Raw genomic sequence first — 110660 nt, forward strand, 5'->3', positions numbered from 1 at the left:
ACCCGTGCAGCAGCACGACGAGGGGTCCCTCGCCCTGTTCGGCCACATGCAGCCGGACCCCGTTGACCTCGACGTAACGGTGCTCGATGGCGGTCACACGCCCTCCCACTCCACCCGACGGGCACATTCGGCCCGCCAGCGTACGGCCGGGGAGGCCGCCGGGGCAGCGGGAGGGACGGAATCCGGAATCCGTCCGCGGCGTGCAGGTTTGTCCCGTGTGCCGCGGGTGACCCGCAGCACACGGCGAGTGGACCAGCAGGTCCGCGCCGGCCCCGTCGGAAGGAGACGGTCGTGCCCCTCCTCGCCCTGCTGCTGCCGCTCGCCATGTTCGGGCTGATCTTCGCCCTCGGCTATTACGAGGATCTGATGCTGCACCATCCGTACCAGCGCGAGGCGGACCGGCGGAGCGGCGCGGATACCGGCGAGGACCCCGGGGGCGGCCACGGCGCGGAGGACCCCGGGATGCTCCCGCTCCACGGGCTCCAGGACCTCAGGGAGTTCCGCGAGCTCCAGGGCATGCACGGCGCGCACGAGTTCCACGACGTGCTGCCCGACCTGCGCGAGGAGCGGGCGAACCGCTGAGCGGCCCCGCTTCACTGCGGATGCGTGCGCCTCACCGCAGGCGCGTGGCCGTGACCAGGCAGCAGCGGGGGCTGCCGTCCGGCAGTCCGCCGAGCTCGGGCAGCCCGGCGAGCTCCACCCCGAACCCGGCGCGGGTCAGCTCGTCGCGCACCTCGGTGAGCCGGAAGCTGCGGTAGTACATGACGAAGGGCGGGCGCCACACGGCGTTGCGCACCCGCATCGCGGCGTCGAAGGCCAGCAGCGACCAGGCGAGCGGCGAGCCCGCGCGGGGCGGCGCGAGCACCGGGAAGGCGAACCGGCCGCCGGGCCGCAGCACCCTCCGCACCTGCTCGAAGAGCCCGGGACGCTCGCGGGGCAGGAAGTGCCCGAACGCGCCGAAGCTCACCACCAGGTCGAAGCTCCCCGCGGCGAAGGGCAGGGCCCGCGCGTCGCCCCGTACCCACTCCTCGCGCGGGCCGCCGGCCTCCGCCTGCTCCTCAGCGGCCGCGCGGGCGACCTCCAGCATGCCCGCGCTGAAGTCGACGCCGACCGCGCGGTCCGTGCACACCCGGCGCAGCACTCCCGCCCCCGCACCGGTGCCGCAGCACAGGTCGAGGCCGCTGCCCGCGGGGCCCGAGCGCAGGAGGGCGCGGGCCACCGGATCCAGCAGGGCGCGCGGGGTGCGGAAGGGAGTGCGGTCGAACTTGGGGGCCAGCAGGTCGTAGCCGTGCTCGACGGAGGACAGCGCCTGCACGGCGAGCTCACGGAGGCTGGGGCCCTGGGGTGCGAACATCGCGGTCAGCATACGGCCGCGGCGCACCGCCGGGGCCCGAACTCGACTCCGCACGCGGAGCTCAGGGCTCAGGGCTCAGGGCTCAGGGCTCATCAGGGCAGGATCGAGTCCACGTAGCCGCCGTCGACGCGGACCGCCGCTCCCGTGGTGGCCGAGGCGAGCGGGGAGCTGAGGTAGACGACCAGGTTGGCGATCTCCTCCGGCTCGATCAGCCGTTCCAGCAGCGACTGCGGCCTGTGCTCGCGCATGAAGCGGCGCTGCGCCTCGTCCCAGGGCAGCTCGGGGTCGACCAGCTCGTACACGAACTTCTCCACGCCGCCGGTGTGCGTGGGGCCTGCGATCACCGAGTTCACGGTGACGCCGCTGCCGGACGCCTCCTTGGCGAAGCCGCGGGAGACCGAGAGCAGCGCGGTCTTGGACATGCCGTAGTGGATCATCTCGGCGGGGATGACGACGGCGGAGTCGCTGGCGATGTTCTGGATGCGGCCCCAGCCGCGCTCCTTCATGCCGGGCAGGTAGTGGCGGATGAGCCGCACGGCGGAGAGCACGTTGGTCTCGAAGTAGCGGCGCCACTCCGCGTCGGTGATCTCCAACGCGGGCTCGGCGCCGAAGATGCCGAGGTTGTTGATCAGGATGTCGGTGCGCGGCAGCCGCGAGGTGACCTGCTCCAGCCCCTCGTCCGAGGTGATGTCGCCCGGCGCGCCGATCAGCTCGGCGCCCGGCACCTGCTCCGCGATCTTCTCGATCGCGGCGTCCACCGACTTCTGGCTGCGCCCGTTCACGGCGACCCGCGCGCCCGCGGCGGCCAGGCCGGTCGCGATGGCCGCGCCGATGCCCTGCGTGGAGCCGGTGACCAGGGCCGTCTTCCCTGTGAGGTCGATGTGCATGACTGCTCGCTCTCTCGCTGTGCGGCGGCGCGCGGATGCTCCCCGGCCGCTTCGGTACGGGGCCGGACCCGGGTTCCCCCGAGCGCTCGGGCACCAAACACAATAGAAAGCGTGCGCAACTAATGCAAGTGCAACTACTTGGGGTCTACTCCGCGTCGCGCGGCTCCCCGTACCACCGCCAGCTCGTCAGCCGCGGGCGTCCCGGCAGCGAGGCGCGGCCCGTGCACCACAGCAGCGCGGGCCAAGGGGCGGCCCCCTCCGGGGCGTCGGGGAAGAGGCGGGAGAGCACCCGCGCGCACAGCTCCGCCGGAGGCTCCCAGCGCGGGAGTCCCAGGCCCTGGGCCACATCGTGCGTGTGCACCAGGGTCTCGACGACTCCCATCGCGGCGAAGCCCTCGGGCCCCGCGTTGCCGTAGACGTGGTGCGCGCGCACCTCGGGCGGGGTGGTGCGCACCATGGCCGAGAGCAGCGCGCCGCAGGTCTCCAGCACTTCCAGGAGCCCGGCCGTTCCCTGCGCGCGGTCGGTGTGCACCGCGTTCCACGGGCCCTCCGGCCTGCGCGGTTCCCACACGAAGGGCACGGTGCGGTCCAACGGGGGTTTGCGCGGGCCCAGTTGGGCGGCATACGCGAACAGGTCGTCGCTCAGGTGCTCCACCGTCTCCCAGCACGTCCACGTCAGGGAACCGGCCGGCGTCTCCCAGTCGGCGTCAGGGCCCGCGGCCCCCAGAGCGGCGACGGCGAGCCGTACAGAGCGGTCGAGGTCGTCCGCGGGGTGGGGCCTGTGGTCATCCATGCGCGGGAACGTACCGGCGGCCCGCGCACAACCGCCTCCCGTTTTCGGCCCCGTACGCGCGAGGCCCCACGCGAAGGGGCCGTACACGCAAGGCCCCGTACGCGCGAAGGCCCCGCACACGCGAAGGGGCCTGCACGCGAAGGCGCCGTGGCTCACCTGCCGTCGGCGAGCAGCGCCTCGACCTCCTCGCGGCGTGCCAGCGAGGGCTGAGCGCCGGCCCGCGTCGTGCTGATCGCCGCCGCGGCACAGGCCCAGCGCGCGGCCTCCTCCAGACCGCGGTCCTCGGCGAGGGCCACGGCGAGCGCCCCGCAGAAGGAGTCGCCGGCGGCCGTGGTGTCGACGGGGCTCACCGGGAAGGCCGGGATGTGCACGCTCGCCGCGCCCTCCAGGAGCAGCACCCCGTCGCCGCCGAGGGTGACCGCCACCGCTCCGGCGCCGGTGAGCTTGCGCGCGGCGGCGGCGACCTCGTCCAGGTCGCCGGGCACGGAAGTGCCGGCGAGCGCGGCCAGTTCGGTGCGGTTGGGCGTCAACAGGTCCACGTGCGGGGGCGGCTGCGCACCCTCGACGGCGGGCGCCGGGTTGTAGAGCACCATGCCGGTGGAGCGGCGGGCCGCCTCCTGGTTGGCCTCGTCCGGCACCTCCTGCTGGAGCACCGTCACCTTCGCGCTGCCCAGCAGGTCGGCGGCGCCCGCGCAGTCGGCGGCCGAGAGGCGGGAGTTGGCGCCCGGGCTGAACACGATGGTGTTCTCGCCCGCCGGGGACACCGCGATCAGCGCGCGGCCCGTGGGGATGCCCGGGGTGCGCAGGATGTGGGTGGCGTCCACGCCCTCCTCGCGTGCCGCCGCCAGCATCGCGTCCGCCGCGTCGTCGTCGCCGACCCGCCCGACGAACGCGACCTCGCCGCCGAGCCTGGCCGCCGCGACGGCCTGGTTGGCGCCCTTGCCGCCGGGGTGCTGGGCGATGTCGCCGCCGCGCACGGTCTCGCCGGGCACGGGGTGGTGCGGGACCGGGGCCACGAGGTCCAGGTTGAGGCTTCCGACTACTGCGATCACTGTTCCGCCTCTGCGAGTCTCTCCGGGTGGGGCTGGTGGGGCTGCTGGGGTACGGAGGCGGCGCCGTCGTCCGCGACGGCGCACTCCGGTGAGCCGTGCACGCCGCCGGCCCGGGCATCACGCACGGCATCGCCCTCCGAGGACACGGCGCCGCTCTCCGACGACTCCCGCACGATGAGGCGCGGCGCGAGCCGCACCGTCCGCTGCGGGGTGTGCCCGTGTTCCCCCGTGTCGGGGCGGCGGGCCAGCAACCTGGCGGCCTCGGCGGCGAGTTCGGCGACCGGCTGGCGCACGGTGGTCAGCGCGGGCTCCACGATCCCGGCCACGGCGACGTCGTCGAAGCCGGTCACCGCGACCTCCTCGGGCACCCGCACGCCGAGCTGCCGCAGCCGCTGGACGACACCGACCGCGATCAGGTCGTTGGCGCACACGACGGCGTCGGGCCGCCGCGGCCACAGCCGCTCGGCCGCCGTACGCCCCCACTCCACGGAGAAGTCGCCCAGCTCGGTCCTGCCGGGGCCCTCGGGGTCGAGCCTGGCGGCGCCCGCGACGTACGCGGCGTGCCGCTCCGCCGCCGCCGAGCCCGAGTCCGCGCCGGCGAAGCACACCCGGCTGCGCCCCGCGCGCCGCAGGTGCTCCAGCACGAGCGCCATCCCCGCGGCGTTGTCCACCGCGACCGAGTCGGCGACGCCGGGGCCGCAGCCGCGGTCCAGCAGCACGAGCGGTACGGCGTCCGCGGCCTCGGTCACCGCGGCGCGGCTGCGCTCCTCGTCGACCGGGATCACCACGAGGCCGTCCACCTGGCGCTCCAGCAGCGCGTCGAGCCGGGACGCCTCGACGCCCGTGTCCTCGTCGCAGTCGGCGAGCAGCACCGCGCGGCCCTCGGCGTGCAGGGCCCGCTCGACCGCGCGCATCAGGAAGGGGAAGAAGGGGTTGGTGATCTGCGGCACCACGAGCCCGACGGTGCCGGTGGCGCGGCTGCGCAGGGCGCGGGCGACGCGGTTGGGCCGGTAGCCCAGGCGCTCGGCCGCCTCCCGCACGGCGCGCGCGGTCTCCTCGCCCACCGGCCGCGACCCGGCCAGCACCCGCGAGACCGTGGACACGGAACATCCCGAGACCTGCGCCACATCGCGCAGGGTCACTTCCGTCATCGTCTCCCGCCTCGTCTCCACACCGTCCCGCGTACGAGCTCCGCGCGCGCAAGCACCGTGGCCTGATCCGGCCGCCCCGCGGCAACCCGGCGGGGGCCGCGCGCAGTTGAACCGTACGCCGTCTCCGCGCGCGGTCCGGCGCACGGCCCGGGCGCGACGGCGGCAAACGTTATCACCGACCTTTGCCGCAGAGGAGCCCCCGCGCCGGGGCGCCGGAAACCCCTTCCTCACCCCTCCCCGCTCCGCACAGCGTGATTTCGGCCATTGACATGCCGTGCCCCACTGAGCAGTCTCGTCGGCGAACGTTTTCCCACGGCGCGGCCGAGCGCGGGCGCGCAGCGGGGCGGCGGCAACACAGCACCATCGGCACCACCGTTCAGAGCAAAGGGGCTCCCCCGTTGTCCAGAAAGATCATCCTCGACTGTGACCCCGGCCACGACGACGCGATAGCCATGCTCCTCGCGCACGGCTCTCCGGACGTCGAACTCGTCGGCGTCACCACCGTGGTGGGGAACCAGACGCTGGAGAAGGTGACGCGGAACGCCCTGTCCGTGGCCCGCATCGCCGGGATCACCGGGGTGCCGTTCGCCGCAGGCTGCCCGCGCCCGCTGGTCCGCACGGTGGAGACCGCCCCCGACATCCACGGCGAAACCGGCCTGGACGGCCCCGAGTTGCCCGACCCCGGCATCGAGCTGGACGAGCGGCACGCGGTGGACCTGATCATCGACACCGTGATGGCGCACGAGCCGGGCGAGATAACCATCGTGCCGACCGCGGGCCTCACCAACATCGCGCTCGCGGTGCGCAAGGAGCCCAGGATCGCGGAGCGGGTGCGCGAGGTCGTGCTGATGGGCGGCGGCTACCACCAGGGCAACTGGAGCCCGGTGGCCGAGTTCAACATCGTCATCGACCCCGAGGCCGCGCACATCGTCTTCAACGCGGGCTGGCAGGTGACCATGGTGGGCCTCGACCTGACCCACCAGGCGCTGGCCACCCCCGAGGTCACCGAGCAGATCGCGGCGCTGGGCACCGGGCCCGCGCAGTTCGTGAACGAGCTGCTGGAGTTCTTCGGCGAGACCTACCGCAAGGAGCAGGGCTTCCCGCACCCGCCGGTGCACGACCCGTGCGCGGTGGCCTACGTCATCGACCCCTCGGTCATGACCGTGCGCAAGGCGCCCGTGGACATCGAGCTGTCCGGCGGCCTGACCCTGGGCATGACCGTCACCGACTTCCGCTCCCCCGCGCCGGAGAACTGCCGCACCCGGGTCGCCGTCGACCTCGACCACGGCCGCTTCTGGAACCTGGTGCTGGACGCGCTCAAGCGGATCGGAGACGTCAAGCCATGAACGTCTCCGTCTCCGCCCCGGCCGGGGCGCCGGGGACCGGCCCCGCTGGCCGTCCCGTACGGGTCGGCGTCCTGGTCACGGCGCTGCTCGCGGCCTGTTTCGCCTTCCAGCTCAACGCGAGCATGCTCAGCCCGGCGCTCAAGAGCATCCAGGACACGCTGGGCGCGACCTCGGCCGAAGTGGGCATGACGCAGACCGCGTTCTTCACCTCGGCTGCGCTGTTCTCGCTGTTCCTGCCGCGGCTCGGCGACGTGATCGGCCGCCGCAGGGTGCTCACCGGGATGCTGGTGCTGATGGTGGTGGGCTGCGCGGTGGCGGCCCTCGCGCAGAACGTGCCGATGCTCTTCGTGGGCCGCGTCATCCAGGGCGTCTCGGGGCCGACCGTCCCGCTCTGCCTGATCATGCTGCGGATGGAGGTCACCGAGCCGAAGAAGTACGGGACCCTGCTCGGCGTGATCACCGCCGTGAACGGCGGCATCGCGGGCGTGGACTCGCTCGCCGGCGGCTACCTCGCCGACCACTACGGCTTCGGCGCGGTGTTCTGGGCGATGGCCGTGGTGGGCGCCGTCGCCGCTGTGCTGGTGGGCGCGCTCACCCCGGAGTCCCGCGCGGAGGACTCGACCCGGATGGACTGGCCGGGCGTCCTGCTGCTGGTGATCTCGGTCGGCACCCTGCTGACCGCGCTCAACGAGGCGGGAAAGCTGGCGGCCGCCAACTGGCCGATGATCGCCGGGCTCACGGTGATCGCGGTGATCGCCTTCGCGCTCTTCTGGCGCACCGAGGACCGCAGCGGGCACCCGCTGGTGGCCACCCGGCACCTGCGCCAGCGCCGCACCTGGGCCACCCTGCTGACCACCGTGCTCACCATGACCGGCGTCTTCGCCGTCATGAACGGGCTGCTCCCCGCCTTCGCGCAGGACGCGCACGCCGGACTCGGCATGTCGGCGCAGGAGTCGGCGTGGTGGACCCTGACCCCGTACGCGCTCGCCGGACTGGCGATGGGCCCGATCGCGGGGCGGCTCGCCGCCACCCACGGCTACGGGCGCATCCTGCGCCTGGGCCTCACCGGCGCGGCGGCCACCGTGCTGCTGATGCTCCTCACCCTGGGCACCCAGTCGCGCGCACTGCTGCTCGCCGCCTCGATCCTGGTCGGGATCACCTACGCGGGAGTGGGCAACATCGTGCTGAACGGCCTCGGCATCGTGCTCTCGCCGCGCGAGAACCCGGGCTTCCTGCCGGGGCTCAACGCGGGGGCCTTCAACCTCGGTTCGGGGCTGAGCTTCGCCGTGCTGTACGCGGTGCAGACGGCGGCCCAGCCGGCCGACAAGAGCTCGCCGGGCGGCTACACCGCCAGCATGGTCGCGGGCGTGATCATCATGGCCGTCGCCATCGCGGCGTCCTTCCTGATCCCCAAGCCCGTGCAGGCGGAGGCCCGCGCGGACTGAGACCGCGCGAGGCCGTCGAGTCCCCAACACGCCCGCGCGTCCCGGCAGTCGGCCGGGGCGCGCGGGTACGTTTTTTCAGGGGCCGGTCACCGGGTCTTCCGCTCAGGGCGCGTATTCGAGCCAGCCGATGTCGTGCACCTCGATGGCGTCGTCGCGCACGCCGTACAGCAGCCAGCAGCCGTCGCCGAAGGCCTGTCTGCGCTCGCGGGCTCCCGGGCCCGGCACGCGCGGATAGTGCTCGGGGCGCTCGCGCACCCGCTCCAGCACCTCCAGCACCTCGTCGCGGGCGGTGTCGTGCGGCAGCCCGTCCAGGACGCCGATCGCCCGCCCCTCCATCATCACGCTGTGCATCCCCGCACCCCCAAGTTGTGGTCGTACGGCGACGATACGTTCGTCACCGGGCGCGCCGTCACCGCCCAGTCGGGTGAACTGCCGGGTGTGCGGCGGGGGGTTGACAGCCCGGCATTCCTCACCATGTGCATCCGTACGAGTGCGCTCCGTGTCAACCTGCCGGGCAACTCCCGCGCGGCACCGCCCCGTACGATCCCGTAAGACTCCCTCCGCCGTGTACAGGGAAGCGGGCGCGGACCGCGTTCGACGTGCGGGATCACGGTATGAAACGGTGGAAACCTAGAAATATCCATCGCTGAGGGAGGAGACGCCATGTCCTCGAAGCGCCGCCGCAAGAAGATGGCCCGCCGCAAGAACGCGGCCAACCACGGTAGGCGACCCCAGTCCTGAAAAGGGCAGTCGCCCCTGCGGACCCCTTCCGCAGCATCACGGCCCCCGGGAGCTGCTCCCGGGGGCCGTCGTGCGTCTGCGGTGGGTGGCTCAGACTGAGGCGTGCGCCGCGTGCCGCGCCCTTCCCCGCTGCCCGCCGCCCCGTACGGGCCCGGCGAGCTCCTCCCCGAGGCGCTCGGTCACCGTCACGGTGCGCAGCCCCGCGGTCAGTGCGCGGGCCCGTACGCCGGAGACCTCGCCGGAGCCGGGGTCGCTGACCCAGGCCAGCCCGGTGCGCGCGGCGAGGGCGTCGAACTCCGCGCGCAGCGCCCCCGGCCGCACCGGCGCCCCGCCCTCGGCTGCCTGCGCCAGCGCCTCCAGGTGGCGGTCCAGCAGCCCGGCGAACTCGGCCATCTCCGGCAGCACTTCGGCGCCGTCCCGCGGCAGCCGGTCCACGAGCTGGGTGGCGCACCGGGTGAGCTCGAAGACGGAGGTCTGGATGCGGGCGAGTTCGGCGTGGCTCCAGCGTGCGCGGTGGCCGCGCGGTTCGTGCGGGAGCTTGGCGACGGCCTCCTCCAGTTCCTCGCGGGCGTGCCGCGCGGCGCCGCGCAGGGCCTCCAGTTGGGCGCCGTCCAGCGCGCCGACCTCGGTGTAGCCGGTCAGCACGGCGGGCAGCAGCCGCCGTTGGGCGCGCAGCCAGCGGCCGAGCAGCGCGGGCACGCGGTGGTGGTGCCAGGTGGGCAGCAGCAGGAAGATCACCAGGGCGATGAGCGCACCGAGCAGCGTGTCGGCCGGACGCCCCCAGGCCACCAGGCCCTGTTCGGTGCCCATCCGGTGCAGCAGGAAGACCAGCCAGGTGGTGAGGAAGAGGTTCAGGGTGTGCTGGCCGGTGCGCAGCGTGGCGAAGACCAGCGCGGCCAGTGCCACGGCGGCGATCGCCGAGGCGCCGTCGCCCCAGTGCAGTTGGAAGAGCCCCCAGGCGACGAGCCCGCCCGCGATGGAGCCGACCGGACGGGCCCAGCCGCGCGCGAAGGTGTGCTCGTAGTCGGGGAAGAGCACCAGCATGGTGGTCAGCGCCGCCCAGAACCCGTGCGCGGGGAGCCCGTGCCCCCAGAAGTCGCCGATCGCGCGGCCCGCGGCCTCGCCCACGGTGGTGCCGATGCCGACCCGCAGCGCGTGCCGCAACAGCGGGGCGCCGGGGCGCAGTTGCTCGCCCAGCCGCCGCAGCCAGTCGGTGACCGCTCCCTTGGACGCGTACAGCGCGGCCGTCTCCTGGTGCGGCCCGGCCTCCTCCGGGGCGCGGCGGTCGGCGGCGAGCGCGGCGAGGCGGCCGGCCTCGGTCAGCCGGGGCAGCAGGTCCCCGGCCAGTGAGCCCTGCCAGGCGTTGAGCTTCTCCCACGCCTCCTGCGGCGCGGGGTGTTCACGGCCGCGCGCGACCGTCTCGGCCACCGCGTCCAGCACCTCGGCGAGCGCGCCGCGCGGAACGCCGGCCGCGCCCGCGCTCGCGTACAGCCCGCGTCGGATGCGTTCCGCCTCGCCCAGCAGCCCGTACAGCGGGGCGGCCGCCGGGCGCGCGAAGCGCGGGAGCAGGGCGAGGGCGCGGCGGGCGAGGGTGAAGGGCGCCGAGGAGACCGGCTCGGCCTGGCCGGAGCCCTGCGCCGCGCGGGCGTGTGCGGCCAGGGCGCGGTAGAGCGCGGCGAGGGTGCGGCGCTGGGCGGCGTGCCGGCGCCCGTACGGCGGGAGGAGCTGGGCCAGCACCACCAGTCCTGCGCCCGCGGCGATCCACCCGGCCATGTCCAGGCCGGCGGTGACGCCGGGCGAGACGTCGGCGGTGATCAGCATGCCGATGACGACCAGGCACGCGCGGATGCCGGGCGCGGCGCCGAGGGCGCGGGCGAGCCCGGCGAGGAAGGCGGCGACGGCGAGGACGATCAGGAAGTACCAGCCGACGCGCTGCATGTAGACGCCGACGGCGGCGGCCGCGCTGAAGCCCACGGCCATGACCAGGGCGTTCACCACCCGGTGCCGCATGGGCGCGAGCAGGGTGCCGATGCCGCAGATGAAGGCGCCGACGCTCATCATCGTGGCGGCCAGCACGTCGCCGCTCGCCCAGCCGATCGCGGTGGCCGCGGCGACCGCGAGCACGGCGCGGGCGATCGCCCAGGGGTCCGCGAGTGTCCGTTCCGTACGGAATGCCTTGCGTACGGTGTGTCCGAGCGATACCGCCCAGGCCATCTCCGAAGCGCCTCCTCGACTGCTCGTCCGGCCTCCCCCTTCTTTATTAGTTGTAACATACATCGGTATTGCGCGACAGCCCCCTCCCCGGCCCCACCGGTACGTCGCACCCCGCAACGCCCCGTCCGTATCCCGCCAGCGCCCGTGTCCCGCGCGGCGGAGGCTGGACCGCATGCGATCAACAGCCCACGCCCACGCACCCGTCGAGCCCGGCATCCTCTACTGGGGCACCCCCGTGGTGCTGATCTCCTCGCTGAACGAGGACGGCGGCGCCAACCTCGCGCCCATGTCCTCCGCCTTCTGGCTCGGCTGGCGCGGCGTGCTCGGCCTCGGCGCCTCCTCGCAGACCGCGCGGAACCTGCGCCGCACCCGCGAGTGCGTGCTCAACCTGCCCTCCGACGCCCTCGCCCCCGCCGTCGACCGGCTCGCGCTGACCACGGGCTCGGACCCCGTACCGCCGCGGAAGGAGCAGCGCGGCTACCGGTACGAGGGGGACAAGTTCGGCCGCGCGGGGCTGACGCCCGAGCCCTCGGAGACGGTCGGGCCGCCGCGGGTGCGCGAGTGCCCCGTCGCGATGGAGGCCGTGGTGGAGGCGGAGCACCCGGTGGCCGAGGACGACGCGCGGCAGCGCGGTTCGGTGATCGCCTTCGAGGTGCGGGTGCAGCGCGTGTACGCGCACGGGGACATCCGCGTACCGGGGGACCCCGACCGCATCGACCCGGACGCCTGGCGCCCGCTGATCATGAGCTTCCAGAGGCTGTACGGTCTCGGCCCCCAGGTGCACCCCTCCACGCTGGCGCGCATCCCGGAGTGCCTCTACCGGGGGCCCGACATCGAGCGGGCGCGGCAGGCGCGGCAGGCGACGGCGAGTACGCGGTGACGGCTGCTGACCGGTGACCCAGCCGTCGGCCGGTGGACTAGGCGCGGGCCGCGTGGCGTTCGACCGCGCGGAGCACCGGGGCCGGGCCGTCCTCCGCCGCCAGGCGGGCCGCGAGTGCGGTGGCCCGCTTCTGGTAGCCGGGGTCGGCCGTGACCTCGGTCAGGGCCGCGGCCAGCGCGTCGGCGGTGAGGCGGCGCAGCGGGAGTGCGCGCGGCGCGACGCCGAGCCCCGTGAGGCGGCAGGCCCAGAAGCCCTCGTCGAACTGCACCGGCACGGGCACCGCCGGCACCCCCGCGCGCAGCCCGGCGGCCGTGGTGCCCGCGCCGCAGTGGTGGACCACGGCGGCCATGTGCGGGAAGAGCAGCGTGTGCGGGAGTTCGCCGACGGTGAGCAGGCCCTCGCCCTCGCCGCGCAGCCCGCTCCAGCCGCCCTGGATCACGCCGCGCAGCCCCGCGCGGCGCAGCGCGGCGACCATCAGCGCGCTGATCCACTCCGGGTCGGGAACGGTGGCGCTGCCGAGGCCCACGAACACCGGGGGCGGCCCGGCCGCCAGGAACTCCCGTACGCGCACCGGGAGTTGACCCTCGGGCTCGTCGTACGGCCACCAGTAGCCGGTCACCGTCAGCCCGCTGCGCCAGTCGCGCGGGCGGGGCACCACGAGCGGGCTGAAGCCGTGCAGCACCGGCCAGTTGCGGCGCTCGCGGTCGCGCCGCGCGCGGTACGGGCCGCTGCGCGGCAGCCCGAGGCGGCTTCGTACGGTGCGTCCCGCGTCCGCGAAGATGCTCTCCACCACGGCGTTCAGCGCGCTCCCCGAGAGCCGGTTGCCCGCGGCGCCCCAGGAGCGGGTGCCGAGGACGGGCGCGGCGAAGTCGCGGGTGGGCGCGAGGGGTTGGAGGTAGACGCCCATGCTGGGCAGCCGCAGGCCCTCGGCGATCGCGTGGCCGACCGGCGCCAGGGACCCGGACAGCAGCAGGACGTCGCTCCCCCGCGCCGCCTCCAGCATCCCGTCGGTCATGCTGCCGGTCAGCTCCCTGGCCATCGACGCGAGCCTGAGCAGCTTGGCCGCGCCGGTGGAGCTGCGCTCCAGTGCCCTGCCGCGCTCGCCGGCGAGTTCGGCGCGCGGGTCGACGGGCAGGGGGTGGAAGTCCACGCCGGGGACCCGCGCGGTCTCGGCGAAGGATCCGTGGGTGGCCAGCGTGACCCCGTACCCGGCCTGGGCGAGGCGGTGCGCGAGCCCGGTATAGGGCGCGACGTCTCCGCGCGAACCCGCTGTCATCAGTGCGACACGCATGGTGACCAGTATGGACCGGCGCCCCCTTCCGACGGCCATCCCCGCGGCCTCCCCGGCTGCGAGGGCGGTTGCGCCGCCCGGTTGGCCCGCCCGTTACGCCACCCGGACGCCGCCCGTGCCCCGCGCCGGGGCCCTCCCGCCCCCGCGTACAACGGGGCTCACGCGCATGCCAGTTCAGGAGCAGCGGGCGCGCCCCGGCGCCCGGCGGTGCCCTGCGCCACGGCTCACCCGGCGTGACCGGCACAGCGCAAATATCATGAGCGGGCGGCGTGCCGGGCTCTCCGGCGCGCCGGACGGCGGCGAGTGGGGAGTGGACATGGCGCGGCGGCGACCCTCCCGTTCGGTGAGCGCCGATGACCTGCTCACCCGTCTGGGGCGGCTCACCGCACAGGCGCGGGAGGGGATAGAACTCCAGCAGGCGCGGGTCGAGCTCGCCGAGGCGCTGCAGCGCGAGATGCTGCCGGGCACGCTGCCCTCGCTTCCGGGCGTACGGGTCGCCGCGCGGTACACCCCGGCCAAGGACGGCCTGGACATCGGCGGCGACTGGTACGACAGCTTCCACCTGCCCGACGGCTCGCTCGGCTTCTCCATCGGGGACGTGCAGGGGCACGACGTGGAGGCGGCCGCGTTCATGGGCCAGGTGCGCATAGGGCTGCGCGCGGTGGCGGCCACCGCGCCGGAGGCCGACCCCGGCGAGGTCCTGAGCAGGGCGAACGAGCTGATCCTCGGCACCGGCTACGAGCTCTTCGCCACCTGCAGCTTCTACCGCTTCCGCCCCGAGACGCAGGAGCTCGAGGGCGCCCGCGCGGGCCACGTCGCCGCGGTGTGGGCCACCGAGGACGGCCGCTCCGGCATAGCGGAGGACGAGGGCGGACTGCCCCTGGGCGTGCAGTCCGGCGAGGAGTATCCGGTCACCCGCCGCCGCCTCAGCACCCCCGGCGCGATGGTGCTGCTCACCGACGGCGTGGTGGAGGGCCCCTCCTTCACGATCGAGGAGGGCCTGGCGCAGGTGGCCAGGGTGGCCGGCGCCGACCCCGTCGCCGATCCGGGCGACCTGGCGGCCGCGGTCATGCGGGTCGCCGAGCAGACGGGCCACGAGGACGACGCGGCGGTCCTGGTGATGCAGTACGACGGGAAGCCGCACGGGGATTCGGGCGGGGCGCCGGGCGAGGTACGGGGCGGGGCGCCGGGCGGTCCGGCGGACGGGCCGGCGGATGGGCCCACGTACGAGGATCGCGGCGGCCCGGCGTACGGGACCCCGGGCGGCCCGGGCGATGTGCCCGGCCGTACTCGGGGCGGGCCCCGGGTGCCTGGCGGCGGCGGGTGACCGGAGCGGAGCGGGGGCGCAGCGCGTGTCACGGCGCTGCCGGGCGCCCGGCGAGGTGAGATGGCTGCTGTGCTGCGCTCCGATGACTCCCGACGCGATGACGCCCGCCGCCTGCCCGTGTACGCCCTGCACCTGGCCGTGACCGCCCTCGGCTACTGCGTGGCCGCACGGATCGGCCTGCTCAAGCAGATCGCCGTGGAGAGCGCGGTGGTCACCCCGCTGTGGCCGGCCACCGGCGTCGCGCTGAGCTGCGTGGTCCTGCTGGGCCTGCGGGTGTGGCCCGGCATCGTGCTCGGCGACCTGCTGCTGCTCGCCACGATGGGACCGCTCAAGCCGGTGAGCGCGGTCCTGCTCGCCGGCAACACCCTGGCGCCGGTCTGCGCCTATCTGATGCTGCGCCGGGTGGGCTTCCGCCGGGAGCTGGACCGTCTGCGGGACGGGCTGGCGCTGGTGTTCCTCGGCGCGCTCGGCGGCATGCTGATCAGCTCGACGGTGGGGGTGCTGGTGCTGCTCACGACCGGGCAGCTCCCCTCGGAGGAGTTCTGGCCGGTGTGGACGGCGTGGTGGACGGGCGACGCCATGGGGGTACTGGTGTTCGCGCCGCTGCTGCTCGCGCTGAGCCGGTTCCGCATGCCGCAGTGGGACGGCTTCCGTACGGCGGAGGCGGCTGCCCTGACGGTGGCCGCCGTCGCGGTCACCCTCTTCGCCACCCGCACCTCGCTCGGCATGCTCTTCCTGGTCTTCCCGCTGCTGATCTGGGCGGCGCTGCGCTTCCAGCTCGCCGGGGGCGCGCCGGTCGCCGCGCTCATTTCGGTGTCGGCCGTGATCTCCGCGACCGACCGGGTGGGCCCCTTCTCCGAGCACTCGCTGATGGAGGGCATGGTCGTGCTCCAGGCGCTGAACGGTTCGGCCGCGCTCACCGGCCTGCTGCTCTCCGCGATGGTCACCGAGCAGCGGCACGTACGCGAGGGCATCGAGGACGTCTGCGTGGAACTGGCCGAGATCGTCGACCAGTTGGCCCCCGGCACGGCGCCGCGCAGATGGCCGCTGACGGGGAAGGGGCGCCAGCAGGAGGAGCACTGACGCCGGCCCCGTGAAGTGGGCCGGCGCCTCTCTGATCGGCCCGGCCCTCGCTCGTCCCCCAGCTTCCGGTCAGCCCGGCTCCCGCCCCTCCCCCGGCCTCCGCTCCCGATCCCGCCGCCCGTCCCGCGGCTGCGCCCTGCGCCAGATCAGCACCATCCCCACGGCCAGCACGACCAGGGCCACCAGCACGATCGCGCCCTTGACCAGGAGGTCGAGCAGGAGGTGGTGCAGCAGCTCTTCGCCCTCGCCTGCCACGTACGGGGTCATGGCGTACGAAGTCATGCCGTACGAGGTCATCGCGAGCCGTCACGGCGCGACCCGCTCCCCGAGGCGCGGCGGTCGGTGTCCTCCAGCCAGCCGGCGAGGAGGCGGGCCGCACCCGCCGAGGCGCGGGACCTGCCGCCCCTGGCGCCGCCGGTGTCCAGCCTGTCGGCGACGGCTCGGGCCGCGGGTGCCGCGCCACGGCGTACCCGGTCGACGCGGGCACGGTCCAGGCGCCCGCGGCGCTTGAGGAACAGCGCGATCGCGAACAGGACCAGGGCCAGCACCACCAGCCCGCCCACGACCAGCGCGAACCTGACGAGAAGCACGGTGAGGACCGTCTGCATGGCGTTCTCCTTCGGCTGCGGTCGGCCGCGATTTTTGTATCACAGCCGTGATACAAAGCAATTTATCACGGGCGTGATACAAAGGCGCCATGCCCAGACAGGTGGATGCGGCGGCCCGGCGCCGCGCGGTGGTGGACGCGCTCTTCCGCGTCGTGGTGCGGGACGGCCTCCAGCGGGCCTCGCTGCGCGCGGTCGCCGACGAGGCGGGGCTCAACATCGGCTCCGTACGGCACTACTTCGGCAGCCAGGCCGAGCTGATGCGCTTCGCGATGCGCTCGATGATCGACCGGGTCACGCGGCGACTGGAGGACCGTCTCGCCGGGCTCGGCGATCTGGACGCGCTCGGCGCGGATGAGCGCCGGCGGGTCGCCGTCGAGCTGCTGGCCGAGCTGCTTCCGCTGGACGAGGGGCGGCGCGCGGAGATCACCGTGTTCCTCGACTTCGGTGTGGCGGCGCGCACAGAGCCGGGGCTCGCCGACCTCGCGGCCGAGGCGGCGCGCGGCACGCGTGCGCTGGCCCGCAGGGCGCTGGCCGGGCTGAGCGGGGCCGGGGCGGTACGCGACGGGCTCGACCTGGACGCCGAGACGGACCGGCTCGCCGCGCTCGTGGACGGCCTCGGCCTGCACGGCGTCCTGCACCCGGACACGCTCTCCCCGCGCCGCTGCCGCGCGGCGCTCGCCGCGCATCTGGAGCAGCTCGCGCCGGGCGGCGGGGCCGGGGGCTGAGCGCGTCGGCTTCCGGCTTCGGCTGAGCGCGTCGGCTCTCGGCTTCGGCTGAGCGCGTCGGCCTCGTACGACGTACGCCTCGGGCCTCGGTGCCCGTCTCGTACGCCTCAGGTGCCCGCGTCGCAGCCCGTCACGTGCCCGCGCCGCAGCCCGGTGCGCTCATGATCCGCTCCAGCGCGGCGTCGAAGGTCGGCGCGGGGCGGAAGGTGTCGTTGAGCCGCAGCACCGTGAGGGTGCGGAGTATCGGGCGGTGCGGGCAGACCAGGGCCAGGCGGCCGCCGCGCTCGGCGACCCGGCGGCGCGCGCGGACCAGCAGCCGCACTCCGGAGCAGTCGAAGAACTCCACGGGGGTCAGGTCGATCACGACCCGCGGGCGCGGCATCGCGGTGGCCGCGTCCAGGTGCGGGATGACCTCGGGGAGGGCGGCGATGTCGATACTGCCGCTGAGTTCCAGCACGGTATGCCCGTCCCTGCGATAGGTGCGGGAAAGGCGTGCGGGGAGGTCGGGTCGGAGCATGGCGGCGTCACACCTCGCTGGCTGGTGTCCCATCTCGCGCTTCGCAGCAGAGGACGGTGAGCAGGACAAGGGAACGGGACCACCGGGGTCTGGGGTGACGCCGTCCGGCGAGCGTAGGAAAGAACCGCCCGACAAGGGATCGCAAAAACGGTATTGCGGATACCTAATTCCCCCGTCTGAATGAATCTCCCCCATGACTCTTGACAGGCATTCTGCCGCATCTCCCCTCATGAGCGGGCGAGTTGACGCGGGGCGGCGGAATGGGCCGCTCCACCGAGGCCAAGTCTGGGCGCCCTGACGTGTGTTGGGGGTGATGTGCGAAATTGTGCTGATGGGGTTTTACAGAGGAGACCAGTACGGCGGGGGACAGTTCGGGGGGCCGCATCCCGGAGGGCCGCAATTCGGCGGACCGCAGTTCGGCGGGGCGCCGGTCCATCCTTCGATGATCCCGGCGGATCAGGTACGGCCGCGGAGGCTCTGGTACGGGGTGGCCGCGGCACTCGGGGTCGTACTGGCAGGTGTGGCGGTCGCCCTCCTCGTGGTGACGGTGAAGGGGGCGACGGGGGTGATCGACCCCGACAGCGGCTTCCGCGCCGGCAGCTCGCGCACCCTCCAGGTCACGGCGGGCGAGAAGAAGGCGGTGTACGTCGAGCAGACCGGCGCGGGGAAGGTCGACTGCCGCGCGCGGGGCACGAGTTCGGGCAAGGTGACCCGCCCTGACAGCACCTTCCACGTCACCCTCGGCTCCCGCACCTGGGAGCGCGTCTTCGAGCTGCACCCCGCGCGCAGCGGCTCCCTCACCCTGACCTGCACCGCGGAACGCGAGGCCGAGTTCGCCGTCGGGGAGCCGCCCGAGGTCGGCAGCATGGTCGGCGGCATCTTCGGCACCGTCGGCTTCGGCCTGGCCGCGCTCATGGCCCCCGCCGCGATCTGCATCGTCACGGCAGTACGCCGCAACACCAACCGCCGCAACCTGGCGGCGACGTGGCACGGACCTCCGCCGCACGTCAGGTGAGGAGCGCGACGAGATCCGGCGCGAGCGAACCGACGCCCACGAATATCGCGATCCCGCCCACGGTCCTGACGGTTCCCACCGTGGCCATGCCCGGCCTCTGATACCTCGCGAGGAGCCCGTACAGGCGTGTGGCAGACCCCTTGAAGTCGGTCACCAACAGGGCGCCGAGCACGATCGCCAGAAGGGGCATGACCCTGAGGAACACGGGACCGGTCCCGCCGGCCCCACTCACACCCTCCGCCAGGAAACCGGTCGCCACGAGCTCGGTCATTTCTTCCCGTCGGGGGCGGTGACCTGCCAACTTCCCATCACGGCGCGCACTCTACCCAGCGCTCCGGCGGAAGCGTCGACGGGCCTGCCACCGCATGGGGCCGGTCACGAACGCAGGTCTCACTCCACCTCCGTCACCGCCTCAGCGAACTGGGACTTGTAGAGGCGGGCGTAGGCGCCGTCGGCTTCCAGGAGTTCGTCGTGAGTGCCCTGTTCCGCTATCGCGCCGTTCTCCATCACCAGGATGATGTCGGCGTCGCGGATCGTGGACAGGCGGTGGGCTATCACGAAGCTCGTGCGGCCGTGTGCCAGGCGGGACATGGCGCGCTGGATCAGCACCTCGGTGCGGGTGTCCACGGAGCTGGTCGCCTCGTCCAGCACCAGGATCACGGGGTCGGCCAGGAAGGCCCGCGCGATGGTGAGGAGCTGCTTCTCGCCCGCGCTCACGCCGGTGCCCTCGTCGTCCAGCACGGTGTCGTACCCGTCGGGCAGGGTGCGGATGAAGCGGTCGGCGTGTGCGGTGGCGGCGGCCCGTTCGACCTCGGCGCGGGTGGCGTCCCGCTTTCCGTACGCGATGTTCTCCGCGATGGTGCCGTGGAAGAGCCAGGTGTCCTGGAGCACCATGCCGATGTTGGCGCGCAGTTCCTCGCGGTCCATCGCGGCGATGTCCGTGCCGTCCAGGAGGATGCGCCCGCCGTCCGTCTCGTAGAACCGCATCAGCAGGTTGACCAGCGTGGTCTTGCCCGCGCCCGTCGGGCCGACGATGGCGACGGTGCGGCCCGGCGTGACGGTCAGCGACAGGTCCTCGATCAGCGGGCGTTCGGGGTCGTAGCGGAAGGAGACGCGGGAGAAGTCGACCCGGCCGTGGAGCTGCGCGGGCCTCAGCGCCTTGGCCTCCGGGGGCTCCGGGGACTGCTCCTCCGCGTCCAGGAGCTCGAAGACGCGCTCGGCCGAGGCCACCCCGGACTGCACCAGATTGGCCATCGAGGCGACCTGCGTGAGCGGCTGGGTGAACTGGCGCGAGTACTGGATGAAGGCCTGCACGTCGCCGATGGACAGGGCGCCCGAGGCCACCCGGAGACCGCCGGCGACGGCGACCAGCACGTAGTTGAGGTTGCCGACGAACATCATCGCGGGCTGCATGATCCCGCTGATGAACTGCGCCTTGTAACCGGCCCTGAACAGCTCCTCGTTGTGCTCCGCGAACGTCTCGGCCGACTCGCGCTGCCGCCCGAACACCTTCACCAGCGCGTGCCCCGTATACATCTCCTCGACGTGCGCGTTGAGCTTGCCCGTCGACTTCCACTGGGCCACGAACTGCGGCTGCGCGCCCTTGCCCACACGGGTCGCCACCAGCACCGAGAGCGGCACCGTGACCAGCGCGACCAGCGCCAGGAGCGGCGAGGTCCAGAACATCACCGCCAGCACGCCGACCACGGTGAGCAGCGAGGTGACGAGCTGGCCCAGCGTCTGCTGGAGGGTCTGGCCGAGGTTGTCGATGTCGTTGGTGACGCGGCTCAGCACCTCGCCGCGCGACTGCCGGTCGAAGTAGGAGAGCGGCAGCCTGGCGAGCTTCTCCTCGACCCGGGCGCGCAGCCGCCGCACCGTGAGGTTCACCGCACGCGCCGACAGCCGCCCCGCGAACAGCGTCAGCAGCCCGGCCACCACGAACGCGCCGAGCGCGAGCAGCAGCACGCCGCCGACGGCCCCGAAGTCGATGCCCTTGCCCGGGGTGAAGTCGGCCCCGGAGAGCATGTCGGCGATGCGGCCCTGGCCGTGCTGCCGCATGCCCTCCAGCACCTGTTCGCGGCTGGCGCCCTCCGGCATCTTCCGCCCGACGAAGCCCGCGAAGACGAGGTCGGTGGCCCGGCCGAGGATCTTCGGCCCGAGCACGTTGAGGGTGACGCCGAGCAGCGTGAGGCCCAGCATGCCCAGCAGCGCCGCGCGTTGGGGCCGGAATTCGCGCAGCAGCCGCCTGCCCGAACCGGCGAAGTCCATCGCCCGGTGCTCGGGCCCGCCGCCCGCCATGCGGGCCATCGCGCTCATGCCGCCTCCTGCTCGGTGAGCTGGGAGAGCACGATCTCCCTGTACGTGGCGTTCTCCTCCATCAGGTCGCGGTGCCGCCCGAACCCCGCGGGCCTGCCCTCGTCCAGTACGAGGATTTGGTCGGCCTCCCGTACGGTGGCGACGCGCTGGGCCACGATCAGCACCGTGGCCTCGGCGGTCTCCCGGGCGAGCGCGGCGCGCAGCGCGGCGTCGGTGGCGTAGTCGAGGGCCGAGAAGGAGTCGTCGAAGAGGTAGATCTCGGGGCGGTGCACCACCACCCTGGCGATGGCGAGGCGTTGGCGCTGTCCACCGGAGACGTTGCCGCCGCCCTGGGATATGCGCGCGTCAAGACCGCCCTCCATCGCGGCCACGAACTCGCGTGCCTGCGCGACCTCCAGGGCGTGCCACAGCTCCTCGTCGGTGGCCTCGGGCCGCCCGTACCGCAGATTGGAGGCGACGGTCCCGGCGAACAGATAGGGGCGCTGCGGCACCAGGCCCACGGTCTTCGCCAGCAGCGCGGGATCGAGCCCCCGCACATCCTCGCCGTCGACCAGCACCTCGCCCTCGGTCACGTCGAAGAGCCGCGGCACGAGGCCCAGGAGCGTGGACTTGCCGCTGCCGGTGGAGCCGATCACGGCGGTGGTCTCGCCGGGCCTGGCCAGCAGGTCGACGCCGGTGAGCACGGGGGCCTCGGCGCCCGGATAGCGGAAGCCGGCGCCGCGCAGCTCGAGCCGTCCGTGGCGGCGGAGTTCGCGCACGGGCTCCAGCGGCGGGAGCACTCCGGGCTCGGTGTCCAGCACCTCGTGGACGCGCTCGGCGCACACCTCGGCGCGCGGCACCATCATGAACATGAAGGTGGCCATCATCACGGCCATCACGATCTGCATCAGATAGGCGAGGAACGCGGTGAGCGCGCCGATCCGCATGCCGCCGCTGTCGATGCGGTGCGCGCCGAACCACACCACCACGACGCTGGAGACGTTCACGACGGTCATGACGATGGGGAACATCAGCGCCATCAGCCGCCCGGCACGGAGCTGCACATGCGTCAGCTCGGCGTTGTGCTCGTCGAAACGGCGGCGCTCATAGGAGTCGTTGACGAAGGCGCGGATCACGCGGATTCCGGTGATCTGCTCGCGCAGCACCCTGTTGACCTCGTCGAGACGTTTCTGCACGGTGCGGAAGAGCGGCCGCATCCGCCGCACGATCAGCGACACCGCCACGGTCAGCACCGGCACCACGCCCAGCAGCACGCCGGAGAGCGGCACGTCCTGGCCGAGCGCCATCACGATGCCGCCGACGCACATGATCGGCGCGGACACCATCAGGGTGCAGGACATGAGCACGAGCATCTGGATCTGCTGCACGTCGTTGGTGGTGCGGGTGATCAGCGAGGGGGCGCCGAGCTGCCCCATCTCGCGCGCGGAGAAGGACTGCACCCGGTCGAAGACGGCGGCCCGCACGTCACGTCCGACGGACGCCGCGGTCAGCGCCCCGTAGCGCACGGCGGCGATGTTGCAGACCGCCTGCACCACCGAGACGCCGAGCATCACGCCGCCGAAGCGGACGATGTGGCCGGTGTCCCCGCGCACGACGCCGTTGTCGATGATGTCGGCGTTCAGCGTGGGCAGGAAGAGCGTGGCGCTGGTCTGCACGAGCTGGAGCAGGACCAGGAAGAGCACGGGACGCCCGTACGGGCGGAGACGAGCACGGAGCAGACGTATCAGCACACCCAATCCCCCGAGGAACGAGCTGACGGAAACCCCCTCATCCTCGGTCATCGGCCGCGCTGTCACCTTCAACTCCCGGCAAAGTCCTGTCAGCTCGCTGCGATACTTCCGCCATGTCCGAGCACTCCACCGCGCGTCCCGCGCCGCGCTCGGCCGAGGCCGTCGCGGCCCGGCTGCGCGCCGCCGGCTGCGTCTTCGCCGAGGAGGAGGCCCGGCTGCTGCTGTCCGGCGGCCCGTCGGACGCCGAGCTGGACGCGAGGGTCGAGCGCCGCGCCGCGGGGCGCCCACTGGAACAGGTGCTGGGCTGGGCGGAGTTCTGCGGGCTGCGGATCGCCGTGGAGGAGGGCGTGTTCGTGCCGCGGCGGCGCACCGAATTCCTGGTACGGCACGCCGCGGCCCTGGCGCCGCCGCGCGCGGTGACGGTCGACCTGTGCTGCGGCTCGGGCGCGCTGGGCGCGGCGATGGCCTCGGGGGCGGCGGGCGGCTTCGCCGGGGACGCGGCGCCCGAGGTGTACGCGGCCGACATCGACCCGGCGGCGGTGCGCTGCGCGCGGCGCAACCTCGCGGCGTACGGGGGCGACGGGTACGCGGACGGCCGGCGGGTCGGCGAGGGCGACCTGTTCACCGCGCTCCCCGGAGAGCTGCGCGGCCGCGTGCAGGTGCTGCTCGCGAACGTGCCGTACGTGCCCACGGACGAGATGGCGCTGCTGCCGCCCGAGGCCCGCGAGCACGAGGCGCGGGCCGCGCTGGACGGCGGCGCCGACGGGCTCGGCGTGCTGCGGCGGGTGGCGGCCGGAGCGCCGGAGTGGCTGGCGCCGGGCGGGGTGCTGCTGTTCGAGACGAGCGAGCGGCAGGCGCCGGAGGCGGTGCGCGTCGCCGAGCGGTGCGGGCTGGCGCCGCGCGTGGAGCAGTGCGCCGAGCTGTACGCGACGGTGGTGACGGCGACGCGGCGGGACGTGTCCTGACATGCCGCGGCCCGGCCGCCGCGAGGACGACCGGGCCGGGGCGTGGGCGTCAACTGCCGTGCGGCGTACGCGATTTTCTGAGGTCGACCTCCGGCGCGGACTCGTGGGGGTCGGCGTCCGTCGTGGGCTTGTGGAGGTCGGCGTCCGCCGCGGACTTGCGGAAGTCCACCTCCGTGGCGGCCGCGGCTCCGACCTCGGTCTGGGCTTCGGCGTGCGGTGCGGGCCGCTCTGTGATCTCCCCGTTCTCGATGTGCCACACCGCGTCGGCCCGCGCGGTGAGGCGCGGGTCACGGCTCACGTACAGCAGGGTCCCTGCGTACTCCCCCAGGAGCCCGCCGATGTCGGCGGGCCCGGCCAGCTGGTCGGGGCCCAGCTCGTCCAGCAGCAGCACGCGCGGGCCGCTGCGCAGCGCCCGCGCGAGGGCCACGTGGTAGCGCGACGCCGCCGAGAGCCCGGCGCCGCCCTCGCCGACCTGGGTGGTCAGGCCGTGCGGGAGCACGGTGTCCAGGACGTCGTCCGCCGCGCCCGCTCCCTTCTCCATGTCGCGTCCCGCGGACTCGCCGTGCCGCAGGTTCTTGCGCACGGTGCCGCGCAGCAGCGGCAGTTCGGGGCTGACCAGGCGTACGGCCCGGCGCACCGACTGCGGGTCGCAGCGGGCCAGGTCCTGGTCGTCCACCAGCACGGCGCCCGCGTCCGGCACCTGGAGCCGGGCCACCAGCGCCAGCAGCAGGCTCTTGCCCGCGCCGGGCGGCCCGGTCACCGCGATGCGCCGCCCCGGCTCGGCGGTCAGGTGCACGCCGTCGCCGTCGGGGCCGCCGTCCAGCACCCCGTCGACGCGCAGCCCGTCCAGTTCCAGGCGCCCCGGCCCCTCCACCAGCTCGGGCGCCCGGCGCGGGCCCCTGAGCTGCGCGGGGTCGCCGAGCACCTCGGAGATGCGGGCGCGGGCCACCTGGAAGCGCTGCCAGTACACCTGGCAGCGGGCGAGCGCGAGCAGCGGGCCGCCGAGGAAGCCGACCAGCGGCAGCAGCGCGGCCAGCGTCCCCGCGGGCGAACCGTCGGCGAGGGCCACGCCGATGACGGCGAGGTAGGTGCCGATGCGGCAGCCCTCGGCGACGGCGGCGACCGCGCCGACGAACCCCTCCTCGCGCACCATCGCCGCGCTGTAGTCCTTGCTGCGCCGCCGCAGCTCCCGGCGTTCCTTGCCGACCCGGCCCAGCGACTGCATCACGGCCGTGTACGTCACCCGCTCGTTGACGAAGGAGGCGACCCTGCCGTTGCGCCGCCGGGTCTCGCGGAGCTGACCGCTCAGCCGCCCGCCGAGCACGTACACGCAGCACGCCCCCGTCAGCAGGATCCCGGCCGTGACCGCGCCGCCCACCGGTGAGAAGAAGGCGAGCGCGGTCACGGTGCACACCACGAACACGCCGTCGGTGAGCAGGCTGGCCATGCCGCGGCTGACCCACATCCGCAGCGCGGAGGAGTCGCCGGTGAAGCGGAGGACGGTGACGCCCACCGTGCGGCGCCTGGTGCCCCAGGCCACGCTGCCCGCGACCTGGTCGAAGAGGCGCATGCGGACGCTGTGCACATAGCTCTGCGCCAGCCGCTCGGCCAGCGGCGGGAACACCGCGCGCAGCGCGACCGCCGCCACCGCCGTGAGGGCGGTGGCGGCGATCAGCACCGCGGCGGAGAGGTGCGCGAAGGGCGCGTAGATGCCGTGCTCGGGGTCGGAGGCCCTGGCCCCGGCGCGGTCGGCGACCATGTGCGCCAGTACGGCGAAGGCGACCACGCACACCGTCTGCCCGAGCCCGACCAGGAGCAGCCCGCCCATGAGACGGACGCGGACGCTGCCCAGCGGGCGGGGCATGCGGGCTGCGCCCGCCGCGACGTCGGGCGCGCGCGGCCCCGGCCCGCGCGCCGAGGGGGACCGGGCGTCCGGGCCGGGGGCGTGGGTGCCGTGCGGGGGCTCCGTCATGCCGCCGGCCTCGGAGTCGAGGTCGGGGTCGATGTCGGGGCCGGCGTGGACGTCGAGGCCGGAGCCGACGTCGGGACCGACGTGGGGCTCGGGGAGCCGGAGAGCACCTCCACCGGCGCGGCACGCCCCCGTACGCCCTGCTCGTCCCCGGCGCGCTCCCCCGCGACCTGCGCCCAGTCGCCCGCGTCCCCCGTCCACTCGACGACGGGGACGCCTTCCTCCTCGGCGACCGCGGGGCGCACCTCGGCGGGCAGGAAGGTGACCGCGTTCGCCGGCTCCTCCAGGGCGTCGGTGGCGATCACCGGTACGTCGGCGAGCGCGGCCACCTCGGCGACGGCCAGCGGCGAGGAGGTCACGCGCCCGGTCAACGCGGCCACGGGCAGCCCCCGTTGGCGCAGCTCGCGCACCCCGACGGCGCCGCCCATCGCGTCGCCCGCGGCGAACAGCGCGCTGTGCACCAGCTCCTGGAACTCCGGCGCCGCCAGCAGCTCCGCCGTCTCCCGCTGGAGCAGCCCGTCGGCGATCTCCAGCACGATCACGTCGGCCACGTGCTCGGTCAGGTCGGCGACCAGCGCGCGCAGGGTGCGTACGACCTCCTCGCCGGACAGCCGGTACGTGCTGGGGTGGCCGACGTCGGTGAAGTCCAGCACCTGCGAGGCGCCGGCGCTGGTCATCCGCCACGGGTCGCCGGGCGCCCCGGTGCCGGTGACCTTGGCCGCGCCCACCCGGTAGCCGGCCACGCTCAGCCCCCGGATGAGGGAGGCGCAGGCCGTGGTCTTGCCCGCGTTCATGGAGGTGCCCAGCACGGCGACCACCGGCGGGCAGCTCGCGGGGAAGGGGAAGACGGGGCGTGCCAGGTCGCGGAGGTTGATGCGGGTGCCGCGGTCGTCGGTGAGCAGTCCCACGGGGCACAGCCGGGTGGGCGAGGACATGCGCTCGTGCCGGGAGACCACCCGCGCCGCCAGACCGCCAGCCGCCGCCAGCTCGCAGGGCCCGGTGTCCGGGGGCAGCTCGGCCTCGTACTGGTCGGGCGCGTACCGGCTGCCGTACGCGATCACCACCTCGTCGCCGAGGAACAGCGGCGTCCGTCTGCCCTGCGCCTGGCCAAGCGCCTTGTGGAACCCGAGGTCGGTGACCCGGCACAGCACCAGGTCGCCGGTGCGGGGGCGCTGGTCCCTGCGCTCGTCCAGCCGCAGCGCGTGGTCCCTTCCGTAGCCGGCTTCGAGCAGGCCGCGGGCCACGTACGACACCTTCGCCGGCAGTCCGGCACGCGATTCGATGCACACCCTGTCCACGCTGATTCTCCTCAGGTCTGGGGGAACGGCCCGGTGCCGGTCCGGGGAACGGCCCTGCCGGACGAGAACGCCCACCGCCCTCGCTCTCACATGATCGAATTCAGCGCGCGCGAACGCCCCGCCCTGCTACTCCCCCTGACGTCCACCCCCCGGTGAAATGACCCGATTGGTCGAAAGCCCTACCGGCACCGGATCTCACGGAGCGTCAGCCGGAGCCCAAGGGTTCGGCCGCGGAGGCGCGGCCGGGCGGCCCGCGATCTGCCCTACGGCGTACGGGAGTTGAGTGGCCGACCCGGCCGTCCTCAGGAGCCGGTACCGCCGCGCCGCCGCGCACGGTGCGCAGCGACGTTGACCCGGTTGCCGCACACCTCGGGCACGCAGTACCGGCGCCGCCCCGCACGGCTCACGTCCACGAACATCCCGGAGCAGCGCGGCGAGGCGCAGCGCCGGAAGCGCTCGTGGCTCAGCGCCCGGACCACCCCGAGCAGGCCGACACCCACCACGCACGCCAACTCCTCGGCGAGCGTGGCGTCTTGGCGCGTGACGGCGCACCACTGCCACTGGCCGCCCGCGTCCCGCCGCAGCGCACTGCCCGCGCCCGCGCGGCCGACCAGCGCGTTCGCCCCGGCGACGGCCTCCTCTTCGCCGTCCGCCTCCAGCACCGAGCGGACCTCGCGGCGGAGCGGGAGTACGTGGCCGAGATCCTCGGCGGAGGGCGACCTGGAGCCGGGCGCGCCTCCGTGCGGTTCTTCGCCCAGCGCGTGCTCAACGAGGAAGGTGCGCAGGTCAGTTGGCGTGGCCAGGCCGTCATCTCCGGTGCTGCGCACGTCGGGTGAGGTGTTGACCAGCGCGGTGGCCACACCGGCACCCCAGGCGTAATCGGAAAACGGTATGTACACGCCTTACTCCCTGCCCTACGGTAACCGGAGAACGTCAAGTTTACCCCTTAGCCCGGGAGTTGCTCCGCCATGCCCGCATCCAGCACAGCCCCCGTATCCCCCACCGAAGACGCCCTGTGGCGGCTTCCGGACCGCGTCCGCGTCTCCGGGGGCGAGGTGGCCGCCGGGGTCTTCGGGGACGGGCCGCCCGTCGTTCTCGTCCACGGGACGCCCGCCTGGTCGTATCTGTGGCGCGGCGTCGTGCCCCAACTCGCCCGCACCCACCGCGTGTTCGTGTGGGACATGCTGGGCTTCGGCGACTCGCGCACCGCGCCGCACGCCGTTCCCTCGATCGCCGAGCAGGCCCGTACGCTCGCCGAGCTCGTGCGGCACTGGGGCCTGGAGAACCCCGCGCTGGTCGGTCACGACATCGGCGGCGGCGTGGTGGTCCGCGCGCATCTGCTGCACCACGTGCCGGCCCGCGCGCTGGCGTTGCTGGACGCCGCCGTGCTCGGGCCGTGGAACACGCCGTTCACCGAGCACCAGCAGCGGTACGCGGAGGCGTACCGGACCATGCCGGCCGACGTCTTCGCCGACCTGATCGCCACCCGGATGCGGACGGCCACGCACCGCCCGATGAGCGCGGAGACCGCGGAAGCCTACCTCGCTCCCTGGTACGGAGAGGCAGGTCAGGGGCGGTGGGTCGACCAGGTCGAGGCCGTCGGTCACCACGACACCCGCGAAGCGGTGGAGCGCCTCGGGCACATCACCGCGCCCACCCTCGTGCTGTGGGGCGCCGAGGACACCTGGCTGCCCGCCGCCACAGCGGACCGCCTCGCCGCGGCGATCCCCGCCGCGCGCCGCGAGACCGTCCCCGGCGCCGGGCACTTCCTCCCGGAGGACGCGCCCCGGGAGACGGCGGCGGCGCTGGGGCGCTTCCTCGCGGGAATCGGAGGGTGAGTCCGGTCCGCGTCAGAGCACGAAGCCCTCCGGGAACGGGTCGTCCGGGTCCAGCAGGTACGTGGACTGGCCCGTGATCCAGGCGCGGCCCGAGAACTCCGGCACGACCGCGCGCACCCCGGGCACTCCGGGCGCCCCCGGCGCCCTGTCCCCTCCCCCGACCTCCGCCGTGCCGGTGAGGCGGCCCGTGAAGCGGGTGCCGATGAAAGACTCGTTCACGAACTCGGCGTGCAGGGGGAGTTCACCGCGCGCGTGGAGCTGCGCCATCCGCGCGCAGGTGCCGGTGCCGCACGGCGAGCGGTCGAACCAGCCCGGGTGGATGGCCATGGCGTTGCGCGAGTGCTTGGCGTCCGAGCCCGGCGCGAGGAACTGCACGTGCTTGCACCCCGCGATGCCGGGATCGCCGGGGTGCACGGGCCGGTTCTGCTCGTTGACCGCCTCCATGATCGCGAGCCCCGCGGAGAGGATCCGCTCCTTGTACGCGCGGTCGTACGGCAGCCCGACGCTCTCCAGGTCCACGATCGCGTAGAAGTTGCCGCCGTACGCCATGTCGTAGCGGACCGTGCCGAGCCCGGGGACCTCGACGGCGGCGTCGAGCTGGAGCGCGAAGGCGGGGACGTTGCGCAGGGTGACCTCCTCGGCCACCCCGTCCCGCACCCGGACCCGGGCCTCCACCAGCCCCGCAGGGGTGTCGAGCCGTACGGTCGTCTCCGGCTCGGCGACCTCCACCATCCCCGTCTCGACCAGCACCGTCGCCACCCCGACCGTGCCGTGCCCGCACATCGGCAGGAAGCCGCTGACCTCGACGTACAGCACGCCCCAGTCGGCGTCGGGGCGCGCGGGCGGCTGGAGCAGCGCGCCGCTCATCGCCGGGTGCCCGCGCGGCTCGTCCACCAGGAAGCGGCGCAGCCCGTCCAGGTGCCGGGCCGCGTACGCGCGCCGCTCGGCCATCGTCTCCCCCGGTACGGGGGCGACGCCGCCGGTGACCACGCGGGTGGGCATGCCCTCGGTGTGCGAGTCGACGGCGGCGATGCCGCGCACCGACCTCATCGGACCGCCTCCGCCGTGAGTCCTGTGCCGCTCTCCGTGCTCGCGCGCTTGGCCAGGGCCGCCATCGCCCGGTCCATGTCCGCGTCCACCTGGGCGAGTTGGGCCGCCGACAGCGGTCCGCGCGGCGGGCGGCAGGGGCCTCCGCGACAGCCGACGCGGTCCATGCCGCGCTTGATGGCCTGCACGAACTCCGTACGCGAGTCCCACCGGAAGGCGGCGACCAGCGGCTCGTACAGCGCCCGTGCCTCTTCGAGGCGCCCGGCGCGCGCGAGCGCGTACAGCTCGGCCGACTCCGCGGGGAAGACGTTCGGGAACCCGGCGAACCATCCGTTCGCCCCCATCAGCAGGCTCTCCAGCACCACGTCGTCCGCGCCCGCGACCACGTCGAGGCCCGGCGCGCGCTCCCTGATCTGCAGCACGCGGCGTACGTCGCCCGAGAACTCCTTCACCGCCACCACGTTGTCGATCGCCGCGATCTCCGCGAGCAGCGGGGGCGTCAGGTCGACCTTGGTGTCGAAGGGGTTGTTGTAGACCATGACCGGCAGGCCGGCGGAGGCCACCGCCTCGAAGTGCGCGATCACCTCGGTGTCGTTGGCGCGGTAGAGCGTGGGCGGCAGGCACAGCACGCCGTCGGCGCCGTCCTCGGCCGCGGCCTCGGCCCAGGCGGCTGCCTGGTGGGCGCCGGGGGCGTGTACGCCGACGACGACGGAGCCCTCGTCGCCCACGGCCTCTCTGGCCGTACGGGCCACGGCTCGGCGTTCGTCCTCGGTCAGCGAGGAGTATTCGCCGAGCGAGCCGTTGGGGCCCACGCCGTCGCAGCCGTTCTCGACCAGCCAGCGGCAGTGGGCCGCGTACGCGTCGAGGTCCACGGCGAGGTGGGCGGGGGCGGTGGGGGAATCGCGGTACGGGAGGGCGGTGGCGACGATGACGCCGGTCAGGGGATGGGGAGTGCGGCTCATTCGCGGTCCTCCTGGTGTTCCGTGGCCGGCGCGGCGAGTTCGCCGAGGCGGATGGGCTGGGTGAGGGGGCGGTTGTGCGGGGTTGCTGTGGGGGCCCCTGCGGAGCGACCGCCCACGGCTCGCAGGAGGGCGGTCGTCGGGCCGCAGACGCGGGCCTGGCACGGGCCCAGCCCCGCTCGGGTTTCCAGCTTCGTCACGCGGGGGTCCGTGCCGCCGGGGGCGGATGTGGAGCGGCGCAGGGCTTCGTACGTGGTCTCCTCGCAGCGGCAGATCACCGTTTCTCCGCGCAGCCACGCGTACCATTCCGCGCCCACGGGGTGTGCGCTTGCCAACCGGCGGGCGAAGGCTCTGCCCTGGTCGCGGCTGCGGCGCAGTGCCCTCAGGCGCGGGGCGTCCGGGGCGCCGCCGCCCGCCGCCCAGCCGGCGAGCGCGCCCTCGGCGCGGGCGGCGGGCGCGCCGGCGATGCCGGTGATCTCCCCCGCCGCGTACACGCCGGGAATGGACGTGTGCTGGTCGCCGTCCACCACGACGTACGCGTCCCAGGGCTCGCCGCGCAGCGCGCAGCCCGCCGCGACGGGGAGTTCGAGCTGCGGGGTGAAACCGTGGCCGACGCACAGCGCGTCGGCCGCTACCACGCGTTCGCTGCCGGGAACCACCGACCAGTCGGGGCGCAGCCGCGCGGTGACCGCCTCCTCCACCCGGCCGTCGCCCCGCGCCTCGATCACGGCGCGCGCCGTACGGAAGGGCACACGGTGCCGGGCCAACACGGCCGCGTACCGGGCGAGTTCGCGCGACTTGGCGGCCAGAGCGGGGAGCTCGTACGGGCGCCCGGCCCATCCGCGTACCAGGGTGCCCGGCGTGTTGGCCTCCAGCACGGCGGTCACGCGCGCACCGGTCTCCAGCAGCGTGGCGGCGACGGGGAGGAGGAAGGGGCCCGTGCCCGCGACCAGCACGTCGTCGCCGACGGCGAGGCGTTCGCCCTTGGCCAGCGCCTGCGCGGCGCCCGCCGTGAACACGCCTGGCAGGTCCCAGCCGGGGAACGGCAGCACCCGGTCGTGCGCCCCGGGCGCCAGTACCAGCGCGTCGGGCCGCAGCACCCGCCGCTCCCTCGCGGTGCCGTCGGCGGGCCCGCTCAGCACATGGACGAGGGGCGGCCCCTCGGGCCCGCCGGGGTGCGGGTGCTCCAGCGCCCAGACGGAGGTCTCCGGGAGCCAGGTGCAGCGCGGGTGGTCCAGCACCCGGCGGAGACGGCGGCCGTACGCGGACGAGGAACGCGCGGCGGCGCGATGGTCACCGGCCGACCCCCGGTGGTACTGGCCGCCCGCACGCGGCGCCGTGTCGAGCAGAGTCACCCGTGCCCCGGCCGCGAGCGCCCCCTCGGCCGCGGCCAGCCCACCCGGCCCGGCTCCTACGACGCACACCTGACGGGCAGTCATCCACCCCTCCCGGGGTGCGGCGTCCGGCTCTGGGTCGTGACCGCGTCGCCGTCCGTCGCCGCGCGCAGGCATGCCCGTACGTCCCGCTCCCCGTTGACGGTCAGCAGGCAGTCGAAGCAGACGCCGATGCCGCAGAAGGCTCCGCGTGGCGCGCCCGTCGGGCCGCGGCGCCAGGACAGGCGCCCGGCGGCCAGCAGCACTCCGGCGAGGCTCTGCCCCTCGACGCCGTCCACGTGTTCGCCGTCGACGGTGATGCGGAGCGGCCAGTCGTGGCGGCGTACGCGGGCGTCACGGGCGTCGCGGGCGGGGACGAGCCTCGGACTCATGGGCGCTCCTTGGTAGTCGGCCCTGGTGGCGGGAGAAGCGGCTGGTGCGTGGCGGCCGCCGTGGGGCGGTCAGGGCGGAAGGGGGCCGGGTCCAGTTCCGGCTGTCGGCCGCGCAGCAGGTCGGTGAGCAGGCGCGCGGTGCCGGCGGCCAGGCCGATGCCCGCGCCCTCGTGCCCCGTCGCGTGCCACAGCCCCGGCAGCCGCGGGTCGCTGCCGATGAGGGGCAGGTGGTCGGCCACGTACGGGCGGAAGCCTCCGTACGCGCGCATCACCGGGACCCCCGACAGGGACGGGAACAGCCGCAACGCCTTCGCGGCGATGGCGGACAGCACCTCGGGCGGCGTCCGCGCGTCGAACCCCACGCGCCGCCGCGAGGAACCCAGCAGCACGCTGCCGCCGCGGGTCGACTCGACCACGGCCGAGGTCTGGAGCTCCCCGGCGTCGCTGCCCACCGCGCCCACGTAGTCGGCGTCGTACACCTTGTGGAAGACCGTCGGCGGCAGCGGCGTCGTGACCAGCACCTCTCCGCGCCGGGGCGCGACGCCGACCGGGGCGCCGAGGCGCGCGCCCAGTTCACCGGCCCACGGGCCCGCGGCGTTCACGAAGGCGTCGGCGGCGAGTTCACCGCCGTCGGCGAGCCGTACGGCCACGAGCCGGCCCCCGCGCACCCGCGCGCCGGTCACCTCGCATCCCGTACGCAGCCGGGCCCCGGCCGCGAGCGCCCCGGCGAGCAGCGCTGCCGCCGCGCCGGCCGGCTGCACCTGCGCGTCGTCGGGGTAGTAGAGGGCCGCCGTGTGCTCCTTGGTCACGAACGGTTCGGCCTCGGCGACCTGCCGGGCGTCCAGCGCCTCGGCGCGCACTCCGGCCTCCCGCTGTGCGGCGCCGAACGCTCCGAGCGCCTCGGCTCCCTCATCGGTCGTGGCGAGTACGAGGCCGCCCTTGGGGTCCCATTCGGCCGCTGCCGCGCGGCGCTCGACGTCGGGGCCCTGCGCGCGGAGGCGTTCCAGCAGCTCGGGCCACAACCGGCGGGAGAACTGGGCGAGTTCGAGCTCGGGGCCCGGGCCCTTGTCGGAGACCAGGATGTTGCCCTCGCCGTGCGAGGTGGTGGCTGCGGCCGGGCCCGCGCGGTCGACGAGGACCACGTCGCAGCCGGCAGCGGTGAGTTCGGCGGCGCAGGCGGCGCCGATGATGCCGGCGCCGAGAACCGCCACGCGCGTTCCGTTCATGGAACCCCCAGCGTTCGTTACACCGAACGATTTGAGGCTAGGTACGGGGGTGGGGGGTGTCAACGGTACGTGCGTGTGCGGTGCCTCAGTGCGGGTGTGGGGGCAGGTCCCGTTGTCCTGCGGGGTAGTGCAGGAGCAGCACGGAGCGGACGGTGTCCTCGGGCGCCGCGTAGGAGTGCGGCTGCGAGGCGTCGAACTGGATGTAGTCGCCGGGGCCGAGCTCCACCTCGCGGCCGCCGACGGTGACGTGGAGGCGTCCGGCCTGTACGGCGGTGTGCTCGCGGCCCACGTGGCCCTGCGATTCCTGGCGGCGGCCGGCCCTGACGCGCTGGTCGTACACCTCCAGGATCATGCCGCCCTGCTCCACGCGCTGGAGCGGGCGGAGGTCCACGCCCTCGCCGCTGAGCACCTCGGCCTCGTCGCCGCGCACCACCGTGACGCCGTCGGGCACGCTCTGCTCCAACAGGTCGGAAATGGGCAGCTCCAGCGCCCTGGACAGGCTGAACACCGTCTCGATGGTGGGGTTTCCCGTGCCGGACTCGAGCTGGGAGAGGGTGGCCTTGCCGATGTTGGATTTTCGGGAGAGCTCGGAGAGGGAGATTCCGCGCCGGTGCCGCGCGGCACGCAGATTCCCCGCCAACGTCCCCCGGATCCCCTGCTCCCCCACGCCGACTCCTCTCCGTTCGCCATGCCGAACACCAGGATGCCTCAACCTACAGGGGCGGAACGCACGCCCACACCTAGGAGAAAGGGCGTCTGCACATCGAGCGACGCGTCAAGGACTCAGGGCACTGGCGGCGGTGTTCTCGCGTTTCCAGATTGCCGCTCCGGCGCACGCGAGCCCGATGAGGAACGGGTGGACGGCTCCGCGTTCGATGAGCCCGATGATCCCGATGGCGTTGCCGCCGGAACTGATGATCAAGGTGAGGTAGAGCAGCATCGAGAGCAGCCCGATCACGCCGACCGTGATCAACGCTCGGCCCGTACGGGCCGAGACGCCGATGCGCTGCCGGCGGCGCCCGAGGACGATGACCAGCACGTTGCCGCCGGTGAACCCGGCGAAGGCGCCCATGCTGTGGTACTCACCGGTGCCGTCTTGAAGCGCCTCGCCCGATCCGGGATACAGCGCGAGCAGCACGCCGCCGACGGCCAGCAGCGCAGCGGGGACGAGCATGGCCCACCGGCGCCCTTGTGCCAGGTCCCGCAACGCGACCACCCCGGCCAGGATGGTGATCCCGAAGAGGAGGAATCCGGCGTTCATCACCCAGGCCAGCGGCGAGTACATGTACTGGCCGAACAGGGTCGACGGCCCGCGGACGCCCAGGTTGCTGATGAAGTGGTGGGTGTAGCTGTAGGCGGGATCGGTCCACGCGGCGGCGGAGACGAACTCCCCCAGCAGGAAGATCACTGGTCCGGCGATCAGCAGCGCTCCCGCCATCCGGCGCTGAGGCCGGGATCCGTCCGCGTCGCCGTGCTCCTGCGCGTTGGTCGGCGGCTTCGTACGGCGCGCACTGGAGCGCACGGTCGTGTCTTTCATCGGCATCCTCTCTCTGGCGAAGGGCCGGGCACATCCGCTTCACTCGAACTCTAACTATATCGAGTGTAGTTTTATAGCGGGTATAGAGAGTAACCGAGGGTAGAGTGAGGGCATGGTGGATTCAGTGCCCGTGGGGCGTCGTGAGCGCAAGAAGGCCGCTACGAGGGCGGCGATCCTGGATGCGGCGACGGCACTCTTCCTCGACCGCGGCTTCGATGCGGTGACGGTGCGTGAGATCGCCGACAAGGCGGATGTGACCCCCAAGACGGTCTTCACGCACTTCCCGCACAAGGAAGCGCTCGTCTTCAGCGACGAAGGGGAACGACACGAGCGGCTCATCGCCGCGGTGCGGGACCGCACACAGGGGACCTCGGTCTCCGAAGCGCTGAAGGCGCATTACCTCGCCGAGATCGCCGCGCTGAAGACCGAGCCGCAGAGCCGGATCCTCGCGCTGATGGACCGCACTCCCTCCCTGGTCGACTACGCGGAGAAGATGTGGCTGCGTCACGAGGACGCGCTGATCGCTGCGCTCACCGAGGAGTTCGGGCTCGACGAACCGAGTGAGGAGATCCGCTTCTACGTACGCTTCGCGCTCCAGATCCAGCTCATGGCCGTGCGCGAGGCAGACCCGGAATCGTCCGTGGCCGCCGGCTTCCGGTTCCTCGACCAGGGCTGGGCGCACCACAGCGAGGGCCGGCGCCAGGGGCCTGAGACCTAGTAGCGGGGTGCGCAGGGGTCACGTGACTGCAATGACGTCGTGGTGACAGGTTCGTCATCGGAGTGCAGGGTGATTCGTTGGGCAGCGGGGCGTACGGAAGGGGATGCGGAATGGTCGGGCGCCGGAAACTGCTGAGCACCCTCGGAGGCGCGGCGCTCGGCGCCGGCGCTCTCGCCGGCTGCGGTTCCAACACCGGGCGCGGCGGGACCGATTCAGGCGGCGGGCCGACACTCGAGCACTGGTACCACCAGTACGGCGAGCCCGGCGTGGAGCAGGCCGTCCAGCGCTACGCCGACGACTACCCCAAGGCCCACGTCCGCATCCAGTGGCGCCCCGGCAACTACGACCAGCAGACCGCCGCCGCCCTCCTCACCTCCTCGGGGCCCGACGTGTTCGAGGTCAACGGCCCCACCATCGAGATGATCCAGGGCGGCAGGGTCGCCGACCTGACCGCGCTGCTCGAAGGCAACGGCGTACGCGCCGACTTCGACCCCGCCGCGCTGGAGCCCAAGATCTGGGAGGGCCGCGTCTGGGGCATCCCGCAGGCCATCGACACCCAGGTCCTCTACTACCGCAAGAGCATGCTGCGCCGCGCCGGAGTGCGCCCGCCCCGTACCCTCGACGAACTCCTGGACGCGGCTCAGGAGTTGACCACCAAGGACGTGAAGGGCCTCTTCCTCGGCAACGACGGCGGAGCCGGCGTGCTCAGCCAGACCCCGCTCAACGCCGCGGGCCTGGAGTTCGTCACCAAGGACGGCGAGGTCGGATTCGACGATCCCGCCGCGGCCCGCGCCCTCGGCAAGCTGCGCCGGCCGTACGAGGACGGCTCGCTGCTCCTGGGCGCGCCCTCCGACTGGGCCGACCCGGCCGCGTTCACGCAGGGCCTGACCGCGATGCAGTGGTCGGGCCTGTGGGCGCTGCCCATGGTGCGCAAGGCGCTCGGCGGCGACTTCGGGGTGCTGCCCTTCCCGGCTGATGGCAAGCAGGGGCGGCCCGCGGTGCCGGTCGGCGCCTACGCGGCCGCCGTCGCCCAGAGCAGCCCGCACCGCGAGGCGGCGAAGGCGTACATGCGCTGGCTGTGGGTCGAACACGCCGAGCACCAAAGGGACTTCGCCCTGTCGTACGGTTTCCACCTCCCGGCCCGCCGTTCCCTCGCCCGGCATGCGAAGCCACTCCAAGAGGGCGAGGCCGCACGCGCCGCCGAGTACGCGCGCGCGTACGGAAAGGCCGAACCGCTCCTGTGGACCAACGCCTCCCGCACCGCCTACCAGGACGCGCTCAGCCGCATCATCAAGGACGGCGCGGACCCGGACCGCGAAGTGCGCGCGGTCGTACGGAAGGTGCGCACGGAACTGGCCCGGGTCAGGAACCGCGCCGGGAGGGGCAAGTGAGCAGCCCGTTCCTGGCACGGCTGAAGCCCAGGACCGCGCAAGGCCGCGCCGCGCTGTGGTTCTGGATCTTCACCGGCCCCTTCGTGATCGGCCTGGCGGTCTTCACGTACGTGCCGCTGATCTGGAGCCTCTGGCTGAGCTTCTTCGACGCGTACGACACCGTCACCCCGGGCTCGCGCGACTTCGTCGGGGCCGACAACTACACGGAGCTGCTGAGCGATCCGGCGTTCCTGCGCAGCCTGGGCACCTTCGTGCTCTTCGCGCTGTTCATCGTGCCGACGACCTATGTGCTCGCGCTCGCGCTGGCGCTCGCGGTGAACCGGCTGCCGCGCGCCCAGGCGTTCTTCCGCTCGGTCTTCTTCCTGCCCGCCGCGTGCAGCTATGTGGTGGCCGCGATGGTGTGGAAGCTGTCGGTGTTCAACGGGGTGCGGTTCGGGCTGGCGAACACCGTGCTGGGCTGGTTCGGCGCCGACCCGGTGGCCTGGCTCTCGACGACCCATCCGCCCTGGTACTGGCTGGTGCTGGTGACCGTCCGGCTCTGGCTCCAGACAGGCTTCTACATGGTCCTCTTCCTCGCCGGGCTGCAACGCGTACCGGACAGGCTGTACGAGGCCGCCGCGGTGGACGGCGCGAAACCCGGCTGGCAGACCTTCCGGCACATCACGCTGCCCGCGCTGCGGCCCACCTCGGTCGCGGTGCTGCTGCTCCTGGTGATCAACGCGTTCCAGTCGTTCGACGAGTTCTACAACCTGCTGTCGGACTCCCGGGGTTATCCGCCCTACGCCCGCCCGCCGCTGGTGCACCTGTACTTCCTCGCGCTCGGCCAGGGCCAGAACCTCGGCGTGGGCAGCGCGGGCGCCGTGATCCTCGCGCTCATCATCGCGGTGGCGACCGTGCTGCAGGTGCGCTGGTCAGGACTCGGGCGGCGTACGAGGGAAGAAGGGGTGGCCTGATGTACGCCTCGCAGGAGCGGCATGTGCGCGCGGGCCGGGCGCTGCGCGTCGCGGCCCTGGTCGCGCTCGCCGTCCTCTTCCTCCTCCCCTTCTACCTCCTGGTGCGGAACGGTCTCGCCCGCGAGTCCGACATCACCGCGCCCGACTGGACGTTCTTCCCGAGCGATCCGCAGTGGCACCACCTGCGCGAGGTCTTCGAGGACCCCAACCTCCCGCTGGGCCGCGCCCTGCTCAACTCCGCGCTGATCGCCGTCGGCGGCACGGCCGGGACCCTGCTGGTCGCCTCCCTCGCCGGGTACGGTCTTGCCCGCATCCCGTACCGCTGGTCGGCGCATGTGCTGTACGCGGTGCTCGGCACGCTCATGGTCCCGGCCGCCGTGACGTTCGTGCCGACCTTCGTGCTGGTCTCCTCGCTGGGCTGGGTGTCCACGCTGCGCGGGCTGATCGTGCCGACCCTGTTCAGCGCGGTGGCGTGCCTGATCTTCCGGCAGTACTTCCTGGGCTTCCCCCGCGAGCTGGAGGACGCGGCCCGCGTGGACGGCCTCGGGCACTGGCGCACCTACTGGCGGGTGGTGGTGCCCAACTCGCGCCCGGTGTTCGCCGCGACCGGCACCATCGTGTTCGTCGGCGCCTGGAACTCCTTCCTCTGGCCCCTCGTCATCGGCCAGGACCGGGACGCCTGGACCGTGCAGGTGGCGCTCTCCACCTTCACCACGGCGCAATCGGTCAACCTGCACGGCCTGTTCACCACGGCGGCCGTCTCGATCCTCCCCCTGCTCCTGGTCTTCCTCCTCTTCCAGCGGCACCTGGTGGCGGGGGTGGAGAGGACGGGGATCGACGACTGAGCGCGTGCCTCAGCGATCTCGTACGGACACCAGCCCGTTGAAGACCCCCGCGTACGCCGTGCCGTCAGGGCCGATCGTGATCGGGGCCCAGTTGTTGTCGTAGAAGGGGCCCGTGCCGGTGAGCCGCTTCCAGCGGGTCTTGCCCGTGCGGTGGTCCACGGCCGTCAGGTACCAGGCGTCGATGCCCCGGCGGTCGGGCTGCTTCGTGTAGAAGTACAACAGCCCGTTGCCGGTGGAGAGTTTGGGCACGCTGCTCGGCGCCTTCTCCTCGCTCTCCCACACGGTGTCGCAGCCGCTGCCGTCCTTGCGCACGTCGACGCGGGTGATCCCGCCGGGCACGCTCTTGCCGAGGAGCAGGGACGTCGGGTTCTCGTAGCCGTAGTTGTTCTCCGCGACCAGGCTGCGGCCCCAGCCGATGAGGGAGTTGTCCGTGGTGGAGGCCCCGCTGCGGAAGAGGGGCACCTTGCACACCAGGGAGCCGTCGGTGCGGCGGTGCACCTGGAGGTGCATGCGGTCGTCGGCGTTGTCGGTGATCGCCACGTAACGCCCCGCACCCCTCCCCCGGCCTTCGCCGAGCAGCGTCGGCGTCGTGCCCGAACCCTGGTTGACCGAGCCCGGCTTGGAGCGCGTGCCGCGGTCGTACGGGGTGCGCCAGCGGGCCGCCGGCGTACCGTCGCGGTCGGCGCGGAAGGCGTACAGCGCGTGGTCGGAGACGATCGAGACCCCGTCGGGACCGGTCGAGAAGGAGTTCTGGATCTCCTCGCCGCGCAGCCGCGTGCTGCGGACGGCGCCGTCGCGCGGGTCCACGGTGCCGATGCGGCCCTGCCGGGTGACCCACCAGATGCGGCCGTCCCAGTCGGGCGCGACCGAGGTGACGGGGTCGCACTGGCCCTTGGGGTACAGGTTCGTCCAGCTCACGCAGTCGTGCGGTACGTGCCGCGTGAGGTCCCAGTCGGCGTCCTTCCTGAACTCCCATGTGCCGTCGGCCTTCTGACGGTGCGACAGGCGCAGGATGTGCTGCCGCGAGTCCGCGAGCACCAGCCGGTCGCGGTGGTCGAGGTAGGCGTACGCGCCGCCCGAGGTGTCCTTGAAGATCCGCGAGAAGTCCAGCCGGGAGACCGCCTCCACCGTGGAGGGCCGCTGCGGCAGCCGGTACTCGGCGAGGGTCCGCAGGCTCCCCGGCTCCAGCAGCTTGACCCGGAAGCCCTGGAAGGTGCCGCACACCGTGACGATGCGGCCGCCCCTGTCGAAGGTGAGGGTGGCGCACTCGCCGCCGACCGGCGCCATCGCCGCGCTGCGCACCCGCGGGTCCCGGCCCTGCGGTCCCGGGAAGGGGTGGGTGTCGCTGGAGGCGGCGTCGCCGTGCATGCCGCTGCGCCCGTTGTCCGCGAGGTACGGGTTCTGCGGCGGCCCCTCCCCCGGCACGGGCCGCGCGGGGGCCGGCGCGCCCTCGTACCGCTCGACCAGCCTGTGGCCCGGCGCGCGCGGCACCGGCGAGGGGTCGGCGGGAGCGGCGTACGCGGTCCCGGGCGCGGCGAGGAGGCCGCACACCAGCAGCGCGAGCACCGGGGAGCCGCATCTGAACTGCGGTTTCACCTTGGGTCGTTGCACGGGGATTCCCTCCGCTGGGCCGTCGGAGCCGGACGCGGCGACGGTACGGAGGAGGGGTGCAGGAGTCCATGGGCGTCATGGGGCGTTCACGGGACCGTATTCGTCCGCGAAACGGGCCGGCCCCTGTGGCAGACTGCGCCGCCGACCGTACGTGTGACATTGGGGGAACGGGCATGCGCAGAGGCGGACGGATACCGCGCTGGGTCCTGGTGACGTGGGGCGCGCTGGTGGTGCTGGGCGGCGGGGGCACGCTGCTGCTCCAGCAGGGGCCCGGGGTCGACTCCGGGGTGTCCGGCGAATCCGTGGCGCCCGAGAACGGGGGTGGCCACGACCGGCTCACCCCCGAACAGCGGCGGGAACTGGAGCGGCGGTGCCCGCGCGACGACGAGGACGGCGCGATCACGGCCTGCGTCGTCACCACCGAGGGCGACTGAACCGCGCGCACGGCCGGGACCCCGCTAGGCGCTCTCCCGCGCCAGCTCGCGGACCTTCCTGAGATACGCGCGGGTCTCCGGGTACGGCGGTATGCCGCGGTACCTGCGTACCGCACCGAGGCCCGCGTTGTACGCCGCGAGCGCGAGGTCCACGGCGTCCCCCGGAATGCCCTCGGCGCGCACCACGCCGATCAGCCGGCACATGTACGCGCCCAGCGAGGGGATCGCGTCCTCGGGGTCGAACACGTCGGCGCGGCCGTCTCCGCTGTAGTCCCGGCCCTCCACGCGCCAGGTGCCGGGCATGAACTGGGCGATGCCCTGAGCGCCCGCCGACGACTCCGCGTCCGGGTCCCACTCCGACTCGACCTGGATCTGCGCGCCGACGAGCAGCACGCTCAGCTCGGGGCAGTACCCGGCGGCCCGCTCGACCAGCGCCCGGTAGCGCTCGGGTATGACGACGCCGGCCCGCGGCTCCGCCACGGCGCGCTCAGCCCCGCCCGGCTGCGGCCGCCTCGGCCAGGGTGTCCAGGTGGTGCAGGGACTCCGCCTCCGGCCTCGTCGGGAGGAAGAACAGCACACGTTCCACGCCCAGTTCGGCGTAGCCGCGCACGGACTCCTCGTCGTGTGCCGTGCCGTACACCGTGACCGGCACGTCCCGCCCTGCCCGCTCGCGCAGCCGCTCCATCTGCGGGCCGAGCTCCTTCGGCGGCGCGCCGTTGGCCAGCCACGCGTCGCCGAGCTCGGCGACCCGCGGGAACGCGGCCTCGCCGCCGCCCACGTACACCGGCGGATGCGGGCTCTGCACCGGCTTGGGCCAGGAGTAGACCGGGTCGAAGTCGACGAACTCGCCGTGGAACTCGGCGCGCTCCTCGGTCCAGAGGTTCCTGATCGCGCGCAGCCTCTCGTCCACCAGGCGGCCGCGTGTGGAGGGGTCGGTGCCGTGGTTCTCCATCTCCTCGCGGTTCCAGCCGACGCCGACGCCGAACACGGCGCGGCCCCCGGAGACCAGGTCGAGCGAGGCGACCTCCTTCGCGAGGTGGATCGGGTCCCGCTGGGCGACCAGCGCGACGCCCGTGCCCAGCAGCAGCCGCTCGGTCACCGAGGCCGCGGCGCTCAGCGCCACGAACGGGTCGAGCGTGCGGTAGTAGATGTCCGGCAGCTCGCCGCCGCCCGGATAGGGCGAGCGCCGCTCCACCGGGATATGGGAGTGCTCCGCGATGAGGAGCTGGTCGAAGCCGCGCTCCTCCGCCGCGCGGCCGAGCTGCGCCGGGCGGATGCCCTGGTCGGTGATGAAGGTCGAGATGCCGAACTTCACGGCGTCCCCTCTCCGTTGTCGGGTCCACTCCGTTCATAGACGCGCCCCCGCGCGAGGGCAACGGTTCAGCCGCCGTGCGGCATTCCCCTGAGCGCGCCGCGCCGGGCGTCGAGCAACTTGTCCGGGGTGACGGGGAGTTGACGCACCCGCACACCGGTCGCGTCGTGCACCGCGTTGACGATCGCGGCGGGCGAGCCGACGATGCCGATCTCGCCGATCCCCTTCGCGCCGAGCGGCCCCGCGTGCGGGTCCTCGTCGTCGAGCCAGTGCGCCTCGATGTCCCCGGCGTCCGCGAGCGTGGGCACGTGGTACGAGGCGAGGTCGTGGGTCATCACATGCCCCGTGCGGTGATCGAGGACGCTCTCCTCGAACAGCGCCATCGACATCCCCATCAGCATCCCGCCGGTGAGCTGGGAGCGCGCCGTGCGCGGGTTGACGATCCGCCCCGCGGAGAAGACCCCGAGCATCCTCGGCGCCCGCACCTCGCCGGTGTGCACGTCCACGCGTGCCTCGGCGAACTGAGCGCCGAAGGAGTGCAGCGCGTAGCGGTCCTTGTCCGCCGGCCCCTCCATCTCCCCCTGCGCGCGGGCCCCCGGCGCGGGATCCGTCCCGTGCTCGGCGCGGAAGGCGCGGGCCGCCTCCACCACGGCCGTGCCCCAGGAGGCGGTGCCGGAAGAGCCGCCCGCCACGGTGGCGAAGGGCAGCGCGGTGTCGCCGATCTCGGCGCGCACCGCGTCGGCCGGCACCTCCAGGGCGTCCGCGGCGATCTGGGTGAGCGCGGTGCGGGCTCCGGTTCCGATGTCGGCGGCGCCGATGCGCACCGCGTAGCGGCCGCCGCCCAGGTGCTCGACCTCGGCCACGTTGCCGGGTGCCACCAGGCCCGGGTAGGTGGCCGCCGCCACGCCGAGGCCCACGAGCCAGTCGCCCTCGCGCCGCGTGCCCGGCGCAGGGCGCTCGTACCAGCCGAACCGCTCGGCCCCCGTGCGCAGGCACTCCGCCAGCCGCCGCGAGGACCACGGATTGCCGCTCTCCGGGTCGGTCTCCGGCTCGTTGCGCAGCCGCAGCTCCACGGGGTCGATGCCGCAGGCGTGCGCGAGCTCGTCCATGGCGCACTCCAGCGCGAACATGCCGGGCGCCTCGCCCGGTGCCCGCATCCAGGAGTTCACCGGCAGGTCCAGCGCGGCCAGCCGGTGCGCGGTGTGCCGGCAGTGCGCGGCGTACATCATCCGCGAGGGCACCGCCGACTGCTCGGCGAACTCCTTGATGCGCGCGGTCTGTTCGAGCACGTCGTGGCCGAGCGCGGTCAGCCGGCCGTCCTTGGTGGCGGCGAGTCGCATCCGCTGCACGGTGGGGGTGCGGTAGCCGACGAGGGAGAACATCTGCTGCCGGGTGAGCGCGAGCTTCACGGGGCGCCCGGCGAGCCGCTTGGCGGCCATCGCGGCCAGCACGTTGTGCGCGTGCGGCATGCCCTTGGAGCCGAAGCCGCCGCCCACATGCGGGTTGATCACCCGTACACGGCCGGGGTCGAGCCCGAGGAGCGGGGCCAGGGTGGTGCGTACGGTGTGGGCGCCCTGGGTCGAGTCGTAGAGGGTCAGCCGCGGCCCCTCGGGGCCCTCCTCCCAGAGCGCGGTCGTGGCGTGCGGCTCCATCGGGTTGTTGTGCTCCATCGGCGTCGTGTAGGTGACGTCGACGGCGCAGCCGTGCTCCGCGTACAGCGCCTGGTCGATCTCCTCGGCGATCTCGCCGCCCTCGTCGGAGGTCGCGGGGAAGGCGGGGTTGACCTTGTCGGGGGTGTACAACTCCCGGCTGTCGTCGCGGAGTTCGGTCTCGTGCGGCCACTCCTCGCAGTCGATCCGCACCAGTTCGGCCGCGTGCCGCGCGGTCTCCGGGGTGTCCGCGAGCACCGCGCCGAGGAGCTGGCAGCGGAAGTGGATCTCGTCGCCCTGGAGGATCTCCAGCTCCGCGTCGCCCGTCGACTCCAGCGCGGGCGCGTTGTGGTGGGTGAGGACCACGAGCACGCCGTCCAGCTCCTCGGCGGCCGAGGCGTCGATCCCGCGCACCCGGCCGCGCGCGACCGGAGCGGTGAGCGGGAAGAGGTACGCGGGCCCCTCCGCCTGCTGCTCGTACGCGTACGGCGCGGTGCCCGTGACCTTCGCGGGGCCCTCGATCCTGCGCAGCGGGGTGCCGGTGGCGCGGGGGTTCGGCTCGGGCGCGTTCATGAGGTGTGCTCGTTCATGCGGTGTGCTCCTTCGCGGCGAGGCCGCGCAGCACCGCGGTGAGCGCGCCGCGGACCATGCCGACCTTGAACTCGTTGTCCGGCAGCGGCCGCGCGGCGGCCAGCTCGGCGTCGGCCGCGTGCGCGAAGGCGTCCGGCGTGGGCGCCGTGCCGCGCAGCGCCTCCTCGGCCGCCGTCGCGCGCCAGGGCTTGTGCGCGACCCCGCCGAGCGCGATCCGCGCCTCCCGCACGTGCCCGTCCACGCCCAGGTCGAGGGCCGCGGCCACGGACACCAGCGCGAAGGCGTACGAGGCGCGGTCCCGCACCTTGCGGTAGGCGGAGCGGTGCGCCGCGTACGGGACCGGCGGCAGCTCGACCCCGGTGATCAGCTCGCCGTGCTCCAGCACGGTGTCCCGCTCCGGGCTGTCCCCGGGCAGCCGGTGGAACTCCCGCGCCGGGACCCGCCGTTGATCACCGTGCCGCCCCAGCGTGACCACCGTGGCGTCCAGCGCGCACAGGGCCACGGCCATGTCCGAGGGGTGCACCGCGAGGCAGTGCTCGGAGGCGCCGAGGATCGCGTGATAGCGGGTCCAGCCCCCGTCGGCCGAGCAGCCTGTGCCGGGCTCGCGCTTGTTGCAGGGGGTGGTGACGTCCTGGAAGTAGGCGCAGCGGGTGCGCTGGAGCAGGTTGCCGCCGGTGGTCGCGGCGTTCCGGAGCTGCCCCGAGGCGCCGGAGAGCAGCGCCTGCGAGAGCACCGGATAGCGGCGGCGTACGAGGGGGTGCGCGGCGAGGTCGCTGTTGCGCACGGTGGCGCCGATGTGCAGCCCGCCGTCGGGCAGTTCGTCCACGGTGTCCAGGGGCAGCCGGGAGACGTCCACGAGCAGGTCGGGCCGGGCCACACCCAGCCTCAGGTGGTCCACGAGGTTGGTGCCGCCCGCCAGGAACACCGCCTCGGGGTGCCCCGCGACCGCCGCGACGGCGCCGCCCACGTCCTCGGCCCGCCGGTACTCGAAGGGCTTCACGACCGCACCGCCCCTGCGCTGTGCTCCGGCCCGCCGTGCTCCGGCCCGCCGCGCGCCGCCTCGTCCCGCGCGGCCTCCCGTACGGCGGCGAGGATGCCCCCGTACGCGCCGCAGCGGCACAGGTTGCCGCTCATCCGCTCGCGCAGCTCCGCGTCGTCGAGGCCCTCCGCGGTGATCTCCTCCGCGAGGTCGGCCGTCACCACGCTGGGGTGCCCCTCTGCCGCCTCCCGCAGCATGCCGGCGGCCGAGCAGATCTGGCCCGGTGTGCAGTATCCGCACTGGTAGGCGTCGTGTTCGAGGAAAGCGCGCTGTACGGGGTGGAGTCTGCCGCCCTCCTCCGGATCCCCTTCGCACAGCCCCCGCGCGGTGGTCACCCGCGCACCGTCGTGCGCGACGGCGAGGGCGAGGCAGCTCAGCGCCCTCCGGCCGTCCAGCAGAACGGTGCAGGCGCCGCACTGCCCGTGGTCGCACCCCTTCTTCGGGGAGGTGACCGCGAGCCTGTCGCGCAGCGCGTCCAGCACGGTGGTGCGGGTATCCACGGCCAGGGGCCGCTCCTCGCCGTCCACCCACAACGTGATCCGAGCATCCATCCCGCCCGCGGTACCACCGCCACCGGTACCCCGAAACGTGCTTGGCCCACCTGGCGGAGGCGGGAGCGGGGCCGGACCGGAGCGGGTCTCGCGGCGTACGGCGGCGGGCTTCCCGAGGCGCGGCAGCCGGCTTCCCGGCGCGGCCGCGGGCTTCCCGCGGCGCGGCGGCGGGCTTTCCGGACTGCGCCGGCCGGCTTTCCGCCCTGCTGCCGCGGGCTTCTTGACACCGGTGTCAGGGCTGTGACCAGGGTGCTGTCCGGCACGGCGTACACGTTCCGACCCGGTGAGGTGCAAGTGGGCAGGCACACGCCCGTCACGCGCGGCGAGCTGGCCTCGGCCGCGCTGTCGGCGGCCGACGCGTTCACCGAGCTGGTGCTCTCGGCGCGGGAGCCGGACCGCCGGGTGCCCGCGACCCCGGCGTGGACGGTCACCGAGGTCTTCGGCCACGTGGCCATGGAGCCGGGCCGGTACCGCGACCTCGCGCTGGGCGGAGACGAGTACCCGGAGCAGGTCGCGGAGCTCCCGGCGTTCAACGCGGAGCAGGTCCGCACCCTGCCCACCCGCGACCTTCCCGCGCTCGCCGACCGGCTGGGCAAGGACCTGCGCTCCTTCGTCGCCACCGTCCAGGACTTCGGGGACGAGCAGCCCCTGATGTTCTTCGACGGCGGGCAGCGGGTGCGGCCCGACCTGGCGCTCGGCACGCTGCTGGGCGAGTTCCTGGTGCACGGCCACGACATCGCCCGCGCGCTGGGGCGGCCCTGGCCCATCGCGCCGGAATACGTCCCGCTGGTGATGGAGGGGCTGCACCAGGTGCTGCCCGGATGGGTGGACCCGCGCCGGGCCGCCGGGCACACGGCCACGTACGCCTTCAGGCTGCGCGGCGAGGGGGCCTGCGCCGCCACGTACCTCTACCGCTTCGAGGACGGCGGCCTCACCGTCGACCCGCCCGGAGAACACCGCCCCGACGTGACCATCACGGCGTCCCCGGTCACCGCGCTGCTCCTCAACTACGGCCGCACGAGCCAGTGGAGAGCGGCCCTCACCGGCGGGACCACCGCCAGAGGCAGACGCCCGTGGCTGGCGGCGAAACTGCGGGGGCGGTTCCTGGCGGCGTGAGGCGGCTGCCCGCGCGAGGCTCCGGCGTACGGTCGCGAGATGCGCGGTCCGCCGGCGCGCGGTTCACTGGCACGCGGAGCGCGGCCCGCCTTTCGCCCCGAATCCCGCATTCCTGTGTCCCGGGGCGCCGGGCGGGGAAGCATCCGCAGGTTCGGCCCGTTTCACCGCGTGGACCCATCCGCACCTCGCCAGGAGGAACAGCCGTGGGCGCCCCTCTCAAGGAAAGCGAAGTCGCAGCGCACGTCTCCGGTATCTGCTTCAAGACGGGACCGCCCCGGCGCACCGGGGTGGAGCTCGAATGGCTCGTGAGGGACCGCGGGCGCCCGGCACTGGCGGTTCCCGCGCGGCGTCTCCACGAGGCGCTCGCCCCGCTGCGGGAACCGGGCGCGCTGCCCGGCGGAAGCCGGGTCACCCAGGAGCCTGGCGGACAGGTCGAGTTGAGCTCCCTGCCCGCCGACACCCCCGCACGCTGCGCCGCCGCGATGGCGGCCGACGCGGAGCGGCTGCGGCAGACCCTCGCGCGGGCGGGTCTGATACCCGACGGCAGCGGTCTCGACGCACACCGGCTGCCCCCGCGGATACTCGACCACCCCCGCTACCGGGCGATGGAGACGTACTTCGACCGCGAGGGCCCATGGGGCCGCATGATGATGCGGGCCACCGCCTCCGTCCAGATCAACATCGACGCGGGGGACGAGAGCGAGGGCCCGCTCGGCTACCGGGCGCGCTGGAACATGGCGCACCGGCTCGGCCCCGTACTCATCGCCGCCTTCGCCAACTCCCCGCTGTGGAACGGCCGTCCGACCGGCTGGGCCTCCACCCGGCAGGCCGTCTGGTCCCACATGGACCCCTCCCGCGTGCGCCCGCCCGAGCCCGGCGGCGGACCGCGCGACTCCTGGGCACGGCACGCGCTGGACGCACCGCTGCTGTGCGTACGGGGCGAGGGCCCTGGCCCGTGGACGGTGCCGCGGGGCCTGACCCTGCGGGACTGGCTGCGGGACGGCGGGAACGGCGCGGGGAGCCTGAACGGCGCGGGCCGGCCACCCGACCTGGAGGACGTCGACTACCACCTGTCCACCCTCTTCCCTCCGGTGCGGCCGCGCGGCTGGCTGGAGCTGCGGATGGTGGACGCGCAGCACGGCGACGACTGGCAGGTCCCGCTGCTGGTGACCGCCGCGCTGCTGGACGACCCCGTTGCCTCGGCCGCCGCGCGCGCCGCGACCGAACCGCTCGCCCCCGGGCGGGAGTTCGCGCCGTGGCCGGTGTGGCTGCGCGCGGCCCGCGCGGGGCCCGCCGACCCCGAGGTCGGCCGGGCGGTGCGGGCCTGCTTCGCCGCCGCGCAGGAAGCCCTCGCGCGCCAGGCCGCACCGGCCGGGGCGCGGGAGGCGGTGGCCGCCTTCGCCGAGCGCTACGCGCTGCGCGGCCGATGTCCGGCCGACGACAGGCTCGACGCACTGCGCGAGAACGGCGGGAACGGCGGGAGCAGTGGGAACAGCGGAAACAGCAGCAACACAGCCCCGCACCGGGGCGAGTACGCGGGCACCGCGAGCCCGCCCGACGTGTTCCCTCCCGCGCCACCCGCGCACCACCGCCCCGTACCGCCCGTATCACCCGCATCCTCCATACCGGAATCCGCGGATCTCGTAGAAGGAGCACCGTGATGACCGAAACCCCGACCGTCGCTCCCCCGTCCTCCGCCCCCTCCTCCCCGGCGCCGGGCCACGACGCCGCGCGGGGCATCCGGCGCGAAGCGGAGGCGGCGCTGCGGCGGGCGCGGCGGCGCACGCTCGCGCTCACCGCGGAGTGTCTGGGTCACGACGAACTCACCGCCCAGCACTCGCCGTTGATGTCACCGCTGGTGTGGGACCTGGCCCACATCGCCAACCAGGAGGAGATCTGGCTGCTCCGCGAGGCGGGCAGGCGCCCGGCGCTGCGCCCCGAGCTCGACCGCCTCTACGACGCCTTCCAGCACCCGCGCGCCGACCGCCCGGCGCTGCCGCTGCTCGCGCCGGACGAGGCCGAGGCGTACGCGTCCGAGGTGCGCGAACGCGTCCTGGCCATCCTCCAGGACGCCCCTCTCGACTCCCCCGGCGAACGCCTGCTGGAGGACGGCTTCGTCTTCGGCATGATCGCCCAGCACGAGCAGCAGCACGACGAGACCATGCTCGCCACCCACCAGCTCCGCAGGGGCGAGCCGGTCCTCACGGCGCCCGAGCCGGAAGGGGACCCCGCGGCCGGCGACCTCCCCGCCGAAGTCCTGGTCCCCGGCGGCCCGTTCACCATGGGCACCAGCGAGGACCCGTGGGCGCTGGACAACGAGCGCCCCGAGCACCTGGTGCAGGTGCCCGCCTTCCACCTGGACACCGTGCCGGTCACCAACGCCGCGTTCCAGCGCTTCATCGAGGACGGCGGCTACGCGGACCCGCGCTGGTGGAGCACCACCGGCTGGGCCTACCGGAAGCACGCGGACCTGGAGGCGCCGCTGTTCTGGTACCGCGAGGGCGGCACCTGGATGCGCCGCCGCTTCGGGCACCACGAGCCGGTGCGGCCCGACGAGCCGGTGGTGCATGTGAGCTGGTACGAGGCCGACGCGTACGCCCGCTGGGCCGGGCGGCGACTGCCCACAGAGGCCGAGTGGGAGAAGGCCGCGCGCTGGTCGCCCCGGACGGGGACCTGCACCCGCTACCCCTGGGGCGACACCCCGCCGGGCCCCGAACACGCCAACCTGGGCCAACGCCATCTGCGCCCCGCACCGGCCGGCGCGTACCCCGAGGGCGAAGCACCCTGCGGCGCGCGGCAGTTGCTCGGCGACGTGTGGGAGTGGACGGCCACGGACTTCATCGGCTATCCGGGGTTCGAGGCGTTCCCGTACCGCGAGTATTCGGAGGTCTTCTTCGGCACCGAGCACAAGGTGCTGCGCGGCGGCTCCTTCGGCACCGACGAGGTCGCCTGCCGCGGGACCTTCCGCAACTGGGACTTCCCGATCCGGCGCCAGATCTTCGCGGGCTTCCGCACCGCGCGCGACGCCGCGCCGGGCCACGGTGCCACGACCGGCAATCCCTCGGGGGCCGTCTGATGTGCCGTCACCTCGCCTACCTCGGCGCGCCGCGCCCGCTCGCCGGGCTCCTGCTGGATCCGCCGCACGGCCTGTACGAGCAGTCGTACGCGCCCCGGAGGCAGCGGCACGGCACGGTGAACGCGGACGGCTTCGGCATCGGCTGGTACCCGGAGCCCCCACCGGAAGCGGAGGCCAACGGGGGTCCCGAGCCCGCCCGTTACCGCCGCGCCGTGCCCGTCTGGTCCGACCCGAACCTGTCCGACCTCGCCCGCGTCCTGCGCAGCGGCTGCGTTCTGGCAGCCGTCCGGGACGCCACGCCGGGCACCGCGTACGACGAGGCCGCCGTCGCCCCGTACCGCGCGGGCCCCTGGCTGTTCAGCCACAACGGCGCGGTCTCCGACTGGCAACTGCTGCCCCGGGATGCCGGGTTGGGGCTCTCAGCGGAGGAGCTGCTGCGGCTGGAGGCGCGCTGCGACGCGGCGGTGCTGTGGGCCGCCGTGCACGCGAGACTCGCCGCCGGTGAGCCGCCGGGCGCCGCGCTGTCCGCCGTGGTGCGGCAGGTCGCCGCCGTACGTCCGCAGGCCCGGCTCAATCTGCTGCTGACCGACGGCCGGAGCATCCACGCGACCCGCTGGGGCGACACGCTCTGGTACCGGTACGACGCGTACGGGCTGATCGTCGCGTCCGAGCCGGACTCCGCCACCGGGCCCGCCGCACGCGAGGGCGCGCAGGAATGGCTCGAAGTGCCCGAGTGCTCGCTGCTCACCGCCGACCGCGCCTCGGTGCGCACGGAGCCGCTGGCACAGCCCGTACAGGCCGCAGCGCAGCCCTCGCCCGCCGCGCCGCCGTCCGGCGTGCGCCTCGCCACCACCGAGAGGACCCCCGCTCCATGACGAGCCCGTCAGAACGCTTCGTGCTCGACGACCGGCTGCCCGCCGGCTACGCGGCCGCCGCGCTGCGCGCCGACGCCCTCGCGGGGCTGACGGCTGAGGACAAGTCGCTGCCGCCCAAGTGGTTCTACGACGCGCGGGGCAGCGAACTGTTCGAGGAGATCACCCGGCTCCCCGAGTACTACCCGACCCGCGCCGAGCGGGAGATCCTGGAGGCCCGCGCCCCGCGCATCGCCGCCGCCACCCGCGCCGCGACCCTGGTCGAGCTGGGCTCGGGCTCATCCGAGAAGACCCGGCTGCTGCTCAGCGCGCTGCGCGAGTGGGGCTCGCTGCGCGGCTACGTGCCGGTGGACGTGAGCGACAGCGCGCTGCGCGGGGCCGCCGAGGCGCTGCGCTCCGACTTCCCGACGCTCCACGTGCGCGCCATCGCCGCCGACTTCGGCCGCGACCTGGGCCTGGAGGGCACGGGCGAGCCGCGCCTGCTGGCGTTCCTCGGCGGCACGGTCGGGAACCTGCCGCCGGAGGAGCGGGCCGCGTTCCTCAAGCGGGTACGGGGCGCGCTCGGCCCACAGGACGCGCTGCTCCTCGGCACGGACCTGGTGAAGGACCCCGCTGTCCTGGTCGCCGCCTACGACGATCCGCAGGGCGTCACGGCGCGCTTCAACAAGAACGTGCTGAGCGTGCTCAACCGCGAGCTCGGCGCGGACTTCGACCCCGCCGCCTTCCGGCACCTCGCGCTCTGGGACCCGGACAACGAGTGGATCGAGATGCGGCTGCGCGCCACCAGGGAGCAGACCGTCAAGGTCCGCGACCTGGACCTGGCGGTGCACTTCGCCGAGGGCGAGGACCTGCGGACGGAGATCTCCGCGAAGTTCCGCCAGGAGGGTGTACGCGCGGAGCTCGCGGCGGCGGGCCTGGCCCTCCGCCACTGGTGGACGGACGAGGCGGAGCGCTACGCGCTCTCGCTGGCCGTCCCCGAGCGGGCCTGAGCGGGTCTGGCTGTGTGAGCGCGGCCGGGCGGATGCCGACTCCCGCGGTCCTCAATCCGCCCGGCCGCGCTCCTCGTTCACGACGTCGGCCGTCCAGCCGTACGTGAGCTCCGCGCCGTCCACGGTGATCGCCTCCACCGAGGGCCCCGCGGGGTCGATGTCGGCGACCAGCCCCTCGCCCGCGTACCGGGGGTACCCGCTGGCCCCGGTCTCCCCCGTGGCGTGCACCCACTCCCGGCGCACGGCCGTGTCCGCGACCTCGGCCTCACTGGCCTCGGCCTCCTCCTCGGGCGGCTGGGGCGTGACGGCGATCTCGTAGCGCGCTGCGTGATGCGACATGGGGCCGACGCTAGGTCAGCCGCCGCGTGCGGGCACGGGGGCCGGCGCCGTCAGGGGGACCCGGCCCCCTCGATGAGCGCCCGCCGCTCCCGCCACTTCGTACGGGCCCGCTCGTAGTCCTCGGATTCCTTGCGCGTGGCCTCGCGCAATTCCCCCTCGTACGCGAACACGGTCATCCCGTCCGCCAACTCCACCGCGTACACGAACGGCACGGGCCCCGTCCGTTTCACCACACGCCCCGTACGAAATTTGACGTCCTGCCGCACGATGTCGCCCGGTTGGAATCCTTCATGAATGTTCGTGGTCATGTTTCGCCCGCCTCGGAAATTGTTTTGTGCAACGACATCCGAGTCAACGACGAAGGGGCGGGAACGGCCGTCGGGAAGAATCGCCAAAGTGTCACGCGGACCCCGGCACTGCTCTAGCCTGAGCTGCGACAACACGGGTCACGCGGAGGCGAAATGACTGTGCGTCAGATGCTCGTCGTTCGGCGCAAGGCGTGCGGCTACACTCAGGAGAAACTGGCAGCCGCCGTCGGAGTGGCACCCAGCACCTACCGGAACTGGGAACGCGGCAGAAGCACCCCGTACGGCGTGTACTGGCCCCGGCTCCGTGGCGCGCTGCACCTGTCGCGGGAGGAACTCGCCGCGATCCTGAGTGACGCGCCACTTCCTGAACAGGGGGAAAACCCTGTGGACCGACGCACCTTCGTATTCGATTCCGCGGCGATAGCGGCCGCGGCGGCGCTGCACGTTCCGCCCGGCACCACGAACGACATCGTGAAGTATTTCCAGGACCAACTGCGCGGGCACGTACAGGCAGATGGCCTGATCGGCCCGCAGCAGGTGCTGCCGACGGTGGTGCAACAAGCCGGCACCCTCGCCGGGTTGGCATCCGGAGCCACCGGCAAGGGCCGCAAACAGCTCTGGCAGACCACCGCCGCGTACGGGATCATGACGTCGTGGCTGTACCGGGTGTCCGGTGCGACGCGCGAAGGCCGGCAGTGGGGCACCCGCATGATCGATCTCGCGCACCGCGGCGACGAGCCCCAACTCGTCGCGCACGCCCTGGTCAACCGCGCAATGGTCGAGGCGGATCGCGGCGACGGGCGGTCCACCCTCGAATTCGCCGCGTCCGCCGTCGACAACGAGCGGCGCATGTGCCCCAAGATCAGGGTGCAGGCACTCCAAGCGCAGGCACACGGCTACGCGTTGATCGGCGACCGCGCCGGGGCCGACATCGCGCTGAACCGGGCCGAGCCCCTGGTCGACAAGATCCACGACGGATATCCGTGGGGCCTCGCGGTCGGCGGTGCCCGCTATCTCGACGCCCAACGGGCCACCTGCTACACCCGCCTACGGCTCGGAAGCGAAGCGGCGGCGCTGTGGCCGGACATCATCGCCGACCGGCGGGTGGGGGTGCGGGACCGCGCGGTGTTCACCGCCCGGTACGCCGCCTCCCTCGCCGACGCGAAGCAGCCGGAAGCCGCAGTCGCCGCGCTACAAGACGCCGTACCGTCAGCGGCCGTGGGCTCGGGCCGCCTGAGGACCGAACTCCTCACCGCCTGGGACCGGTTGGAACCATGGCGCTATGCCACACCGGGCAAGCAGGCACGCCGCGTACTCGCCGACATCGACCTGCTCTGATCCGGTCGATCAGCGACGCTGTCAGCGGTCGAACCGTGACCGTAGCTGCTCAGGGACACGGTCGCCGTGGATCCGGATGCCGGCCGCGGCCTCTTCGATCCGGTGCAGGTCGCCGGGTGTCAGCTCGACGTCGAGCGCGCCCAGGTTCTCTTCCAGGCGGTGCAATTTGGTGGTGCCGGGTATCGGTACGCACCACGGCTTCTGCGCCAGCACCCAGGCGAGAGCGATCTGGGCCTGCGTGGCCCCCTTGTCGTCGGCGATCTGCCGCAACAGGTCGACCAGCACCTGGTTGGCCTGCCGCGCTTCGGGGCTGAAGCGCGGCAGCAGGCGGCGGAGGTCGTCGTCGGCCAGCGACGTACGGGAATCGATCGTGCCGGTCAGAAATCCCTTGCCGAGCGGGCTGTAGGGCACCAGGCCGATGCCCAATTCCTCCAGGGTCGGAATGACCTCGGTTTCGTGCTCGCGCATCCAGAGCGAATACTCGCTTTGCAGCGCCGTCACCGCCTGCACGGCATGGGCGCGACGAATCGTCGCGGCACCGGCCTCGGACAAACCGAAGTGCTTCACCTTGCCTTCTGCGATCAGCTCCTTGACCGTGCCGGCCACGTCTTCAACAGGCACATCGGGGTCGGCCCGTGCTCGCCGTGCCTGATGCCGAATTTGGTGGCGAGCAGAGCACCACCTGGTCGCGGACCGGCTCCAGCGCCTCACCGACCAGTTCCTCATTGGCGAACGGGCCGTAGACCTCGGCAGTGTCGAAGAACGTCACCCCGCGGTCGACGGCCGCCCGCAGCAACTTCGTCACCTTGGAGCGCAGTCCAAGCAAGCGGAACAGGTAAGGGGCGCACGACCGGCGCCGCGCGCCCGCCTCCTCAGCCGCCCACCCCCGGCGCCGCGGGCGGCCCATCCCCCGCACCCGTGCCCCAACGCGAGGGCGTCGCGCCGAGCTTGAAGGTCAACGAACCCTGGCGCCGGATGTCGGCCGTGCTCACCCACGTACGGGACAGGTTCGCGCCGCCCAACCGCGCGGAGCGGATGTACTTGCCGTCCCCGGAACCCGCACCCTCGGCCCGTACGGACAGCCGGCCGCGCGGCCAGAAAGCGCGGTCCAGGGTGACGTCCACCCTGTCGAAAGCCGGCGCCGACAACCCCCACGTGTCCGTCCCGGGATACACGGGAAAGACGCCCATCGACGTGAGCACCATCCACGACGACATGGTCCCCAGGTCGTCATTACCGGTCACCCCGTCGGGGCCCGTCGTGAAAAGCCCCAGCGCCGCGTGCACCACATCGGTCGTCTTCCACGGCGTACCGGTCGACAGATACATATACGGCGCGATCAGATCCGGCTCGTTCTGCGGGTTGTACTTGTCCGCGTTGTAGTAGTCGTACGGCCCATTCACCCACACCTCGCGCGCGGTCTTCCCGGGATCCTTCACCAACTGGTCGTAGGCGAAGAAGGAGTCGAGCCGCTTCTCCGTCTTCTCCCTCCCGCCGATGAGCCGCATCAGCCCGCGCGGATCCTGCGGCGCCAGCCACATGTACTGCCAGGACGTCCCCTCGTGGAACCCCTCGCTCTTGGCCGGATCGGCAGGCCCGGTGAACTTCCCCGCACCGTCCCGCGCCCGGAAGAAGCCAGTGCTCGCATCGAAGACGCTGCGGTAATTCCCGGCACGCCGCGCATACCGCGCCGCGTCGTCCCCATGCCCCAGATCGCGGGCCATCCGCGCCAACGCCCCGTCCGACAGCGCGTATTCGAGCGTCGCCGAGCCGCCGTGCTCGAAGTCGGAGTCGCCGGGCTTCTCACGCTTGCCATCCGGTACATGGGGCACATACCCGTGCTTCAGATAATGCGCGTTCCCCATCCGCCCCACGTACGGGGAATCCGCGGGCGGCACCCCGTCCGCATTCTTCTTCAGGACCCGGTAAGCCTCCTCCTCATGCCCCTTCAGCAATCCCTGCTGATAGGCGTTGGTGAGGAACGGCGTCACCGGATCCCCGGTCATGATGTTGGTCTCGACCGTCCCGTACCCCCACTTCGGCAGCCAGCCGCCCTGCCGGTCCACGTCCAGCAGCGAGAGCGCCATGTCGCGGGACTCGCGCGGCGCGAGCAGCGCGAGGAGCTGGGCCTGGGTGCGGTAGGTGTCCCACAGGGACCAGTTCTGGTAGTACGTGTGATCCGTCGCGCGGTGAACGCGCTGGTCCCAGCCCCGATAGCGGCGGTCCACGTCCTCGCCGACGTTCGGGTGCAGCAGCGCGCGGTAGAGCGAGGAGTAGAAGACGCGGCGCCGCTCCTCGCTGCCGCCCTTCACCCGCACCTGCCCGAGCCGCTTCTCCCAGGCCGCGCGCGCCGCGGCCCGGGTCGCGTCGAAGGAGCGCACGCCCTCGGCGGCGAGATTGCGCGCCGCGCCCTTGGCATCCACGTACGAGAGCGAGGTCACCGCCTCCACATCGCGGTCCCCGCCACGGGTGTCGAAGCGTACGTACGCGCCGCGCCGGCCCTCACCGCGCGAGGCGTCGCTGCCCGCGCTCACCGTGTCGCCGCTCCACGTCCCGTGCCCCGCGAAGGGCCGGTCGAAGCGGGTGACGGTGTGCACCGTGTACGGGCGCGTGTCCTGGCAGAAGCCGCGCCCGGTGATGGAGGTGCGCACCGTGCGGTCGTCCAGCACCTCGACCTTGCTGTCGGTGACCTTGTGCAGGGCCTGGCCCGTGTTGAGCAGGACATTGGCCTTTTCGGTCGCGGGGAAGGTGTAGCGCTGGTGCCCGGTGTGGCGTGTGGCGGTCAGCTCGGCCCTCGTACCCCCGTAGTCGTCGAACCGGACGGCGTACGAGCCCGGCGAAGCGCTCTCGTTCTCGTGCCGGAAGCCCGCGGCGTACTTGGTGTTGTCGGTGCTCGTGATGTCGCCGGTCGTGGGCAGCACCGGCAGATCGCCGCCGAGGCCGCAGCCGACGCCCGACAGGTGCACGGCGGAGAAGCCGCGGATGCTCTTGTGCTTCCAGTCGTAACCGGTGGTGTGCCCGGTGTCGGGCGAGAGCTGCACCTTGCCGAAGGGCGCGGCGGCGCCGGGGAAGGTGTTGCCCTCGTTCTGCGTGCCGATGAAGGGGTTGACCAGGTCGGTGAGGCGTTCACGCGCCGAAGGGTCCGCCCCGGAGGGGCCCGGCGGTGCCGCGGTCGCGGCGGGCGGGGAGCCGAGCAGCCCCGCGCACACCACCGCAGCCGTCAGCGCCGCGGCTCTTCGGCGTCTCCGGGCGCTTCCCTCACGTGCATCGCGTACCTGACGTGCCACGGCGGCCTCCGGGGAGTTCGACAACGTTGTCGGTCACACGCACGGCACACAGCGTCCTCAGCGCCAACTGCCCCTGTCAACACTCCCGTTCGCGGGTTTCTCGTCTCTTTCGCGGGTTCCGCCGTCCCGCGCGCGTCCGGACCGTCCGCCGGCGCCGCTTCCGCCCACTGACTGGGTCACGCGCTCTCGCCTGCGCCGTCCCGGTCCCGCACACTGGTGCCCGGCCGGCACGGACCTGCCGCCGCACGGAGCTGCCCTGGGAGGCGTGGGATGCGCGAGGCGCGGAAGTCCGGCGCCGGTGCCCGGCGGGCACCGGCCGTACGCGCCCTCCTCGCCCTCCTCGCGGGCGCGCTGCCCGCGCTGGCCTTCCCCACTCCGGCGCTGTGGTGGCTGGCCTGGGTGTGCCTGGTGCCGTGGCTGCTGCTGCTCCGCTCGGCGGACACCGGGCGCAGGGCCGCGCTGTACGGCTGGCTCGGCGGCACCGGCTTCATGTTCGCGGTGCACCACTGGCTGATCCCGAGCCTGCACGTGTTCACGCTGGTCCTCGCGGCGCTGCTGGGCGCGCTCTGGGCACCGTGGGGGTGGCTGGCACGGCGGCTGCTGGGCGGGGTTCCTGACGGTCCGTCGGGTGCGGAGGCGGACGCGGCGTCGGGCGGAGCGGCGAACGGGGCCCCGCGCGCGGCGCGCTTCGGTACGGCCGCGCTGCTGCTCCCCGCGGGGTGGCTGCTGGTCGAACTGGTCCGCTCCTGGCAGTTCCTGGGCGGCCCCTGGGGCCTGCTCGGCGCCAGCCAGTGGCAGGTCGGCCCCGCGCTGCGGCTCGCCTCGGTGGGCGGGGTGTGGCTGATCAGCTTCCTGGTGGTCGCGGTGAACGTCGGTGTGACCGCGCTGCTCGTCTCCAGCAGGGGCCGTGTCGCGGGGGCGGTCACCCTGGTGCTGGCGGTGGCCGCCACGACCGCGGCCTGGGCGTGGGCGCCGCGGCCCGCCGAGGACCCGGGCCGTACGGCACGCATCGGCGTCATACAGGCCGGTGAACAGGCGCCGACCGTGGAGCAGCGCTACCAGCGCAGCGCGCAGCTCACCCGGGAGATGGCGCACCGCGGGCAGCGCCCCGACCTGGTGGTGTGGGGCGAGAGCAGCATCGGCGTGGACCTCGGCGCGCACCCCCGGGTACGCGCCCGCCTCGCCGCCCTGTCCGCCGAGGTCGGGGCCCCGCTGCTGGTGAACGTCGACGCCCGGCGGGCCGACGGCCACGGCATCTTCAAGAGTTCGGTACTGATCACCCCGCACGGGCCCACGGGTCCGCGCTACGACAAGATGCGCCTGGTGCCGTTCGGCGAGTACGTACCGTTCCGCTCGGTTCTGGGCTGGGCCACCTCGGTGGGCAAGGCCGCGGGCGAGGACCGCATGCGCGGCACGGAGCCGGTGATGATGCGCGCGGGCGGGCTGCGCTTCGGGCCGCTGATCTGCTTCGAGACGGCGTTCCCCGACATGAGCCGCCATCTGGTGCGGCAGGGCGCGCAGTTGCTGGTCGCGCAGTCCTCCACCGCGACCTTCCAGCACAGCTGGGCACCCGCGCAGCACGCCTCGCTCGCCGCCCTGCGGGGCGCGGAGAGCGGCCGCCCGATGGTGCACGCGACCCTCACGGGCGAGAGCGCCGTGTACGGGGGCCGCGGCGAGGCCCTGGGCCCGCGGATGGGCGTGCGGGAGAGCGGCACGCGGGTGTACGGGGTCCCGTCCACGACGGGCACGACGCTGTACGTGCGCTTCGGTGACTGGGTTCCGTACGGATGCCTCGCGGGGGTCGCGGCGTACGCGTTCTTGGCAGGCGCCCGAGCCGTACGCCGTAACCAGGCCCCCTCCCCGGTCCCCGGCGAACCGGCCCCCAACGAGCCCGCCCCGGCCGAACGTTGACCGCGGCAATCAAGCGCTCCCGGCGGCGAAGCGTCGCCGCCACCCACAGGCAGCCGGCGGCGCGGAGCGTCGCAGGCAGCCGGGCAAGGCAATAGCGCCCGCACCCACCCACCCACCCACTCCCGCCGCGGCGCAAAGCGGCCACAGCCGAGACCGCCCGGCGGTTTCGGGGCGCGAAGCGCGCATACGAAGCGGGAGCCGACCAGCAGCGGAACGCGACGGTCGCGGCGGAAAGCAACCCAGCGCGCGGCACACGCGAAGCGCAAGGGCACGCGGCACACGCGAAGCGCAAGGGCGCGCGGCACACGCGAAGCGAAGCGCGTACGCCACCCGGGGCGGATCCCTCCCCCACACCGGTGCGGCGGGTGGCCTCGCGGCGACGCACGGAGAACCTTGGGGCGCAACCGACAAGACCAGCGCCACCACACCGCGCGAAAGGAACCATCCGTGCCGGAGTTGTTCATCGACGGGACCTGGACCACCGCGGCGGGCGGCGGCACGCGTGAGGTCGTCAACCCGTACGACGCCTCGGTCGTGACGACCGTGGACGAGGCGTCCGAGGCAGACGTCGACGCCGCCGTCCAGGCGGCCCGCCGCGCGTTCGACGCGGGCGGCTGGTCCGACGCCCCGACCCGCGACCGCGCCGACGTACTGCACCGCGTGAGCCAACTGCTGCTGCGCGATCAAGAGGAGATCGCCCGCATCGAGACCCTGGACACCGGCAAGACGCTCGCCGAGGCCCGCATCGACGTCGAGGACGTCAGCAACGCGTTCCGCTTCTACGCTGAGTCCGCCGACAAGCACGGCGGCCGCGTCGTCGACGTGGGCCCCGACGTGCTGAGCCGCGTCGTGCACCACCCCGTCGGCGTCTGCTCGCTCATCGCGCCGTGGAACTATCCGCTGCTCCAGGCGTCCTGGAAGGTCGCCCCCGCGCTCGCCGCCGGCAACACCTTCGTGCTCAAGCCGAGCGAGACGACCCCGCTCAGCACCGTGCACATGGTCAAGCTGATCGAGGAGGCCGGGGCGCCGCGCGGGGTGGCCAACCTGGTACTGGGCTCCGGGGGTTCGGTGGGCGCGGCGATGGTCGCGCACGACGACGTGGACCTGGTGTCCTTCACCGGCGGGCTGTCCACGGGACAGCGGATCATGGCAGCGGCGGCACCCGGCGTGAAGAAGATCGCGCTGGAGCTGGGCGGCAAGAACCCCAACGTGGTGTTCGCCGACGCCGACTTCGAGGCCGCGGTCGACTACGCGCTGGACGCCTCCTTCCTGCACTCGGGCCAGGTGTGCTCGGCCGGTTCCCGGCTGATCGTGCACGAGGACGTCCACGACGCGTTCGTGGAGCGGATGGCCGACAAGGCGAGCCGCATCCGGCTGGGCAGCGGCCTGGACCCGCAGACCGAGAGCGGACCGCTCAGCTCCGCCGAGCACCGCGACAAGGTCGAGGCGTACCTCGACATCGCGCGGCAGGAGGGCGCGCGCCTGGTCACCGGCGGCCGCCGCCCGGACGACCCCGCGCTGGCGAACGGCTTCTTCCTGCTCCCGACGATCTTCGCCGACTGCGACCGCTCGATGCGGATCGTGCAGGAGGAGGTGTTCGGGCCGGTGGTGACGGTCGAGCGGTTCCGTACGGAGGACGAGGCCGTACGGCTCGCGAACGACACCCGGTACGGGCTCGCCGGCGGGCTGTGGAGCAGCGACGCGAGCCTCGCGCAGCGGGTCGCGAACCGGCTGCGGCACGGCACCGTGTGGATCAACGACTTCCATCCGTACGTACCCCAGGCCGAATGGGGCGGATTCGGCCGCTCCGGCGTCGGGCGGGAGCTGGGCGTCGCGGGCCTGGAGGAGTACCGCGAGGCCAAGCACATCTACCAGAACCTGCGGCCGGGCCCCTCCGGCTGGTTCAAGGGCTGAGCCCGGTGGCACACGAGGAGCCCGCGGCGGCGGGCGACGAGCGCGGGAGCGAGTTCCGCAAGGACATGGGCCCCTGGGCGAACTTCGCGCTGGGCTTCACCTACCTCTCCCCCGTGGTGAGCACCTACACCCTGTTCGGCACCGCGCTCGCCGAGGGCGGACCGCCGATGATCTGGGCGTTCGTGATGGCGGGCGCGGGGCAGTTCCTGGTCGCGCTGATCTTCGGCGAGGTGGTGGCGCAGTACCCGATCGCGGGCGGGGTCTATCCGTGGACGCGCCGGCTGTGGGGCAAGCGCTGGGCGTGGATGTCCGGCTGGATCTACATGTGGGCGCTGATCATCACCATCACCAGCGTCGCGTACGGCGCGGGCCCCTATGTGGCGATCATGCTCGGCTTCGACCCCACCGTGCACACGACGGTGCTGTGCACGGTCTGCCTGATCGTGCTCGCGGTGCTCATCAACTACGCCGGTACGAGAGTGCTGTCCTGGGCCGCGGTGATCGGCTTCTCCGCCGAGCTGGTGGGCGCGCTGATCGTGGGCGTGTGGCTGCTGGTGACCGAGCGGCACCACGGCCTGGGCGTGCTCTTCGACGACTTCGGCGCCTCGGGCGGCGGCAGCTATCTGCCGGTGTTCCTGTCCGCCGGGATCATCGGCTTCTACCAGTACTACGGCTTCGAGGCGTGCGGCGACGTCGCCGAGGAGGTCAAGCACCCGGGGAAGATGATCCCCAAGGCGATGCGCCGCACCATCTACATCGGCGGCGCGGCGGCCACCTTCACCTGCCTGTGCCTGCTGCTCTCCGTCGCCGACTACCGCGCGGTGATCAGCGGCAAGGCGTCCGACCCGGTGACGACCGTGCTCTTCGACGCGCTGGGCGAGTTCGGCGCGCGCGGGGTGATGGCGGTCGTGCTGATCTCCTTCCTGTCCTGCACCGTGAGCCTCCAGGCAGCGGCCGGCCGGCTGATCTACTCGTACGCGCGCGACGAGATGATCGTGGGCCACAAGCTGCTCCGGCAGTTCTCGCACGCGCGGGCGGTGCCCGGCTACGCGCTGCTGGTGGCGGCCGTGCTGCCGGTACTGATCGCCTTCGGCTCGCTGATCTCCGCCGATGCCCTCACCAAGATCGTGTCCTTCGCGATCCTGGGCATCTACGGCGCCTTCCAGATGGTCGTGCTCGCCGCCCTGCGCGCCCGCCTGAAGGGCTGGCGCCCGAGCGGCGAATTCCAACTGGGCCGCTGGGGGCTGCTGGTGAACGCCGGCGCCCTCGCCTACGGGATCTTCGCGATCATCACCATCGCCTGGCCGCGCACCCCCGAGGCGCCCTGGTACGAGAACTGGATCGTGGTGCTGAGCGGCGGCGTGGTGGTCGTGGCGGGACTGCTCTACATGTTCACCACGCACCACTACGGCCGCAGCGACGCCCCCGCGGACGACGCGATCCCGCGCCAGTCGAAGGAGCCCGCACCGGGCGCACGGGGCTGAGGCGCTGGGCTGGGCCCCAGTCCCACGAGCTCCAGCTCCACGAGTCCCAGCTCCACAAGCCGCGGCGGGCACCTCACCCGCCGCGGCCCCTCCCCGGGGCTCAGCCCGCCGCTGCCTCGATGTCGTCGACTATGCGCTCGCACAACTCGTGGGTGCGCAGGGCATCCTGGGCCGTGAGCTCCTTCCCTGCGCGCACCGCGTCGAGGAAGGAGAGCGCCGCCTGCTCGATGCCGCGCTGCCGTGCCACCGGCACCCAGTCGCCGCGGCGGCGCACGCTCGGCTGGCCCTTGTGGTCCACGATCGCCGCCATGTCGCGCACCTCGCGCTTGGTGTCCTGGCCCGAGACCTCCAAGATCTCCTCGGCCGAACCCGACAGCCTGTTCATCGCGCCGATCGCCGTGAACCCGTCGCCCGCCAGGGTCAGCACCACCTGGTGCAGCAGGCCCTCGCGCACCCGGGCCCGCACCGCGACGTCGTCGGCCACGCCCGGCAGCAGGAACCGCAGGGTGTCCACGACGTGGATGAAGTCGTCCAGCACCATGCGCCGCGGGTCCTCGGGCAGCCCCACCCGGTGCTTCTGGAGCAGGATCAGCTCGCGCGGATGCTCCAGGCACTGGGCGTAACAGGGCGCGAAGCGCCGGTTGAAGCCCACGGCCAACTGGGTGCCGCGCTGCTCGGCCAGCTCCACCAGCCGCCGCGACGCGTCGAGCTCATACGCCAGCGGCTTGTCCACGTACGTCGGCACCCCGGCCTCCAGGAGCCGGCCGACGAGCGCCGGGTGCGCGGCGGTGGCCGCGTGCACGAAGGCCGCGTCGGGCCGCGCCGCCAGCAGTCCGTCGAGGTCGGCGTGGCGGTGCTCCTCGGGTATGCGATGCGCGGCGCCGAGCCGCTCCAGGGTGGCGGGCGTGCGGGTCACCAGATGCGGCTCCACGCCGGGCTGCGCGGCGAGCACGGGCAGATACGCCTTCTCGGCGATGTCCCCCAGGCCGATCACGCCGATTCTCACAAGGCTTCCTCCCGTCGAACGTGCCCGGCAGCATACGCGTGGCCCGGCGGGCTCCAGTCGGCCACTCCGTCCAGGGCGCGCAGCGCGAGCCCCGGGCCGAACCTGTTGACCAGCGCCATCGCGGCGTTCCGCGCGGCGCACGCGGGGGCCGAGGTCAGCGTGGTCATCCGCGCCACCCGCGACGAGCGGCGCACGACCTCGCTGGTGCGCGGCAGCCGGTCGCGGGTGTAGGCGCGCAGCAGCCCCTCGACAGCGGCCTCGGGGTCCGGCTCCGACTCCGGAGTCGGAGCCGGACCCGACTCCGGTGCCGACGCGTGGTGGGCGAGCACTATCGCGTCCTCGATGGCTTGGTTGCCGCCCTGGCCGAGGCTCGGCGGCATGGCGTGCGCCGCGTCGCCGAGGAGCGCGGTGCGGCCGCGGTGCAGTGCGGGCAGCGGTGCGGCCATCGCATACACGTCGTTGCGCAGCACGCCGTCCGGCGCGGCGGCGCGTATCAGCTCGGGCACCGGATCGTGCCAGGTGCCGAACCTCCGCAGCAGCTCGGCCCGTTCGCCGTCCGGCGCCCGCTCCCCCGGCGGCAGTGCGGCAGCGGCGTACGCATACACCCGGCCGTCCGGGAGCGGCTGGCTGCCCCACAGCAGGCCGCGCCCCCACGTCTCGTGCGGCGCGAACGGACCGCGGGGCGCCGGCACCACGATCCGCCACGTGGTGAAGCCCGCATAGCGCGGCGCGGGGTGGCCGGGGAACAGGACGTCGCGGGCGGCGGAGCGTATGCCGTCGGCGGCGACGAGGAGGTGAGCCGTCACGTCGCCGTCGGCGGTGCGCACACGGGCCGGGCGCCCCGCGCCGCCGGGGTCGGTGATCTCCGCCTCGGCGCCGGTGGTCACGGCGTCCTCGGGGATCATCTCCCGCAGCATGCCCAGGAGTTGGGCGCGGTGGAGCAGGACGAGGGGGCCGCCATAGCGTGCGGCCGCCGCCTCGTTGCTGGTGCGCGAGAGCCAGCGTCCCGACGGGGTGCGCAGCCCGCCCTCGGAGGTCCAGCTCCGCAGCGCGCGGACCGTGTCGCCGAGCCCTATGCGGTCCAGGGCGCGCTGCGCGTTGGGCGCCAGCGCGATGCCCGCGCCGACGGGCTCCAGCGAGGGCGCCCGCTCCAGCACCCGCACATGCCAGCCCGCTCGGTGCAGCGCTGCGGCCGCGGTGAGTCCGCCGACCCCGGCGCCGATGACAACTGCCGTGCGCTCGCCCATGGTTGCCCCCTCTGTCCCCGAGACCGCTCTGCCCCCGAGACCACCGCCTCGGGGCACACCGCCCCAGAGCACTACACCTGTAGTGCACGAGTCCCACGCTACTACAGCCGTAGTGCGGGCGGTAGGCTGCGGCCATGCCCGATTCGAGGGAACCGACCGAACCGCCCTCCCCCGGCTCCCGTTCCGGCGAGCGCACCCCCGCCCGTTCCGCGGAACGCGGGGAGCGCGGGGAGCGTGGGGAGCGCACGCCGCGTGCCGAGCTGATCGCGGACGCCGCGATAGAGCTGCTGGCCGAGCGCGGCATGCGCGGGCTCACCCACCGCGCCGTGGACGAGGCCGCGGGACTCCCGCAGGGCTCCACCTCCAACCACGCGCGCACCCGCGCCGCGCTGCTGGAGGCCGCGGTGCGACGGCTGGCCGAGCGCGAGGCCGAGGTGCTCTCACCTCGGGAGACGGCGGCGCTGGGCGGCAGTTCCGAGGCGATCGCCGACAGCATCGCGCTGGCCCTGCACCGCTATCTGACCGGCCACCAGACCCTGCTGCTCGCACGCTACGAGCTCGCCCTGGAGGCCACCCGCAGACCCGAGCTGCGCACCCGGTACGACCGCACCGGCACCAGCTCCTTCCGCGAACCCCTGGTGGCCCTGCTCACCGAGGCGGGCTCCATCGACCCCGAGCGGCACGCGCTGTCCCTGGTGTCCTGGTGCGACGGCGTGCTCTTCTCCTGCACCGCGGGCTCGTACCACGACGCGGTGCCCAGCGAGGGCGAACTCCAGGCGGGTGCGCGGGAGTTGCTGCACGGCATGCTGGGCTGAGGACCACGGGCCACCGGGGCCACGGTGCTCGGAAATCGCCTCGCCGCCCGCGACGGCCCCGTACACAATGGCCGCCATGACGACGGAGACGGACGACAACGGCGGAAGCGGGGCCGGGAGCGGAAACACGAGCGGGAGCGGCATGACGGCGCCGCGCGAGCGGCTCATGCCGCCCGGGGTCACCGGCAGCATGCGCGAACTCCTGGAGAAATGGCTGGAGTTGCAGCGCGAGACCCTGGCCCACAAGTGCGCGGGCCTGGACGACGCGCGCCTGCGCGAGGCCGCTGTGCCGCCCTCGGACCTCTCCCTGCTGGGGCTGGTGAAGCATCTGACCGATGTCGAACGGCACTGGTTCCGCAGGGTGCTGAGCGGTGAGGACGCGCCGCCGCGCTACTACACGGACGACGACCCCGACGGCGACTTCCGGGTCGGGGCCGAGGAGAGCGCCGAGGCCCTGTTCGCCACGTGGCGCGAGGAGATCGCGGTGGCCCGCGAGCGCGCGGCGGAGCGAGAGCTGGCGGACACCGGCCGGCACCACGGCCGCCCGGTCGACCTCGCCTGGATCTACACGCACATGATCGAGGAGTACGCCCGCCACCTCGGCCACGCGGACCTGCTCAGGGAGCGCCTGGACGGGACGACGGGCTACTGAGGGGCTGCCGAGGGAGCCACCGAGGGACCGGCTCGGGCGCGGCCGGCGCCCGCCTCAGGCGCGCCCGCCGCTCCCCCCGAGCCGCACCCCCAGCTCCTCGATGCCGGAGCGGATGCCGGCGCCGTACGCGTCGTCGGGCAGGGAGCCGGCCGCCGAGCGCGCCCTGCCCAACTCGCGCAGCGCGGCGCTCTCGTCACCCAGCTTCGCGTGGTCGGCCGCGAGGTTGAGATACAGCGAGGGGTAGAGAGAGCGCACCGCGAGGGCGTGCTCTCCCCAGTGGACCTCCTCCCCCGACAGGGCGTCCGCGGCCTCCAACGCGCGCTGGTCCCACAGGAGTTCGTCGGTGGGGTCGTCCTGGGTGTCGGCCATGTAGTGCGCGATGGTGCAGCGGTGGAAGAGGTCGCCCTTGCCGGTGGACTCCTCCCACAGGCGCGCGAACCTGTTCCTCGCCTCCTCGCGGTCGCCGCCGCGGTGAAGCATGATCGCCTGTCCGATGCGGACCATCGTCCCGTCCTGGGACGTCTCCTGCTGCGGCTCCGACACGGGAGTCCTCCTGGCTGCGCGTGCGGGGGGCGGTGCGAGCGCGGGCGCCCGCACCTGTCCGGGCCCTTCCGACGCTAGCTGCCGCCACCGACAATCCCTTCGCGGCGCGGCACCGCACGCGCGCCGACCCCCGCCCGGCGTACGGACCCGGCGCACGGATCAGCCCAGGTCGAGGACGCGCCAGGCGTACGGATCAGCCCAGGTCGGGGATGCGCCAGTCGATCGGCGTGTGTCCCTGGCGCTCCACGGCCTCCTCGATCGCGCTGAACGGGCGGGAGCCGAAGAACTTCCGCGCGGACAGCGGCGAGGGATGCGCGCCCTGCACCACCGCGTGCCGCTCGGTGTCGATGAGCGGCAGCTTCTTCTTGGCGTAGTTGCCCCACAGCACGAAGACCGCCGGGTCGGGCCGGTCGGACACCGCGCGGATCACCGCGTCGGTGAACTTCTCCCAGCCCTTGCCCTTGTGCGAGTTGGCCTCGCCCTCGCGGACCGTGAGCACCGCGTTGAGCAGCAGCACGCCCTGCTCGGCCCACGGCATCAGATAGCCGTTGTCCGGCACCGGGTGGCCCAGGTCCTCGCGCATCTCCTTGTAGATGTTGCGCAGGGACGGCGGGGTCTTCACCCCGGGCCGCACCGAGAAGCACAGGCCGTGGCCCTGGCCCTGCCCGTGATACGGGTCCTGGCCGAGGATCAGGACCTTGACCTGGTCGTAGGGTGTCGCGTCGAGAGCGGCGAAGACCTCCTCGCGCGGCGGGTAGATCCGGTGCTGCTCGCGTTCCTGCTCGACGAACTCGGTGAGCTCCTTGAAATAGGGCTTCTCGGTCTCCTCGCCGAGCACGCCCCGCCAGGACTCGGGCAGCATCTCCCGCATGCCGTTCACTGCTTCTCCCTCACGACGGTGTAGCGGCTGTCGCACCAGAACGTACCGGTGCCCACTGACAGCGGACCAAGTCGCCGCGGGACGGAGCGGCGGCGGAAGCAGCGGCAGCGTACGTACCGCTTACCACTCCGCCTTCTTGTGGAGCTCCCACAGCCGCGGCAGCGCCGAGGGGTCGAGCATCCACTCCACGCCGGACATGTCCTTGCCCGAGGCGACGTACAGCCGGCCCTGCCACAGCGGCAGCAGCCTGGCGTCCTGCGCGACGACCTTCTGGGCGCGGGAGAAGTAGCGCCCGGCCACCCCGCGGTCGCTCTCCTTGCGCGAGGGGGCGAGCAGCTTGTCGGTGAGGGTGGAGTTGTTGTACGGGGTGCCCACCGCGTTGTTCTTCCCCGCGAAGGAGGCGAGGTAGTTGTCCGCGTCGGGGAAGTCGGGGAACCAGCCGCGCCCGAACACCGGGTACTCGCCCTTGCTGTAGCCCTTCTGGAACTCCCTCCAGGGGCGGCCCTTGACCTTCACGTCGAACAGCCCGGAGCCGTTGAGCTGCCGCTTGATCTCCTGGAACTCCCCCGCGGTCTGCGAGCCGTAGCGGTCAGTGGTGTACCAGAGGGTCAGCTTGACCTTGCCGTTCACCCCGCCCTGCGACAGGGTGTCGCGCGCCTTGGACACGCTCGGGTCCCCGTACTCGTCGTAGAAGGCGCTGGTGTGGCCGGTGATGCCGCCCGGGACCATCGAGTACAGCGGGTCGGCGGTGTGGTGGTAGACCTTGCGCACCAGGGCCTTGCGGTCGATGAGCTGCGCGATCGCCTTGCGGACCGCGGGCTTGCGCGCTTCGGGGTCCTTGGGGTTGAAGACCAGGAAGCGGATCTCGGTGCCGAGCATCTCGCTCAGGTCGATGCTGTTGTCGCCCTTGGCCTCGGCGGACTGCAGGTCGGTGATCTGCTTGGGCGTCAGGCCGCGCACGGTCACGTCGATCTTCTTCTGGCGCAGCGCGGCCACCATCTTGTCCGAGTCCTGGTAGTACCGGATGGTGACCGAGTCGTTCTTGACGTTGGCCGCGCCCTTGTACGAGGTGTTCTTGCGCAGGACGGCGTCCTTGCCGTGCTCGTACGAATCGAGCGTGTACGGGCCGGAACCCACCAGCTTGTTGTCCTTGCGCACCCTGTCGGCCGGGTAGCTCTTCGGGTCCACGATCGAGGCCGCGGGCGTGGAGAGGATGTACGGCCACGTCGCGTCGGGCTTGTTGAGGTGGAAGACCACGGTGCGCTTGTCCGGCGTCTCCACGCGGTCGATGCTGCCGAAGAGTCCCGCGGGCCCGGTGGCCGACTTGATGCGGCGGGTGCGGTCGAAGGAGTACTTGACCGCCGAGGAGTCCAGCACGTTCCCGTTGGAGAACTTCAGGCCCTTGCGGAGGGTGCAGCGGTAGACCTGGCTGTCGGAGTCGGTGAATCCGCAGCGCTGGGCGGCGTCCGGGCTGGGCGTGGTGCTGGAGTTGGGGAAGTGCAGGAGCGTCTGGAAGGTGTTCTTGTACAGCTCCCAGGAGCTGTCCCATGCCTCGGCGGGGTCCAGGGTGCTCGGCTCACTGGTGGTGCCGACGGTGAGCGCGCGGTCCTCCTCGCCACTGTCCCCGGTGATGGCCCCGCATCCGGCGACCAGGGAGAGGGATATGAGCAGGGTCGCTGAGTTCCTCAGACGTCGGTTCCGGTGGGACACGTGCGCGCTCCTCAGTCGGCGGGGCCACTACTGCTGATGCGGGGTCAAGAGGGGGGTGCCGGCTGACCGTCGGCGGAATCCGGCTCGCTCGGGCGCGCCGTCGCGGCGCTGCCGGGGCGGCTCTGGGCCGGAAACGTGGCAGACACTACCGCAGCATCCGCCACAGGAGCATGCACAGATCAACAAGTGAACGCACCGTTAGCAGGTTGTGTTCACGGCACGACAAAGGGTGCCGGTCCCATGCGGTGACCGGCACCCTCAGCGCACACCAGACCCTCAGCGCACAACCAGGTGGTGCTACTCCACGCCCGCGTTCAGGAACAAGCCGCCGTCGATCACCAGGGTCTGGCCCGTGATCCAGCCCGCCTCGTCCGAGGCGAGGAAGGCCGCGGCGCCGCCGATGTCCTCGGGGGCGCCGAGGCGCTGCATGGGGTAGCGCGCCGACGCCTCCTCCTCGCGGCCCTCGTACAGCGCCGAGGCGAACTTCGTCTTCACGACGGCCGGGGCGATCGCGTTCACCCGCACCTTCGGCGCGAACTCGTGCGCGAGCTGGAGCGTCAGGTTCACCATCGCGGCCTTGCTCATGCCGTACGCGCCGATGAACGGCGAGGCCGAAACCCCGGCGATCGAGGCGATGTTGACGATCGAGCCGCCGTTCTCCTGCTGCCAGGCCTTCCAGGTGCGCTGCGCGAAGCCCAGCGCGGAGACCACGTTGGTCTCGAAGACCTTGCGCGCGACCCCGAGGTCGAGGTCGGCGATCGGGCCGAACACCGGGTTGGTGCCCGCGTTGTTGACCAGGTGGTCGATGCGGCCGTACTCCTCCATCACGCGGTCGACGGCCGCCGCCTGGTGCTCCTCGTCGTGCGCCTTGCCCGCGACGTACATCGCGCGGTCCGGGCCGAGCGCGGCCACGGCCTCCTTGAGCGCGTCCTCGTTGCGCCCGGTGACGCACACCCGGTCGCCGCGCGCGACGAGCTTCTCGGCGACGCCGTAGCCGATGCCCCGGCTGGCGCCGGTGACCAGCGCGACCCGGCCGCTGTCCTGCTGTGCCATCTGGCAGATCTCCCTTGTGTGCGGGGTGTACGCGGTGTACGTGCTCGGCGGTCGGGGCTCAGTTGAGCGGGCCGCCGGCCACGTACATGACCTGCCCGGAGACGAATCCTGCCTGCTCGCCGGCGAAGAAGGCGATGGCGTTGGCGATGTCCTCGGGGCGGCCCACGCGCTGCACCGGGATCTGCGAGGCGGCGGCGTTCTGGAAGTCCTCGAAGTCCATGCCGACGCGCTCGGCGGTCGCCGCCGTCATGTCGGTGACGATGAAGCCGGGCGCGACCGCGTTGGCGGTGATGCCGAACTTGCCGAGCTCCTTGGCGAGGGTCTTGGTGAAGCCCTGCATGCCGGCCTTCGCCGCCGAGTAGTTGACCTGCCCGCGGTTGCCCAGCGCGGAGGACGAGGAGAGGTTCACGATGCGGCCGAAGCCCGCGTCCACCATGTGCTTCTGCACCGCGCGGGACATCACGAACGCGCCCTTGAGGTGCACGTTCATGACCGTGTCCCAGTCGTCGTCGCTCATCTTGAACAGCAGGTTGTCGCGCAGCACGCCGGCGTTGTTGACGAGCACGGTGGGCGCGCCGAGCTCCTGGGCGACCCGCGCGACGGCCTCCTTGGCCTTGTCCGAGTCGGCGACGTCGCAGCCGACGGCGAGGGCCCTGCCGCCCGCCGCGGTGATCGTGTCGACGGTGTCCTTGCAGGCCGCCTCGTCGAGGTCGAGTACGGCGACGGCGTGGCCCTCCTCGGCCAGGCGCACGGCGGTGGCCGCGCCGATCCCACGGGCCGCGCCTGTGACGATCGCGACGCGCTGCTCGCTGCTGGTCATGCTGGTTCTCTCCTCGCCCTGGATGTGGTGAGCAACCGCTTAGTACCTACGGCTGACGTGACGCTATGAGCCGGGCCACGCCCTGTCAACGGTCCACAGCACGGGTGGGAGCGAACCGGCCTCAGCGCACGAGCACTTCGAGCAGCCGCTCCGCCTCCGCCTCCGGGTCGGCGGTGAGCCCGGTGTGCACGGGCCCCGGCTGGACCACCGTGCTGCGCGGCGCGACCAGCCACCGGAAGCGGCGGCCCGGCTCGTCGCCCGCCGCCTGGCCCGCGGCGTTGCCGCCGTGGCAGACGCCCTCGGCGGCGCGCAGCGCGGCCCGCACTCCGGTCAGGTCCACATGCGGGTCCAGCGCGCGCAGCCGGTCCTCGTCCAGGTGCGTGCGCGCGGCGACGAAGGAGCGCGCGCGGCAGTAGACGACCACGCCCGCGTTGATGAGTTCGCCGCGCTCCACGCGCGGGACCACGCGCAGGACGGCGTACTCGAAGACGTCCCGCTTCTGCCGCTCGCCGGTCTCCGTGCCGTTGTGCATGCTGTTCTGCGTGCCGTTGTGCGTGCTCGGCGTGCTCACTTCGCGCCGCCTCCCTTCGCGTCGTGACCGGCGGACTTCGCGTCGTGGCCTGCGGCCGGGCCGGGGCGTCCGGTGAGCCAGCCCGGTGCCTGCGAAGGCCGGTCCTTGGTGGGCTCCCCGATCGTGATGCGCTCGCCGATCGTGGGCGCGCGCTCGGCGAGCACGCCCGCGTAGGCCGCGCGCACCTCGTCGGTGCTGTCGAAGCCCGGCTCGTCCACCAGCCATTCGTCGGGTACGTCGGCGACGCACGCGGCGAGGAGCTCCTCGGTCACCAGCGGGGCCAGCGCGTCGGCCGCCGCCGCGATGTCGGGCCCGAAGGGGGCCAGCGCGTGGTCGGAGGCGTCATACGGCTTGGCCGCCGCGGCGCGCGCGGTCGGCCAGTTGTGGTGCCAGATCATGCTGGCGCCGTGGTCGATGAGCCACAGATCGCCGTGCCACACCAGCATGTTGGGGTTGCGCCAGGAGCGGTCCACGTTGTTGATCAGCGCGTCGAACCACACGATGCGGCCCGCCTCCTCGGCGCCGACCTCGTACGCCAGCGGGTCGAAGCCCAGCGAGCCCGGCAGGAAGTCCATGCCGAGGTTCAGGCCGCCGCTGGCCTTCAGCAGCTCCTGCACCTCCTCGTCCGGCTCGCCGAGCCCGATCACCGGGTCGAGCTGCATCCGCACCAGCTCCGGCACCCGCAGGCCGAGCCTGCGCGCGAGCTGCCCGCAGACGACCTCGGCGACCAGCGTCTTGCGGCCCTGGCCCGCGCCGGTGAACTTGGCGACGTAGGTGCCCAGATCGTCCGCCTCGACGATTCCGGGCAGCGAGCCGCCCTCCCGCAAGGGGGTCACATAGCGGGTGGCTGTGACTTCGGTAAGCATTTCGCCAGGTTATCCGGGCGCCGGTGCCCGGCGCTCCTGGTTATCCGGGTGCCGTTGGCGCCAGGATCAGCCGCCCCCGCCACCACCGCAGCCGCCGCCTCCACCGCCGTCGCCGCCGCCCGCGCCGCCCGAGGACTGGGCGGCCCGCACCTTCTTGCGCACGGCCTTGGCCTGCCAGAACGACTCGACCAGCGAGCGCATCTCGCGCCGCGCCTCCCGCGGCACGTCGAGCTTGCGGGCCAGCTTGGTCGCCTTGACCAGCGCGAACAGCGCCGCCGTGTGCCGGTCGGCCGGCGGGTGAGCGGCCCAGTCGTGCAGCGCCGCGAGCCGCTGCTTGCACGCCTGCGGGTCGAGCACCGTGTACCGCTGCGAGGGGAACATCCCCATGACGCGGTGGGTCTCGGCCCGCACGGCGCCGCGCGCCTCCAGCGAGCGGGCGACGTACGGCTCGACGCGGCGGCCCCAGTAGTCCAGCCACCACTGGGTGCGCATGCGGCCCTTGTGCTGCTGGAGCTCGTCCAACGCGCCGTCCAGGTGCGGGACTCCGGTGGGCGACGGCTGCGTCACCACGACCTTCGACCGGTCCTCGGCGACCCGGCCCGCCGCCTCCAGCTCCACGAGCCCGGCGCCCACCAGCCCCCAGCGCAGATACCTGCGCTCGACGGCCGGCTTGCCGCGCGCCGGGTCGATGCCGAGCAGCAGGAGCTCCTCGGAGAGCGTGAGGGCCGAGCCGTCGGCGCCCTGATGTGCGTACGCGTCGTTCATCGCGTCCCCCGTGCTGCCGTTCCTGTCCGTGACCCTCAAGATACGGACGCCGCGCGGCACTTCCGCGGTTTCATCCGTCCACATCGTGATACAGGGGTCTCAATTCGCGGCGCCGCACAGGAAAGTGTCCGCGCAATCCCCGTACAACCGAGGCCGCGGACAGGACGTGAGGCGCATGGGAGACACGGCGGTGCTGCTGCACACGGCGATCACGATCGCCGGTGTGGTGCTGCTCATTCTGAAGGCCAAGGTCCACCCGGCCCTGGCACTGGCGCTGGGCGCCATGTACCTCGGGCTCGCGGGAGGGCTCGGCGCCAAGGGCACGGTGGACGCCGTGACCGGCGGGTTCGGCGATCTGATGGCCGAGGTGGGGCTGCTGATCGTGTTCGGCGTGCTGCTCGGTTCGCTGCTGTCCTCGCTGGGCGCGATCGAGAAGCTCGTCGCCGTACTGCTCAGGGCCCTCGGCCCGAAGAAGCTGCCGTACTCCTTCGCCGTGACCGTCGGCACCGTGCTCCAGTCGATCTTCGCCGACGTGCTGCTGGTGATGACCGCGCCGGTGGCGCGCCAACTGGGCCGCCGCATCGGCCCGTTCGGCGTTCCCCGGATGGCCGCGGCGATGGCCCTCGGCGTCGAGGTCGGCATCGCGCTGTCCGTTCCCGGCATCGGCGCGCTGGCGCTCGCCGGACTGCTGCACATCCCGCTCGGCGTGATGCTCGTCTACGGCTTCCCGCTGGCCGCGGTCACCATCGTGTGCGCCCTGTTTCTCTTCAGCTTCCTGAGCAGCCGCGGCTTCTGGAACCCGGAACGGGACGAGGTACGGGAGGAGGGCGCGCCGCTTGAGGAGGGCGCGCCCCAGGAGGACCCCGCGTACGGCGAGGACCCCGCGTACGAGAAGGCGGTGGCGTACGAGGAGCCCACGTCGTACGAGGACTCCGCGGCGGGCCCCCGGGGCGAGGGCTCCCCTCCCCTCGCGCTGTCCCTCGCTCCCCTGCTGCTCGCCCTCCTCCTCATCGCGGGCGGGGCCTTCGCGGAGATCGGCGGCTGGAAGTCGCCCGTGGTGACCTTCCTCGGCGACCCGGTGACCGCGCTGCTGATCGGGCTGGTCGGCGCGTGCCTCGTCGCGCGCTGGAAGCTCCCGGCCGGCGCGGTCGGCGACGCGTTCGACAGGGCCCTGCGCACCAGCGGCCAGATCCTGGTGCTCACCGGCGTGGGCGGCTCGCTGGCCGCGACCGTCGAGAAGGTGGGGCTCGGCGACATCGTGAAGGAGCAGTTCTCCGCGAACACCTGGGCCCCGATCGCGCTGGTCTGGCTCATCGCGGCGCTGCTGCACATGGCCATCGGCTCGGTCACGACCTCGGCGATCACCGCGGCGGGGATCCTCGCGCCGGTCGCGCCGGGCCTGGACGTGCCGCCGGTGCTGATCGCGCTCGCCGCGGGCGCGGGCTCGCTGTTCGTGATCCACGCGACGAGCAACACGTTCTGGCTGCTCCAGACCCTGCTGGGCCAGACGACCCGCGGCACGCTCAAGACCTGCACGGCGACGGTCTCCGCGGCCTCGGTGATCGCGCTGGTGCTCGTACAGGGGCTGGCGCTGGTGATGTGAGGCGGGAGCGCCCCTCCGCTGTCGGGAGCGCGGCGCCGCTACCGGGCCGAGGCCGCGAACGGCACCCCCACGCCGCCCTCCTCCCGGACAGCCGACCCGGCCGGATGCGTCCACAGCCCCCGCCGCTCCAGCACCGGCAGGACCCCCTCGCCGAACTGGTACGCCTCCTCCAGGTGCGGATAGCCGGAGAGCACGAACTCCTCGATGCCCAGCGCGTGGTACTCGGCGATGCGGTCGGCGATCTCCTCGTGGCTGCCCACCAGTGCCGTTCCGGCTCCCCCTCGTACGAGGCCGATGCCGGCCCAGAGGTTGGGGTGGATCTCCAGGTCGGCGGGGTCCCCGCCGTGCAGCGCGAGCATGCGGCGCTGGCCCTCGGACTCGCTGCGCGCCAGGCCCGCCTGCACCGAGGCGATGGTCTCGGCGTCGAAGCCGTCCAGCAGCCGCCGCGCCTCGGCCCACGCCTGCTCGGCGGTGTCCCGCGCGATCACGTGCAGCCGGATGCCGAAGCGGGGGCTGCGCCCCAGTGGCTGGGCCAGCGCCCGTACCTTCGCGATCTTCTCGGCGACGGCGGAGGGCGGTTCGCCCCAGGTCAGATACGTGTCGGTGTGCCGGGCCGCGACATCCAGCGCGGCGGGCGAGGAGCCGCCGAAGTACACCTCGGGGAAGGGCTCGGGCAGCTTCGCGAGCCGCGCGTCCTCCACCCGCAGGTGCTCCCCCGCGAAGTCGACGGTCTTGCCCTCCCACAACTCGCGCACGATGTGCAGGAATTCACCGGTACGCGCATAGCGCCCGTCCTTGTCGAGGAAGTCCCCGTACGCGCGCTGCTCGTGGGCCTCCCCTCCCGTGACCACGTTGAGCAGCAGCCTGCCCCCGGTCATGCGCTGGTACGTGGAGGCCATCTGCGCCGCGAAGGTCGGCGAGAGCACACCCGGCCGGAACGCGACCAGGAACTTCAGCCGCTCGGTGTGCTGGCTGACCAGCGACGTCGCCAGCCACGCGTCCTCGCACCAGGCGCCCGTGGGGGTCAGCGCGCCGGTGAAGCCGACCTGTTCGGCGGCGCGGGCGATCTGCGAGAGGTAGCCGACGGACGGGGGCCGGTCGCCGCCCGCGGCGGTCACCGGCGTGCCGTGGCCGCCGCCGACGACATGGCGGCTGTCCCCGTTGGTGGGCAGGAACCAGTGGAAGGTGAGCGGCATGAGGTCCCTCCTGGGGCCGGTGGACGGTGGGTTCAGAGCAGGCCGTGGCGCGGCGGAACGGTCCCGTTCAGCACGTACCGCCCGATGTGCTGGACCTTCCAGCGCACCGGATCGTGCAGCGTGTGGGTGCGCGCGTCGCGCCAGTGGCGGTGCAGGTTGAGGGAGTCCAGCGCCGAGCGGGTGCCGGAGACCTCGAAGAGCGCGCCGGTCAGCTCCACCGCCGTGCGGTCGGCGTGCGCCTTCGCGGCGGCCACCGCGATGGAGGCGCGCGCCGCCGACTCCTCGGTGAGGCCGCTCGTCGCCGTGTCCACGGCCCGCGCCGCGTCCCCCAACAGCGCCTCGGTGGCCCGCAGTTGTACGGACAGCTCGCCGAAGCGCTGCACCAGCAGCGGGTCCTCGGCCGCCGTCTCCGCTCCGCTCTCGAACCACGGGCGGCTCTTCGTGCGCACGAACTCCGCCGCCTCCTCCAGCGCGCCCGCCGCAATGCCCGCGTCGATGGCCACGTGCAGGAGCTGCGCGAACGCCCCGTACACCTGCGGCCCGGAGAACGTCAGATGGTGCGGAACCACCCGGTCCGCCGGTACGGACACCGCATCCAGCCGCACGGTGCCGCTCGCCGTGGTGCGCTGCCCCATGCCGTCCCAGTCGTCGACGACCTGAACGCCGGGGGCGTCGGAGGGGACATAGGCGACGTGGTTCTCGCCGTCCTCGCCCTTGGCCAGCACCGGGATCCAGTCGGCGAAGAGCGCGCCGGTCGAGTAGTGCTTGACGCCGTCGAGCACGTACGAGCCGTCGGGCGCGGCGGTGAGGCGGGTCCGGTAGTCCATGACGTGCTTGGTGCCCGCCTCGGACTGCGCGTTGCCGAAGCGCCGCCCGGCCAGCACCTCGCCGAAGAAGAACTCCCGCTGCGCGTCCGTGCCCTGGTGCCGCAGCACATTCACGTACGCGAAGTGGCTCTGCGGGATCTGGGCCAGGCTGGGGTCGGCGGAGGCGAGCAGCCGGAAGATCTCGGCGACCGTGGCGGCCCGCACGTCGGCCCCGCCGTACGCCGCCGGAACGGTCACGGCGAGCAGCCCGCTCGCCGAGAGCCGGTCCAGCTCGGCGCGCGGCAGGGCGCGTTCGGCGTCACGCCGGGCCGCACCCGCGCGGAACTCCCCCGCCAATTCGGCGGCGAGGTCCAGTGCCTCGGCGTCGTCGGCGACGCGGTGTGCGCCGTGCGCGCGTACGCGGTGATCGGGGAAGCCGTGTTCGAGGGCGGTCATGGGCGGTGCGCCTTTCGCGACGTACGGGCGGGGAAGCGGCGGAGAGCCGGCGGAGGACCGGCGAGGAGTCGGCAGGAGGGGCGCGGGCTCAGGCCGCGGCCAGCCGCACCCCGGCGCCCAGCGCGGAGGAGAAGCGCCGCACGGTCTGCCCCAGCGCCTCGGCGGTCTCCGGCTCGACGGTCACGCCGCCGTCCTCTGCCACCTCGATGTGCCGGTCCAGCACGAACCAGCCGGGCAGGATGTGCGTGGCGCCCATCGAGGACAGGACCGGGCGCAGCGCGTAGTCGATGGCCAGCACGTGCGCGGTCGTCCCCCCGGTGGCCAGCGGCAGCACGGCCTTGTCGGCGAGCGCGTACTGCGGCATCAGGTCGAGCAGCGCCTTGAGCAGCCCCGAGTAGGCGGCCTTGTAGACCGGGGTGCCGACGAGCACGCCGTCGGCCTCCTCGAACAGGCGCCGGGCCCGCGCGATGTCGGGGTGCGCGAAGTCGGCGCCGAGCAGCGCCTCGGCCGAGACCGTACGGACGTCGAAGGGCACGACCGTGTGCCCCTCGCGCGCGAGGCCCGCGTCGAGATGGCGCAGCAGGCGGGCGGTGCGGGAGGTCGGGGACGGGCTGCCGGAGACGGACAGGATGGTGGCCATGGGCCCTCGATTCATGAACGCATGGAGAAGAGCGGGAAGTCGGCGCGTGCGCGGCGAGCCGGCGCGTGCGCGATGCGGCACGGGACGGCACGGCACCGCACGGTGCGAGTACGCGGCACGCGGCGCGGAACACGCGCCAGGAGGCAGGCGAGGCTGGAGTCTCCGGGCCCCTTCGGGAAACGCGCCCTGGACGCGGCGCCTACCGGCGTCTACGGCTGCCGGCGGCGCGGCACGGGGGCTCCGGGATTCAGCGGAGGCAGGGCCGACAGCAGCAGGCGGCGGTGCGCATGAAGTCCACGTAACGACGGCGGATCAGACAGCGCATTCCGATCACCCTCCCTGTCGCCGTGGGCATTCCGCTCGGCGGAACCCGGGGGTCCCGCATGCACAGCACCATAACCAGCGGCTTCGCGGCGAGTCGAGTAGGTCTTCGCGAAGCCCTGATAGCTTTTCCCTTCCACCAGGGGTCGCCGGTCGGGCCCACGGTCCGGTGCGGGGAGCGGACGGATGCGCATAGAGCAGCTCGAATACATCGAGGCGGTCACCCGTCTCGGATCGCTGCGGCGCGCGGCCGAGGAGCTGCACATCTCGCAGCCCGCCATGAGCGAGACCGTCCGCAATCTGGAGCGCGAACTCGCCGTCGACCTGCTGGACCGCAAGCGCTCGGGCGCCAAGATCAGTGACGCCGGGCGGGAGTTGCTGCCGCACATCATCGGGGTGCTGGACGCGGTGGACAGGCTGCGCAGGGCGGCCGATCTCCAGCACCGGGTGAGCCGCAGGATCCGGCTGGGCACCGTGCACGCGGCCACCGTTCCGCTGCTGGTGCACGCGGTGGAGGAGTTCAGGACAGCACACCCGGAGACCCAGGTCGAGCTGCTGTCCATGCAGCAGACCGAGCTGCACCGCTCGCTGCTGGAGGGCGGCCTGGACCTGGGCCTCGTCAACTACCTGGACTCCGACGACCTCCCGCCCGACCTGCACACCACCGAGCTGCTGCGCGGCCGCCCCGTGGTCTGCCTCCCGGCCGGCAGCCCGCTGGCCGAGCGGGACGAGGTCGGCGTGGACGAGCTGCTGGCCCAGCCGCTGATCGTGATGCGGGCCGGCTATGTGATGCACCGCTACATCCACCGCCTGCTCAAGGGGCGTTCGCCCTCCTTCTCCTACTCGGCCGACGGCGCCGAGATGGGCAAGCTGATGGTCGCCGAGGGCTTGGGAGTGACGGTGCTGCCCGACTTCAGCGTGGCCGGCGATCCGCTGGAGCGGCACGGCGTGATCACCTGGCGGCCGCTGGCCGACGAGCGGACCTCGGTGGTCATGGTGGTGCAGCAACGGCACGCGGGCTCGGTCCCGCGCGCGGCCCACGACCTGCACCGCATCTTCGTACGGCGCGCGGCCGGGCACACCGGGAGCGCCTGAACACCGGGGTGACAGGCCGGAGTTGGGCCGCTCACCCCTGCGAGCACACCACCCGCCGCGCCACCCGATGCCGCGCCCGCTGAACACCGGCACCGCCCCCTCCGTACGACAGGAAGAACCGGCACGGCAGAGAACAGCGGCTGCCAAGGGGAAGCGACCGCCGGCGGGCCCGCGCCGCGGGTCTCCACATGCAGGGAGTACGCCCATGACCGCATGGATGACCTCGCGCCGCAGTGTGCTCGCGGCGGCCGGCACCGTCTCGCTCGCCGCCGCCCTCGCGGCCTGCGGCAGTCAGGACGAGAGCGGCACGCCCAGGACCGGCGACACCGGAAGCGGCAGCGACACCGGAAGCGGCAGCGGCAGCGCGAAGCCGGACGGGCAGGGCCAGGGCGGCGGGGGCGGCGCCTCGCTCGCCCGCGTCGCGGACGTCCCGCGGGGCGGCGGCACCGTCTTCAAGCAGCAGAACGTGGTGGTGACCAGGCCGGACGGCGGCGACCAGGTCAAGGCGTTCTCCGCGACCTGCACCCACATGGGCTGCACGGTGGCCAGGGTGTCGGGCGGCACGATCCACTGCCCCTGCCACGGCAGCGAGTACTCCATCGAGGACGGCAGCGTACGGCGGGGCCCCGCACAGAAACCCCTGCCCGCAGCGAAGGTGACCGTGCGGAACGGCATGGTCCGGCTCACCTGAGAGACGCGCGGGCAGCGGCGCCGCGCCTCCCGGCGGCCGGGGGACCCCGGGAGGCGCGGCCACAACACGCGGGCACACCATGCGGCCGCAGCACGGGGGCGCACCATGCGGGCGTGCTCCAACACCCGTACGCGGGCGCCCCGTTCAGGCTCCCCAGCGCTCCACCACCTCGGCCGTGCCGGTGACGGTGGCCACCAGGGCGAGGGTGTTGCGGATCATCTCGGGCGTGTACGCGGCCGGGACCCCGGCGACGGCGTCCCGCGGCACGACCGCCGTGTAGCCGAGGTTGACCGCGTCGAACACCGCGTTGGGGATCGCGACGTTGGCGGACACCCCGGTGATCACGAGCGTGCGCACCCCGAGGTTGCGCAGCAGCGGGTCCACGTCCGTACCGGCCAGCGGGGAGAGCCCGTGCAGCCGCCGTACGACCAGGTCCTCGTCGGCCACCGGGATCGGCTCGGCCACGGTCACCGCCGGTGAGCCGGTGAGCTGGCGTACCGGCAGCCGCTCCGCCGCGCGGAAGAGCCGCGCGTTGCGGCTGGCCCCGCGCCCGTCGGGCCGCCGCTCGGCGACCGCGTGCAGCACCTGCACGCCCGCCGCGTGCGCGGCCTCGGCCAGCATGGCGATGTGCGCCAGGGCGCCGGACCGCCGCGCCTCCCGGGCGAGTTCGGGCAGGGCGCTCTCCTCGTCCTCGCCGACGACGCCGCGCTGGCACTCGACGGTGAGCAGGGCGCAGGTACGGGGGTCGAGCAGCTCGGCGAGCGCGTCATGGTCGGCCATGCGCGGAGGGTAGAAGCCATTGCGCCCGGCCGGAAGAGAGCCCATCATGACCGCGGAGATTTTCTGACGCCGCGTCAAGAAGCGGCAAGGGAACGGCGACGGCCGACGAGCCAGGGGCGGGTGGGCACGCATGACGACGGCGGAGCAGGGGCAGCGGCGCGGGCGCCGGATCATGATGGACGACGCGGAGCTGGACGCCTTCCTCGGCACCCAGCGCACCTGCCGGGTCGCCACGGTGGGCGGGGACGGCGCGCCGCACGTGGGCGCGCTGTGGTTCTGCTGGACCGGCGGCTCGCTGTGGATGTACTCCCTCACCCGCAGCAAGCGCTGGACACAGTTGCGGCGCGACCCCCGGCTCGCGGTGGTGGTGGACGACGGGCACGAGTACGGGGAGCTGCGCGGCGTCGAGCTCTCCGGCACCGCCGCGATGGTGGGCGAGGCCCCGCGCACCGGCGAGGACCACCCCGAACTCGCCGAGCCCGAGCGGATCTTCGCCGCGAAGTACTTCGGCATGGACCGCATGCCGCACGACGGGCGCCACGCCTGGCTGCGGCTCACCCCGGACACCGTGGTCTCCTGGGACTTCCGCAAGCTCTGAGCCCTCCCCGCACGGCCCTCAGCGCTGCGCCGCCTCCAGACCCCGCGCCGCCTTCTCCAGCGCCGCCACCACGGCACGGATCGAGGGCCGCCGGTCCGCGTCCTCGCGCCACACCGCGTACACATGCCGCCGTACGCCGTCCCGTACGGGAACCACGGCCACGCCCTCCGGCAGCGGCCCGCGCCCGAGCCGGGGCGCCACGGCGACGCCCAGACCCGCGCCGACCAGCGCGAGTTGGGTGGGGTGCTCCTCGGCGGTGTGGCACAGCAGCGGCTCGACGCCCTCGGCGCGCAGCGTGAACAGCAGCCAGTCGTGGCAGAACTCCCCCGTCGGCCAGGACACCCACGTCTCCCCGCAGAACTCGGTGAGGGACACCGAGCGGCGCCCCGCCAGCGGATGCCCCGCCGGCATGGCCACATCGGCCGGATCGTCCAGCAGCGGCGCGGTGGCCAGGCCCGCGGGCAGCGGCAGCGGGCGGTTGTACCAGTCGAGCACCACCGCCAGGTCGAAGTCCCCACGCACCACCCGGCGCAGCGCGTCGTCCGGCTCGGCCTCGGTGAGCCGCGGGCGCAGCCCCGGGTGCTCCTCGCGGAGCGCGGCCAGCGCCCCGGGGAGGAGCCCGCGCGCCGCGGTCGGGAAGGCGCCGAGCAGCAGCTCGCCCACGGGCTGCCCGCGGTGCGCCTCCAGGTCGGCCTGCGCGAGCTCCATCTGGGACAGGATGCGCTCGGCGTGCGCGGCCAGCAGCCGCCCCGCGTCGGTGAGCCGCAGGCCGCGGCCGCTGCGCGCCGTCAGCGGCTGGCCCGCCTCCCGCTCCAGCTTGGCGAGCTGCTGGGAGACCGCCGAGGTGGTCACGTGCAGGCCCTCGGCGGCCGCGACGACGGAGCCGTGCCGGGAGACGGCCTGAAGCACGCGGAGCCGGTCGAGATTCAACATGTAAGCGATGCTACGCGCCGAGGTCCAATAATCCTCGCTTGTGCTGAACTGTTCGGCGCCGGAATGTAGTGGCCATGACCGCAGACCCGCAGGCGCCCGCAGCCCCGGCCGACCGCCCGGCCACCGGAGGACCCGCAACCACAGCAGCACCCGCAGCGCCCGCCCCGCCCACGACCGCGCCCGCAGCTCCGCGGCGCTCCGCGCTCGACTGGCGGGTGCGCTTCGTGATCCTGGCGCTGGTCTGGGGCTTCAGCTTCCTCTTCATCAAGCTCGGCACGCAGGCGTACGCGCCGCTCCATGTCACCTTCGGGCGGCTGCTGTTCGGCTCGGCCGTGCTGCTGGCCACGCTGGCGGTCAAGCGCGAGCGGCTGCCGCGCGGGCTGCGGACCTGGGCGCACCTGGGCGTGTCGGCGTTCTTCCTCAACGCCCTCCCCTTCTCCCTCTTCTCGTACGCCGAACTCACCATCCCCTCCACCCTGGCGGGCATCTGCAACGCCGCGACCCCGCTCTTCGGCATGGTGCTGGGCCTGGTCGCGCTCTCCGAGGACCGGCCGACGCGGCGCCGGGTGGCGGGCCTCGCGGTCGGGTTCGCCGGGGTGCTGGTGGTCCTCGGCGCCTGGCGGGGCTTCGCCGGGCAGGACGCGGGCGGCACCGCGATGGCACTGACCGCCTCGGCCAGTTACGCGGTCGGCTGGATGTACGTGCGGCGCACCCTGGCCGGCAGCCCGCACTCCAGCCTGTCGATGACCTCGGGACAGCTACTGCTCGGCACGGCCCAACTGGCCGTCGCCGCCGCCCTGTTCAGTCCGCTCCCCCACGCGCTGCCGCTGACGCCGCTGCTGGCGGTGGCCGCGCTCGGGGCGCTGGGCACGGGGGTCGCCTTCCTGGTGCAGTACGGATTGGTGGCCGAGGTCGGGCCCACCACGGCGCAGATGGTCACGTACTTCATCCCGGTCATCGCCACCGTGGCGGGCGTGGCCCTGCTCGGCGAGAGGCTCACCTGGAACACGCCGGTGGGCGCCCTGATCGTCCTCCTGGGCGCGGCCCTCACCCAGCGCAGGCCCCACCAACGCGGGCCCGCACGCCGCGACAAGCACGCGCGATAAGGGAGCCCGCGCCTCCCTCGTACCGCCGAGCCCCCGCGTGCCGCCGCGCCTCCCCCGCGTACCGCCCCGCCTCACTCGTACCGCCGCGCCTCCCCCCTCCGCAGCGCCGCGGACACGGCGTCCGCCACCGCCGGGATGTCGGCGGGGGCGAGCTGGGAGACGGTCAGGCGCACGGCCTGCGGGGAGTCGAGGCGGAAGCGGGCGCCGGGCGCGACGGCCCAGCCGGCGTGGAGGAGGCGGGTCACCGCGCCGGTCTCGTCGGGCACGGGCACCCAGACGTTCATGCCGCTGCGCCCGTGCGAGGGGATCCCGCGCTCCGCGAGCTCCCGCACCAGCGCGTCACGCCGTTCCCCGTACGAGCGCGCCACCTCCCGCGCGTCCACGGCCCCCTCGCGCCACAGGTGCGCGACCGCGTCCTGGAGCAGCCGGCTCACCCAGCCGGGCCCGAGCCGCTGCCGCCCCGCGACACGGCCGACGGTCGTCGCGTCCCCGGTCAGCACGGCGAGCCGCAGGTCGGGGCCGTACGCCTTGGCGGTCGAGCGGACCAGGGCCCAGTGCGCCGTGCCGCCCATCAGCGGGTGCAGCGGCAGGTCCACGATGCCGTGCCCGTGATCGTCCTCGATCAGCAGCGTGCCGGGGTGCGCCGCCAGCACCCCGCGCAGCTCGCCCGCACGCGCCTCGGACACCGCGGCACCGGTCGGATTCTGCGCGCGGTCGGTGACCACCACGGCCCGCGCGCCCTGGTCGAGCGCGCGCTCCAACTCCCCCGGCAGCGGCCCCTCGTCGTCCACCGCGACCGGCACGGCGCGCAGCCCGAGCGCCGGAACCAGATCCAGCAGGCTCCCCCACCCCGGGTCCTCCACCGCCACCGCGTCGCCGGGACGCAGGTGCGCGGCCAGCACGCGTTCGATGGCGTCCAGCGAACCCGAGGTCACCGCCACGGGCCCGTCGGCGACCCCGTCCGCGTCGAGGGCGGCGCGCGCCGCGCGCTCCAGCTCCGCGTCCACGGGCGGATCCCCGTACAGAACGGGGCGCTCCTGCGCGCGTGCGGCGGCCGCGGCCAGCGCGGGACCCAGCGGCGGGAGCAGCGCGGTGTCGGGGTTGCCCTGCGAGATGTCGGTGGCGCCAGGCGGCAGCTCCACGCCGATCGCCTCGCGCGGGGTGGTGGAGGGCCGCGCGCGCACCTTGGTGCCGCGCCTGCCCGCGGTCTCGACCACGCCGCGCTCCCGCAGGGCGCGATAGGCGGCCGAGACGGTGTTCGGGTTCACCCCCAGTTCGGTCGCCAACTCCCGTACGGGCGGCAGGAGTTGACCCGGAGCGAGCGCACCCTCGCCCACGCCGCGCTCGACGCTCGCGGAGATCTCCCTCGCGCGGCGCCCCTCGATCCGATACTCTTCTAGCACAAAGCACAGTATGCACTAGTACAAAAATCTCCGCAACGAGAGCACAGCCAGCAACGGAAACACAGCCAGCAAGGAGAGCGCCGTGCCCACCACCACCTCCTCCGCTTCCCCGGACACGTACGCGCCGACCGAGCGCACCACCCCCACCCGCGCACGCGAACGGGCCTCCTACGACTGCGAGTCGGTGCACGCGATACTCGACGACGGCTACCTGTGCCACCTCGGCTTCGTACGCGACGGCGCCCCGCTCGTGCTGCCGACGCTCTACGCGCGGGTGGGCGAGCGGCTGTATGTGCACGGTTCGTCCGGGTCGCGGCCGCTGCGCGAGACCGGCGCGCGCAGCGAGGGCATGCCGGTGTGCCTGACCGTGACCCACGTCGACGGCCTGGTGCTGGCGCGCTCCGCCTTCCACCACTCGATCAACTACCGCTCCGTGGTGGTGCACGGCACCGCGTTCCAGGTCACGGAGAAGGAGGAACGGGTGGCCGCGCTGCACGCGCTGACCGACGCCGTGGTGCCGGGGCGGGCCGACGACTCGCGTCCGGCCGACGCCAAGGAGCTGGCGGCCACCGCCGTGCTGCGGCTCGACCTCGGCGAGGTCTCGGCCAAGGTCCGCACCGGCGGCCCCAACGACGACGCGGAGGACATGGACCTGCCCTACTGGAGCGGCGTCGTCCCCGTCACCCGCACCTACGGCACCCCGGTCCCGGCCGACGACCTGGCACCGGGCATCCCGCTGCCCGCATACCTCGCGGACCGCTGACGCTCCTGCATGAGCGGGGTCCCCACTCTCAGCGCGCCGGGGCGTCTTCCTCCGTCTCCTCCGTACGAGGGCGTCCCGGCTCTCCCACTTCGGCACCGGGACCGCCGGCGACCGGCTCCTGGGGCGCGTTCGCGGGCGTCGCGCTCTGCGCGATGAAGGCGCCCAGCAGCACCACCGCACCGCCCACGAGCTGCACCGCGGTCAGGTGCTCGCCGAGCAGCACCCAGGCGAGCACGGTCGCGACGACCGCCTCCAGGCAGGCGACCACGGTGGCCACCTGCGGCGAGAGCCTGCGTACCGAGACCACGCCGGTCAGGTAGGCGACCACCGTCGCCATCAGCACCACCCAGGCCAGCAGCGCGGCCGCGGGCACGGACGTCCCGCCCATGTCGGTCTGCCGCGCGAGCACCGACCAGTCCAGGGTCCACGGGCGCACCAGGACGGTGAGCAGGAGGGCGCCGATCAGCAGACCGTGCGCGATCACGCCCATGGGGTCGGGCACGGACCGCGTACGGCCGCCGCCCTTGCCGCCGTCACCAGCACTTCCGTCACCGGCGCTCCCGTCACCAGCACGCCCGTCACCCGCGCCGTCACCCGTACCGCTCTCGTTCCCGTGGCCGCTCCCGTGGTCGGACAGCACGAAGTAGCCGACCTGGCAGCACGCGGCGCCCAGCGCCAGCAGCAGGCCGAGCGCGTCGAAGCGCAGCCCCGACCACACCTCCACCACACACGCGAGGCCGCCCACGGCGAGCACCACGCCCACGGCGGCCGCGCGGGACACGGGGCGCCGCTGCACGAAGCGCACCCAGCCCAGCACCAGCGCGGGCGCGAGGTACTCGATGAGCAGCGCGACGCCGACCGGGATGCGGGAGATCGCCGCGAAGTAGCAGGCCTGCACGCCGGCCACGGCCAGCAGCCCGAACCCGGCGAGCAGCCCCGGGCGTTCGCGCAGCAGCGCACGGTGCCGCCAGGCCAGCGGGAGCAGTACGAGCGCGGCGCCGGCCGCGCGCAGCCAGGTCACCTGGAGCGGCTGGAGCCCCGCCTCGATCAGCGGCTTGGCCGCCGGGCCCGAACCGCCGAAGGCGAAGGCGGAGACGAGGGCGAGCGCGAGTCCGGAGTTCCGGGCGCGTGCGGCACCGGCCGGTGTCGAGGTGGCGTGCATGGCGTCATCATGCCAAGCGGCGACAGGAGTGTCACTGCCTGTGACTCATGACCCGCGCGGACTCCCTCCGCGCCTGGCCACCTCTGCCCTGGCCGACTCTGCTCTGGCCGGCTCCGACCTTGTCCAGCTCTGCGCTCGCCCGGATCCGCCCTCGTCCGGCTCTGCGCTCGTCCGGCTCCGCCCTCGTTCAGCGCCGTCCGGGGATGTGCCCGTCACCGCCGCCGGACAGTGCGCGGTCCCGCTCGTGGTCCTCGCGGTCCTGGCGCTCTGCCTCCCGCAGCCGTCCGGCGACCGCGTCGAGGTCGATCCCGGCGCGCCGCAGCACCTCGACGGCGCGGCAGTCCTCGTCGGCGAGCAGGCCGGCGAACAGGTCGGCGCCGCTTGCCGATTCGGCGCCGCGTGCGCGCATCCTGGACGCCGCCGCGTCCATCGCCGCGGTCACGGCGGGCGACCAACCGGCGACCCCGCCCGGCTGTTCGGCTATCGCGGGCACGGCGCCCGAGTCCTCCACGGTGTTCTGCCAGCGCAGCCCGTAGCCGATGCTGCGCTGGACCAGATACCCGAGCAGCTTGCTCACCGAGGAGCTCGGCGGGCTCTCCGGGTCGGCGGGTCCCGCCCCGCCCCCACCGGTGGCGGTCGCTCCGCCGCCTCCTTCGACAGCCCCCGCCCCGCCGGCTCCGCCGTCGAGCAGATCCCAGACCTCGCGGTCCGACTCCAGGAGGCTGTGCAGCAGATGCGCCGTGTCGATCTGCCGGTCGCCGTCGCGCGCGGCACGGCGGCGCGCGGTGTTGACCATGGCTGCGAGCTGCTCGCTGAGCTGGTCCTCGGCTTCCGCGCCGGCGAATTGGGTAGACGGTGTACGGCTCTGCACAGGACCACCACATCACACACGCGCGGCCAGGACATCCACGTGCTGGGGCATATGCGCCTCCGCCGCCGGTTGTGGATGCCCGCGCACCCCCTCCTTCCTGCGAAGGAGACCGCAACCAGGTCCGCGGTGTTGAACGTCCCACACTGGCAACAGCCCCCGCGTACGGCCGTGTCCAACGCCACACGTACACGCCGTACCCCTAAGGGTCCGCAAGGATCCGCAGCACGGCTCCGCTCAGCGCACCGCCCGAATTGTTCCCGTACGGCCGAGGAGTCCCATGGCCGACCGTCATCGGCACACACCGGCGTGCTGGATGGTGGCGCTGCCCGCCGTGGACGGCAAGGAGTACGTGTACCGGGTGTACGCACCCCCGGACGCACTCCCCGGCGACCTGTTCTGGACGGCCTTCCACTGCCACGACGACTCGCTGCTCCCGCGCGCGTACGACTGCTTCGACTGCGCCGAAATCTGGCGCACGGCGCGCGGCGACGGGAGGGCCGATGGGCCGGAGCGCACGGGTGGCATGGACCACGCGGACGACTCCGGCCGTACAGACGCACCGGACCCGGCAGACGGCCGGGCCGGAGTAGCAGGTTCCGGCGCAGAGGACCGCGGAGCCGACGACCCGGACTAGACGGGCGCTGCGCGGGAACCTCTCAAGAAGACCGGCAGTCCAAGCGGTCGGCACCGCACACTGCACCCCCGGGAGACCCTCATGGCCCGCAGCCGTGCACGCTCCGCACTCGCCGCACTCGCCCTCGGCACCGCGCTGACGGCCGCCGCCTGCGCGCCGTCTGACACTCCGTCGGGAGACGCCGGCACGCCCGGCACCCCCGGTTCCGCCGGGGCTTCCGGCGCCTCGCACGCCGCGCGTTCCCCGAGTCCGGGCCCCGCGACGGGCAGCGGTACGGGGAGCGGCACGGCCACCGGCCCCGCCTCACACGGGGTCACCTCCCCCGCCTCACCTGGGCCTTCGTCGGCGGGACCCCGGCTTCCCAGCTCACCGCCGGAGTCCACGGGCGGTGGCGGCGACCCGGGCCGTACGCCGTGGTGTACGACGGACGCGGTGAACGTCTCGCTGCGCGAGGGCAGTCCGGGCGCGGGCAACAGGTACGCCGACCTCGTCCTCACCAACACCTCGTCGGCGCCCTGCCGTACCCAGGGCTGGCCCGGCCTCCAACTGACCGGGCAGCGGGGCGCCCTCCCCACCCACGCGGTGCGCGACTCCTCGGAACCCGCGCGTCAGGTGACGCTGGCGCCGGGCGACTCGGCCTCCAGCCGCCTGCACTGGACCGTGGTCCCGGGCCAGGAGGACCCCCCGACCGGCGACTGCCCGACCCCCACAGCACTCCGCGTCATCCCACCCGACCAGCACACCTCCGACACGGTCCCCTGGGGATTGGGCCCCATCTGCGGAAAGGGCCGCATCACAGCACTACCGCTGCACGGCGGCTGAGGAACCAAGCCCGTCCGGCGTTTGAGGACGAGCCCGCAGGGCGACAAACGCACCTGCCAAGGCGACGCACACGCACAACCGGGCCCCCGCACCGGCGCATACACCGGACACGGGGGCCAAGTTGGAGCATCAGCCGAGGTCAACGGCCGACGCGACGCCAGTCGCGAACTCAGTCGCGAATACTGGAGCCGTCCTCCTCGTCCTCGGCGAGGATGAGATACAGCCGCTTGCGCGCCTCGTTGACCACGGCCAGCGCCTTCTCGCGCTGCTCGGGCGAACCGGTCGACCACACCTGCTGGAAGGCGCCGACCAGACCGCTGCCCGCCTTGCGGACCTCGTTCATGGCGTCCCAGTCGATGCCGCGGCCGGCCTCCTCCCACGGCGCCTCGGGCCCCGACTCCGCCTCGGCCGTGCCGGCCTCGGTCAGCGAGAAGAGCTTCTTGCCGCCCTCGCTCGCGTTGCTGATCAGGCCCTCGTCCTCGAGGAGCTGGAGGGTCGGGTACACCGAGCCGGGGCTCGGCTTCCAGGCGCCACCGCTGCGCTCCTCGATCTCCTGGATCATCTCGTAACCGTGCATCGGGCGGTCCTTGAGCAGCGCCAGGATCGAGGCGCGCACATCGCCGCGCCGTGCCCTGCCGCGCGGCCCGCCGCGCCCGCGGCCCCGGCCGCCGAACGGGGGCCCCTCTCCGAAGGGTCCACCGAAGGGGCCGCCGAACGGCCCGAACGGACCGCCCCCGCCCCGCATCCGCTCCGCGCCGGGGCGCCCCGGCCCGAAGTCGCCGTGACCGTGTCCGCCGCGACCGCGCCCGAAGCCGCGGCCGCCGAATTCCTGTCCCTGGGGTCCTTGCATACGCATGGTGCTCATCTCCTTCGTGAAGTTCAGCGAAGACCAGTCTTTGATCTGTCGCGATGCCTCAACGATATATCGGCGAACTTCGTTCGGCAAGGAAGCCGAGCATGATTCTTTGACTGGGCCTCCCCGACCCGATTCCGGGCAGGCTTCCGCCGGCCACCCGGGCCACTTCTCAAGGATTGGCCGTGGCCTGCGACGACGCACTCCGCGTACGGTCCGGCTCATGAGAATCCGTACCGTGGACGCCTTCACCGACCGCCCCTACGCCGGCAATCCTGCGGCCGTCGTGCTCTTCGAGGAGCCCGGCTTCCCCGAGGACGCCAGGCTCCAGCGGCTGGCGAACGAGCTGAACCTCTCGGAGACCGCGTACGCCCACCCGCTCACCGGCGATCCCGACGCGGACTGGGCCCTGCGCTGGTTCACCCCGCAGGTCGAGGTCGACCTGTGCGGCCACGCGACCCTCGCCACGGCCCACGTACTGCACGGCGACGGCCTGGCCTCCGGCGCCGTGCGCTTCCGCACCCGCAGCGGCGTGCTCACCGCGCAGACCAGCGAAAACGGCGCGATCACGCTGGACTTCCCCACCGCGCCGCTCACCCCCGTCGAGGCACCGGCCGGGCTCACCGAGGCCCTCGGCGCCGCGCCGGTCGCGGTCCACGACACGGGCCCGCTCGGCGATCTGCTGGTGGAGCTGGAGGACGAGAAGACCGTCCGCGATCTCGCGCCCGACCTGGGCGCCGTGGCGGCCCTGCCGCAGCGCGCGGTCCTCGTGACGGCGCGCGCCGCCGACCCGGAGGGCCCGTACGCCTATGTGTCCCGGCTCTTCGGCCCGGCCGTCGGCATCAGCGAGGACCCGGTCACGGGCAGCGCGCACACCGCGCTCGCGCCCCTGTGGTCCGGGAAGCTGGGCAGCGACGAACTGACCGGGCTCCAGGTCTCGGCCCGCACCGGCTTCGTCCGCACCACGCTGCGCGGCGACCGCACCCTGCTGACCGGCGACGCGGTCACGGTGCTGGACGCGGAGCTCAAGGCGGGGTTCTGAGCGCGGACCTCACGTCCGGCCGCTGAGCGGGGAAGTCGAGCGAGCACGGGGCCCGGGCCCGCCCTTGGTCAGCCGGTCGGCAGCCAGCCGACCTTCCCGGCGAGCAGCGCGTACCCGGCGAAGGCCACGATGTCGATCAGCGCGTGGGCCGCCACCAGCGGTCCCACGCGCTGCCAGCGCCGGTAGAGCAGCACGAAGATCACGCCCATCACGACGTTCCCGGCGAGCCCGCCGATGCCCTGGTAGAGGTGGTACGAGCCGCGCAGCAGCGAGCTCGCGGCGAGCACCGCGTACGGCCCCCAGCCCAACTGGTCCAGCCTGCGCACCAGATAGCCGAGCACGATCACCTCCTCCACCACGGAGTTCTGGATCGCGGAGGCTGCCAGCACGGGGAACTTCCACCACACGTCGGGCAGCGATTCGGGCACCACGGTCAGGTTGAACCCCGCGGCCCGCGCCGCCAGGTAGAGCCCGAGCCCGCTGCCCCCGATCACGGCGGCGACGCCCGCGCCGCGCAGCAGGTCGGAGCCGGGACGCCGCCGGTCGAACCCGAGCGCCCGCAGCCCGCCCGCGCGCTCCCGCAGCAGCAGGTGCGCCACCAGCACCACCGGCACCAGCGCCGTGCCGATGGAGAAGAGCTGCCAGGCCAGGTCCAGCCACGGACGGTCGGGCGCGCGCGAGGTGTTGAGGTTGGCCGCCTGGTCGGAGAGCCCGCCCGGCGCGGTCGCCGAACCGATGAAGCTGATCAGCGCCGACACCGCGCTGGCCCCCACCGAGAGCGCCAGCACGATCAGCGTCTCCTGGCCCAGCAGCCGCCGGGACAGCGGGAGTTCGCCCTGCGGCGGCTCGGGTGACGACGCGGTGTCGCCGGCCTGCGACTGCACTCTTGCCTCCAGCACGGCGGTCCTGTGTCGGGCCCGTGCAGGCTATCCGGTCACCCCGCCGCCGTCCCTCAGGGGCACACGGGCCACGTGTGCACCGGGGCTCCCTCCCGTGCCAGTTCGCAGTAGCGCCGGGTCACCGCGGTCAGCGCCTTCTCCCGGTCGAGCCCCGCCTCCGTCGCCCAGCGGTACGCCGCCGCCTGCCACGAGGCCCCGTTCGTACGCCGCCGGCAGCGCCCCTCGATCACCGAAAGGCAGCGGTCACGGTCACCCGGCTCGACCCCCCACGCGTCGAGCCCGGCGGCCGCCAGCGGCAGCAGCTCCTCCTGTACGAGGCGCACCGCGGGAACCTTGGCCAGTCCTGAGCCTCCGCCCCTGCCCGGCCGCGGCCACCACAGCTCGGCGTCGATCCCGTACCGGCAGGCCGCGTCGAAGTTGGCCGAGGCGTCCGTGAAGGCCATCCGCGTCCACACCGGCCGCGGGTCGTCCGCGAGCGCGCGCACCAGGCCGTAGTAGAACGCCGTGTTGGCCAGCACGTCGGTGACCGTGGGCCCGGCGGGCAGCACCCGGTTCTCCACCCGCAGGTGCGGGACGCCGTTGACCACCCCGTACACCGGGCGGTTCCAGCGGTACACCGTGCCGTTGTGCAGGGCGAGTTCGGTCAGCGCCGGGACGCCGCCCTCCTCAAGGGTCCGCAGCGGATCCTCGTCGCCGCAGATGGGCAGCAGCGCGGGGAAGTAGCGCAGATTCTCCTCGAACAGGTCGTAGGCCGACCCGATCCACCGCTCCCCGAACCACGTGCGCGGCCGCACGCCCTGCGCCGACAGCTCCGGCGGGCGGGTGTCGGTGGCCTGCAGGAACAGCGGCGGTCTGGACTCCCGCCACAGCTCCCTGCCGAAGAGGAAGGGCGAGTTGGCCCCCATCGCGATCTGCACGCCCGCCACGGCCTGCGCCGCGTTCCACACGTCGGGGAACCGCTCCGGGGTGACCTGGAGGTGGAGCTGCACGGAGGTGCACGCCGCCTCGGGGGCTATCGAGGCCGAGGTACGCCGCAGCCGCTCGACCCCCTCGATGTCGAGCACCACCTCCTCGCCCCTGGAGGCCATGATCTGATCGTTCAGCAGCGCGTAGCGGTCGGCCTCGGTGAGATTCGCCGACACCAGGTCCTCCGCCGTGAGCGTCGGCAGAATTCCGATCATGACGATTCCCGCGTCGAGTTCGCGCGCCTGCCGGTCCGCATATGCCAGGCCGGTGCGGAGTTCCTCGGCGAGCTGGTCGAGCACCCGCCCGGAGAGCCGGTGCGGGACGATATTGACCTCCAGATTGAACTGTCCGAGTTCGGTCTGGAAATCCCCGCTTCCGATGCGTTCCAGAACCTCCGCGTTCAGCATCCTGGGCATCCCCGAGGAGTCCGCGAGATTCAACTCGATCTCCAGCCCCATGAGATTGCGCGGCCGGTCGAACCTCTTCTCCTCCAGCAGTCTCGCCAGCCCCGTCAGGCACCTCCTGAGCTTGTGCCGGTAACGCTGCCGATCGGCCAGGTCGAACCTGTCGGCAGCGACCTTCTCTCCCATCGGGGTGTCCTCCTCGGTACGGCCGCGTCGTGTCAGCCATGATGCCCGCGCGGGTGATCGACAACGCGTCTCCGCGCGCCCCCGCAACCTCACCCGCTAGGCTGGTACCGGCAGTTGAGGACGGGCACATTCCACTGTCCCGTACCAGCGGCGCATTACCGGCGGGTTTCCCGAAGTCATACGGCGGCGGCGGAGACCAGCCGCACAGTCGTCCCGCACACTCGTCTCGTGAAAAACACCGACGAATTCGCGCCGACCACAACGTCCGCCTTTTCGCAGGCAGTTCATCCCGTACCCCGTACAGACCGGGAGAAAGCCCTCCCGGATATGGCCCTGATACGCCCTTGCGGAGAGCAGCGCTCCGCGCTAGTGGAAACTCCGCGTGAACTGCCGTCGTATAAACTCCCGGAGAAGGCTGAGACCCGGCTGATACCGGCCCCCCGAAGGCCCCGACGTCGACGCCCCCCCGTACCGCATTCCGCGGCTCTCCACCGCCGACAGCGTCGTCCGCGCCCGCAGAGCACCACGCGTCTTGTGAAGTGAGAGGCGACCCACCATGCCGCTGCACATCCCCCAAGCTCCGGCTCCCGCCCTGCGCAGCGTCCTCGCGGCACTCCGTTCCAGCACGGCAGTGCACGGCGCGCGCACCCCCGCGGCGGTCCGCGCCGCCCACGGCACCCTGCACCCCGAACTCCCGCTGCCGGTCCACGAGATGACCCGGGTACGCCGCTCCGACGGCCCGCCCCGCACCCGTCTCACCGGCTGGCGGTTCCTGCTGCGCCCGCACGGCGGCGAGGCAGCGCCGGCCGAGCCGGGCGGCGCCGGCGGGCACGCGCGCGCCTGCGTCGGCGCCGCCGAGGCCGTGCTGACCGCCGACGGCTGGACCTTCGGCGCCTTCGGCGAGGGCCCGTACGTCACCTCGACCGAGCGCGCCCTGCACCAGGCCGAGGCCCTGTCCCCCGGCCACCCGCCGTACCAGCCGCGGCTGCTGTCGCTGCCCGAGCTCTACATGCTCACGCTGTGGCTGCACCACGACCCCACCGCCGACCCGGCCGAGGGCGTGCCCGCACCGTCCGACGTCCTGATCCCGCTGGCCCCCGCGCCGCCGGGCATCGCCGCGCACCAGCCGCGCCGCCTGGAGACCCTGCTTCCGCTGCTGGCGCACCGTCTGGTCCCGGCCTCCACCGCACAGCTGGGCGCGCCGGCCTGACCGGGGAGCGCTGACACGCCGGCCTGACCGGGGAGCGCTGACACGCCGGCCTGACCGGCGAGCTCTGATCGTCCGCCTGCGCCGCATCACACACCGTCCTCGCGCCGGGGTATGTCCATACGCCCCGGCGCGCCGTTGTGTTCAACGGTCCGCCCTCCACACGGACTAGTCCTCGACGCGCCCCGAACCCCCCGAAGGGGCCGCAACCTTGGGGCAACCGCCCGCACGGGTGACGCGTCTCAATCCGGTGAGGGCCGCTGAGCCGAAATACCTGCGGAACGGAGCCCGTGGGGGAACACTGGGGGACCGAGCGAAGAACGGGGGGCGGCGATGAAAACGTTCAAGAGCCGCAGCGTATCCACCACTACACGACGGAAGACGAAGCCGACAATGTGCCAGCACCAGCCACCGTGCCCGTCCGCAGACTCCGCCGACCGGGAGGCCGCCCATCCGGTGGCCCACTTCCCGGAGCAGGGCTGGAGCCTGCTGTGCAACGGAGTTCTGCTGTTCGAGGACACGGGTGAGCTGCTGCCGGACGGCCGGGTCATCGCACCGCACAGGCCGCTCGGCACCCAGCACGTCGCCAAGGCCGCCTGACGCGGCACACCGGCAGCCCCGGCGACCAGCAGCCAAGTGCCCCACATATCCGCACACAGCAACCCCAGGGCCGGACGGCGAGACGCCGTACCGGCCCTGTCGCATGCGGTCCCTCCCTGAGCACCCCGCCGTGAGCGCCCCCGCACGCCGAGGGGCGGGCCAGGGAGACCCCTGACCCGCCCCTTCACTCAGCCGGTTTCAGAACCTCAGCCGTCGTACTCCTCGATGGGCGGGCAGGAGCAGACCAGGTTGCGGTCGCCGTAGGCGCCGTCGATGCGGCGGACCGGCGGCCAGTACTTGTCGGACGCCTGCACGCCGGCGGGGAAGACGGCCTCCTCGCGGCCGTACGGGTGCGGCCAGTCGCCCGCCAACTGGGCCCCGGTGTGCGGGGCGTTGCGCAGCGGGTTGTCGTCGGCGGGCCACTCGCCCTGGCCGACCTTCTCGACCTCGGCGCGGATCGCGATCATCGCCTCGCAGAAGCGGTCGATCTCCGCCAGGTCCTCGCTCTCGGTCGGCTCGATCATCAGCGTGCCGGCGACCGGGAAGGACATGGTCGGCGCGTGGAAGCCGTAGTCGATCAACCGCTTGGCCACGTCGTCGATGCTCACGCCGGTCTGCTTGGTCAGCGGCCGCACGTCGATGATGCACTCGTGCGCGACGAGGCCGTTGTGCCCGGTGTAGAGCACCGGGTAGTGCGGCTCCAGGCGCTTGGCGATGTAGTTGGCGCTGAGCACCGCGACCTGGGTGGCGCGGTGCAGCCCCTCGGCGCCCATGAGCCGCAGGTACGCCCACGAGATCGGCAGGATGCCGGCCGAGCCCCAGGGCGCACCCGAGATCGGCCCGATCCCCGTCTCCGGGCCCGCCTCCGGCTGGAGCGGGTGATTCGGGAGGTACGGGGCGAGGTGCGACCGCACGCCGATCGGGCCCACGCCGGGACCGCCGCCGCCGTGCGGGATGCAGAAGGTCTTGTGCAGGTTGAGGTGCGAGACGTCGGCGCCGAACTTGCCCGGACGGGCCACGCCCACCAGCGCGTTGAGGTTCGCACCGTCCACGTACACCTGGCCGCCGGCCTCGTGCACCGCGGCGCAGATGTCGCTGATGTGCTCCTCGAACACGCCGTGCGTCGAGGGGTAGGTGACCATGAGCACGGACAGCTCATTGCCGTGCTTCTCGATCTTGGCGTGCAGGTCCTCGGTGTCGACGTCGCCGTTCTCACCGGTCTTGACCACGACGACCTTCATGCCCGCCATGACCGCGCTGGCCGCGTTGGTGCCGTGCGCGGAGGAGGGGATGAGGCAGACGGTGCGCTGCTCGTCGCCGTTCGCCCGGTGGTACGCGCGCACCGCGAGCAGCCCGGCGAGCTCGCCCTGGGACCCGGCGTTGGGCTGCAGCGACACGGCGTCGTACCCGGTGATCTCGGCGAGCCTGTCCTCCAGCTCGCCGATCAGCTTCCGGTACCCGGCGGCCTGGCCGACCGGCGCGAAGGGGTGCAGCGCGCCGAACTCGGGCCAGGTCACGGCCTCCATCTCGGTGGTGCCGTTCAGCTTCATGGTGCAGGAGCCGAGCGGGATCATGCCGCGGTCCAGCGCGTAGTCGCGGTCGGCGAGACGGCGCAGGTAGCGCAGCAGCGCGGTCTCCGAGCGGTGCTCGTGGAAGACCGGGTGGGTGAGGTACTCGTCCTGGCGCAGCAGCCCGCCGGGCAGCGCGTCCCGCGTGGCCTCGTCCAGCGCCGCCACGTCGCCCTCGACGCCGAACGCGTACCACACGGCGCTGAGTTGGTCGCGCCCCGTGGTCTCGTCGCAGGCGATGCCCACGTGGTCGGCGTCCGTGTGACGCAGATTCACCCCGGCCTCGCGGGCCCGCTCCACGACCTCGGCGGCCCGTCCCGGCACCCGCGCGGTCACGGTGTCGAAGAAGTCGCCGTGCACGACCTCGACGCCGCCCGCGCGCAGCCCGGCGGCCAGCACCGCCGCGTAACGGTGGGTGCGGCGAGCTATCGCGGCCAGGCCCTCGGGGCCGTGGTAGACCGCGTACATCCCGGCCATCACGGCGAGCAGCACCTGCGCGGTGCAGATGTTGCTGGTGGCCTTCTCGCGGCGGATGTGCTGCTCACGGGTCTGGAGCGCGAGCCGGTACGCCGGAGCGCCGTCCTCGTCCTTGGACACGCCGACGAGGCGGCCCGGGAGGCTGCGCGCGAACTTGTCGTGCACCGCCATGTATCCGGCGTGCGGCCCGCCGAAGCCCATCGGCACGCCGAAGCGCTGGCTGGAGCCGACCGCGATGTCCGCGCCCAGCTCGCCGGGCGAGGTGATCAGGGTGAGCGCGAGCAGGTCGGCGGCCACGGTGACGATCGCGCCGAGCTCGTGGGCCTGCTCGATCACGGCACGGTGGTCGCGCACCGCGCCGGAGGCGCCCGGGTACTGCAGCAGCACGCCGAACACGCCGCGCTCGGCGATCTCCTGGGGGATCCCGTCGCCGAGCGGGGTGACCACGACCTCCACGCCGGTGGGCTCGGCGCGGGTGCGGATCACCTCGATCGTCTGCGGCAGGCAGTCCTCGTCCACCACGAACACGCCCTGCTTGACCTTGCCCACGCGCCGCGAGAGCGCCATCGCCTCGGCGGCCGCCGTCGGTTCGTCCAGCAGCGAGGAGTTGGAGGTGGGCAGCCCGGTCAGATCGGCCACCACGGTCTGGAAGTTGAGCAGCGCCTCGAGGCGGCCCTGCGAGATCTCCGGCTGGTACGGGGTGTAGGCGGTGTACCAGGCCGGGTTCTCCATCACGTTGCGGAGCACCACGGGCGGGGTGTGGGTGCCGTAGTAGCCGAGGCCGATCATGGGCTGGAGCACCTGGTTGCGGTCCGCGAGCTCCCGCAGCTCGGCGAGGACGTCGGCCTCGCTGCGGGCCTCGGGAAGCTGCAGCGCGCCCGCGCTCTTGATCACGTCCGGCACGGCGGCTGCGGTGAGTTCGTCCAGCGAGCCGTAGCCGACCTGGGCGAGCATCTTCGCCTGCGCCCCGGCATCGGGCCCGATGTGCCGGGCCTCGAAGGGGGTGTCCCGCTCCAGAGCGGAGAGGGGGATGCGGTTGGCAGTCATCTGCGGAGGCCTCCTGGTCTCTGCGACCTACGAGGGGCACCACATACGGGTGCCCGGACGACCTCCCCCTCTGTCATCTCCACCTGAGAGATTCACCGGCCCGTCCGGTTGCCCGGACCGGCTTACACCGTCGGCGAGGAGGGGCTTCGGCGCTCGTCCGGGCCCGCCCTGCTTTCCAGAGTGGCCTCGTCCACGCGGTACATGAGCCTGAGAGATTCCGGGGAGGAGTTGCTCCTTCGGCGCCCCCGGCACTTGTGCCACCGGAGGACTCTCCCGCGTGGGGTCGACAGCCGTTTCTGAGCCTACCAGCGCGGTAACCCGATGAAACCGGCTGTGCGCTCGAGTGGCCAACGACCGAAAATTGCCGTTTCGTTGTACTACCGCCCCAGGGGAACTCCTTGGTGCTGTTGCGACCTTTTTGGAGGGACCGTGCAGACCGACATCGATCCGCGGAGCCTGATCGGCCGCAAGGCGTTCGACACCCACGGCACGAAGATCGGCACCGTGGACGAGGTGTATCTCGACGACGCCACGGGAGCCCCTGAGTGGGCCGCCGTCCGCACCGGCCTCTTCAGCCGGGACGCCTTCGTGCCGCTGGAGCCCAGCGAGGTGGTGGACGAGGCCCTGCGCATCCCCTTCGAGCGGGCGCTGATCAAGGACGCGCCCGACTTCGGCGTGGGGCGGCACCTCTCCCCCGAGCAGGAGCTCCAGCTCTACCGCCACTACGGCCTCGACCTCCCGGCCGCGGCCCCCGCGCCCGCCGACCGCGACTTCGGCCGCATAGCAGGCTCCGAGAGCTGACCCCGCCGGCAGCGGCCCCGCGCCCGCGCCGTCCACTCCGCCCGCTCCAGCCGCCCGGGGCCGCCTCGGACCCCGCGGCGGCACCGATTGGTCGCACAACGTCACCATTCGCCCCCCTCCGTAATCGATGCCCTTACGCGGCCGAGTCGGCGGACGGCTGCCCACGCGCGTCCATGGGCGCCAGGGGCAGCGGCTCGGCGGGCCTCAGCGCCGGATCGTCCACCGCGAAGGTCCGCACCCGCCCCGGCGGATCCCCCGGCCGCTCGAAGCGCACCGTGACCCGCCCGACGCCGCTGCCCTGCACCCAGCCGTGACCGTGCTCGGCATGCCGCACGTCCAGGCCCGGCAGCCACCGCCGCCGCACCTCCGGCTCCCGACCGCCCTCCCCCGAGCCCTCCTCTGAGCTCTCCTCGCCGCTCTCAGCGCCCTCCGCGCCCTGCTCCGGCTCTTCGTCGCCCCCGGCCTCGCGCGCCTCCTCAGCGCCCGCTGCGCCTTCTGTGGTCTGCGCGGCCTGGGCAGCCTGCGCTGCCTGTGCGGCTTGCGCGGCTTGTGCGGCTTGTGCGGCTCGCGCGGCCTCCTCACCCTCGGCTGCCTCGGCCGCCTCCGCCGCCTGCGCGAACAGGTCCTCCTGCGTGAAGTCCGCGAGACCGCTCACCGCGACCCCCAGCAGCCGCACCCCCGCCGTGGTGTCCACGCCGTCGATCAGCCGCGCCGCCGCCTCCCGCACCACGCCGGGCGCGTCCGTGGGGCCGCGCAGCGTCTCGGAGCGGGTCAGGGTGGAGAAGTCGTAGCTCCGCACCTTGATCACCACGGTGCGCCCGGAGCGCCCCGCCTCGCGCAGCCGCTTCACGCACCGCTCGGCGAGCCGCGCGACCTCGGCCTGCACCTGCGTACGGTCGGTGAGGTCCACGTCGAAGGTGTCCTCCACCGAGATCGACTTGGCGTCCCGCTCGGCCACCACGGGGCGGTCGTCGAGCCCGAGCGCCATGCCGTACAGCGCGGTGCCGTGCGCCTTGCCCAGCAGCCGCAGCAGCTCCGCCTCGCCCGCCTCGGCGGTCTCCCCGACCGTGGTGATCCCCGATCTGCGCAGCGTCTCGGCGGTAGCCGGGCCCACCCCGGGCAGCGTGCGCACCGGCATCGGCGCGAGCAACTCCCGCTCGGAGCCGGGCGAGATGAGCACCAGGCCGTCCGGCTTCGCCTGCTCCGAACCGATCTTGGCGAGCATCTTGGAGGCCGCCAGCCCCACCGAGGCGCTGAGCCCGGTGGTCTCCCGTATGTCCCGCCGCAGCCGCCCCGCCACGGCCTCGACCTCCTCGGGCGAGGCGTCCTCGGCGACCGCGCCGCCGGCCGCCAGATCCACGAACGCCTCGTCCAGACTGAGCGGTTCGACCAGCGGGGACAGCTCGCGCAGCAGCTCCATCACCGCGTCGCTCACCTCGCGGTAGAGCCCGAATCTGGGGGTCAGATACGCCGCGTTGGGGCACAGCCGCCGCGCCTGCGCCATCGGCATAGCGGACCGCGCGCCGAACACCCGCGCCTCATACGAAGCGGTGGAGACCACCCCGCGCGGCCCCAACCCGCCCACGATCACGGGCTTTCCGCGCAGACTCGGCTTCGCCGCCTGCTCTACGGCGGCGAAGAACGCATCCATGTCCAGATGCAGAATCGTCGGTGCGGATCTCACGCAACCGATGGTGCCCCACGGCACTGACAATCGGCCCCGCGCACCCCGTCAGGCCCGGTCACCTGGCCCGGTCGGCGGACTCGGCCGGTGGATTCGGCAGGCGGTCCCGGCCGGCGGTTCCGGCAGGCAGGCGCCAGTCAGCCCGCCCGGTCAGCCCGCGCGGTTGCGCCGCTTCGCCAGCTCGTCCTCGGGGTGGTCGCGCACGATCGTCTCGCCGGTGTCGACGGACTCGGCGTGCAGGTGCGAGAGCGCGCCCTCGACGTCCTTCCACACCACGCCCACGGCGATACCGAAGACGCCCTGGCCCCCCTGGAGCAGATCCACGACCTCGTCCGGCGAGGAGCACTCGTACACCGTGGCCCCGTCGCTCATCAGCGTCATCTGCGCCAGGTCCGACATCCCGCGGGAGCGCAGGTGCTGCACGGCGGCCCGGATGTTCTGCAGCGAGACCCCGGTGTCCAGCAGCCGCTTCACGATCTTGAGTACGACCACGTCGCGGAAGCTGTAGAGCCGCTGGCTCCCGGAGCCGATGGCCGAGCGGATGCTCGGCTCCACCAGCCCCGTACGTGCCCAGTAGTCCAGCTGCCGGTAGGTGATGCCGGCGGCCGAGCAGGCCGTGGGGCCGCGATAGCCGACCATCGCGGAGGACCCGGCCCCGGAGGCCCCCGCTTCGGAGGATTCCGCCGGTGCGGACGGCGCGGGCCGTGCGGCGGCCGGGGAGACGCCCCCGGAGAGCGGTGCGGAGCGGTCCGCTGCCATGCCGTCGCCGCCGGTGTTACTCACGCCGACCTCCGTCCGTTACGTCCCGAGTCACCCCCGGAACTTGCCCACTTGGAAGGTAGGCAGTCACTCCAAGTGGGTCAACGATCGCCACACTCAGCACCGCGGGTGACGGTCACGCCGCGGCGGTTTCCTCTGCGATCGACGGGGGAAGGGCGGACCGGATGCGCGGGCCGCCGTCCCGGCGACGGGCCGTGGCCCGCGCCGGACGCGTCACTGGCTGCTGGTCCCGAAGTCCTCGGGCGAGATCTGGTCGAGGAACTCGCGGAACTTCTCCACCTCGTCCTCCTGTTCGTCCGGGATCGCGATCCCGGCATCGTCCAGCACTCCGTCGCTCCCGTAGATCGGCGTCCCGGTGCGCAGGGCGAGGGCTATGGCGTCGGACGGGCGGGCACTCACTTCGACCCCGCTCGCGAACACCAGCTCGGCGTAGAACACGCCTTCCCGCAGATCCGTGATCCGGACAGCGGTGAGCTCCTGCCCCACGGCTTCCAGTACGTCCTTGAACAGGTCATGGGTCAGTGGGCGTGCGGGCGTCATGCCCTGCTGGGCAAACGCGATCGCGGTCGCCTCCCCGGGGCCGATCCAGATGGGAAGGTACCGGTCGCCACCCACTTCACGCAGGAGCACGATCGGTTGGTTGGAGGGCATTTCGACCCGGACACCCACTACGTCGAGCTCGTTCACACAGCAACCCTAGGCTCTGCCACGCCTGTTTGGGTAGTCGGGGCCGCGCCCCGGCGCGGCCGGAATCCGACGTTCCGGCCCGTTCTGCGCGTATGACCCCGCGCACAGGGACGGTGCGGGGGGCCTCAGCTCCCGCGTACCCGCAGCACGGAAAGGACCAGCGCCGCGTGCAGCCGCGCCGACAGGCCCGCCACCTCGCGGGCGGTGGCCTCGGCGCCGGCACGGGTACGCGGATTGCGGTGCCGGCGCAGCGGGGCCACGATCTGCTCGACGAGATCCGCCTCACGTTCGGCCGCAGCCTTCACCGCACGCAGATGACGCGCCTCCAGACCGAAGCGGCCGAGCTCGGCGGCCAGCCGCACGACGTCGGCCTCACCGATGTCGTACGTGCCCTGGTCGTCGGGCGCCAGCAGCCCGTACGCCTCCCACTCGGCGAGCTCCTCCTCGCTCACCTCGGCGGCGGCGAGGAGCCCCGCGCGGTCGACCCGCTGCCCCTCGGCCGCCTCCTCCTCGGGCGGCAGCACGTCCTGCGGCTGCGCCGGTGAGGGCACCTGGGGGCGCTCGCCGCGGGAGAGCGCGTCGAGCTGCTCGCGGATGACCTTCAGCGGCAGATAGTGGTCGCGCTGCATCCGCAGGACATAGCTGAGCCGCTCCACGTCCTCGGTGCTGAACTTGCGATAGCCCGAGGGGGAGCGGCTCGGCTCGATGAGCCCCTCCGTCTCCAAGAAGCGGATCTTGGAGATGGTGACGTCGGGAAACTCCTCGCGGAGCACGTGCAGAACGGCGCCGATGCTCATCGGCCCGCTGTCCGCAGGGGCGGCGCCGCTCCCGGCGCCGCCCGAGGGTGAGTGCCGCATGCGCCCCTTCCTGGCTGCTGTCAGATGCTCCTGGGGCTGGGGAAGAAGACCAGCCGGTACTTCCCGATCTGCACCTCGTCGCCGTTGGCCAGGGGGACCCCGGCCTCGATGCGCTCACGATTCACATAGGTGCCGTTGAGGCTGCCGACGTCGGAGACCGTGAACGCGCCCTCGGGGCCGCGGCGGAACTCCACATGCCGGCGCGAGACCGTCACGTCGTCCAGGAAGATGTCGCTCTCCGGGTGCCGGCCCGCGGTGGTCAGCTCGCCGTCCAGGAGGAAGCGGCTGCCCGCGTTCGGCCCCCGGCGCACCACCAGCAGCGCCGAGCCGACCGGGAGCGCGTCCACGGCGGCCTGCGCCTCGGGGGGCAGCGGCGGCGTCTGCTGTCCTGTGACCTCGGCCTCGTACGCCTCGAGACCGGAAATCGAAATGGTGGAGGTGGTCTCCGATGACCCCTCGGCCGGCGCACCGCCGCGCAGCGGGGCGCCGCAGTTGGAACAGAACCGGCTCGCCTCCGCGGCCCGGGTGCCGCACCGGTTGCACACAGGCAAGGCAAACCCTCCACCCGTACTTGAGGTTGATGATGCCTCGGAACCTATGCGTCCCGACGCTCCGGGGTCAACAGAACCCGCACCGTGACCACTCGAATTGTCACCGCCCGGAGCAGCGACCTCGTCGCGGAACAGCGGGCGCTCACCCGCCGCGGCTTCCTGGCTCTCCGCCGCCTCGGCGTGCCGGGGAGCGCGGTGCCTGGCAGCGCCGCCGCCGTCGCCCTGACGGCTCTTGCCGAACAACTTCGCAAAAAAACTCACGGGCGATTCCCCTCGCACGAAACAGACCCGCCCGTGGGGCAGGACAGACCCTCGATGCTCTCACTTGGCCTAACCGGACACTGAGTAAACGTCCGCGACCCGTTGACAGTTTCCACCACGCTGCGCCCTATGGGCCCGCCGACCCCCCGGTCGCCCCCTCGCTTCTCACTGCGATGACGACCGAGCGTAGTCAGGCCGCTTCGACGGCCGCAAGGCGTCCACCGTGATCTTGTCGGAGCGGCTCACATCCACCGTGGCCTGCTCCTTCCTCAGAGTCTGCACGACCCCTCCGGGAATGTTGAGGGCGGGTTCGAGGTCCTGCGGCTTGCCGATGACCTCGAAGGTGTAGGGCTGCCGGACAGCGCGCCCGTCGACCTTCACGCCCCCGCCGGCGTCCGAGAAGTACGTGTCGGCCACCACGCGCACGTTGTTGACCTCGATCGCCTCGGCACCGGCGGCGCGCAGCTCCTGCACGGTGTCCAGCAGCATGTCGGCCTCCACGGCGCCGCCCGGATCGGAGACCTTCAGCTCGATGCCGGGCCCCTGCGCCCCGACCGTACCTGCCAGCACGCCGAGTTGACGTTCCTTCTGCCGAGTCTGCTTGCGGGCCTCCTCGGCCTGGTCCGAGCTGTTCTCCAGCTCGGTCCGCTGCCGCTCCAGACTCGTCTTCTCGTCCTCCAGGCGCTTGGTGCGGTTGTCCAGCTCGTCCAGGATCCGCACCAGGTCCTCGTGCCGCGCGCCGCGCAGCGCGCTGTTCTCGCTGGTGGAGCGCACCTGGATCGCCAGCCCGAGCCCCAGCACGAACAGCAGCAGCGCGACGATCAGTTGGGCGCGGGTCACCTTCGGCGGCCACAGCGCGCGGCGCAGCGCGGCGCGCCCCTTGGGCCGCTCCTCCCCGCCACCGGAGCCGGGGCCCTCCTCCGTACCGCCGCCAGAACCGCCGTCGCCCGCGCCGTCGGACGCGGAATCCGCAGAAGCGGAAGCGGGACCAGAGCCGGAACCGGCCCCGGAATCAGCGGAGTCGGCTCCGCCCGGCCGCTGGCCCCCGGACGCGCCCTGGACCCTCGGCACCTGCCTGCTGCCCGCCGTCGGATACGGGCGCGCAGCGGGCTTTACGCCCTCAGCGGACTCCGTACCGGAGGCTGATCCGTCACCCGTGCCCCGCTCGGCCTGCTGCTTCTCGCCCTTGCCCTGCGGCGCCTCGGGAGGCAGCTCCCCGGAACGGGACGACGAAGCCGTACGGAAGGACTCGCGCTCACCGCGACGCTCGGTGCTCTCGGCCGCCGCGTCCGTACGCTCATCACGGTCCTGGGCGTCCGCAGCGCGTTCGGTCCCAGCGCGGGCGGTCTCAGCACGGCCGGTCCCGGCGCACTCGGTCTCGCCACGCCGGCCCTCGTCGGCGCGCTCGACCTCGCCGCGCTCGTTGTCTTCGCGCTCGTTGTCGTCGCGCTCGTTCTCGTTGCTCTCGGTCATCGGTGTCACGCCCGGAAGATGTGCCGCCGGATCGCGGCCGCGTTGGAGAAGATGCGGATGCCCAGCACCACCACCACGCCGGTGGACAGCTGCGCGCCGACGCCGAGCTTGTCGCCGAGGAACACGATCAGCGCCGCGACCACGACGTTCGACAGGAAGGACACGACGAAGACCTTGTCGTTGAAGATCCCGTCGAGCATGGCCCGCAGCCCTCCGAAGACCGCGTCCAGCGCCGCGACCACGGCGATCGGCAGATAGGGCTCGACCACCGTCGGCACCACGGGCCGGACGACGAGCCCGGCCACGACTCCCACGATGAGGCCCAGAACGGCGATCACGATGTGCTGCCCTTTCCTGTCTGTGCGGGCTGTGCTGTACGTACGGACAGGCTCGGCGCGGCAGGCAGCCGCACCTCGCCCTGGGTGCTGATGCTGGTGCGCACGCCGTAGTTCTCCTGCAGAACGTGCAGGTACTGGCCGTCCGCGCTGTTCTGGAACGCCGTGCTCAGCTTCTGGCCAGGACCCACGGCCAGCAGCGTGTACGGAGGCGCGAGCGGCTTGTTGTCCACGAGTATGGCGTCGCCCGCGGCGCGGATCGCCGAAAGGCTGGTCAGGCGCTGTCCGTTGATGGCGACGGCCTCGGCGCCCGACTCCCACAGGCCGTTCACGACGCGCTGCATGTCGCGGTCGCGCACCCGCCCGGTGTCGGAGAAGCCGCTGCTCTCGCGCGGGCCGCTCCCCGAGTCGCTCGCCTCGGTGTTCTTGGCGTCGTTCACGACGAGCTTGATGCCGGGGCCCTTGACCGGGTCGGAACCGGACAGCAGAGCCGTCAGCCGCCCCTTGTCACCGCCGTGCTTCTGCAGCGCCTTGTGCTGCTTGGCGGCGACGTCCTCGCGCAGCCCGTCCACCTCGCCCTGCAGGTGGTCGGCGCGCTTGTTGCCGTCCTCGATGCGCTGGACGAGCTCCTCGCGCTCCTTGGCGACCGTCGGCGCGGAGATGCGCGCCTGCGCCGCGCCGACGGTGACCACCAGGGCCGCCAGTACGAGGCCGCCGGCCAGTCCCAGCTTCGCGCGCAGGGTACGCGGAAGCCCGGACCGGCCCTCACGGGCCGCGGCCTGCGCGTACCCGTCGTCCAGGCTGTGCTCCATCGCATTGGTCAGCAGCGACATGGAGGCGTCGGGCCGCGCAGGCCGCGATGCGGTACTCCGAACGGGGTGCTGCTGCGACATGACGCACATCGTCGCACGTCGTCGCGGCGCCCGCCGAACGGGCCCACCGCTGCCGCACACACCGGCACTTGAAGTCACCCACACGTGTGGGGCACACGGTGCAGAAGCGGACGACTCAGCGGCCCGCCCCGTCCACCACGGCGGTCCACTCGTCCAACAGTGCCTGCGCGGAGGCGTCGTCGGGGCCCTCCGCCCACAGGTGCGTGACCGCCTCGGCCGGGTCGGGCAGCACCATCACCCACCGGCCGTCCGACTCCACGACCCGCACGCCGTCGGTGGTGTCGACGTTCCGCTCGCCCGCCGCCTCCACGACGCTGCGCATCACAAGTCCCTTGACGGCCCAGGGAGTTGCCAGATCACGACGCTGTACGTGGGCCCGCGGGATCCGCGCGTCGATCTGGCTCAGCGTGAGCTGCGTACGCGCCACGAGCCCGACGAGCCGCACGAACGCCGCCGTACCGTCGAACACCGAGCTGAACTCCGGCACGATGAAGCCGCCCCGGCCGTCCCCGCCGAAGACCGTCGCATCGTCCCTGCCGACCCGTGTCAGATCGTCCGGCGAGGTCGTCGTCCACTCCACCTGGGTGCCGTGGTACGCCGCGACCTGCTCGGCGATGCGCGTCGTGGTCACCGGCAGCGCGACCTTCCCGCTGCGCCGCTCCGCCGCGATCAGGTCCAGCATCACCAGCAGCGCCCGCTGGTCCTCGATGATCCGCCCGCGCTCGTCCACCAGCGAGAGCCGCTCACCGACCGGATCGAAGCGGATGCCGAACGCCGCACGCGCCGAGGCCACGATCTCCCCCAGCCGCCCGAGGCTGGCGCGCCGCTCCTCCGCGGTCTCGGTGGGCCGCTTCTCGTCGAGCCCCGGGTTGATGGTCAGCGAGTCCACGCCCAGCCGGCCCAGCAGACTCGGCAGTACCAGCCCAGCACTGCCGCCCGCCGCGTCGACGACCACCTTCAGCCCGGCCTCCTCGACACCGTCCGTGTCGACGGACCGCAGCAGCGACCCCGTGTACGAGTCGTACACGCTGGACGGGAAGCGCAGGTCACCGATCTCCCCGGGGAAGGCACGCCGGTACTCCTGGCGCGCGTAGACCCGGTCCAGCTTCCGCTGCGCGCCCTGCGAGAGGTCCGCGCCGCGCTCGTCGAAGAACATGATGTCGACGTTGTCCGGCACCCCGGGCGTCGTACGGATCATGATCCCGCCCGCGCTGCCCCGGGCCGTCTGCTGCCTGGCCACGGGAAGCGGCACGTTCTCCAGATCGCGTACGTCGATGGCGCTGGCCTGGAGCGCGGAGATCATGGCGCGCTTGAGCGCACGGGCACCGCGGGAGTGGTCGCGCGCGGTGGTGACGGTCGAGCCCTTCTTGAGGGTGGTGGCGTATGCGCCGGCCAGCCGCACCGCGAGCTCGGGGGTGATCTCCACGTTGAGGATGCCGGACACGCCGCGCGCGCCGAAGAGGTGTGCCTGGCCCCGGGACTCCCAGATGACCGAGGTGTTGACGAAGGCCCCGGCCTCGATGGTCTTGAACGGATAGACCCGCACATTGCCCTGCACGATCGATTCCTCACCGATCAGGCACTCGTCGCCGATCACCGCACCGTCCTCGATGCGGGCGGCGCGCATCACGTCGGTGTTCTTGCCGATGACACAGCCGCGGAGATTGGTCTGCTGGCCCACGTACACGTTGTCGTGCACGACGGCGCGGTGCAGGAACGCGCCGGACTTCACGACCACGTTGGAGCCGATGACGGAGTGCTCGCGGATCTCGGTGTCCGCTTCGACCTTCGCGTAGTCGCCGATGTAGAGGGGGCCGCGGAGTACGGCGTCGGGGTGCACCTCCGCGCCTTCGGCGACCCACACGCCCGGGGAGATCTCGAAGCCGTCGATGTCGACCTCGACCTTGCCCTCCAGGACGTCGGCCTGGGCCTTCACATAGCTCTCGTGGGTGCCCACGTCCTCCCAGTAGCCCTCGGCGATATAGCCGTAGATCGGCTTGCCTTCCTTCATCAGCTGCGGGAAGACATCGCCGGACCAGTCCACCGGGACATCGGGCTCCACGTAATCGAAGACCTCGGGCTCCATCACGTAAATGCCGGTGTTCACCGTGTCGGAGAAGACCTGGCCCCAGGTCGGCTTCTCCAGGAAGCGCTCGACCTTCCCGTCCTCGTCGACGATGGTGATGCCGAACTCGAGCGGATTGGGCACACGCGTCAGACAGACGGTGACGAGCGCCCCGCGCTCCTTGTGGAAGTTGATGAGGTCGGTCAGGTCGAAATCGGTGAGCGCGTCACCGGAGATCACGAGGAACGAGTCGTCCTTCAGCGCCTCTTCCGCATTCTTGACGCTGCCGGCGGTCCCGAGTGGCTTTTCCTCATTGGCATAGCTCAGCTCCATGCCGAGCTCTTCGCCGTCCCCGAAGTAATTCCTGACCAGGGAGGCGAGAAATTGAACGGTGACCACGGTTTCGGTGAGCCCGTGGCTCTTCAGCAGCCGCAGCACGTGCTCCATAATCGGCCGGTTGGCCACCGGCAGGAGCGGCTTGGGCATGCTCGAAGTCATGGGGCGAAGGCGCGTGCCTTCGCCGCCGGCCATCACAACGGCCTTCATGTCGGAAGCGTCCTCCTTGCAAAGACGACGGTCATACCGACTTCACCCGTCCAAGGGCGACCCAGAGTCTCGCTGTACGGGCACCCGTCTGGCGCGAGGCTGGAAAGCAGCTCAGTCGGACGCGGTGTCCGCCCGGATCAGGCGGCGGACTTGAACCACGTAGAGGATGCCTGCCCACCAGTAGAGCGTCGTACCCCAACCGGCGAACGCCCATCCGAAAATAGCAGCGACCGAGGCGATCCAACCAGATCCGTCACTGAGAAGAAGCAACGGAAACGCGTACATCAAGTTGAAAGTGGCTGCCTTGCCAAGAAAGTTCACTTGTGGCGGAGCAAAGCCGTGCCTGTCCAGTACCCACACCATGCACAGCAACAACAGCTCGCGGGCGAGCAGTGCGATCGTGATCCAGAGCGGCAGGATCTCCCGCCAGGTGAGCCCCACCAGGGTGGACAGGATGTAGAGCCGGTCGGCCGCGGGGTCGAGGATCCGCCCGAGGCTGCTGATCTGGTTCCACCGCCGCGCGAGCTTCCCGTCCAGGTAGTCGCTCACTCCGCTGAGCGCCAGCACCAGGAGGGCCCAGCCGTCACAGTTGGGACCCCCGAACACCGGCCAGAGGATGAGCCACAGGAAGAGCGGCACACCTACGAGCCGCGCCATGCTGAGGACGTTCGGGATGGTGAGGACCTTGTCCGTCTGGACCCGCGTCTCCTGGACCTCCACCCGGGAGCCTCCTGTGAGTAACTGTGCCTACGCTGCCCCTTGACCTTACCGGCACGCTCTTCCCAGGGAAGTACCGGGTCCCTGAAACGCAAAAAGCTCCGGCCCGAACCCCCTTTACGGGGCCCGAGCCGGAGCTCTCATTC

Annotated in this window: 105 protein-coding genes, 3 pseudogenes and 1 riboswitch (1 of these 109 only partly in view); of the genes and pseudogenes, 40 read left to right on the top strand and 68 right to left on the bottom strand. The window is 73.0% G+C overall.

The window, feature by feature from the left end; all coding sequences use genetic code 11:
* Positions 1-127: the 5' portion of an alpha/beta fold hydrolase gene (locus tag ABEE00_RS26975; protein WP_345748275.1), read on the bottom strand. The gene continues 887 nt to the left of window position 1, outside the view; the window shows 127 of its 1014 coding nt (coding positions 1-127); it begins with the start codon at positions 125-127; its stop codon lies off the left edge, out of view.
* A 164-nt stretch (positions 128-291) separates the two neighbouring features.
* Here ABEE00_RS26975 and ABEE00_RS26980 point away from each other — a divergent pair, with 164 nt between their 5' ends.
* Positions 292-582, top strand: a complete 291-nt coding sequence (locus ABEE00_RS26980) for a hypothetical protein (protein WP_345748276.1) — start codon at positions 292-294, stop codon at positions 580-582.
* A gap of 31 nt (positions 583-613) precedes the next feature.
* Here ABEE00_RS26980 and ABEE00_RS26985 read toward each other — a convergent pair whose 3' ends face one another.
* From ABEE00_RS26985 to ABEE00_RS27005, 5 genes are all read right to left on the bottom strand, one after another.
* Positions 614-1354 carry a class I SAM-dependent methyltransferase gene (locus tag ABEE00_RS26985; protein ID WP_345748277.1) on the bottom strand — a complete coding sequence of 247 codons (741 nt, stop codon included), beginning with the start codon at positions 1352-1354 and terminating at the stop codon, positions 614-616.
* 92 nt (positions 1355-1446) lie between these two features.
* The gene (locus ABEE00_RS26990; protein ID WP_345748278.1) at positions 1447-2241 is read right to left on the bottom strand and encodes an SDR family NAD(P)-dependent oxidoreductase; all 795 of its coding nucleotides are present in this window, start codon (positions 2239-2241) and stop codon (positions 1447-1449) included.
* A gap of 145 nt (positions 2242-2386) precedes the next feature.
* Entirely contained in the window at positions 2387-3034 is a 648-nt protein-coding gene (locus tag ABEE00_RS26995) for a hypothetical protein (protein WP_345748279.1), read from the bottom strand.
* 152 nt (positions 3035-3186) lie between these two features.
* Entirely contained in the window at positions 3187-4086 is a 900-nt protein-coding gene (locus ABEE00_RS27000) for a ribokinase (protein WP_345748280.1), read from the bottom strand.
* Positions 4083-5237, bottom strand: a complete 1155-nt coding sequence (locus ABEE00_RS27005) for a LacI family DNA-binding transcriptional regulator (protein WP_345748281.1) — start codon at positions 5235-5237, stop codon at positions 4083-4085. The genes ABEE00_RS27000 and ABEE00_RS27005 overlap by 4 nt, the downstream gene beginning before the upstream one ends.
* A gap of 398 nt (positions 5238-5635) precedes the next feature.
* Between ABEE00_RS27005 and uriH the strand changes: the two genes are divergently transcribed.
* Together uriH and uriT are read left to right on the top strand one after the other, a co-directional pair.
* A complete protein-coding gene (gene uriH / locus ABEE00_RS27010) occupies positions 5636-6583 on the top strand; it encodes a uridine-preferring nucleoside hydrolase UriH (protein WP_345748282.1) in 948 nt (315 codons plus the stop codon).
* On the top strand, positions 6580-8028 hold the full coding sequence (gene uriT, locus ABEE00_RS27015) for a uridine transporter UriT (protein WP_345748283.1): 1449 nt from the start codon (positions 6580-6582) through the stop codon (positions 8026-8028). The genes uriH and uriT overlap by 4 nt, the downstream gene beginning before the upstream one ends.
* Positions 8029-8130: 102 nt before the next feature.
* On the opposite strand, the gene ABEE00_RS27020 is transcribed toward uriT, so the two are convergent.
* Entirely contained in the window at positions 8131-8379 is a 249-nt protein-coding gene (locus ABEE00_RS27020) for a hypothetical protein (RefSeq protein ID WP_345748284.1), read from the bottom strand.
* Positions 8380-8691: 312 nt separating this feature from the next.
* Between ABEE00_RS27020 and ABEE00_RS35885 the strand changes: the two genes are divergently transcribed.
* Positions 8692-8769, top strand: a complete 78-nt coding sequence (locus ABEE00_RS35885; protein ID WP_474775254.1) for a 50S ribosomal protein bL37 — start codon at positions 8692-8694, stop codon at positions 8767-8769.
* Positions 8770-8859: 90 nt separating this feature from the next.
* On the opposite strand, the gene ABEE00_RS27025 is transcribed toward ABEE00_RS35885, so the two are convergent.
* Positions 8860-10983, bottom strand: coding sequence for an FUSC family protein (locus ABEE00_RS27025; protein ID WP_345748285.1), 2124 nt, complete (start codon positions 10981-10983; stop codon positions 8860-8862).
* Between the two features lie 172 nt (positions 10984-11155).
* On the opposite strand from ABEE00_RS27025, the gene ABEE00_RS27030 reads away from it, so the two are divergent.
* Positions 11156-11863 carry a flavin reductase family protein gene (locus ABEE00_RS27030; RefSeq protein ID WP_345748286.1) on the top strand — a complete coding sequence of 236 codons (708 nt, stop codon included), beginning with the start codon at positions 11156-11158 and terminating at the stop codon, positions 11861-11863.
* A gap of 37 nt (positions 11864-11900) precedes the next feature.
* On the opposite strand, the gene ABEE00_RS27035 is transcribed toward ABEE00_RS27030, so the two are convergent.
* Positions 11901-13154, bottom strand: coding sequence for a glycosyltransferase (locus tag ABEE00_RS27035; RefSeq protein ID WP_345748287.1), 1254 nt, complete (start codon positions 13152-13154; stop codon positions 11901-11903).
* A 316-nt stretch (positions 13155-13470) separates the two neighbouring features.
* Here ABEE00_RS27035 and ABEE00_RS27040 point away from each other — a divergent pair.
* Together ABEE00_RS27040 and ABEE00_RS27045 are read left to right on the top strand one after the other, a co-directional pair.
* Positions 13471-14301: pseudogene (locus ABEE00_RS27040) on the top strand (PP2C family protein-serine/threonine phosphatase); the annotation flags it as partial.
* Positions 14302-14541: 240 nt separating this feature from the next.
* Complete coding sequence (locus ABEE00_RS27045; RefSeq protein ID WP_345748288.1) at positions 14542-15564, top strand: MASE1 domain-containing protein; 1023 nt, start codon at positions 14542-14544, stop codon at positions 15562-15564.
* 69 nt (positions 15565-15633) lie between these two features.
* Here the strand turns inward: ABEE00_RS27045 and ABEE00_RS27050 are convergent, their stop codons facing one another.
* Positions 15634-15846, bottom strand: coding sequence for a hypothetical protein (locus ABEE00_RS27050; protein WP_345748289.1), 213 nt, complete (start codon positions 15844-15846; stop codon positions 15634-15636).
* 11 nt (positions 15847-15857) lie between these two features.
* Positions 15858-16172 (bottom strand): hypothetical protein, encoded by a 315-nt coding sequence (locus tag ABEE00_RS27055; protein WP_345748290.1) that lies wholly within the window; start codon positions 16170-16172, stop codon positions 15858-15860.
* Positions 16173-16261: 89 nt separating this feature from the next.
* On the opposite strand from ABEE00_RS27055, the gene ABEE00_RS27060 reads away from it, so the two are divergent.
* Positions 16262-16897: a TetR/AcrR family transcriptional regulator gene (locus ABEE00_RS27060; protein ID WP_345748291.1), complete on the top strand. Its 636-nt coding sequence runs from the start codon at positions 16262-16264 to the stop codon at positions 16895-16897.
* A gap of 130 nt (positions 16898-17027) precedes the next feature.
* Here ABEE00_RS27060 and ABEE00_RS27065 read toward each other — a convergent pair whose 3' ends face one another.
* The gene (locus ABEE00_RS27065; RefSeq protein WP_345748292.1) at positions 17028-17414 is read right to left on the bottom strand and encodes an anti-sigma factor antagonist; all 387 of its coding nucleotides are present in this window, start codon (positions 17412-17414) and stop codon (positions 17028-17030) included.
* Between the two features lie 442 nt (positions 17415-17856).
* Here ABEE00_RS27065 and ABEE00_RS27070 point away from each other — a divergent pair, with 442 nt between their 5' ends.
* Complete coding sequence (locus ABEE00_RS27070; protein ID WP_345748293.1) at positions 17857-18429, top strand: serine/arginine repetitive matrix protein 2; 573 nt, start codon at positions 17857-17859, stop codon at positions 18427-18429.
* On the opposite strand, the gene ABEE00_RS27075 is transcribed toward ABEE00_RS27070, so the two are convergent.
* From ABEE00_RS27075 to ABEE00_RS27085, 3 genes are all read right to left on the bottom strand, one after another.
* On the bottom strand, positions 18422-18619 hold the full coding sequence (locus ABEE00_RS27075) for a hypothetical protein (RefSeq protein WP_345748294.1): 198 nt from the start codon (positions 18617-18619) through the stop codon (positions 18422-18424). The two genes, ABEE00_RS27070 and ABEE00_RS27075, sit on opposite strands and share 8 nt — an antisense overlap.
* 200 nt (positions 18620-18819) lie before the next feature.
* Positions 18820-20745, bottom strand: a complete 1926-nt coding sequence (locus ABEE00_RS27080; RefSeq protein WP_345748295.1) for an ABC transporter ATP-binding protein — start codon at positions 20743-20745, stop codon at positions 18820-18822.
* Positions 20742-22475 carry an ABC transporter ATP-binding protein gene (locus ABEE00_RS27085; RefSeq protein WP_345748380.1) on the bottom strand — a complete coding sequence of 578 codons (1734 nt, stop codon included), beginning with the start codon at positions 22473-22475 and terminating at the stop codon, positions 20742-20744. Before ABEE00_RS27085 ends, ABEE00_RS27080 begins: the two co-directional genes overlap by 4 nt.
* A gap of 113 nt (positions 22476-22588) precedes the next feature.
* Between ABEE00_RS27085 and ABEE00_RS27090 the strand changes: the two genes are divergently transcribed.
* A complete protein-coding gene (locus tag ABEE00_RS27090) occupies positions 22589-23440 on the top strand; it encodes a putative protein N(5)-glutamine methyltransferase (protein ID WP_345748296.1) in 852 nt (283 codons plus the stop codon).
* Between the two features lie 49 nt (positions 23441-23489).
* Here ABEE00_RS27090 and ABEE00_RS27095 read toward each other — a convergent pair whose 3' ends face one another.
* The 3 genes from ABEE00_RS27095 to ABEE00_RS27105 all read right to left on the bottom strand — a co-directional run bounded on the left by ABEE00_RS27095 (position 23490) and on the right by ABEE00_RS27105 (position 27606).
* Positions 23490-25412 (bottom strand): ABC transporter ATP-binding protein, encoded by a 1923-nt coding sequence (locus ABEE00_RS27095; protein ID WP_345748297.1) that lies wholly within the window; start codon positions 25410-25412, stop codon positions 23490-23492.
* A complete protein-coding gene (locus ABEE00_RS27100; protein WP_345748298.1) occupies positions 25409-26707 on the bottom strand; it encodes a DUF1611 domain-containing protein in 1299 nt (432 codons plus the stop codon). The genes ABEE00_RS27095 and ABEE00_RS27100 overlap by 4 nt, the downstream gene beginning before the upstream one ends.
* A 302-nt stretch (positions 26708-27009) precedes the next feature.
* A complete protein-coding gene (locus ABEE00_RS27105) occupies positions 27010-27606 on the bottom strand; it encodes a CGNR zinc finger domain-containing protein (RefSeq protein WP_345748299.1) in 597 nt (198 codons plus the stop codon).
* Between the two features lie 69 nt (positions 27607-27675).
* Here ABEE00_RS27105 and ABEE00_RS27110 point away from each other — a divergent pair, with 69 nt between their 5' ends.
* Entirely contained in the window at positions 27676-28545 is an 870-nt protein-coding gene (locus tag ABEE00_RS27110) for an alpha/beta fold hydrolase (protein ID WP_345748300.1), read from the top strand.
* Between the two features lie 12 nt (positions 28546-28557).
* Here ABEE00_RS27110 and ABEE00_RS27115 read toward each other — a convergent pair whose 3' ends face one another.
* The 7 genes from ABEE00_RS27115 to ABEE00_RS27145 all read right to left on the bottom strand — a co-directional run bounded on the left by ABEE00_RS27115 (position 28558) and on the right by ABEE00_RS27145 (position 35079).
* On the bottom strand, positions 28558-29595 hold the full coding sequence (locus ABEE00_RS27115; RefSeq protein WP_345748301.1) for a proline racemase family protein: 1038 nt from the start codon (positions 29593-29595) through the stop codon (positions 28558-28560).
* Entirely contained in the window at positions 29592-30554 is a 963-nt protein-coding gene (locus ABEE00_RS27120; RefSeq protein WP_345748302.1) for a dihydrodipicolinate synthase family protein, read from the bottom strand. The genes ABEE00_RS27115 and ABEE00_RS27120 overlap by 4 nt, the downstream gene beginning before the upstream one ends.
* Complete coding sequence (locus ABEE00_RS27125) at positions 30551-31990, bottom strand: FAD/NAD(P)-binding oxidoreductase (protein WP_345748303.1); 1440 nt, start codon at positions 31988-31990, stop codon at positions 30551-30553. Before ABEE00_RS27125 ends, ABEE00_RS27120 begins: the two co-directional genes overlap by 4 nt.
* Complete coding sequence (locus ABEE00_RS27130) at positions 31987-32316, bottom strand: (2Fe-2S)-binding protein (protein WP_345748304.1); 330 nt, start codon at positions 32314-32316, stop codon at positions 31987-31989. Before ABEE00_RS27130 ends, ABEE00_RS27125 begins: the two co-directional genes overlap by 4 nt.
* Positions 32313-33527 (bottom strand): NAD(P)/FAD-dependent oxidoreductase, encoded by a 1215-nt coding sequence (locus ABEE00_RS27135; RefSeq protein ID WP_345748305.1) that lies wholly within the window; start codon positions 33525-33527, stop codon positions 32313-32315. Before ABEE00_RS27135 ends, ABEE00_RS27130 begins: the two co-directional genes overlap by 4 nt.
* A gap of 100 nt (positions 33528-33627) precedes the next feature.
* On the bottom strand, positions 33628-34209 hold the full coding sequence (locus ABEE00_RS27140; protein WP_345748306.1) for a helix-turn-helix domain-containing protein: 582 nt from the start codon (positions 34207-34209) through the stop codon (positions 33628-33630).
* 108 nt (positions 34210-34317) lie between these two features.
* The gene (locus ABEE00_RS27145) at positions 34318-35079 is read right to left on the bottom strand and encodes a DUF998 domain-containing protein (RefSeq protein WP_345748307.1); all 762 of its coding nucleotides are present in this window, start codon (positions 35077-35079) and stop codon (positions 34318-34320) included.
* 112 nt (positions 35080-35191) lie between these two features.
* On the opposite strand from ABEE00_RS27145, the gene ABEE00_RS27150 reads away from it, so the two are divergent.
* The 4 genes from ABEE00_RS27150 to ABEE00_RS27165 all read left to right on the top strand — a co-directional run bounded on the left by ABEE00_RS27150 (position 35192) and on the right by ABEE00_RS27165 (position 38986).
* Positions 35192-35797, top strand: coding sequence for a TetR/AcrR family transcriptional regulator (locus tag ABEE00_RS27150; RefSeq protein ID WP_345748308.1), 606 nt, complete (start codon positions 35192-35194; stop codon positions 35795-35797).
* 110 nt (positions 35798-35907) lie between these two features.
* The gene (locus ABEE00_RS27155; protein WP_345748309.1) at positions 35908-37188 is read left to right on the top strand and encodes an ABC transporter substrate-binding protein; all 1281 of its coding nucleotides are present in this window, start codon (positions 35908-35910) and stop codon (positions 37186-37188) included.
* On the top strand, positions 37185-38141 hold the full coding sequence (locus tag ABEE00_RS27160) for a carbohydrate ABC transporter permease (protein WP_345748310.1): 957 nt from the start codon (positions 37185-37187) through the stop codon (positions 38139-38141). The genes ABEE00_RS27155 and ABEE00_RS27160 overlap by 4 nt, the downstream gene beginning before the upstream one ends.
* On the top strand, positions 38141-38986 hold the full coding sequence (locus ABEE00_RS27165) for a carbohydrate ABC transporter permease (protein ID WP_345748311.1): 846 nt from the start codon (positions 38141-38143) through the stop codon (positions 38984-38986). Before ABEE00_RS27160 ends, ABEE00_RS27165 begins: the two co-directional genes overlap by 1 nt.
* A gap of 9 nt (positions 38987-38995) precedes the next feature.
* Here the strand turns inward: ABEE00_RS27165 and ABEE00_RS27170 are convergent, their stop codons facing one another.
* A complete protein-coding gene (locus ABEE00_RS27170; protein WP_451918677.1) occupies positions 38996-40582 on the bottom strand; it encodes a hypothetical protein in 1587 nt (528 codons plus the stop codon).
* A gap of 188 nt (positions 40583-40770) precedes the next feature.
* Between ABEE00_RS27170 and ABEE00_RS27175 the strand changes: the two genes are divergently transcribed.
* Positions 40771-41031, top strand: a complete 261-nt coding sequence (locus tag ABEE00_RS27175) for a hypothetical protein (protein ID WP_345748312.1) — start codon at positions 40771-40773, stop codon at positions 41029-41031.
* A 24-nt stretch (positions 41032-41055) separates the two neighbouring features.
* Here ABEE00_RS27175 and ABEE00_RS27180 read toward each other — a convergent pair whose 3' ends face one another.
* The 5 genes from ABEE00_RS27180 to ABEE00_RS27200 form a co-directional block, all read right to left on the bottom strand.
* A complete protein-coding gene (locus ABEE00_RS27180; RefSeq protein ID WP_345748313.1) occupies positions 41056-41511 on the bottom strand; it encodes a lytic transglycosylase domain-containing protein in 456 nt (151 codons plus the stop codon).
* 7 nt (positions 41512-41518) lie between these two features.
* Positions 41519-42346, bottom strand: a complete 828-nt coding sequence (locus ABEE00_RS27185) for an LLM class F420-dependent oxidoreductase (protein ID WP_345748314.1) — start codon at positions 42344-42346, stop codon at positions 41519-41521.
* 65 nt (positions 42347-42411) lie between these two features.
* On the bottom strand, positions 42412-44565 hold the full coding sequence (locus tag ABEE00_RS27190; protein ID WP_345748315.1) for a xanthine dehydrogenase family protein molybdopterin-binding subunit: 2154 nt from the start codon (positions 44563-44565) through the stop codon (positions 42412-42414).
* Between the two features lie 13 nt (positions 44566-44578).
* Positions 44579-45583 carry an FAD binding domain-containing protein gene (locus ABEE00_RS27195; RefSeq protein ID WP_345748316.1) on the bottom strand — a complete coding sequence of 335 codons (1005 nt, stop codon included), beginning with the start codon at positions 45581-45583 and terminating at the stop codon, positions 44579-44581.
* Positions 45580-46173, bottom strand: a complete 594-nt coding sequence (locus tag ABEE00_RS27200) for a (2Fe-2S)-binding protein (protein ID WP_345748317.1) — start codon at positions 46171-46173, stop codon at positions 45580-45582. Before ABEE00_RS27200 ends, ABEE00_RS27195 begins: the two co-directional genes overlap by 4 nt.
* Positions 46174-46467: 294 nt before the next feature.
* On the opposite strand from ABEE00_RS27200, the gene ABEE00_RS27205 reads away from it, so the two are divergent.
* From ABEE00_RS27205 to egtD, 5 genes are all read left to right on the top strand, one after another.
* Entirely contained in the window at positions 46468-47289 is an 822-nt protein-coding gene (locus ABEE00_RS27205; RefSeq protein ID WP_345748318.1) for a maleylpyruvate isomerase family mycothiol-dependent enzyme, read from the top strand.
* Positions 47290-47492: 203 nt separating this feature from the next.
* Entirely contained in the window at positions 47493-48950 is a 1458-nt protein-coding gene (gene egtA / locus ABEE00_RS27210) for an ergothioneine biosynthesis glutamate--cysteine ligase EgtA (RefSeq protein ID WP_345748319.1), read from the top strand.
* Positions 48950-50365: an ergothioneine biosynthesis protein EgtB gene (gene egtB / locus ABEE00_RS27215; RefSeq protein ID WP_345748320.1), complete on the top strand. Its 1416-nt coding sequence runs from the start codon at positions 48950-48952 to the stop codon at positions 50363-50365. Before egtA ends, egtB begins: the two co-directional genes overlap by 1 nt.
* A complete protein-coding gene (egtC, locus tag ABEE00_RS27220; RefSeq protein ID WP_345748321.1) occupies positions 50365-51240 on the top strand; it encodes an ergothioneine biosynthesis protein EgtC in 876 nt (291 codons plus the stop codon). Before egtB ends, egtC begins: the two co-directional genes overlap by 1 nt.
* On the top strand, positions 51237-52226 hold the full coding sequence (gene egtD, locus ABEE00_RS27225) for an L-histidine N(alpha)-methyltransferase (RefSeq protein ID WP_345748322.1): 990 nt from the start codon (positions 51237-51239) through the stop codon (positions 52224-52226). Before egtC ends, egtD begins: the two co-directional genes overlap by 4 nt.
* Positions 52227-52277: 51 nt before the next feature.
* Here egtD and ABEE00_RS27230 read toward each other — a convergent pair whose 3' ends face one another.
* The gene (locus tag ABEE00_RS27230) at positions 52278-52565 is read right to left on the bottom strand and encodes a hypothetical protein (protein ID WP_345748323.1); all 288 of its coding nucleotides are present in this window, start codon (positions 52563-52565) and stop codon (positions 52278-52280) included.
* Positions 52566-52615: 50 nt separating this feature from the next.
* Positions 52616-52873 carry a hypothetical protein gene (locus ABEE00_RS27235; protein ID WP_345748324.1) on the bottom strand — a complete coding sequence of 86 codons (258 nt, stop codon included), beginning with the start codon at positions 52871-52873 and terminating at the stop codon, positions 52616-52618.
* A 168-nt stretch (positions 52874-53041) separates the two neighbouring features.
* On the opposite strand from ABEE00_RS27235, the pseudogene ABEE00_RS35890 reads away from it, so the two are divergent.
* Both ABEE00_RS35890 and ABEE00_RS27240 read left to right on the top strand, forming a co-directional pair.
* Positions 53042-53140, top strand: a pseudogene (locus tag ABEE00_RS35890) (helix-turn-helix transcriptional regulator); the annotation flags it as partial.
* A 117-nt stretch (positions 53141-53257) separates the two neighbouring features.
* Positions 53258-54211: an NsdA family TPR-like regulatory protein gene (locus tag ABEE00_RS27240; protein ID WP_345748325.1), complete on the top strand. Its 954-nt coding sequence runs from the start codon at positions 53258-53260 to the stop codon at positions 54209-54211.
* A 21-nt stretch (positions 54212-54232) separates the two neighbouring features.
* Here the strand turns inward: ABEE00_RS27240 and ABEE00_RS27245 are convergent, their stop codons facing one another.
* The 3 genes from ABEE00_RS27245 to ABEE00_RS27255 form a co-directional block, all read right to left on the bottom strand.
* Positions 54233-54817 (bottom strand): aldo/keto reductase, encoded by a 585-nt coding sequence (locus ABEE00_RS27245; protein WP_345748326.1) that lies wholly within the window; start codon positions 54815-54817, stop codon positions 54233-54235.
* Positions 54818-54821: 4 nt separating this feature from the next.
* Entirely contained in the window at positions 54822-55016 is a 195-nt protein-coding gene (locus tag ABEE00_RS27250; RefSeq protein WP_345748327.1) for an aldo/keto reductase, read from the bottom strand.
* A 67-nt stretch (positions 55017-55083) separates the two neighbouring features.
* Positions 55084-57498, bottom strand: coding sequence for a GH92 family glycosyl hydrolase (locus ABEE00_RS27255; protein ID WP_451918671.1), 2415 nt, complete (start codon positions 57496-57498; stop codon positions 55084-55086).
* A gap of 270 nt (positions 57499-57768) precedes the next feature.
* Between ABEE00_RS27255 and lnt the strand changes: the two genes are divergently transcribed.
* The 3 genes from lnt (at position 57769) to ABEE00_RS27270 (ending at position 62807) form a co-directional block, all read left to right on the top strand.
* A complete protein-coding gene (lnt, locus tag ABEE00_RS27260; RefSeq protein WP_345748328.1) occupies positions 57769-59409 on the top strand; it encodes an apolipoprotein N-acyltransferase in 1641 nt (546 codons plus the stop codon).
* A 447-nt stretch (positions 59410-59856) separates the two neighbouring features.
* Complete coding sequence (locus ABEE00_RS27265) at positions 59857-61323, top strand: aldehyde dehydrogenase family protein (protein ID WP_345748329.1); 1467 nt, start codon at positions 59857-59859, stop codon at positions 61321-61323.
* 5 nt (positions 61324-61328) lie between these two features.
* Positions 61329-62807 carry an APC family permease gene (locus tag ABEE00_RS27270; protein WP_345748330.1) on the top strand — a complete coding sequence of 493 codons (1479 nt, stop codon included), beginning with the start codon at positions 61329-61331 and terminating at the stop codon, positions 62805-62807.
* 100 nt (positions 62808-62907) lie between these two features.
* Here the strand turns inward: ABEE00_RS27270 and ABEE00_RS27275 are convergent, their stop codons facing one another.
* Both ABEE00_RS27275 and ABEE00_RS27280 read right to left on the bottom strand, forming a co-directional pair.
* Positions 62908-63813 carry a Gfo/Idh/MocA family protein gene (locus ABEE00_RS27275; protein ID WP_345748331.1) on the bottom strand — a complete coding sequence of 302 codons (906 nt, stop codon included), beginning with the start codon at positions 63811-63813 and terminating at the stop codon, positions 62908-62910.
* Positions 63810-65060, bottom strand: a complete 1251-nt coding sequence (locus tag ABEE00_RS27280) for an FAD-dependent monooxygenase (protein WP_345748332.1) — start codon at positions 65058-65060, stop codon at positions 63810-63812. The genes ABEE00_RS27275 and ABEE00_RS27280 overlap by 4 nt, the downstream gene beginning before the upstream one ends.
* 134 nt (positions 65061-65194) lie before the next feature.
* Between ABEE00_RS27280 and ABEE00_RS27285 the strand changes: the two genes are divergently transcribed.
* Together ABEE00_RS27285 and ABEE00_RS27290 are read left to right on the top strand one after the other, a co-directional pair.
* A complete protein-coding gene (locus ABEE00_RS27285; protein ID WP_345748333.1) occupies positions 65195-65875 on the top strand; it encodes a TetR/AcrR family transcriptional regulator in 681 nt (226 codons plus the stop codon).
* Positions 65876-66017: 142 nt separating this feature from the next.
* On the top strand, positions 66018-66527 hold the full coding sequence (locus tag ABEE00_RS27290; protein ID WP_345748383.1) for a DinB family protein: 510 nt from the start codon (positions 66018-66020) through the stop codon (positions 66525-66527).
* 54 nt (positions 66528-66581) lie between these two features.
* On the opposite strand, the gene ABEE00_RS27295 is transcribed toward ABEE00_RS27290, so the two are convergent.
* The 8 genes from ABEE00_RS27295 to ABEE00_RS27330 all read right to left on the bottom strand — a co-directional run bounded on the left by ABEE00_RS27295 (position 66582) and on the right by ABEE00_RS27330 (position 73774).
* Complete coding sequence (locus tag ABEE00_RS27295; protein WP_345748334.1) at positions 66582-67070, bottom strand: hypothetical protein; 489 nt, start codon at positions 67068-67070, stop codon at positions 66582-66584.
* Between the two features lie 193 nt (positions 67071-67263).
* Entirely contained in the window at positions 67264-67941 is a 678-nt protein-coding gene (locus ABEE00_RS27300) for a uracil-DNA glycosylase (RefSeq protein WP_345748384.1), read from the bottom strand.
* A 129-nt stretch (positions 67942-68070) separates the two neighbouring features.
* Positions 68071-69660, bottom strand: a complete 1590-nt coding sequence (locus tag ABEE00_RS27305; RefSeq protein WP_345748335.1) for an ABC transporter substrate-binding protein — start codon at positions 69658-69660, stop codon at positions 68071-68073.
* 297 nt (positions 69661-69957) lie between these two features.
* Positions 69958-70713 (bottom strand): SDR family oxidoreductase, encoded by a 756-nt coding sequence (locus ABEE00_RS27310; RefSeq protein WP_345748336.1) that lies wholly within the window; start codon positions 70711-70713, stop codon positions 69958-69960.
* A 58-nt stretch (positions 70714-70771) separates the two neighbouring features.
* Positions 70772-71533, bottom strand: a complete 762-nt coding sequence (fabG, locus tag ABEE00_RS27315) for a 3-oxoacyl-ACP reductase FabG (protein WP_345748337.1) — start codon at positions 71531-71533, stop codon at positions 70772-70774.
* Positions 71534-71654: 121 nt separating this feature from the next.
* A complete protein-coding gene (locus ABEE00_RS27320; RefSeq protein WP_345748385.1) occupies positions 71655-72065 on the bottom strand; it encodes a DUF3037 domain-containing protein in 411 nt (136 codons plus the stop codon).
* 35 nt (positions 72066-72100) lie between these two features.
* Positions 72101-72970, bottom strand: coding sequence for a HipA family kinase (locus ABEE00_RS27325; RefSeq protein ID WP_345748338.1), 870 nt, complete (start codon positions 72968-72970; stop codon positions 72101-72103).
* Between the two features lie 66 nt (positions 72971-73036).
* Positions 73037-73774: a GOLPH3/VPS74 family protein gene (locus ABEE00_RS27330; protein ID WP_345748339.1), complete on the bottom strand. Its 738-nt coding sequence runs from the start codon at positions 73772-73774 to the stop codon at positions 73037-73039.
* Between the two features lie 136 nt (positions 73775-73910).
* Between ABEE00_RS27330 and ABEE00_RS27335 the strand changes: the two genes are divergently transcribed.
* Positions 73911-75338 carry a GntP family permease gene (locus ABEE00_RS27335; RefSeq protein ID WP_345748340.1) on the top strand — a complete coding sequence of 476 codons (1428 nt, stop codon included), beginning with the start codon at positions 73911-73913 and terminating at the stop codon, positions 75336-75338.
* 38 nt (positions 75339-75376) lie between these two features.
* Here the strand turns inward: ABEE00_RS27335 and ABEE00_RS27340 are convergent, their stop codons facing one another.
* The 3 genes from ABEE00_RS27340 to ssuE form a co-directional block, all read right to left on the bottom strand.
* Complete coding sequence (locus ABEE00_RS27340) at positions 75377-76534, bottom strand: LLM class flavin-dependent oxidoreductase (protein ID WP_345748341.1); 1158 nt, start codon at positions 76532-76534, stop codon at positions 75377-75379.
* Between the two features lie 32 nt (positions 76535-76566).
* Positions 76567-77796 carry an SfnB family sulfur acquisition oxidoreductase gene (locus ABEE00_RS27345; protein ID WP_345748342.1) on the bottom strand — a complete coding sequence of 410 codons (1230 nt, stop codon included), beginning with the start codon at positions 77794-77796 and terminating at the stop codon, positions 76567-76569.
* An 88-nt stretch (positions 77797-77884) separates the two neighbouring features.
* Positions 77885-78436 carry an NADPH-dependent FMN reductase gene (gene ssuE, locus ABEE00_RS27350; RefSeq protein ID WP_345748343.1) on the bottom strand — a complete coding sequence of 184 codons (552 nt, stop codon included), beginning with the start codon at positions 78434-78436 and terminating at the stop codon, positions 77885-77887.
* 507 nt (positions 78437-78943) lie between these two features.
* Between ssuE and ABEE00_RS27355 the strand changes: the two genes are divergently transcribed.
* Both ABEE00_RS27355 and ABEE00_RS27360 read left to right on the top strand, forming a co-directional pair.
* Complete coding sequence (locus ABEE00_RS27355) at positions 78944-79852, top strand: LysR family transcriptional regulator (RefSeq protein WP_345748344.1); 909 nt, start codon at positions 78944-78946, stop codon at positions 79850-79852.
* Positions 79853-80057: 205 nt separating this feature from the next.
* Positions 80058-80543, top strand: a complete 486-nt coding sequence (locus ABEE00_RS27360) for a Rieske (2Fe-2S) protein (protein ID WP_345748345.1) — start codon at positions 80058-80060, stop codon at positions 80541-80543.
* A gap of 144 nt (positions 80544-80687) precedes the next feature.
* Here ABEE00_RS27360 and ABEE00_RS27365 read toward each other — a convergent pair whose 3' ends face one another.
* Entirely contained in the window at positions 80688-81323 is a 636-nt protein-coding gene (locus tag ABEE00_RS27365) for a cysteine hydrolase family protein (protein ID WP_345748346.1), read from the bottom strand.
* Between the two features lie 130 nt (positions 81324-81453).
* Between ABEE00_RS27365 and ABEE00_RS27370 the strand changes: the two genes are divergently transcribed.
* On the top strand, positions 81454-81921 hold the full coding sequence (locus ABEE00_RS27370) for a pyridoxamine 5'-phosphate oxidase family protein (RefSeq protein WP_345748347.1): 468 nt from the start codon (positions 81454-81456) through the stop codon (positions 81919-81921).
* An 18-nt stretch (positions 81922-81939) separates the two neighbouring features.
* On the opposite strand, the gene ABEE00_RS27375 is transcribed toward ABEE00_RS27370, so the two are convergent.
* Positions 81940-82854: a LysR family transcriptional regulator gene (locus ABEE00_RS27375; protein WP_345748348.1), complete on the bottom strand. Its 915-nt coding sequence runs from the start codon at positions 82852-82854 to the stop codon at positions 81940-81942.
* Between the two features lie 74 nt (positions 82855-82928).
* Here ABEE00_RS27375 and ABEE00_RS27380 point away from each other — a divergent pair, with 74 nt between their 5' ends.
* Positions 82929-83960, top strand: coding sequence for a DMT family transporter (locus tag ABEE00_RS27380; RefSeq protein ID WP_345748349.1), 1032 nt, complete (start codon positions 82929-82931; stop codon positions 83958-83960).
* Positions 83961-84031: 71 nt separating this feature from the next.
* On the opposite strand, the gene ABEE00_RS27385 is transcribed toward ABEE00_RS27380, so the two are convergent.
* Entirely contained in the window at positions 84032-85363 is a 1332-nt protein-coding gene (locus ABEE00_RS27385) for an aminotransferase class I/II-fold pyridoxal phosphate-dependent enzyme (RefSeq protein ID WP_345748350.1), read from the bottom strand.
* Positions 85364-85445: 82 nt separating this feature from the next.
* Here ABEE00_RS27385 and ABEE00_RS27390 point away from each other — a divergent pair, with 82 nt between their 5' ends.
* Positions 85446-86126, top strand: coding sequence for a pyridoxamine 5'-phosphate oxidase family protein (locus tag ABEE00_RS27390; RefSeq protein WP_345748351.1), 681 nt, complete (start codon positions 85446-85448; stop codon positions 86124-86126).
* A gap of 28 nt (positions 86127-86154) precedes the next feature.
* Here ABEE00_RS27390 and ABEE00_RS27395 read toward each other — a convergent pair whose 3' ends face one another.
* Together ABEE00_RS27395 and ABEE00_RS27400 are read right to left on the bottom strand one after the other, a co-directional pair.
* Positions 86155-87288 carry an EamA family transporter gene (locus tag ABEE00_RS27395; RefSeq protein WP_345748352.1) on the bottom strand — a complete coding sequence of 378 codons (1134 nt, stop codon included), beginning with the start codon at positions 87286-87288 and terminating at the stop codon, positions 86155-86157.
* A gap of 187 nt (positions 87289-87475) precedes the next feature.
* Positions 87476-88159, bottom strand: a complete 684-nt coding sequence (locus tag ABEE00_RS27400) for a Clp protease N-terminal domain-containing protein (RefSeq protein WP_451918672.1) — start codon at positions 88157-88159, stop codon at positions 87476-87478.
* Positions 88160-88436: 277 nt separating this feature from the next.
* On the opposite strand from ABEE00_RS27400, the pseudogene ABEE00_RS27405 reads away from it, so the two are divergent.
* Positions 88437-88634: pseudogene (locus tag ABEE00_RS27405) on the top strand (hypothetical protein); the annotation flags it as partial.
* Positions 88635-88874: 240 nt separating this feature from the next.
* Positions 88875-89615 (top strand): DUF4232 domain-containing protein, encoded by a 741-nt coding sequence (locus ABEE00_RS27410; RefSeq protein WP_345748353.1) that lies wholly within the window; start codon positions 88875-88877, stop codon positions 89613-89615.
* A 169-nt stretch (positions 89616-89784) separates the two neighbouring features.
* Here the strand turns inward: ABEE00_RS27410 and ABEE00_RS27415 are convergent, their stop codons facing one another.
* Positions 89785-90471, bottom strand: coding sequence for a PadR family transcriptional regulator (locus ABEE00_RS27415; RefSeq protein ID WP_345748354.1), 687 nt, complete (start codon positions 90469-90471; stop codon positions 89785-89787).
* 220 nt (positions 90472-90691) lie between these two features.
* On the opposite strand from ABEE00_RS27415, the gene ABEE00_RS27420 reads away from it, so the two are divergent.
* Positions 90692-91510 (top strand): PhzF family phenazine biosynthesis protein, encoded by an 819-nt coding sequence (locus ABEE00_RS27420; protein WP_345748355.1) that lies wholly within the window; start codon positions 90692-90694, stop codon positions 91508-91510.
* A gap of 68 nt (positions 91511-91578) precedes the next feature.
* Here the strand turns inward: ABEE00_RS27420 and ABEE00_RS27425 are convergent, their stop codons facing one another.
* Together ABEE00_RS27425 and ABEE00_RS27430 are read right to left on the bottom strand one after the other, a co-directional pair.
* Entirely contained in the window at positions 91579-92394 is an 816-nt protein-coding gene (locus ABEE00_RS27425; RefSeq protein ID WP_451918678.1) for a CPBP family intramembrane glutamic endopeptidase, read from the bottom strand.
* Between the two features lie 68 nt (positions 92395-92462).
* The gene (locus tag ABEE00_RS27430) at positions 92463-93965 is read right to left on the bottom strand and encodes a glutamate-cysteine ligase family protein (RefSeq protein WP_345748356.1); all 1503 of its coding nucleotides are present in this window, start codon (positions 93963-93965) and stop codon (positions 92463-92465) included.
* A gap of 556 nt (positions 93966-94521) precedes the next feature.
* Here ABEE00_RS27430 and ABEE00_RS27435 point away from each other — a divergent pair.
* Both ABEE00_RS27435 and ABEE00_RS27440 read left to right on the top strand, forming a co-directional pair.
* A complete protein-coding gene (locus ABEE00_RS27435) occupies positions 94522-95175 on the top strand; it encodes a hypothetical protein (RefSeq protein ID WP_345748357.1) in 654 nt (217 codons plus the stop codon).
* A 390-nt stretch (positions 95176-95565) separates the two neighbouring features.
* Positions 95566-95772 carry a DUF5999 family protein gene (locus ABEE00_RS27440; RefSeq protein ID WP_345748358.1) on the top strand — a complete coding sequence of 69 codons (207 nt, stop codon included), beginning with the start codon at positions 95566-95568 and terminating at the stop codon, positions 95770-95772.
* A gap of 206 nt (positions 95773-95978) precedes the next feature.
* Here ABEE00_RS27440 and gcvP read toward each other — a convergent pair whose 3' ends face one another.
* Positions 95979-98864, bottom strand: a complete 2886-nt coding sequence (gcvP, locus tag ABEE00_RS27445) for an aminomethyl-transferring glycine dehydrogenase (RefSeq protein ID WP_345748359.1) — start codon at positions 98862-98864, stop codon at positions 95979-95981.
* 185 nt (positions 98865-99049) lie between these two features.
* Positions 99050-99150, bottom strand: a riboswitch (glycine riboswitch).
* 143 nt (positions 99151-99293) lie between these two features.
* Between gcvP and ABEE00_RS27450 the strand changes: the two genes are divergently transcribed.
* Positions 99294-99665 (top strand): PRC-barrel domain-containing protein, encoded by a 372-nt coding sequence (locus tag ABEE00_RS27450; protein WP_345748360.1) that lies wholly within the window; start codon positions 99294-99296, stop codon positions 99663-99665.
* A 133-nt stretch (positions 99666-99798) separates the two neighbouring features.
* Here the strand turns inward: ABEE00_RS27450 and ABEE00_RS27455 are convergent, their stop codons facing one another.
* The 10 genes from ABEE00_RS27455 to clsA form a co-directional block, all read right to left on the bottom strand.
* Positions 99799-101349, bottom strand: a complete 1551-nt coding sequence (locus ABEE00_RS27455; protein WP_345748361.1) for a DNA polymerase IV — start codon at positions 101347-101349, stop codon at positions 99799-99801.
* 150 nt (positions 101350-101499) lie between these two features.
* Positions 101500-102108 carry a MerR family transcriptional regulator gene (locus tag ABEE00_RS27460; protein ID WP_345748388.1) on the bottom strand — a complete coding sequence of 203 codons (609 nt, stop codon included), beginning with the start codon at positions 102106-102108 and terminating at the stop codon, positions 101500-101502.
* Positions 102109-102342: 234 nt separating this feature from the next.
* Positions 102343-102816, bottom strand: coding sequence for a bifunctional nuclease family protein (locus ABEE00_RS27465; protein WP_027764781.1), 474 nt, complete (start codon positions 102814-102816; stop codon positions 102343-102345).
* Between the two features lie 125 nt (positions 102817-102941).
* Positions 102942-103673 carry a transcriptional regulator FtsR gene (ftsR, locus tag ABEE00_RS27470; protein ID WP_345748362.1) on the bottom strand — a complete coding sequence of 244 codons (732 nt, stop codon included), beginning with the start codon at positions 103671-103673 and terminating at the stop codon, positions 102942-102944.
* A gap of 20 nt (positions 103674-103693) precedes the next feature.
* Positions 103694-104485: an FHA domain-containing protein gene (locus ABEE00_RS27475; protein WP_451918673.1), complete on the bottom strand. Its 792-nt coding sequence runs from the start codon at positions 104483-104485 to the stop codon at positions 103694-103696.
* A 165-nt stretch (positions 104486-104650) separates the two neighbouring features.
* On the bottom strand, positions 104651-105556 hold the full coding sequence (locus ABEE00_RS27480; protein ID WP_451918679.1) for a DUF881 domain-containing protein: 906 nt from the start codon (positions 105554-105556) through the stop codon (positions 104651-104653).
* Between the two features lie 407 nt (positions 105557-105963).
* Positions 105964-106296 (bottom strand): small basic family protein, encoded by a 333-nt coding sequence (locus ABEE00_RS27485; RefSeq protein WP_345748363.1) that lies wholly within the window; start codon positions 106294-106296, stop codon positions 105964-105966.
* Positions 106293-107186, bottom strand: a complete 894-nt coding sequence (locus ABEE00_RS27490; protein WP_345748364.1) for a DUF881 domain-containing protein — start codon at positions 107184-107186, stop codon at positions 106293-106295. The genes ABEE00_RS27485 and ABEE00_RS27490 overlap by 4 nt, the downstream gene beginning before the upstream one ends.
* Positions 107187-107301: 115 nt before the next feature.
* Positions 107302-109797, bottom strand: a complete 2496-nt coding sequence (locus tag ABEE00_RS27495; protein ID WP_345748365.1) for a mannose-1-phosphate guanyltransferase — start codon at positions 109795-109797, stop codon at positions 107302-107304.
* A gap of 111 nt (positions 109798-109908) precedes the next feature.
* On the bottom strand, positions 109909-110517 hold the full coding sequence (gene clsA, locus ABEE00_RS27500; protein ID WP_345748366.1) for a cardiolipin synthase ClsA: 609 nt from the start codon (positions 110515-110517) through the stop codon (positions 109909-109911).
* Positions 110518-110660: the final 143 nt, after the last annotated feature.

Origin of the sequence: Streptomyces odontomachicola, from assembly GCF_039605595.1 — a bacterium.
In the GTDB taxonomy this organism is placed as follows: Bacteria; Actinomycetota; Actinomycetes; order Streptomycetales; family Streptomycetaceae; genus Streptomyces.

What these genes read in the sequence shown, in the direction of transcription:
- ABEE00_RS26985 (WP_345748277.1), bottom strand. Translation starts at nt 1,354, where the DNA reads ATGTTCGCACCCCAGGGCCCCAGCCTCCGTGAGCTCGCCGTGCAGGCG.
- ABEE00_RS26990 (WP_345748278.1), bottom strand. Translation starts at nt 2,241, where the DNA reads ATGCACATCGACCTCACAGGGAAGACGGCCCTGGTCACCGGCTCCACG.
- ABEE00_RS26995 (WP_345748279.1), bottom strand. Translation starts at nt 3,034, where the DNA reads ATGGATGACCACAGGCCCCACCCCGCGGACGACCTCGACCGCTCTGTA.
- ABEE00_RS27005 (WP_345748281.1), bottom strand. Translation starts at nt 5,237, where the DNA reads ATGACGGAAGTGACCCTGCGCGATGTGGCGCAGGTCTCGGGATGTTCC.
- uriT (WP_345748283.1), top strand. Translation starts at nt 6,580, where the DNA reads ATGAACGTCTCCGTCTCCGCCCCGGCCGGGGCGCCGGGGACCGGCCCC.
- ABEE00_RS27020 (WP_345748284.1), bottom strand. Translation starts at nt 8,379, where the DNA reads ATGCACAGCGTGATGATGGAGGGGCGGGCGATCGGCGTCCTGGACGGG.
- ABEE00_RS35885 (WP_474775254.1), top strand. Translation starts at nt 8,692, where the DNA reads ATGTCCTCGAAGCGCCGCCGCAAGAAGATGGCCCGCCGCAAGAACGCG.
- ABEE00_RS27025 (WP_345748285.1), bottom strand. Translation starts at nt 10,983, where the DNA reads ATGGCCTGGGCGGTATCGCTCGGACACACCGTACGCAAGGCATTCCGT.
- ABEE00_RS27030 (WP_345748286.1), top strand. Translation starts at nt 11,156, where the DNA reads ATGCGATCAACAGCCCACGCCCACGCACCCGTCGAGCCCGGCATCCTC.
- ABEE00_RS27035 (WP_345748287.1), bottom strand. Translation starts at nt 13,154, where the DNA reads ATGCGTGTCGCACTGATGACAGCGGGTTCGCGCGGAGACGTCGCGCCC.
- ABEE00_RS27045 (WP_345748288.1), top strand. Translation starts at nt 14,542, where the DNA reads ATGGCTGCTGTGCTGCGCTCCGATGACTCCCGACGCGATGACGCCCGC.
- ABEE00_RS27050 (WP_345748289.1), bottom strand. Translation starts at nt 15,846, where the DNA reads ATGACTTCGTACGCCATGACCCCGTACGTGGCAGGCGAGGGCGAAGAG.
- ABEE00_RS27055 (WP_345748290.1), bottom strand. Translation starts at nt 16,172, where the DNA reads ATGCAGACGGTCCTCACCGTGCTTCTCGTCAGGTTCGCGCTGGTCGTG.
- ABEE00_RS27060 (WP_345748291.1), top strand. Translation starts at nt 16,262, where the DNA reads ATGCCCAGACAGGTGGATGCGGCGGCCCGGCGCCGCGCGGTGGTGGAC.
- ABEE00_RS27065 (WP_345748292.1), bottom strand. Translation starts at nt 17,414, where the DNA reads ATGCTCCGACCCGACCTCCCCGCACGCCTTTCCCGCACCTATCGCAGG.
- ABEE00_RS27070 (WP_345748293.1), top strand. Translation starts at nt 17,857, where the DNA reads ATGATCCCGGCGGATCAGGTACGGCCGCGGAGGCTCTGGTACGGGGTG.
- ABEE00_RS27075 (WP_345748294.1), bottom strand. Translation starts at nt 18,619, where the DNA reads ATGCCCCTTCTGGCGATCGTGCTCGGCGCCCTGTTGGTGACCGACTTC.
- ABEE00_RS27080 (WP_345748295.1), bottom strand. Translation starts at nt 20,745, where the DNA reads ATGAGCGCGATGGCCCGCATGGCGGGCGGCGGGCCCGAGCACCGGGCG.
- ABEE00_RS27090 (WP_345748296.1), top strand. Translation starts at nt 22,589, where the DNA reads ATGTCCGAGCACTCCACCGCGCGTCCCGCGCCGCGCTCGGCCGAGGCC.
- ABEE00_RS27095 (WP_345748297.1), bottom strand. Translation starts at nt 25,412, where the DNA reads ATGACGGAGCCCCCGCACGGCACCCACGCCCCCGGCCCGGACGCCCGG.
- ABEE00_RS27110 (WP_345748300.1), top strand. Translation starts at nt 27,676, where the DNA reads ATGCCCGCATCCAGCACAGCCCCCGTATCCCCCACCGAAGACGCCCTG.
- ABEE00_RS27115 (WP_345748301.1), bottom strand. Translation starts at nt 29,595, where the DNA reads ATGAGGTCGGTGCGCGGCATCGCCGCCGTCGACTCGCACACCGAGGGC.
- ABEE00_RS27120 (WP_345748302.1), bottom strand. Translation starts at nt 30,554, where the DNA reads ATGAGCCGCACTCCCCATCCCCTGACCGGCGTCATCGTCGCCACCGCC.
- ABEE00_RS27125 (WP_345748303.1), bottom strand. Translation starts at nt 31,990, where the DNA reads ATGACTGCCCGTCAGGTGTGCGTCGTAGGAGCCGGGCCGGGTGGGCTG.
- ABEE00_RS27130 (WP_345748304.1), bottom strand. Translation starts at nt 32,316, where the DNA reads ATGAGTCCGAGGCTCGTCCCCGCCCGCGACGCCCGTGACGCCCGCGTA.
- ABEE00_RS27145 (WP_345748307.1), bottom strand. Translation starts at nt 35,079, where the DNA reads ATGAAAGACACGACCGTGCGCTCCAGTGCGCGCCGTACGAAGCCGCCG.
- ABEE00_RS27150 (WP_345748308.1), top strand. Translation starts at nt 35,192, where the DNA reads ATGGTGGATTCAGTGCCCGTGGGGCGTCGTGAGCGCAAGAAGGCCGCT.
- ABEE00_RS27155 (WP_345748309.1), top strand. Translation starts at nt 35,908, where the DNA reads ATGGTCGGGCGCCGGAAACTGCTGAGCACCCTCGGAGGCGCGGCGCTC.
- ABEE00_RS27165 (WP_345748311.1), top strand. Translation starts at nt 38,141, where the DNA reads ATGTACGCCTCGCAGGAGCGGCATGTGCGCGCGGGCCGGGCGCTGCGC.
- ABEE00_RS27175 (WP_345748312.1), top strand. Translation starts at nt 40,771, where the DNA reads ATGCGCAGAGGCGGACGGATACCGCGCTGGGTCCTGGTGACGTGGGGC.
- ABEE00_RS27190 (WP_345748315.1), bottom strand. Translation starts at nt 44,565, where the DNA reads ATGAACGCGCCCGAGCCGAACCCCCGCGCCACCGGCACCCCGCTGCGC.
- ABEE00_RS27200 (WP_345748317.1), bottom strand. Translation starts at nt 46,173, where the DNA reads ATGGATGCTCGGATCACGTTGTGGGTGGACGGCGAGGAGCGGCCCCTG.
- egtB (WP_345748320.1), top strand. Translation starts at nt 48,950, where the DNA reads ATGACCGAAACCCCGACCGTCGCTCCCCCGTCCTCCGCCCCCTCCTCC.
- egtC (WP_345748321.1), top strand. Translation starts at nt 50,365, where the DNA reads ATGTGCCGTCACCTCGCCTACCTCGGCGCGCCGCGCCCGCTCGCCGGG.
- egtD (WP_345748322.1), top strand. Translation starts at nt 51,237, where the DNA reads ATGACGAGCCCGTCAGAACGCTTCGTGCTCGACGACCGGCTGCCCGCC.
- ABEE00_RS27230 (WP_345748323.1), bottom strand. Translation starts at nt 52,565, where the DNA reads ATGTCGCATCACGCAGCGCGCTACGAGATCGCCGTCACGCCCCAGCCG.
- ABEE00_RS27235 (WP_345748324.1), bottom strand. Translation starts at nt 52,873, where the DNA reads ATGACCACGAACATTCATGAAGGATTCCAACCGGGCGACATCGTGCGG.
- lnt (WP_345748328.1), top strand. Translation starts at nt 57,769, where the DNA reads ATGCGCGAGGCGCGGAAGTCCGGCGCCGGTGCCCGGCGGGCACCGGCC.
- ABEE00_RS27280 (WP_345748332.1), bottom strand. Translation starts at nt 65,060, where the DNA reads ATGGGCGAGCGCACGGCAGTTGTCATCGGCGCCGGGGTCGGCGGACTC.
- ABEE00_RS27285 (WP_345748333.1), top strand. Translation starts at nt 65,195, where the DNA reads ATGCCCGATTCGAGGGAACCGACCGAACCGCCCTCCCCCGGCTCCCGT.
- ABEE00_RS27290 (WP_345748383.1), top strand. Translation starts at nt 66,018, where the DNA reads ATGACGGCGCCGCGCGAGCGGCTCATGCCGCCCGGGGTCACCGGCAGC.
- ABEE00_RS27300 (WP_345748384.1), bottom strand. Translation starts at nt 67,941, where the DNA reads ATGCGGGAGATGCTGCCCGAGTCCTGGCGGGGCGTGCTCGGCGAGGAG.
- ABEE00_RS27310 (WP_345748336.1), bottom strand. Translation starts at nt 70,713, where the DNA reads ATGGCACAGCAGGACAGCGGCCGGGTCGCGCTGGTCACCGGCGCCAGC.
- fabG (WP_345748337.1), bottom strand. Translation starts at nt 71,533, where the DNA reads ATGACCAGCAGCGAGCAGCGCGTCGCGATCGTCACAGGCGCGGCCCGT.
- ABEE00_RS27320 (WP_345748385.1), bottom strand. Translation starts at nt 72,065, where the DNA reads ATGCACAACGGCACGGAGACCGGCGAGCGGCAGAAGCGGGACGTCTTC.
- ABEE00_RS27325 (WP_345748338.1), bottom strand. Translation starts at nt 72,970, where the DNA reads ATGCTTACCGAAGTCACAGCCACCCGCTATGTGACCCCCTTGCGGGAG.
- ABEE00_RS27335 (WP_345748340.1), top strand. Translation starts at nt 73,911, where the DNA reads ATGGGAGACACGGCGGTGCTGCTGCACACGGCGATCACGATCGCCGGT.
- ABEE00_RS27340 (WP_345748341.1), bottom strand. Translation starts at nt 76,534, where the DNA reads ATGCCGCTCACCTTCCACTGGTTCCTGCCCACCAACGGGGACAGCCGC.
- ABEE00_RS27345 (WP_345748342.1), bottom strand. Translation starts at nt 77,796, where the DNA reads ATGACCGCCCTCGAACACGGCTTCCCCGATCACCGCGTACGCGCGCAC.
- ssuE (WP_345748343.1), bottom strand. Translation starts at nt 78,436, where the DNA reads ATGGCCACCATCCTGTCCGTCTCCGGCAGCCCGTCCCCGACCTCCCGC.
- ABEE00_RS27355 (WP_345748344.1), top strand. Translation starts at nt 78,944, where the DNA reads ATGCGCATAGAGCAGCTCGAATACATCGAGGCGGTCACCCGTCTCGGA.
- ABEE00_RS27360 (WP_345748345.1), top strand. Translation starts at nt 80,058, where the DNA reads ATGACCGCATGGATGACCTCGCGCCGCAGTGTGCTCGCGGCGGCCGGC.
- ABEE00_RS27365 (WP_345748346.1), bottom strand. Translation starts at nt 81,323, where the DNA reads ATGGCCGACCATGACGCGCTCGCCGAGCTGCTCGACCCCCGTACCTGC.
- ABEE00_RS27370 (WP_345748347.1), top strand. Translation starts at nt 81,454, where the DNA reads ATGACGACGGCGGAGCAGGGGCAGCGGCGCGGGCGCCGGATCATGATG.
- ABEE00_RS27375 (WP_345748348.1), bottom strand. Translation starts at nt 82,854, where the DNA reads ATGTTGAATCTCGACCGGCTCCGCGTGCTTCAGGCCGTCTCCCGGCAC.
- ABEE00_RS27380 (WP_345748349.1), top strand. Translation starts at nt 82,929, where the DNA reads ATGACCGCAGACCCGCAGGCGCCCGCAGCCCCGGCCGACCGCCCGGCC.
- ABEE00_RS27395 (WP_345748352.1), bottom strand. Translation starts at nt 87,288, where the DNA reads ATGCACGCCACCTCGACACCGGCCGGTGCCGCACGCGCCCGGAACTCC.
- ABEE00_RS27410 (WP_345748353.1), top strand. Translation starts at nt 88,875, where the DNA reads ATGGCCCGCAGCCGTGCACGCTCCGCACTCGCCGCACTCGCCCTCGGC.
- ABEE00_RS27415 (WP_345748354.1), bottom strand. Translation starts at nt 90,471, where the DNA reads ATGCGTATGCAAGGACCCCAGGGACAGGAATTCGGCGGCCGCGGCTTC.
- ABEE00_RS27420 (WP_345748355.1), top strand. Translation starts at nt 90,692, where the DNA reads ATGAGAATCCGTACCGTGGACGCCTTCACCGACCGCCCCTACGCCGGC.
- ABEE00_RS27430 (WP_345748356.1), bottom strand. Translation starts at nt 93,965, where the DNA reads ATGGGAGAGAAGGTCGCTGCCGACAGGTTCGACCTGGCCGATCGGCAG.
- ABEE00_RS27435 (WP_345748357.1), top strand. Translation starts at nt 94,522, where the DNA reads ATGCCGCTGCACATCCCCCAAGCTCCGGCTCCCGCCCTGCGCAGCGTC.
- ABEE00_RS27440 (WP_345748358.1), top strand. Translation starts at nt 95,566, where the DNA reads ATGTGCCAGCACCAGCCACCGTGCCCGTCCGCAGACTCCGCCGACCGG.
- gcvP (WP_345748359.1), bottom strand. Translation starts at nt 98,864, where the DNA reads ATGACTGCCAACCGCATCCCCCTCTCCGCTCTGGAGCGGGACACCCCC.
- ABEE00_RS27460 (WP_345748388.1), bottom strand. Translation starts at nt 102,108, where the DNA reads ATGGCAGCGGACCGCTCCGCACCGCTCTCCGGGGGCGTCTCCCCGGCC.
- ftsR (WP_345748362.1), bottom strand. Translation starts at nt 103,673, where the DNA reads ATGCGGCACTCACCCTCGGGCGGCGCCGGGAGCGGCGCCGCCCCTGCG.
- ABEE00_RS27490 (WP_345748364.1), bottom strand. Translation starts at nt 107,186, where the DNA reads ATGTCGCAGCAGCACCCCGTTCGGAGTACCGCATCGCGGCCTGCGCGG.
- ABEE00_RS27495 (WP_345748365.1), bottom strand. Translation starts at nt 109,797, where the DNA reads ATGAAGGCCGTTGTGATGGCCGGCGGCGAAGGCACGCGCCTTCGCCCC.